At 46.8% G+C, this 115,343-nt stretch carries 102 protein-coding genes, 1 tRNA gene, 1 other RNA gene and 4 other annotated features (1 of these 108 cut by a window edge); of the genes, 13 read left to right on the forward strand and 91 right to left on the reverse strand.

Annotated features, from left to right (window positions below; genetic code table 11):
• Positions 1-27: 27 nt before the first annotated feature.
• The gene (locus N288_RS17410; protein ID WP_009796211.1) at positions 28-1,299 is read left to right on the forward strand and encodes a replication-associated recombination protein A; all 1,272 of its coding nucleotides are present in this window, start codon (positions 28-30) and stop codon (positions 1,297-1,299) included.
• Positions 1,300-1,408: 109 nt separating this feature from the next.
• Positions 1,409-1,891 (forward strand): Myb-like DNA-binding domain-containing protein, encoded by a 483-nt coding sequence (locus N288_RS17415; protein WP_022544222.1) that lies wholly within the window; start codon positions 1,409-1,411, stop codon positions 1,889-1,891.
• Positions 1,892-2,781: 890 nt separating this feature from the next.
• On the opposite strand, the gene N288_RS17420 is transcribed toward N288_RS17415, so the two are convergent.
• The 5 genes from N288_RS17420 to N288_RS25435 form a co-directional block, all read right to left on the reverse strand.
• Positions 2,782-3,546, reverse strand: coding sequence for a tRNA threonylcarbamoyladenosine dehydratase (locus tag N288_RS17420; RefSeq protein WP_009796209.1), 765 nt, complete (start codon positions 3,544-3,546; stop codon positions 2,782-2,784).
• Positions 3,547-3,754: 208 nt separating this feature from the next.
• Positions 3,755-3,941: non-coding RNA, 6S RNA (ssrS, locus tag N288_RS24850), on the reverse strand.
• Positions 3,942-4,004: 63 nt separating this feature from the next.
• Positions 4,005-5,780, reverse strand: a complete 1,776-nt coding sequence (aspS, locus tag N288_RS17425) for an aspartate--tRNA ligase (protein ID WP_009796208.1) — start codon at positions 5,778-5,780, stop codon at positions 4,005-4,007.
• A 3-nt stretch (positions 5,781-5,783) separates the two neighbouring features.
• Positions 5,784-7,058 (reverse strand): histidine--tRNA ligase, encoded by a 1,275-nt coding sequence (gene hisS, locus N288_RS17430; protein WP_009796207.1) that lies wholly within the window; start codon positions 7,056-7,058, stop codon positions 5,784-5,786.
• Positions 7,059-7,158: 100 nt separating this feature from the next.
• Positions 7,159-7,398, reverse strand: a binding site (T-box leader).
• A 117-nt stretch (positions 7,399-7,515) separates the two neighbouring features.
• The gene (locus N288_RS25435) at positions 7,516-7,692 is read right to left on the reverse strand and encodes a hypothetical protein (protein ID WP_009796205.1); all 177 of its coding nucleotides are present in this window, start codon (positions 7,690-7,692) and stop codon (positions 7,516-7,518) included.
• Between the two features lie 205 nt (positions 7,693-7,897).
• On the opposite strand from N288_RS25435, the gene N288_RS17440 reads away from it, so the two are divergent.
• Positions 7,898-9,643, forward strand: a complete 1,746-nt coding sequence (locus tag N288_RS17440; RefSeq protein WP_009796204.1) for an SH3 domain-containing protein — start codon at positions 7,898-7,900, stop codon at positions 9,641-9,643.
• Positions 9,644-9,712: 69 nt separating this feature from the next.
• Here N288_RS17440 and dtd read toward each other — a convergent pair whose 3' ends face one another.
• From dtd to N288_RS17480, 8 genes are all read right to left on the reverse strand, one after another.
• Positions 9,713-10,153: a D-aminoacyl-tRNA deacylase gene (gene dtd, locus N288_RS17445; protein WP_009796203.1), complete on the reverse strand. Its 441-nt coding sequence runs from the start codon at positions 10,151-10,153 to the stop codon at positions 9,713-9,715.
• A gap of 12 nt (positions 10,154-10,165) precedes the next feature.
• Positions 10,166-12,361 carry a RelA/SpoT family protein gene (locus N288_RS17450; RefSeq protein ID WP_009796202.1) on the reverse strand — a complete coding sequence of 732 codons (2,196 nt, stop codon included), beginning with the start codon at positions 12,359-12,361 and terminating at the stop codon, positions 10,166-10,168.
• Positions 12,362-12,674: 313 nt separating this feature from the next.
• Positions 12,675-13,187, reverse strand: a complete 513-nt coding sequence (locus N288_RS17455) for an adenine phosphoribosyltransferase (protein WP_022544223.1) — start codon at positions 13,185-13,187, stop codon at positions 12,675-12,677.
• On the reverse strand, positions 13,178-15,544 hold the full coding sequence (gene recJ, locus N288_RS17460; RefSeq protein ID WP_009796200.1) for a single-stranded-DNA-specific exonuclease RecJ: 2,367 nt from the start codon (positions 15,542-15,544) through the stop codon (positions 13,178-13,180). The genes N288_RS17455 and recJ overlap by 10 nt, the downstream gene beginning before the upstream one ends.
• Before the next feature lie 109 nt (positions 15,545-15,653).
• On the reverse strand, positions 15,654-15,974 hold the full coding sequence (locus N288_RS17465) for a LapA family protein (RefSeq protein WP_009796198.1): 321 nt from the start codon (positions 15,972-15,974) through the stop codon (positions 15,654-15,656).
• 18 nt (positions 15,975-15,992) lie between these two features.
• Positions 15,993-16,853 carry a cation diffusion facilitator family transporter gene (locus tag N288_RS17470; RefSeq protein ID WP_050767321.1) on the reverse strand — a complete coding sequence of 287 codons (861 nt, stop codon included), beginning with the start codon at positions 16,851-16,853 and terminating at the stop codon, positions 15,993-15,995.
• A 170-nt stretch (positions 16,854-17,023) separates the two neighbouring features.
• The gene (secDF, locus tag N288_RS17475; protein ID WP_009796196.1) at positions 17,024-19,285 is read right to left on the reverse strand and encodes a protein translocase subunit SecDF; all 2,262 of its coding nucleotides are present in this window, start codon (positions 19,283-19,285) and stop codon (positions 17,024-17,026) included.
• Between the two features lie 265 nt (positions 19,286-19,550).
• The gene (locus N288_RS17480) at positions 19,551-19,844 is read right to left on the reverse strand and encodes a post-transcriptional regulator (protein WP_009796195.1); all 294 of its coding nucleotides are present in this window, start codon (positions 19,842-19,844) and stop codon (positions 19,551-19,553) included.
• A 127-nt stretch (positions 19,845-19,971) separates the two neighbouring features.
• Between N288_RS17480 and spoVB the strand changes: the two genes are divergently transcribed.
• Positions 19,972-21,534: a stage V sporulation protein B gene (spoVB, locus tag N288_RS17485; protein ID WP_009796194.1), complete on the forward strand. Its 1,563-nt coding sequence runs from the start codon at positions 19,972-19,974 to the stop codon at positions 21,532-21,534.
• Between the two features lie 42 nt (positions 21,535-21,576).
• On the opposite strand, the gene N288_RS17490 is transcribed toward spoVB, so the two are convergent.
• Positions 21,577-22,224, reverse strand: coding sequence for a DUF421 domain-containing protein (locus N288_RS17490; RefSeq protein ID WP_022544224.1), 648 nt, complete (start codon positions 22,222-22,224; stop codon positions 21,577-21,579).
• Between the two features lie 210 nt (positions 22,225-22,434).
• Between N288_RS17490 and N288_RS17495 the strand changes: the two genes are divergently transcribed.
• Entirely contained in the window at positions 22,435-22,824 is a 390-nt protein-coding gene (locus N288_RS17495) for a TIGR04086 family membrane protein (RefSeq protein WP_009796192.1), read from the forward strand.
• A gap of 74 nt (positions 22,825-22,898) precedes the next feature.
• On the opposite strand, the gene yajC is transcribed toward N288_RS17495, so the two are convergent.
• From yajC to ruvA, 5 genes are read right to left on the reverse strand one after another with little or no spacing between them, the layout of a single operon-like run.
• Positions 22,899-23,183 carry a preprotein translocase subunit YajC gene (yajC, locus tag N288_RS17500; RefSeq protein ID WP_022544225.1) on the reverse strand — a complete coding sequence of 95 codons (285 nt, stop codon included), beginning with the start codon at positions 23,181-23,183 and terminating at the stop codon, positions 22,899-22,901.
• Positions 23,184-23,208: 25 nt separating this feature from the next.
• Positions 23,209-24,348 (reverse strand): tRNA guanosine(34) transglycosylase Tgt, encoded by a 1,140-nt coding sequence (gene tgt / locus N288_RS17505; protein ID WP_009796190.1) that lies wholly within the window; start codon positions 24,346-24,348, stop codon positions 23,209-23,211.
• A gap of 27 nt (positions 24,349-24,375) precedes the next feature.
• On the reverse strand, positions 24,376-25,404 hold the full coding sequence (queA, locus tag N288_RS17510) for a tRNA preQ1(34) S-adenosylmethionine ribosyltransferase-isomerase QueA (RefSeq protein ID WP_022544226.1): 1,029 nt from the start codon (positions 25,402-25,404) through the stop codon (positions 24,376-24,378).
• Positions 25,405-25,458: 54 nt separating this feature from the next.
• Entirely contained in the window at positions 25,459-26,460 is a 1,002-nt protein-coding gene (gene ruvB, locus N288_RS17515) for a Holliday junction branch migration DNA helicase RuvB (RefSeq protein ID WP_009796124.1), read from the reverse strand.
• 51 nt (positions 26,461-26,511) lie between these two features.
• Positions 26,512-27,123, reverse strand: coding sequence for a Holliday junction branch migration protein RuvA (gene ruvA / locus N288_RS17520; protein WP_009796123.1), 612 nt, complete (start codon positions 27,121-27,123; stop codon positions 26,512-26,514).
• 133 nt (positions 27,124-27,256) lie between these two features.
• On the opposite strand from ruvA, the gene N288_RS17525 reads away from it, so the two are divergent.
• A complete protein-coding gene (locus tag N288_RS17525) occupies positions 27,257-27,775 on the forward strand; it encodes a hypothetical protein (protein WP_009796122.1) in 519 nt (172 codons plus the stop codon).
• A 55-nt stretch (positions 27,776-27,830) separates the two neighbouring features.
• Here N288_RS17525 and N288_RS17530 read toward each other — a convergent pair whose 3' ends face one another.
• From N288_RS17530 to nadB, 7 genes are all read right to left on the reverse strand, one after another.
• Positions 27,831-28,355, reverse strand: a complete 525-nt coding sequence (locus N288_RS17530; protein ID WP_009796121.1) for an intercompartmental signaling factor BofC — start codon at positions 28,353-28,355, stop codon at positions 27,831-27,833.
• Positions 28,356-28,622: 267 nt separating this feature from the next.
• Positions 28,623-29,240 (reverse strand): YhcN/YlaJ family sporulation lipoprotein, encoded by a 618-nt coding sequence (locus N288_RS17535; protein ID WP_022544228.1) that lies wholly within the window; start codon positions 29,238-29,240, stop codon positions 28,623-28,625.
• 87 nt (positions 29,241-29,327) lie between these two features.
• Positions 29,328-30,317 (reverse strand): phosphotransferase, encoded by a 990-nt coding sequence (locus tag N288_RS17540; protein WP_069358531.1) that lies wholly within the window; start codon positions 30,315-30,317, stop codon positions 29,328-29,330.
• Positions 30,301-31,815 carry a SafA/ExsA family spore coat assembly protein gene (gene safA / locus N288_RS17545; protein ID WP_022544230.1) on the reverse strand — a complete coding sequence of 505 codons (1,515 nt, stop codon included), beginning with the start codon at positions 31,813-31,815 and terminating at the stop codon, positions 30,301-30,303. Before safA ends, N288_RS17540 begins: the two co-directional genes overlap by 17 nt.
• Before the next feature lie 240 nt (positions 31,816-32,055).
• Positions 32,056-33,162 carry a quinolinate synthase NadA gene (gene nadA / locus N288_RS17550; protein ID WP_009796115.1) on the reverse strand — a complete coding sequence of 369 codons (1,107 nt, stop codon included), beginning with the start codon at positions 33,160-33,162 and terminating at the stop codon, positions 32,056-32,058.
• Entirely contained in the window at positions 33,159-34,010 is an 852-nt protein-coding gene (gene nadC / locus N288_RS17555) for a carboxylating nicotinate-nucleotide diphosphorylase (protein WP_009796114.1), read from the reverse strand. Before nadC ends, nadA begins: the two co-directional genes overlap by 4 nt.
• On the reverse strand, positions 33,979-35,565 hold the full coding sequence (gene nadB / locus N288_RS17560) for an L-aspartate oxidase (RefSeq protein ID WP_022544231.1): 1,587 nt from the start codon (positions 35,563-35,565) through the stop codon (positions 33,979-33,981). Before nadB ends, nadC begins: the two co-directional genes overlap by 32 nt.
• Positions 35,566-35,669: 104 nt before the next feature.
• On the opposite strand from nadB, the gene N288_RS17565 reads away from it, so the two are divergent.
• Both N288_RS17565 and N288_RS17570 read left to right on the forward strand, forming a co-directional pair.
• A complete protein-coding gene (locus tag N288_RS17565; RefSeq protein WP_009796111.1) occupies positions 35,670-36,827 on the forward strand; it encodes an IscS subfamily cysteine desulfurase in 1,158 nt (385 codons plus the stop codon).
• Positions 36,828-36,889: 62 nt separating this feature from the next.
• Positions 36,890-37,432: a transcription repressor NadR gene (locus N288_RS17570; RefSeq protein ID WP_009796110.1), complete on the forward strand. Its 543-nt coding sequence runs from the start codon at positions 36,890-36,892 to the stop codon at positions 37,430-37,432.
• Between the two features lie 64 nt (positions 37,433-37,496).
• On the opposite strand, the gene pheA is transcribed toward N288_RS17570, so the two are convergent.
• The 30 genes from pheA to N288_RS17725 all read right to left on the reverse strand — a co-directional run bounded on the left by pheA (position 37,497) and on the right by N288_RS17725 (position 65,066).
• On the reverse strand, positions 37,497-38,375 hold the full coding sequence (pheA, locus tag N288_RS17575; protein WP_009796109.1) for a prephenate dehydratase: 879 nt from the start codon (positions 38,373-38,375) through the stop codon (positions 37,497-37,499).
• Between the two features lie 156 nt (positions 38,376-38,531).
• Entirely contained in the window at positions 38,532-38,987 is a 456-nt protein-coding gene (locus N288_RS17580) for an ACT domain-containing protein (protein WP_035403585.1), read from the reverse strand.
• Between the two features lie 110 nt (positions 38,988-39,097).
• Positions 39,098-40,390: a GTPase ObgE gene (gene obgE, locus N288_RS17585; RefSeq protein ID WP_009796107.1), complete on the reverse strand. Its 1,293-nt coding sequence runs from the start codon at positions 40,388-40,390 to the stop codon at positions 39,098-39,100.
• Between the two features lie 111 nt (positions 40,391-40,501).
• Positions 40,502-41,050, reverse strand: a complete 549-nt coding sequence (locus tag N288_RS17590) for a sporulation initiation phosphotransferase B (protein ID WP_009796106.1) — start codon at positions 41,048-41,050, stop codon at positions 40,502-40,504.
• Between the two features lie 269 nt (positions 41,051-41,319).
• Positions 41,320-41,610: a 50S ribosomal protein L27 gene (gene rpmA, locus N288_RS17595; RefSeq protein WP_009796105.1), complete on the reverse strand. Its 291-nt coding sequence runs from the start codon at positions 41,608-41,610 to the stop codon at positions 41,320-41,322.
• A 12-nt stretch (positions 41,611-41,622) separates the two neighbouring features.
• A complete protein-coding gene (locus N288_RS17600) occupies positions 41,623-41,955 on the reverse strand; it encodes a ribosomal-processing cysteine protease Prp (RefSeq protein ID WP_009796104.1) in 333 nt (110 codons plus the stop codon).
• Between the two features lie 11 nt (positions 41,956-41,966).
• Entirely contained in the window at positions 41,967-42,275 is a 309-nt protein-coding gene (rplU, locus tag N288_RS17605) for a 50S ribosomal protein L21 (protein WP_009796103.1), read from the reverse strand.
• Positions 42,276-42,288: 13 nt separating this feature from the next.
• Positions 42,289-42,370 (reverse strand) — a sequence feature (ribosomal protein L21 leader region).
• 82 nt (positions 42,371-42,452) lie between these two features.
• Positions 42,453-43,931 carry an Rne/Rng family ribonuclease gene (locus tag N288_RS17610; protein WP_009796102.1) on the reverse strand — a complete coding sequence of 493 codons (1,479 nt, stop codon included), beginning with the start codon at positions 43,929-43,931 and terminating at the stop codon, positions 42,453-42,455.
• Positions 43,932-43,984: 53 nt separating this feature from the next.
• Positions 43,985-44,851 (reverse strand): M50 family metallopeptidase, encoded by an 867-nt coding sequence (locus N288_RS17615; RefSeq protein ID WP_022544232.1) that lies wholly within the window; start codon positions 44,849-44,851, stop codon positions 43,985-43,987.
• A complete protein-coding gene (locus tag N288_RS17620; RefSeq protein WP_009796099.1) occupies positions 44,844-45,620 on the reverse strand; it encodes a M23 family metallopeptidase in 777 nt (258 codons plus the stop codon). Before N288_RS17620 ends, N288_RS17615 begins: the two co-directional genes overlap by 8 nt.
• A gap of 419 nt (positions 45,621-46,039) precedes the next feature.
• Positions 46,040-46,843, reverse strand: a complete 804-nt coding sequence (minD, locus tag N288_RS17625; RefSeq protein WP_009796097.1) for a septum site-determining protein MinD — start codon at positions 46,841-46,843, stop codon at positions 46,040-46,042.
• Between the two features lies 1 nt (position 46,844).
• Complete coding sequence (gene minC / locus N288_RS17630) at positions 46,845-47,525, reverse strand: septum site-determining protein MinC (RefSeq protein WP_009796096.1); 681 nt, start codon at positions 47,523-47,525, stop codon at positions 46,845-46,847.
• A gap of 424 nt (positions 47,526-47,949) precedes the next feature.
• Positions 47,950-48,474 (reverse strand): rod shape-determining protein MreD, encoded by a 525-nt coding sequence (mreD, locus tag N288_RS17640; RefSeq protein WP_009796094.1) that lies wholly within the window; start codon positions 48,472-48,474, stop codon positions 47,950-47,952.
• Positions 48,475-48,477: 3 nt separating this feature from the next.
• On the reverse strand, positions 48,478-49,344 hold the full coding sequence (mreC, locus tag N288_RS17645) for a rod shape-determining protein MreC (RefSeq protein ID WP_009796093.1): 867 nt from the start codon (positions 49,342-49,344) through the stop codon (positions 48,478-48,480).
• 86 nt (positions 49,345-49,430) lie between these two features.
• Positions 49,431-50,450 carry a rod shape-determining protein gene (locus N288_RS17650; RefSeq protein WP_009796092.1) on the reverse strand — a complete coding sequence of 340 codons (1,020 nt, stop codon included), beginning with the start codon at positions 50,448-50,450 and terminating at the stop codon, positions 49,431-49,433.
• A 158-nt stretch (positions 50,451-50,608) separates the two neighbouring features.
• Positions 50,609-51,280, reverse strand: coding sequence for a RadC family protein (radC, locus tag N288_RS17655; protein WP_009796091.1), 672 nt, complete (start codon positions 51,278-51,280; stop codon positions 50,609-50,611).
• A 69-nt stretch (positions 51,281-51,349) separates the two neighbouring features.
• A complete protein-coding gene (locus tag N288_RS17660; RefSeq protein WP_022544234.1) occupies positions 51,350-51,925 on the reverse strand; it encodes a Maf family protein in 576 nt (191 codons plus the stop codon).
• 177 nt (positions 51,926-52,102) lie between these two features.
• Positions 52,103-53,218 (reverse strand): hypothetical protein, encoded by a 1,116-nt coding sequence (locus N288_RS17665; protein ID WP_009796089.1) that lies wholly within the window; start codon positions 53,216-53,218, stop codon positions 52,103-52,105.
• A 110-nt stretch (positions 53,219-53,328) separates the two neighbouring features.
• Positions 53,329-53,787 (reverse strand): type II secretion system protein, encoded by a 459-nt coding sequence (locus N288_RS17670; RefSeq protein WP_022544235.1) that lies wholly within the window; start codon positions 53,785-53,787, stop codon positions 53,329-53,331.
• A 26-nt stretch (positions 53,788-53,813) separates the two neighbouring features.
• Positions 53,814-54,446: a pilus assembly protein PilO gene (locus N288_RS17675; RefSeq protein ID WP_232217703.1), complete on the reverse strand. Its 633-nt coding sequence runs from the start codon at positions 54,444-54,446 to the stop codon at positions 53,814-53,816.
• A gap of 137 nt (positions 54,447-54,583) precedes the next feature.
• The gene (locus N288_RS17680; RefSeq protein ID WP_009796086.1) at positions 54,584-55,222 is read right to left on the reverse strand and encodes a PilN domain-containing protein; all 639 of its coding nucleotides are present in this window, start codon (positions 55,220-55,222) and stop codon (positions 54,584-54,586) included.
• Positions 55,223-55,225: 3 nt separating this feature from the next.
• Positions 55,226-56,206 (reverse strand): type IV pilus biogenesis protein PilM, encoded by a 981-nt coding sequence (gene pilM / locus N288_RS17685; protein ID WP_009796085.1) that lies wholly within the window; start codon positions 56,204-56,206, stop codon positions 55,226-55,228.
• A 15-nt stretch (positions 56,207-56,221) separates the two neighbouring features.
• Positions 56,222-56,965 carry a prepilin peptidase gene (locus tag N288_RS17690; RefSeq protein WP_009796084.1) on the reverse strand — a complete coding sequence of 248 codons (744 nt, stop codon included), beginning with the start codon at positions 56,963-56,965 and terminating at the stop codon, positions 56,222-56,224.
• A complete protein-coding gene (locus tag N288_RS17695) occupies positions 56,965-57,378 on the reverse strand; it encodes a prepilin-type N-terminal cleavage/methylation domain-containing protein (protein ID WP_009796083.1) in 414 nt (137 codons plus the stop codon). The genes N288_RS17690 and N288_RS17695 overlap by 1 nt, the downstream gene beginning before the upstream one ends.
• A 115-nt stretch (positions 57,379-57,493) precedes the next feature.
• Complete coding sequence (locus tag N288_RS17700) at positions 57,494-58,699, reverse strand: type II secretion system F family protein (RefSeq protein ID WP_009796082.1); 1,206 nt, start codon at positions 58,697-58,699, stop codon at positions 57,494-57,496.
• A 1-nt stretch (position 58,700) separates the two neighbouring features.
• Positions 58,701-59,741 carry a type IV pilus twitching motility protein PilT gene (locus N288_RS17705; RefSeq protein WP_009796081.1) on the reverse strand — a complete coding sequence of 347 codons (1,041 nt, stop codon included), beginning with the start codon at positions 59,739-59,741 and terminating at the stop codon, positions 58,701-58,703.
• A gap of 10 nt (positions 59,742-59,751) precedes the next feature.
• Positions 59,752-61,413, reverse strand: a complete 1,662-nt coding sequence (locus N288_RS17710) for a GspE/PulE family protein (protein WP_009796080.1) — start codon at positions 61,411-61,413, stop codon at positions 59,752-59,754.
• A 21-nt stretch (positions 61,414-61,434) separates the two neighbouring features.
• A complete protein-coding gene (locus N288_RS17715; RefSeq protein WP_009796079.1) occupies positions 61,435-62,832 on the reverse strand; it encodes a G5 domain-containing protein in 1,398 nt (465 codons plus the stop codon).
• Between the two features lie 17 nt (positions 62,833-62,849).
• Entirely contained in the window at positions 62,850-63,602 is a 753-nt protein-coding gene (locus N288_RS17720) for a PRC-barrel domain-containing protein (protein ID WP_009796078.1), read from the reverse strand.
• Between the two features lie 78 nt (positions 63,603-63,680).
• Positions 63,681-65,066 carry a hypothetical protein gene (locus tag N288_RS17725; RefSeq protein WP_009796077.1) on the reverse strand — a complete coding sequence of 462 codons (1,386 nt, stop codon included), beginning with the start codon at positions 65,064-65,066 and terminating at the stop codon, positions 63,681-63,683.
• Positions 65,067-65,213: 147 nt separating this feature from the next.
• Between N288_RS17725 and N288_RS17730 the strand changes: the two genes are divergently transcribed.
• Genes N288_RS17730 through N288_RS17740 form a run of 3 tightly spaced genes read left to right on the forward strand, consistent with a single transcriptional unit; the run spans position 65,214 to position 68,263 of the window.
• Positions 65,214-65,714: a type IV pilus modification PilV family protein gene (locus N288_RS17730; protein WP_009796075.1), complete on the forward strand. Its 501-nt coding sequence runs from the start codon at positions 65,214-65,216 to the stop codon at positions 65,712-65,714.
• The gene (locus N288_RS17735; protein WP_009796074.1) at positions 65,698-66,282 is read left to right on the forward strand and encodes a PilW family protein; all 585 of its coding nucleotides are present in this window, start codon (positions 65,698-65,700) and stop codon (positions 66,280-66,282) included. Before N288_RS17730 ends, N288_RS17735 begins: the two co-directional genes overlap by 17 nt.
• Complete coding sequence (locus tag N288_RS17740; protein ID WP_009796073.1) at positions 66,275-68,263, forward strand: hypothetical protein; 1,989 nt, start codon at positions 66,275-66,277, stop codon at positions 68,261-68,263. Before N288_RS17735 ends, N288_RS17740 begins: the two co-directional genes overlap by 8 nt.
• A gap of 65 nt (positions 68,264-68,328) precedes the next feature.
• Here the strand turns inward: N288_RS17740 and N288_RS17745 are convergent, their stop codons facing one another.
• The 4 genes from N288_RS17745 to N288_RS17760 form a co-directional block, all read right to left on the reverse strand.
• On the reverse strand, positions 68,329-71,151 hold the full coding sequence (locus N288_RS17745) for a VWA domain-containing protein (protein WP_009796072.1): 2,823 nt from the start codon (positions 71,149-71,151) through the stop codon (positions 68,329-68,331).
• Positions 71,152-71,345: 194 nt separating this feature from the next.
• Entirely contained in the window at positions 71,346-73,061 is a 1,716-nt protein-coding gene (locus tag N288_RS17750) for a sensor domain-containing diguanylate cyclase (protein WP_022544238.1), read from the reverse strand.
• 127 nt (positions 73,062-73,188) lie between these two features.
• Entirely contained in the window at positions 73,189-74,502 is a 1,314-nt protein-coding gene (locus tag N288_RS17755; protein WP_022544239.1) for a bifunctional folylpolyglutamate synthase/dihydrofolate synthase, read from the reverse strand.
• A gap of 78 nt (positions 74,503-74,580) precedes the next feature.
• A complete protein-coding gene (locus N288_RS17760; protein WP_009796069.1) occupies positions 74,581-77,223 on the reverse strand; it encodes a valine--tRNA ligase in 2,643 nt (880 codons plus the stop codon).
• Positions 77,224-77,294: 71 nt separating this feature from the next.
• Positions 77,295-77,532 (reverse strand) — a binding site (T-box leader).
• Between the two features lie 164 nt (positions 77,533-77,696).
• On the opposite strand from N288_RS17760, the gene N288_RS17765 reads away from it, so the two are divergent.
• Positions 77,697-77,888: a hypothetical protein gene (locus N288_RS17765; RefSeq protein ID WP_009796068.1), complete on the forward strand. Its 192-nt coding sequence runs from the start codon at positions 77,697-77,699 to the stop codon at positions 77,886-77,888.
• A gap of 6 nt (positions 77,889-77,894) precedes the next feature.
• Here the strand turns inward: N288_RS17765 and ysxE are convergent, their stop codons facing one another.
• The 8 genes from ysxE to hemA all read right to left on the reverse strand — a co-directional run bounded on the left by ysxE (position 77,895) and on the right by hemA (position 86,870).
• On the reverse strand, positions 77,895-78,965 hold the full coding sequence (gene ysxE / locus N288_RS17770) for a spore coat protein YsxE (protein WP_009796067.1): 1,071 nt from the start codon (positions 78,963-78,965) through the stop codon (positions 77,895-77,897).
• A 117-nt stretch (positions 78,966-79,082) separates the two neighbouring features.
• Complete coding sequence (gene spoVID / locus N288_RS17775) at positions 79,083-80,372, reverse strand: stage VI sporulation protein D (protein WP_022544241.1); 1,290 nt, start codon at positions 80,370-80,372, stop codon at positions 79,083-79,085.
• Between the two features lie 200 nt (positions 80,373-80,572).
• Complete coding sequence (gene hemL / locus N288_RS17780; protein WP_009796065.1) at positions 80,573-81,862, reverse strand: glutamate-1-semialdehyde 2,1-aminomutase; 1,290 nt, start codon at positions 81,860-81,862, stop codon at positions 80,573-80,575.
• A gap of 56 nt (positions 81,863-81,918) precedes the next feature.
• Positions 81,919-82,899: a porphobilinogen synthase gene (gene hemB, locus N288_RS17785; RefSeq protein WP_009796064.1), complete on the reverse strand. Its 981-nt coding sequence runs from the start codon at positions 82,897-82,899 to the stop codon at positions 81,919-81,921.
• A gap of 1 nt (position 82,900) precedes the next feature.
• On the reverse strand, positions 82,901-83,680 hold the full coding sequence (locus N288_RS17790) for a uroporphyrinogen-III synthase (RefSeq protein WP_009796063.1): 780 nt from the start codon (positions 83,678-83,680) through the stop codon (positions 82,901-82,903).
• A complete protein-coding gene (gene hemC / locus N288_RS17795) occupies positions 83,677-84,612 on the reverse strand; it encodes a hydroxymethylbilane synthase (RefSeq protein ID WP_009796062.1) in 936 nt (311 codons plus the stop codon). The genes N288_RS17790 and hemC overlap by 4 nt, the downstream gene beginning before the upstream one ends.
• Before the next feature lie 59 nt (positions 84,613-84,671).
• Positions 84,672-85,505, reverse strand: a complete 834-nt coding sequence (locus N288_RS17800) for a cytochrome c biogenesis protein (RefSeq protein WP_009796061.1) — start codon at positions 85,503-85,505, stop codon at positions 84,672-84,674.
• A gap of 15 nt (positions 85,506-85,520) precedes the next feature.
• On the reverse strand, positions 85,521-86,870 hold the full coding sequence (gene hemA, locus N288_RS17805; protein WP_009796060.1) for a glutamyl-tRNA reductase: 1,350 nt from the start codon (positions 86,868-86,870) through the stop codon (positions 85,521-85,523).
• Positions 86,871-87,129: 259 nt separating this feature from the next.
• Between hemA and N288_RS17810 the strand changes: the two genes are divergently transcribed.
• A complete protein-coding gene (locus tag N288_RS17810; protein ID WP_035403579.1) occupies positions 87,130-87,615 on the forward strand; it encodes a LiaI-LiaF-like domain-containing protein in 486 nt (161 codons plus the stop codon).
• An 89-nt stretch (positions 87,616-87,704) separates the two neighbouring features.
• Here N288_RS17810 and N288_RS17815 read toward each other — a convergent pair whose 3' ends face one another.
• The 23 genes from N288_RS17815 to recQ form a co-directional block, all read right to left on the reverse strand.
• Positions 87,705-88,442 (reverse strand): amino acid ABC transporter ATP-binding protein, encoded by a 738-nt coding sequence (locus N288_RS17815; protein WP_022544242.1) that lies wholly within the window; start codon positions 88,440-88,442, stop codon positions 87,705-87,707.
• Positions 88,443-88,459: 17 nt separating this feature from the next.
• Positions 88,460-89,107, reverse strand: a complete 648-nt coding sequence (locus tag N288_RS17820) for an amino acid ABC transporter permease (protein ID WP_009796057.1) — start codon at positions 89,105-89,107, stop codon at positions 88,460-88,462.
• A 92-nt stretch (positions 89,108-89,199) separates the two neighbouring features.
• A complete protein-coding gene (locus N288_RS17825; protein WP_009796056.1) occupies positions 89,200-89,982 on the reverse strand; it encodes a transporter substrate-binding domain-containing protein in 783 nt (260 codons plus the stop codon).
• Between the two features lie 266 nt (positions 89,983-90,248).
• The gene (gene yihA, locus N288_RS17830; protein ID WP_009796054.1) at positions 90,249-90,836 is read right to left on the reverse strand and encodes a ribosome biogenesis GTP-binding protein YihA/YsxC; all 588 of its coding nucleotides are present in this window, start codon (positions 90,834-90,836) and stop codon (positions 90,249-90,251) included.
• The gene (gene lon, locus N288_RS17835) at positions 90,823-93,159 is read right to left on the reverse strand and encodes an endopeptidase La (RefSeq protein WP_022544243.1); all 2,337 of its coding nucleotides are present in this window, start codon (positions 93,157-93,159) and stop codon (positions 90,823-90,825) included. Before lon ends, yihA begins: the two co-directional genes overlap by 14 nt.
• Positions 93,160-93,743: 584 nt before the next feature.
• Complete coding sequence (lonB, locus tag N288_RS17840; RefSeq protein WP_009796052.1) at positions 93,744-95,411, reverse strand: ATP-dependent protease LonB; 1,668 nt, start codon at positions 95,409-95,411, stop codon at positions 93,744-93,746.
• 185 nt (positions 95,412-95,596) lie between these two features.
• Positions 95,597-96,862: an ATP-dependent protease ATP-binding subunit ClpX gene (gene clpX, locus N288_RS17845; protein ID WP_022544244.1), complete on the reverse strand. Its 1,266-nt coding sequence runs from the start codon at positions 96,860-96,862 to the stop codon at positions 95,597-95,599.
• A gap of 530 nt (positions 96,863-97,392) precedes the next feature.
• Positions 97,393-98,676 carry a trigger factor gene (tig, locus tag N288_RS17850; protein WP_009796050.1) on the reverse strand — a complete coding sequence of 428 codons (1,284 nt, stop codon included), beginning with the start codon at positions 98,674-98,676 and terminating at the stop codon, positions 97,393-97,395.
• Positions 98,677-98,844: 168 nt separating this feature from the next.
• Complete coding sequence (locus N288_RS17855; protein ID WP_009796049.1) at positions 98,845-99,870, reverse strand: tetratricopeptide repeat protein; 1,026 nt, start codon at positions 99,868-99,870, stop codon at positions 98,845-98,847.
• Between the two features lie 139 nt (positions 99,871-100,009).
• Entirely contained in the window at positions 100,010-100,588 is a 579-nt protein-coding gene (gene leuD, locus N288_RS17860) for a 3-isopropylmalate dehydratase small subunit (protein ID WP_009796048.1), read from the reverse strand.
• An 11-nt stretch (positions 100,589-100,599) separates the two neighbouring features.
• Positions 100,600-102,018, reverse strand: coding sequence for a 3-isopropylmalate dehydratase large subunit (gene leuC / locus N288_RS17865; protein WP_009796047.1), 1,419 nt, complete (start codon positions 102,016-102,018; stop codon positions 100,600-100,602).
• 95 nt (positions 102,019-102,113) lie between these two features.
• A complete protein-coding gene (gene leuB, locus N288_RS17870) occupies positions 102,114-103,223 on the reverse strand; it encodes a 3-isopropylmalate dehydrogenase (protein ID WP_009796046.1) in 1,110 nt (369 codons plus the stop codon).
• 23 nt (positions 103,224-103,246) lie between these two features.
• The gene (locus tag N288_RS17875) at positions 103,247-104,779 is read right to left on the reverse strand and encodes a 2-isopropylmalate synthase (RefSeq protein ID WP_022544245.1); all 1,533 of its coding nucleotides are present in this window, start codon (positions 104,777-104,779) and stop codon (positions 103,247-103,249) included.
• Positions 104,766-105,788 carry a ketol-acid reductoisomerase gene (ilvC, locus tag N288_RS17880; RefSeq protein ID WP_009796044.1) on the reverse strand — a complete coding sequence of 341 codons (1,023 nt, stop codon included), beginning with the start codon at positions 105,786-105,788 and terminating at the stop codon, positions 104,766-104,768. The genes N288_RS17875 and ilvC overlap by 14 nt, the downstream gene beginning before the upstream one ends.
• Positions 105,789-105,835: 47 nt before the next feature.
• On the reverse strand, positions 105,836-106,354 hold the full coding sequence (gene ilvN, locus N288_RS17885) for an acetolactate synthase small subunit (RefSeq protein WP_022544246.1): 519 nt from the start codon (positions 106,352-106,354) through the stop codon (positions 105,836-105,838).
• Positions 106,351-108,066, reverse strand: coding sequence for an acetolactate synthase large subunit (ilvB, locus tag N288_RS17890; RefSeq protein WP_009796042.1), 1,716 nt, complete (start codon positions 108,064-108,066; stop codon positions 106,351-106,353). Before ilvB ends, ilvN begins: the two co-directional genes overlap by 4 nt.
• Positions 108,067-108,146: 80 nt before the next feature.
• Positions 108,147-108,400, reverse strand: a binding site (T-box leader).
• Between the two features lie 17 nt (positions 108,401-108,417).
• Entirely contained in the window at positions 108,418-109,323 is a 906-nt protein-coding gene (ilvE, locus tag N288_RS17895; RefSeq protein WP_022544247.1) for a branched-chain-amino-acid transaminase, read from the reverse strand.
• Positions 109,324-110,194: 871 nt separating this feature from the next.
• Positions 110,195-110,271: transfer RNA gene (locus tag N288_RS17900), tRNA-Arg, on the reverse strand.
• Between the two features lie 161 nt (positions 110,272-110,432).
• On the reverse strand, positions 110,433-110,957 hold the full coding sequence (locus N288_RS17905; protein WP_009796040.1) for a metallophosphoesterase: 525 nt from the start codon (positions 110,955-110,957) through the stop codon (positions 110,433-110,435).
• Positions 110,950-111,564, reverse strand: a complete 615-nt coding sequence (locus tag N288_RS17910) for an XTP/dITP diphosphatase (protein WP_022544248.1) — start codon at positions 111,562-111,564, stop codon at positions 110,950-110,952. Before N288_RS17910 ends, N288_RS17905 begins: the two co-directional genes overlap by 8 nt.
• 19 nt (positions 111,565-111,583) lie before the next feature.
• Entirely contained in the window at positions 111,584-112,327 is a 744-nt protein-coding gene (gene rph, locus N288_RS17915) for a ribonuclease PH (protein ID WP_022544249.1), read from the reverse strand.
• Between the two features lie 115 nt (positions 112,328-112,442).
• Positions 112,443-113,528, reverse strand: a complete 1,086-nt coding sequence (locus N288_RS17920) for a GerMN domain-containing protein (RefSeq protein WP_009796037.1) — start codon at positions 113,526-113,528, stop codon at positions 112,443-112,445.
• A gap of 528 nt (positions 113,529-114,056) precedes the next feature.
• A protein-coding gene (gene recQ, locus N288_RS17925) for a DNA helicase RecQ (RefSeq protein WP_009796036.1) crosses the window boundary here: on the reverse strand, positions 114,057-115,343 show its 3' portion. The gene runs 873 nt beyond the window's last position; only the last 1,287 of its 2,160 coding nucleotides appear in the window; its start codon lies beyond the right edge, outside the window — the gene reads right to left on this strand; its stop codon occupies positions 114,057-114,059.

Genomic DNA, 115,343 nt, shown 5'->3' on the forward strand with positions numbered 1-115,343 from the left:
CAACTACATTGGCTGGAGAGATGCATAATGAATACCAAGCCGCTTGCCTTCCGCATGAGGCCTAAATCAATTGAAGATATCATCGGCCAGGAACATCTGGTCGGCGAAGGGAAAATCATATACAGAATGGTGAAGGCAAGGCAGCTTTCTTCCATGATCCTTTACGGGCCGCCGGGGATCGGAAAGACTTCGATAGCCAGCGCCATTGCCGGCAGCACACAATTTGCCTTCCGGACATTGAATGCTGTTACAAATAATAAGAAGGATATGGAAGTTGTGGCTGCTGAAGCCAAGATGTCCGGAAAAGTCATACTCCTCCTTGATGAGGTTCACCGCCTGGATAAGGCCAAGCAGGATTTTCTCCTTCCTTACCTGGAGAATGGGATGATCGTGCTGATCGGCGCCACAACAAGCAATCCCTACCATGCAATCAATCCCGCAATACGGAGCCGCTGCCAAATCTTTGAGCTTAAGCCGCTTTCTGAAGAGGATATAAAGAAAAGCCTGCTCAGAGCCCTGCAGGACAAAGAAAACGGCTTTGGGAATGAAAAAGTTGAAATAGATGAGGATGCACTGTCCCATTTGGCTTCTTCCTCCAACGGGGATGTGCGCAGCTCCCTTAATGCCCTTGAGCTGGCAGTCCTCTCAACAGAAAAAGATGAAAATGGAGTGATCAGCATTTCTCTCGGTACTGCCGAAGAATGCCTGCAGCGAAAAAGCTTTGTCCATGATAAGGACGGTGATGCCCACTATGATGTACTGTCTGGATTCCAGAAAAGCATCCGCGGCAGCGATGTAAACGCCGCCCTTCATTATCTGGGAAGACTGATAGAAGCCGGAGATCTTGTGAGCATCAGCAGGAGACTGCTTGTCATTGCTTACGAAGATATCGGGCTTGCAAGCCCGCAGGCTGGTGCCCGCACCCTCGCAGCCATTGAAACCGCTGAAAGAATCGGGTTTCCGGAGGCTCGCATCCCGCTGGCAAATGCAGTGATTGAATTATGCTTATCTCCCAAATCAAACTCAGCTTATTCTGCCCTTGATGCAGCAATCGCCGATATCCGGGCCGGCAAAAGCGGCGAAGTGCCCCAGCACCTGAAGGACGCCCATTACAAAGGCGCCAAGGAGCTTGGCAGAGGGATTGATTATAAATATCCCCATGATTTTCCCGGAGGCTGGGTGAAGCAGCAGTACCTGCCTGATAAAATAAAGAACAAAATCTATTATGAGCCTAAAACAACCGGTAAATTCGAACAGGCCCTCGCAGCTATATATGAAAAACTTAACAAAAGCAGATGAAGAATCTCAACTTACAAAGGGGCTGTCCACACACAGGGACAGCCCCTTTTGTTGAATAAGATCATTTGTGCAGGTGACGATAAGAAATAAAGGAAAAGGAGGGCGGAGCATGACAGCCAAAAATAAAAAATGGACTGCCGAAGAGGACCGGCTCCTCATGGAAGCAATCGAAGAAGGAACAAACCAGGGACGTACGAAACAGGCCTGCTATGAAGATGCCGCCCAAAAGCTTGCAAGAACGGCTACTGCCTGCAGGGCAAGGTATAACAGTCTGCTGAAATATCAGGACGCTCCTTCTGTGAAGCAGGATGATCGTGAAGATCCTGCTCCTGGAGATATCCTGGACCTCAGCAATGGATTAGCATTCCTTCAAAAGCTGCAGTCCTTAATTCCGCTCGTAAATGAACAACAAGCACTGCAGGAGGAGTCGGCCAAACTCGCAGAAAGAAACAAGCTCCTGGAAAAGGAATTAGAAGACAAACATTCAAAACTTCAGGAATACCTTCAGAAATATGAGGAAATGTTCGGGATACTGAAAGAAGCGGGGATCATGGCCGAGGAAGCTGGAATTGGGGTTAAAGTGGTTCATTAAAATATTGTCTAATTTATAGTAACCAATTGGAATAGATTGCAGATCTTTTCATTACCGAATAAAGTTATCAAACCCTGTTGATTGGAGTGCAAGGCACGAAGACTCCTGCGGGAGATAGCGGAAGAGTTGAGATCCCGCAGGAGCTTGCTCCGAGGAGGCTCAACTCCGCCCCACGGAAAGCGAAATGCCTGGAACGCAAATCAACAGCCCCCCTCTAAAAAGGAAAATTGATCCCAATGCAATCAAATTTAATTTCCGAAGGGTATATAAGTGTTAAGATCTCCAACCAAAGGAACAAATACAGAGATAATGCCTTGTAATGAGGACTTAATAAATTTAATAGTAAATCCTAGCACTCCCGAACAAAGTTATGAACCCTGTTGATTGGAGTGGAAGGCACGTAGACTCCTGCGGGATTGCAGCGGCAGAGCTGAGACCCCGCAGGAGGGACGACGAGGAGGCTCAGCGCCGCCGCGCGGAAAGCGAAATGCCTGGAACGCAAATCAACAGCCCCCCTCTAAAAAGGAGAATTTATTCTCAAATGCTCTCTCAACATTATACTTCATTTGCTAATGCCTCCAACCGAAGAACCAAAAGACTGAGATCATGCCTTATTTGTAAGCACTAAAAGATTTTAATTCAGGATCTTAGCACTGCCGAATAAAGTTAAAAACCCTGTTGATTGGAGTGCAAGGCACGTAGACTCCTGCGGGAAATAGCGGAAGAGTTGAGACCCCACAGGAGCTTGCTCCGAGGAGGCTCAACTCCGCCCCGCGGAAAGCGAAGTGCCTGGAACGCAAATCAACAGCCCCCTTCAAAGTGGAAAATTTCGTCTTGAACCCATATAAAAGAGCACCACATTAACTGCAGTACTCTTCAAAAATGCTTCCTTATTTATCATTAACCCTAACAATCTTAATATCCTTCAGCAGATCCCTCACCACATAACTTGCCATGACCAGTCCGGCTACAGAAGGAACAAATGCGTTCGAAGAAGGAGGCATTTTCGCTTTGCGGATTTTGGCATCGTCCTTGCCTACTTCCTTCCTTACCTCCTCACGGATCACAATCGGGCTTTCATCTGAAAACACAACCGGAATCCCCTTGCGGATTCCTTCTTTGCGCAGACGGGTGCGGATCACCTTGGCAATCGGATCGGTATGCGTCTTAAAAATATCAGCAATCTGGAACCTGGTCGGATCCATTTTATTGGCTGCGCCCATGCTCGAAATCATCGGGATGTCCCTCTTCAGGCACTCCTTGATCAGGTGAATTTTATAAGAAATCGTATCACTGGCATCTACTACATAATCCAGCCCGTAAGCAAAAATCTCCTCATATGTTTCTTCTGTATAAAACATTTTTAAAGCAATCACTTCACAGTCAGGATTGATGTCCTTGATGCGTTCCTTCATTAAATCTGCCTTCGGTTTCCCGACAGTCGAAACCAAAGCAATGATCTGGCGGTTGACATTGGTAATATCAACATCATCCTTATCAATTAAAATGAGCTTCCCGACTCCTGAACGCGCCAATGCTTCTGCAGCAAATGAGCCCACTCCTCCAATTCCAAGGACTGCCACTGTACTGTTTTTCATTGTTTCAAGGCCTTCCTGGCCAATCGCAAGTTCGTTTCGTGAAAATTGGTGCAGCATCTATCTCAACTCCATTATCATTTTTTGAATAAATATGCCTGTATCAGGGGCATTTTTGCTCATACGGCCCCTTTATCTCTTATGTATCTATTACCCGATAATGAATATATCATACTTCATTATAAAAACAAGTATTTCTATGGGAATTAAGGGCAGTGAACAATAAAAAAACCACGCCTGTAAGCATGGTTTAGCATTCGTATGTAAGAAGAGTCCCAATTGTGCCGTCGCCTTGGATGCCTTCGTTTTGAACCCGCACTCAGCAGGTGGGTGCCCTATTCCCGCTTTTGTAAGTCCCCTAGCCAGAGGCGTTTACGCCGCAAGGAAATCCGGGCTCCCGAAGGAATAATGTTAGGTCAAAATGTCAGGTGAAACAACGAACACATTAGGACTCTTCTGTTATTGATAGTATAGTATCATATCCCGCCTGCCAGTATCAAGGAATAAGGGATAGGTAATTACTCACTTTTTTTCAGGTTAAGCTGCAGGTGAAGGTCGTTCAGCTGTGCCTCGCTTACTTCGCCGGGTGCATTGGTCAGGAGACAGCTTGCACTTGCTGTTTTCGGGAAAGCGATCGTATCCCTCAGGTTCGAGCTTCCGGCCAGCAGCATCACAAGGCGATCAAGGCCAAGCGCAATGCCGCCGTGCGGAGGAGTACCGTATTCAAACGCTTCGAGCAGGAATCCGAATTGCTCCCTTGCCTCCTCCTTGCTGAAGCCAAGAACAGAGAACATTTTTTCCTGGATCTCGCGTTCAAAGATACGCAGTGAGCCTCCGCCGAGCTCATATCCATTCAGCACAAGGTCATAAGCCTGGGCCTTTACCTTTGAAGGATCAGTATCAAGGTATTCCAGGTCTTCGCGGTTTGGCATTGTAAATGGATGGTGGGCAGCATAGTAGCGGCCTTCTTCTTCATCAAATTCAAGCAGCGGCCATTCTGTCACCCAAAGGAAATTGAAGAGGGACTGGTCGATAAGTCCAAGCTCTTTGCCAAGCTTCAGGCGCAGGGCCCCAAGTGCGTCAGCGACGACGCTTTTCTTATCGGCCACAAATAGGAGCAGGTCTCCTGTCTCGACTCCCAGCAGTTCTTTAATAGCTGCCTGCTCTTCCTCTGCAACAAATTTTGCAATCGGCCCTTTTAAGCCTTCTTCTTCTGCTTTCAGCCAAGCCAGACCCTTAGCACCATATCTTGAAGCAAATTCTGTCAGCGCATCAATGTCCTTGCGGCTGTATTTGGAGGCAGCGTCTTTCACATTGATTGCTTTGACTTCCCCGCCGGAAGAAATCGCACCTGCAAATACTTTGAAGCCTGAATTGCTCAGTGTTTCAGAGAGGTTGACCAGCTCCATTGCAAAACGGGTGTCCGGCTTATCAGAGCCGTAGCGGTCCATCGCTTCCTGATAGGTCATGCGCTGGATGGGCAGTGTGATATCAATGCCCTTAACCTCTTTCATCACCTTCGTCATCATCTGCTCTGTCATAGAAATGATGTCTTCCTGGCTCATAAAGCTTGTTTCAATATCGATTTGCGTGAATTCCGGCTGTCGGTCTGCACGGAGATCCTCATCACGGAAACAGCGGGCAATCTGATAGTATCTTTCAATTCCGCCCACCATTAAAAGCTGCTTAAAGATTTGAGGAGACTGCGGCAAAGCATAAAACTCGCCAGGATGGACCCTGCTTGGAACGAGATAATCGCGGGCTCCTTCAGGTGTACTCTTCGTCAGGATAGGCGTTTCAATATCAAGGAAGCCCTCGCTGTCCAGGTAATCCCGGATTGACTTTGTCACCTGGTGGCGCATCTTGAAGGTTTCGAACATAACGGGGCGCCTGAAGTCAAGATAGCGGTATTTCAGTCGCACATCTTCCGATACATCTGTCTGGTCAGCGATCACGAACGGCGGTGTCTTCGCTTCATTGATGATTGTTACTGCTTCTGCACTGACTTCAATCTTGCCTGTAGGCAGGTTTTCGTTAATTGTGCCAGGTTCCCTTGCAACAACCTTTCCTTCCACACTCAGTACATATTCATTCCTGATTTTTTCAGCTGCAGCGAGAGCCTCAGGGGAAGTTTCAGGATTGAACACTACCTGTACCAGTCCCGTGCGGTCCCTTAAATCAATGAAAATCAATCCGCCCAAATCACGGCGTTTCTGAACCCAGCCTTTGAGTGTAACTTTTTCACCTATGCTTTTTTCTGTTACTTCTCCGCAGAAATATGTTCTCCCAAACATACATTAACCCCCTATAAGCTCTTTTAATTGGTCTATGAATGAATCCAGGCTGACTTCGGTCTGATCACCGGTTTCCATGGACTTCACATTGATCTTGCCTGCTTTCAATTCATCTTCCCCAAGGACGGCTACATATTTTGCGTTCATGCGGTCAGCTGCCTTGAATTGTGTTTTGATCTTTCTGTCCAGATAATCTCTTTCTGCGGAAATACCTGCCATGCGCAGCTTATGCAGGAGGCCGACAGAATAATCCTTCGCCTCTTCCCCAAGAGCCACGAGATAGCAGTCAATTCCTTCATTAACAGGAAGCTTGATACCTTCTGCCTCCAAAGCTGACAGAAAGCGTTCAATGCTGAATGCAAAGCCGATGCCCGGTGCTTCCGGTCCGCCGATTTCCTCAGTCAGGCCATTATAGCGCCCTCCGCCGCAAAGAGTCGTGATCGCTCCGAAGCCTTCAGCATCACTCATAATTTCGAAGGCAGTATGGTTATAATAATCCAGGCCGCGCACGAGATTTGGATCGACCGTAAAGTCGATGGATACATCCGCCAGGTACTGCTGCACTTTCTCAAAGTACTTCTTTGAATCTTCATTGAGAAAATCGAGAATGGAAGGGGCAGTCTGCATCAATTCGTGCTCTCTGTCCTTTTTGCAGTCCAGAATCCTCATCGGATTTTTTTCCAGCCTGTTTTGGCAGTCAGAACAGAACTCTCCGATCCTCGGCTTGAAATGGGCAATCAGCGCCTCGCGGTGGCTGTTCCTGCTTTCTTTATCGCCCAGGCTGTTGATGACCAGCTTGAGCTTCTTCAGTCCCAGTTCTGTGTAGATGCTCATAGCCAGGGCAATCACTTCTGCGTCAATGGCTGGATCCGAGCTCCCCAGCGCCTCTACCCCGAATTGTACAAATTGCCTGAAGCGGCCTGCCTGAGGGCGTTCATAACGGAACATCGGGCCTGTGTAATAAAGCTTTACAGGCTGATTGGCATTGCCATGCATCTTATTTTCGACAAATGACCGTACAGTCGGTGCAGTGCCTTCAGGCCTCAGTGTCAGGCTGCGCCCGCCGCGGTCCTCGAAGGTATACATTTCTTTTTGGACGATGTCCGTTGTATCTCCGACCCCTCTCAGGAAGAGTTCGGTATGCTCGAAAATTGGCGTCCGGATTTCCTGGTACTGAAACCTGCTGCACAGCTCTCTCGCTTTTCCTTCAATATACTGCCACTTTTCCGATTCTCCAGGAAGGATATCCTGGGTACCCCTCGGTATATTCATTGCCATTTCCTGTTTCCTCCTAGCATTCCTATGTATACTAACAGGGCACACCGGGGACATGCTGCGCTTTTTAAATGCAAAAAACTCCCGTCCCTTGTATTCCCATACAAGGGACGGGAGTTAGATCCCGTGGTGCCACCCTAATTGAAGGCATAACCATCATGCACTTCCACTTTTACAGTTAACGCCTGTCAACGTTCAGCCCCTACTAAAACGGTCCGCTTTTTCAGGGAGAATCCTACGGAGTGTTCATTCATCAAGCTGCCATGCAGAAATGCTTTCAGCCCAGGGCATTTCCTCTCTTTTCACACATTTCTCAACTACTGTTCTCCATCATCAGTGTTCAATATGAATAGTGATTTTATTTATCTAATCATAAAGACCATTTCAGCCATTGTCAAGGGGTAAAAGAGACGGTGACAGTATTTCCGGAAGGCTCTTTCCCCTGTGCGGCTGCACCTCTCTAGGAACGCTCAAGCTTCCTCTTCAGCTTCCTGACATCCCCGATGCTGAGGCCGAATTCCGAAGCAAGTTCGTACATGCCGAAACCCTGCTCCTTCTGGATGAAATCGTGGAAGTCCACTCCAAACAGCTGATTTCCGTTCTCATGGGCATGCATGCCCTTTTCTCCAAATCTCATCAGACCACCCTACCCGAAAAGTTTTTTATTCTTTCAGTATGTCTTGAAAGCCTCTTAAACATTCCCTTGGCAGCCAATTAAATTGCCTTTTCAGCTAATGGCTAAAATTGGACAGCAAAATTCCGATATTAACAGCAGGGGTTTTATGTTCTAAAATAGAACTTATATTTATACACTCCATGATTTTGCAAAAGGAGGGGACTTTTTGTTAAAAAGCAGCAACATATTACTATTTCTATGCTTCATCCTTTTAGCAGGGGGAGTATGGAGGCCATCCGAAAGCACTGCCGCATCCGGCGGAACAGCACTGATCGCAGACAGCGGAGTGAATATCCGCGGCGGCCCGGGGCTCAGCTATTCGATTGTCAAACAGGCAGCCAAAGGGGACCGGTATCCGATCCTGAAGGAAAGCGGGGACTGGCTGCAGCTCAACCTTGGCGGCGGATCGACAGGATGGGTTGCGGGCTGGCTGGCAGTGAAGGAAGCTGGAAAGAAAGAATCCGCCTCTGTATCTTCAGGCGGGACTGTCACAGCTGATGGATTGCGGGTCAGGTCAAATCCCGGTACAGATGCCTCGGTCATAGCTGTCCTGAATAAAGGGCAAAAGGCCGGCATTATTGAAAAAGAGGGAAATTGGGTCAGGATTACCGGCTCATTCGGAAATGGCTGGGTCTCCGCAGATTTTATCACAGAGGGAAGCAGCAAAGCCGAAGCAGCTTCGGCTGCTGAAGGAACAGTCACAGGTGATTCATTGAACGTCAGGAGCGCTCCCGGAACACAGGGCACGGTCCTCGGGAAGCTTCAAAGCGGTGACAGGGTCAGCATTGTATCCGATAACGGGAGCTGGACAGAAATTATCTTCCGCGGCAATCATGCATGGGTGAGCAGCGAGTTCATTTCTTCTTCCAAAAGCTTAAGCCAGAACCCAAGTGCCGGCAGCAGCGCGAAGCCATCAGGAAGACTGACGGGAACAGTTACTGCCCAGACCTTAAATCTCAGGGATACAAGCTCCTTGAATGGGAAAGTTCTCGGATCGGTTTCAAAAGGCGAAACCTATTCAATTATTGAAGAAAAGAACAATTGGGCAAAAATTGAGTACAAGCCCGGTTCATATGGCTGGATAGCAGCATGGTATCTCGATAAGTCAGAGGTTTCCCCTGCAAACGGCAGCAAACCGGCAAAAGGCAGCACCATCACCATACTACATAACGGAACAAATATCAGGAAAGATGCCAGCACAGGAAGCTCTGTGCTGCAATTGGCCAACTCAGGGGAATCGTTCGAGGTGCTGGGCCGTGAGAAAGACTGGTACAAAATCAGCTTGGACGGGAAGGCAGGCTATGTAGCCGGATGGATCGTTTCCTTGAGCGGAAGCTCGCCCCAGATCGAAAAGCCGGGCGCAGAGCTTCACCTGCAGGGGAAAACCATCGTCCTTGATCCCGGCCACGGCGGCCGCGACAATGGCACAACCGGAGCGCGGGGAACCCAGGAGAAAACTGTTACCATTCAAACAGCCCAGCTTCTGTACAGCAAGCTGAAAGCTGCGGGCGCCAATGTAATCTTAACAAGATCCACTGACACCTATATCCCGCTCAGCTCGAGGGTCGGCTCCGCATCATACCATAATGCCGATGCTTTCATCAGCCTGCATTATGACAGCATAAATGACAAAAGTGTCCGCGGCATGACGGTTTACTATTATCATGGATTCCAAAAGCCTCTCGCCGAGAGCGTCCACAGCTCCCTGGCCGCCCAGACGAAGCTGAAGGACCGCGGTGTGCGGGCCGGCGATTATTTTGTCATCAGAGAAAATAATAAAAATGCCATTCTCCTTGAATTAGGCTATCTGAGCAACCCGGCAGAAGAAATGCTCGTTACCTCCCCTCAGTATCAGGAGGCAGCTGCAGCCGGCATTTATCAGGGCCTTGCCCGGTATTTTAAAAGATATTAATGCGATAGAGAGATCCTTCAAATTGAAGGTCTCTCTATTTTTTCAAAAAAAAACAGCCTTCTCAGACTGTCATTTGCTTTCTATTATCAGTGTGACCGGTCCGTCATTCACCAGGCTGACGTCCATCATGCTGCCAAACTGCCCTGTTTCTGTTTTAATGCCCTTTTCCCGGAGAAGCCCATTGAACGCCTCATAGATTTGAAGGGCATGGTCAGGCCTGGCCGCTTCCATGAAGTTTGGCCTTCTTCCTTTACGGCAGTCGCCGTATAGAGTGAACTGGGACACAGAAAGAATTTCTCCCCCAACATCCAGCAAAGATCTGTTCATCTTGCCCTCTTCATCTTCAAATACGCGGAGATTGGCAATTTTATCAGCCAGATATTCAGCATCTTTCACCCCATCCTCATGGGTGACGCCCACTAGCAAAACAAATCCGCGGGAAATGCTGCCTACAGCCTTTCCTTCTACAGTCACACTCGCTTCTTTGCTTCGCTGAACAACTACTCGCATTTTGTATACCCCTTAGTTCATGATACGTCTGACAGAATAGATGTCAGGAATCTGCTTGATGCGGTCCACAACTTTCTGCAGATGGCTTACATTTGTGATGCTGATCGACATATTGATGGTAGCCATTTTATTGCGGTCCGATTTGCCAGACACTGCAGATATATTTGTTTTGGTTTCATTGACGGCCTGCAGCACTTCGTTCAGAAGGCCGCGGCGGTCATAGCCGTTGATTTCAATCTCGACATTATATTCTTTTTTATCATTGAGGCCTGTTTCCCATTCAACCGGGATGAGCCTTGCTTTGGCATCGGCAGTATCAATATTGGTACAGTCTGAACGGTGGACAGACACCCCCCTGCCTTTAGTGATAAAGCCGACAATTTCATCTCCCGGCACTGGATTGCAGCAGCGGGAAAGTCGGATCAGGAGATTATCAATCCCTGAAACCCTTACGCCAGATTCCCTTTTCTTGACAGAAGGGAAGGATTTCAATTCCGAAACGGCATTGGAGATATCGGTAACCTGCTCCATATCACGCTTTTTCCGCCATTTTTCGGTCAGACGGTTTGCGACCTGCAGAGCCGTGACGCCATTATAGCCGACGGCGGCATACATATCCTCTTCACTGGCAAAATTGAATTTTTCAGACACTCTCCGGACATTCTCGGCAGTCAGGATTTCTTTGATGTCAAAATCCATATTGCGGATTTCTTTTTCAACCATCTCTTTGCCTTTTTCGAAGTTTTCGTCCTTCTGCTGCTTTTTGAAAAATTGGCGGATTTTATTTTTCGCCTGAGTCGTCTGGGCAAGCTTCAGCCAATCCTTGCTCGGCCCATAGGAATGTTTGGACGTGAGAATCTCAAGGATATCACCGGTCTTCAATTTATAATCCAGAGTGACCATTTTTCCGTTAACCTTTGCACCAATTGTTTTATTGCCGATTTCGGAGTGAATCCGATAGGCAAAATCAATCGGGACAGACCCTGAAGGCAGCTCGATGACATCTCCCTTTGGCGTAAATACAAACACCATATCAGAAAAAAGGTCAATTTTCAGCGATTCCATGAATTCTTCTGCATTCACGCTATCATCCTGAAACTCGAGGATTTCCCTGAACCATGTCAGCTTTTCTTCGAAAGAAGAGCCTTCATTGACAGTTTTGCCTTCTTTATATGCCCAGTGGGCCGCAATCCCGAACTCTGCGATTTGATGCATTTCGGTTGTGCGGATCTGCACCTCAAGCGGGTCGCCCTTTGGGCCGATGACCGTTGTATGCAGAGACTGGTACATATTCGCCTTCGGCATGGCGATATAATCCTTGAACCGCCCGGGCATAGGCTTCCAGCATGTATGGATGATGCCCAGGACAGCATAGCAGTCTTTAATGCTGTTGACCACAATGCGGACCGCAAGCAGATCATAGATTTCATTGAACTGCTTATTCTGAAGCGCCATTTTCCTGTAGATGCTGTATATATGCTTCGGCCGGCCGGAAAGATCGGCTCTGATGGACACTTCATCCATCTTGCCTTTCATTTCGCCGATGACTTCCTCCAGATAGAGCTCGCGCTCGGCACGCTTTTTCTTCATCAAGTTGACAATCCGGTAATACTGCTGCGGATTGAGATAGCGGAGCGCCGTATCCTCAAGCTCCCACTTGATTTTCGAGATACCTAGGCGGTGGGCAAGCGGCGCAAAGATTTCAAGCGTCTCATTCGATATCCTGCGCTGCTTTTCAGCAGGAAGATGCTTAAGCGTCCTCATATTATGGAGCCTGTCTGCAAGCTTAATCAGGATGACCCTAATATCCTGGGCCATGGCAACAAACATTTTCCGATGGTTTTCGGCCTGCTGCTCTTCCTGTGATTTGTATTTGATTTTCCCCAGTTTTGTCACGCCATCGACTAGCATCGCAACTTCCGGATTGAATGCCTCTGAGATATCAGCCAATGTGACTTCCGTATCCTCTACAACATCATGAAGAAAACCTGCAGCAACTGTCGATGGATCCATTTCAAGATCGGCCAGGATCCCTGCCACCTGGATTGGATGGATGATGTATGGCTCCCCGGATTTCCTATATTGTTCACGATGGGCATGTTTCGCAAATTCATAGGCCTTCCGTACGACTCCGGCATGCTCCTCATTTAAATATTCTTTTGTCCTCTCGATGACTTGATCGGCGGTCAAAACCTGGTCGTTCGCCATAGAATCACCTTTATCTATATAAAGTTTAATAAGAATCCAAGCTTGCCCGGATTCTCCCTAAAATCTCCGTTTACAACCATTCAATTAATGATAGAACTGAAAAAAGAATGATTGTTACTATTATCGAAAAAAAACCGTGGATGTAAAGGGATTGGAAGTTATTTTTATATGGAATTGAAGATTTTTGTCGAAAAAGCTCTTTTTTTGCCGGATTCTTCTTATGTTTTATTGTAAACTTTGCAGAAAAGGAAAAGCGGGGCACTATGTTGATAGTGCCCCGCTTTTTTTAAACAATTTTTTCAAAGACTATGCCTCAGTAGTTCATTAATGTAAGGATGTCATATCCGTCAAGCTTGCTACGGCCGTCAAGGTAGGTTAATTCGATCAGGAAAGCAATCCCGGCGACAACGCCTCCAAGCTCTTCGACAAGCTTGATTGTTGCGTCAATAGTGCCTCCTGTTGCCAGCAGGTCATCTGTGATCAGGACGCGCTGTCCTGGTTTGATGGCATCTTTATGGATCGTCAGTACATCTTTTCCATATTCCAGGCCATAATTGACTTTGACCGTCTCGCGCGGAAGCTTCCCTTCTTTCCTGACAGGTGCAAAGCCTACGCCAAGTGAATAAGCAACAGGGCAGCCGATGATAAAGCCGCGTGCTTCAGGCCCGACTACAAGGTCAATTTGCTTTTCTTTCGCATATTCAACGATCTGGTCAGTCGCATATTTATAAGCATCGCCATTATCCATAAGCGTTGTGATATCTTTGAATCTAATCCCGGGCTTCGGCCAGTCTTCCACTATTGTTATATATTGTTTCAAATCCATTCTTCCATTGCCTCCTCAGTATGAACCGCCCCTTGAAGGACTGCATCGAACCAGCTTTTCAGCTCCTGGTATGAAGAATACAGCAAATCGTTTTCAAGGGTGTATTGTGCATGCTTCCTTTGATATGTCGGGGATTCTGTCAGGTCCCGCTTGTTTGCCTCTTTATTAAGGGCCAAGAGCCCATTTTCCATTTTAGCAAAGTCCAGCTCAAAAAACACCTTTGACATAAAATCAATTGTTTCCCTGCTCCATCCTTTATGCTTGGCAAGCTGGTCCCCGAATTTTCTTATGTCGAATTGGCCTCTTTTGGCCAGGAATGAATAAAACCACTTAAAATGGTCCCTGTTTGGGATCGTGCTGAAATACTCGCTTTCTTCCTTATAGAAGTGGGCATAGATCCTGGCAGGGGCTTTGCCCTGAAGGAGCTTTTCCAGCATCTGTTTTGAAGGAGGCAGATCTGCAAGAACTATATGCTCTTCTTCAATCACCAGAGCTTCCGCTTCCGTTTCAGAGCTTATGAAGAAAGCTGCATCTTCCGGCAATGAAGGAATCTTTTCCCGGCTTTGGCCGTCAAAGCATATCCACTTGGTACTTGATTCAGGAAGGAGTTCCTTTAGCTGTTCAAATCTCTTGATTCCTCTCAGATCAAAAAGCTGCCATTCGGCGACAGATAAATCGTGCAGAAAAATTTGCGGTTTTCTTATATTATTCCATTCATTTATAGATAATTCACCAATTACGGATATCCGGGAATCTGCCGAGATATGATGGAACAGCTCCCCAAGGCCGAATCCGATTCCGTCCAATGCGGATGAACCCTCGCCAAGTGCCATTTTAAGATGATTCTGGCCGGAGCCTATCTTGCGCATGCTGGCAATGGGGGCATCCTTAATCAGGACGCGCGGTTTAGGATTGTCCATTCCAAAGGGGGAAAGAAGCTGCATTTGTTCTATCGCAGGCAGGCTGACATCTTCAAGGCTTACCTCGGCATCGAGGCTTGCGACCGGTATGAAATCCTCGTCACTGAGCTGCTCTTTCGCGAGGCCGTTGAGCCTTTCCCGCAGCTCCCCCACGTCTCCAAGCCCAAGCGTCATCCCAGCAGCCATCGGATGGCCCCCAAAATGGGGCAGGATGTCCCTGCAGGCAGACAGATTTTTATACAAATCAAATCCGGCTATGCTTCTGGCAGATCCTTTTGCCGTCCCCTTTTCTTTATCAAAGCTGAGGACGATGGCCGGCCTGTAGAATTTATCGACAAGCCTTGACGCTACAATGCCGATCACACCGGCATTCCAGCCTTCCTTCCCGATAACGAGAACAGCATTTTCCCCTGCCGGGTACTTTTCCTCGACTTCTTTGATTGCCTCTTCGGCAATCTGGCTGACAATGGACTGCCTCTCTTTGTTCATGCTGTCAATTTCTTCAGCAATCATAGCTGCTTCTTCCCGGTCATCTGTCAGCAGCAGATGGACGGCCGGATCTGCGCTGTCCAGCCTGCCGGCAGCATTCAGCCTTGGAGCAAGCATGAACCCTATGGTTTCTTCATCTACTGCAGCCTGCTCCACATTTGCCAGCTTGAACAGCGCGAGCAGGCCGGCCCTTTTAGTCACCTTCAGCTTCTTGATCCCTCTCTGGACAAGGAGCCTGTTCTCTCCTTTCAGAGATACCAGGTCGGCCACGGTTCCTATAGCAGCAATTTCCAGAAGCTCCTCGGGGATATTTCCCAATAGGGCGTGAGCTACCTTAAAGGCCACGCCCACTCCGGCAAGCTCGCGGAAAGGATAAAGGCTTCCCTCAAGCTTGGGATGGATGATAGCCAGGGCCTCCGGGAGAACCGGACCGGGTTCATGGTGGTCCGTAATGATCAGGTCCATGCCCAGCTCTTTGGCAATGGACGCCTCATGGACTGCTGATATGCCGGTATCCACCGTAATGAGCAGCTTGGTGCCAATTTCGGCCGCATGCCTGAATGCTCCCTCATTCGGGCCGTATCCCTCCGTAAACCGGTTAGGTATGTAGAAATCTACATTGGCACCCAGGCTGCGGAGCGTTATCATCATAACAGAGGTGCTTGTGACTCCGTCTGCATCATAATCCCCATATATTAAAATCGGTTCATTTTCGTTTATCGCTTTATTTATTCGTGAGACTGCAGCATCCATCCCGGCCAGGAGAAAAGGGTCGTGGAACTCCCCATTATTTCCGTACAGGAAATCCTGTGCCGATTCAGGAGTATCGAGCCCCCGATTCACTAATAATGATGCCACAATTGGACTGATTTTCAATTCGCTGATCAGTGTGTCAGCTTTATCTTTATCCGATTGACGAACAATCCATCTTGTTTTTGACTTTAACATACGTTCACCCCTCAGCTTTTCTATTATACAAGAGGGCGTACCGGGATTCAATGAATTCCTGGGGTGTACAATCAGCAGAAAATAAAGGAAGCAGCAAGGCTGCTTCCTTCTAATGAATATCCCTTTTTAAATAATCTTCGTCACTGTCTGCTGCAGCTTCGGCGCTTTCCTTATCGGCGCCAGCTTTAAGAGCGGCGTTCTCTTTCTCAAGGGATCTGACCTTCCGCTGAAGGGCAAATACCCTGAATACACCTACTAGCCCGACGATGAGGCCGCCCATCAGCACTGAACCGAGGATGACCAGTATAAGCGGCCATTCACTTTCCCCAAAAACATAGTTGACTGTAACAGGATCCACATTAATAACAGCAAATACCGCGACAATAAGTGCAAATAGAATCCCGAATATCAAGGCCCACTGAACTTTCACTCCACATCTCTCCCATCTTTAATCTGGATTGCCGGGATTGTAAGGGTTGATATGCACAAAGACATTATGCACATTTTTCTCCTGCATCAGCTTCTCTTTTACTTCCTTTCCTACCCGGTGCCCCTCTTCGACTGTCATATGGGGGTCTACGGCAATCTTCAGGTCTATGATGACATAATGGCCATGCTCCCTTGCATGAAGCTGGTTGATCTCTTTCACTGCCGGAACAGACAGAACTGCTTTCCGCAGCTCTTCCGTATCCTCATCATGAAGCACATGGTCCAAAGTATTATGAATCGATTCTTTGCCGAGTGACCATGCCATTTTTATGACAAGCAGCGAGACCAGCAGCCCTGCAACAGGATCTCCGTATTCCAGCCATCCGATCCCGGCTTTTCCCCCGATGACAGCTGCCCCTATCCCCGCCAGGGCGGCAATGGAGGAATAAACATCAGAACGATGCTCATATGCATTGATGATTAATGCATCGCTATTAAGCTTTTTTCCCAATTTATACTTATAACGAAACATTGCCTCTTTTACAACAATGGAAATAAGGACTGCGGCAATAGCAATAGCCTTGGGCGGCTCGATTGGATGGAAAAAAGCCTCAAAGGAAGATTTGCCGATTTCAAACCCCACAAGCATCAGCAGGACAGCAACGATGATGGCTGCAATCGATTCAGCTTTTCCATGTCCATAAGGATGGTCTTCATCGGGCGGCTGCTTGGCAGCCCTGAGCCCAATATAAACGGCAAATGACCCCGCAATGTCTGAAGCAGAATGGACCGCATCCGCGATCAGTGCACGGCTGTTGGCATAAACCCCCACTCCATACTTGAGGATTGCCAGCACAATATTTCCCACAATCCCGATCATAGCCGCAAATTCAGCCTGTTTAAAACGATCTTTGTTAGTATCCAAGTCTCAACTTCCTTCCCCGCATTTTATACTTATAGTGTATCCGAAAATCGGCAATCAAAAAGCACTTAAGGGCTAAAACAGGAAAAAACACAGGAAAGGTTTTCCTGTGTTTTTTCTTAAGCGGATCAGACCTGCGGCTCGTCTGATGCTTTGCGTTTTACTTTTTCTGTTTTGATTACGCCTTTTTTCTTCAGCTCTTTATTTTTCCATACCAGCCATAGCTGGGATGCAATGAAGAGTGAGGAATATGTTCCGGCTACAAGGCCGATAAGCAGGGCGAATGAAAAGCTGCGGATCGATTCGCTGCCGAAGATGAGCAGACCGACAACCGCGATGACAACCGTAATGACGGTGCTAACTGATCGTCCGAGTGTTTGCCTTAAGCTCTGGTTGACAACATCAGCGATATCATCGAAGGTTTTAAGCCTCTTCTTCTTCTGCATGTTTTCGCGCATTCTATCGAACGTTACGATCGTATCATTGATTGAGTAACCCACAATTGTCAGGATTGCCGCAATGAATGTTATGTCCACTTCAAAGCGGATGATGCTGAACAGGGCGATGATGAAGAATGCATCATGGAGCAGAGCTATGACAGCTGCAAGCGCCATGTAAATCTCAAACCTGATTGTTACATAAATGATGATGCCGACAGACGCAATCAGCAAAGCTTTGAAAGCATTCTTCGCAAGCTCTTTACCAACGGTAGGAGAGACGGTGCTGACATTCGGCTCCTGGCCGTACACATCATTCATATGAGTCTTCAGCTCAGCAATCTTATCCTTGCCCAGCGGATCGGTGAATCGCGCTACGCCTATATTCTGGTCATCTCCTGAAATGATGATATCATCTGTTTCAAGTCCGACTTTACTGAGTTCTTCCTGAATTTCACTCTTATTCACTGATTGCCCCGCTGTGATTTCAACCCGCGTACCCGCTACGAAATCGATGCCGAGATTAAGCCTGAATACGGATAAGGCGATGATGCCGGCAACAGCCATGGCAATCGAGAAAATAAAGAACTTCCTGCGATGCTTTACAAAATCGAAACGGTCATATTTTGTAGGCAGGTCAAGCGTATCATAGTTTTCAGCAATATCTTTGATTTCACTCTTTTTGACTCCAAACCAAGTAGGCTTTTTCGTAAAGATCCTGCTGTTTACCCATAAGCCAAGCAGCAGACGTGAACCATAGACAGCTGTGATGAAACTGGCCAGAATGCTCAGGATGAGCATGGTCGCAAATCCTTTAACCGAGCTTGTCCCATAGAGGAAAAGCACGACAGCGGCAAGAATGGTTGTGATGTTGGCATCAAGGATTGTGGACAGGGAGTTTTTGTTTCCTGCCTGGAAGGCGGACTTGACTGACTTACCAACCTTCAGCTCTTCCTTGATCCTCTCATAGGTGATGATATTGGCATCAACGGCCATTCCGACCCCAAGAATCAGTGCTGCAATTCCCGGGAGAGTCAGTACACCATTCATCCAATCAAAGACAAGCAGAATCAGATAGATGTAAATTGACAATGTTATAGTTGCAATAAAACCTGGGAATCGGTAAAACGCAATCATGAACAGGAAGATGACCAAAATGCCGATGATACCGCCTGTAATGGTCTTCTGCATGGCATCTTCACCGAACTTGGCACCGACACTGGTGGAATATTCCTCCGTCAGCTCAACTGGAAGCGCCCCCGCCTTCAGCAGGGAAGAGAGTGTTTTTGCTTCTTCAAGAGAAAAATTTCCGACGATTGAAACTGTATCCTGGTTGAATACCTGGCTGACCTGTGGTGCAGAAAGGTATTTTGGATCTTCTTTCTGTGACTCTTCTTTGAAAGAATCGCCTTCTTCATAGTCGAGCCAGATGACCAGCAGGTTATTTGGCGCTCCCATATTGACAATTTCCTGTGTGACTTCCTTGAACTTCTCGGCACTCTTCAGCGTCAAGGAAACGCTTGGCTTGCCGTTTTCATCGAAAGTCTGTTTAGCTCCGCCTTCTACAAGGTCAGACCCATTCATCATTTCACGGTCATTGACATCCCTGAATGACAGATTGGCTTCAGTGGAAAGCATCTCACGTGCCTGGTTTTGGTCTTTTACACCGGCCAGCTGGACGCGGACCCTGTTGTCGCCCTCAATCTGGATGATAGGCTCATTTACACCAAGGGCATTGACCCGGCGGTCGAGGGCCTCAGCAGTGCTGTTTAGCACCTCTTTTGTGGCTTTCTTTCCATCCTTGGTCTTTACATCGTAAAGTACCTCGAAGCCGCCCTGCAGATCCAGGCCGAGCTTGATATTATTCAGTATGTTTTTGGTTGTGCCTCCCATCAGACTGCCGATCAGAATGACAATCAGGAAGAAGGCGACAATCCTGCTGCGCTTTACCATTGTGCTGTTATATCCCCCTTAAACTTCCGGCCCCTGCAGGCATGCCCTCTTTCAGAGCATGCTGCAGCGCCGGGTGCTGCTTGCAATCTTTAAGCCTGCTCCGCTTTACTGCGGGCAGTCTTTTTCTATAAATAGACCGAAAAAACCAACATATCCATTATGAAATAGAATGGAATGGCTGTCAATTTGTCCCTTCATAATAAACTGGCTCTTACATTAAAAAAATGAATTGTACATACCGCAACAGCCGCTTACAATCCTATCCTCACTCAAGCAGCTTCCTTCTGTCTTCCTCACTCAGCTCGCCAAGGCCTTTTCCTTTAAATGCCTCGACTGTCGCATAGCTGAAATAGTCAGCCGCTTTCACTTCCAGGATACCGCCCACTATTTCGAATAGTCTGGCATCTTCATGCGGTTTCCGCCATTTTTTTTCAGTCAGATACCTCCAAAGCTCATCTTCTGCAACAGCTCCATAATTCAGCAGCCGGAATTCCTCGAGCTTGCTTTGCAGTGCAGGCTGAACCTGCCGGCGAAACTTTTCATATACATGGCCTTTCATCACTAGGGCTCCTCTCCCGCTGTTCTATCAAAAATAGAAAAATCAAGAACTTGTCATGCTTTGTCCTAATCGCGGCATATAGTTAATTGTATATGATTATACCTATTTTGAGAAGGCAGGGAACAGGATGTCTAAGTTTTTAAAAGGAACGATTATTTTACTGGCTGCCGGCCTGGTGACAAGGGTTCTCGGATTCATAAACCGTATTGTGATTGCCCGCTTCATCGGTGAAGAGGGTGTCGGCTTATATATGATGGCATTTCCCACTCTGATCCTCGTCATTACAATTACACAGCTTGGCCTGCCAGTTGCCATCTCCAAAAATGTAGCGGAGGCAGAAGCCAGGGGCGATACGGCAAAAATCAAAAAAATACTGGCTGTATCTCTTGCTGTGACCATTTCTCTATCTGCCATTTTCACGCCGGCCTTGTTTCTGCTCGCTCCTATATTGTCTGAAACTCTTTTCACTGACCCAAGGACACATCTGCCCTTGCTGGCAATCGCCCCCATCGTGCCGATTGTAGCTGTTTCTTCTGTCATAAGGGGATATTTCCAGGGAAGGCAGCAGATGAAGCCCGCAGCATATTCACAGGTTCTTGAGCAGATCGTGCGAATCGGGCTTATCGCCTTGCTGACGAAGGCTTTCCTGCCTTATGGCATCGAGTATGCCGCTGCAGCGGCAATGTTTGCATCTGTAATCGGGGAACTGGTTTCACTGGTTTATCTTGTGGCAGCTTTCAAACTGAAGAAAAGGTTCAGGCTGAGAAAAAATTTCTTCGGCTATGTCCAGTCCGGTAAAAGCACCTTCAGCGATTTGATGAAGATTGCTCTGCCGACTACGGGCAGCAGGATGATCGGATCGATTGCCTGGTTTTTTGAGCCTATTGTTGTCTCGCACAGTCTTGCGCTTGCGGGAGTAGCCGCCATCGCCGCCACAAAGCAATACGGGGCCCTGACAGGCTTTGCCATGCCGCTGCTGCTGCTGCCGTCTTTCGTCACCCACTCCCTTTCTACCTCGCTTGTGCCTGCAATCAGCGAGGCCAACTCGAGAAAGGATATGAAGCTGATTGAACACAGGCTCCAGCAGGCACTCCGGTTCTCTTTTATTACAGGGGGAATGGCAGTCGTGCTTCTCTACGTTCTTGCCAGCCCTTTGATGGAGGTTATGTATGGAAGTTCAAGCGGAGACCAGTTCATCAAACTGATGGCTCCTTTCTTTCTGTTTTACTATTACCAGGGACCGCTTCAAGCCACCTTGCAGGCACTCAACCTCGCAAGGGCCGCCATGATCAACAGCCTGATCGGGTCAATCGTAAAAATCGCCGTCATTTTTCTCCTAGCCAGCCAGCCGGCATTCGGCATCAATGGGGTGGCTCTCGGCATCCTGGTCGGCTTTGTTCTTGTCACACTGCTTCATTTCGCAACCGTACTGAAGACCATTTCATTCACTTTTTATATCATGGATTATGTGAAAACCTTTGCTGTCATGGGCCTTGCTGGCTGGGGTGGCCATGCTTCATTCAGCATGATGCCGGAGGAGATGCTTCTGGCCTTCAAGGTTATGATATCCACGCTGATCATGGGCATACTGTATCTGATTTTCCTGCTCATCTTCAGGCTGATTACAAAAGAAGATCTGCGGCGGATCCCGGTCATCGGCCAGCCTCTTTCAAGGCTAGCCTTCAAATAAAAAAATAAAAATGGCGTCCTGAACGCCATTTTTTTGACCATCTTATTTTTCATCGATGGGATCAATATAAAGGTTTCCGTTAGAGTAGCTGCAAAAAGATATCTGCTGTATTTCATCATAGCCTTTTTTCTTCAGCTGTTCTGCCAGCCACTGGCGCGATTTATGGACTGAAGCAAGATTGGCTTCCTGAAGGTTTCCGTCTATGATCAGAGGATGGTCTATGTCGCTGCCTTTCATATTGTCCTTTTGAAACACAGAAAGCTTGCCTGAAGGCTCCAGGATCGCAAATTCGACGTCTGCTATATTTTTAATATCTTTGTCCCGCAGCTGGGTGAGAAGATCATCGAAATTATATCGCTGCTGCCTCATCGTATTTTCATCGATTTTCCCCTGATTGATGATAATAGAGGGCTTGCCGTCCACGATATCCCTGAATTTTTTGCTTTTGAGTGATAGGATGGCCAGAACGATTTGTATAACCATGAGGAGCATCATCGGAAGTATGTTCTTCACCAGGCTGCCGTCAGGATTTTCAATCGCCACCACTGCCATTTCGGCAATCATGATATATACCACTAAATCCAGCACGCTCAGTTCGCCTATTTCCCTTTTGCCCATCAGCCGAAAGATCAGGAGGATGACCCCATATAAAAAAAGTGTCCTCGCAATGATTATCATATATTCCGCCAAAACTGCCTCCTCCTCTTTCATCACATTCCAACATTAGTATGCTTCACGTCCAGGACTGTCATTAAGAAAGCTTTTTCCATTTGGCACTGATGCTTAGCCCCTCCATTCAGGAGGAAAAAGCCCGCTATTATGCTAAATATTTAATTCTAAAAAGCAGCTGCTGCGAATATGCTTGTACTAGGATTTATCGTTTGAAGGGAGAGGAAATCAATGGAAGAATCCAAACATATGGGGAGTGCGGTGCTATACGGGATAGGGAGCATCTTTATCATTGCGATTGCCAGCAGCCTGGTGTTCTCGCTGCTCTTGAAGTTCACTTCAATGGATGAGTCATCCATAAAGCTTCCCGCTGAAATCCTGGCTTTCATTTCACTGTTTGCCGGCGGCTTCATTTCCGGGGGAAAAGGAAAGCAGAAAGGATGGCTGCTGGGGGGGCTGACTGGCGCCATATATACACTGGTCATTTTCCTGTTCCAATATCTCGGGCATGACAGCCTGTTTTCCGCGGAGCAGACCATTTATCATACGTGTTTCCTGCTGGTCTGTATGATGGGCGGGATCCTGGGAGTCAACATGTCTTCAAAGTCAAGGGCAGCATAGATGCCTAAACTGAAACGCAACGGTTTTCTAAAGCCATAAAAAAAGAAGCAGAACAAGGTCTGCTTCTTTTTTTATTATGATTTTGCCAATGTTGTTTCGGCTGCTGCCCGCACTTCCCTGATCGCTGCGCGATCATATGTAAGTCTGCTGCCGTCACCGCATTTGATGACGATCTTATCTTCATCGATGGCATCGACAATGCCATGGAGGCCGCCGATCGTCACAATTTTATCTCCCTTTTTCAGATCCGACTGCATCTGCTGCACAGATTTCTGGCGCTTTTGCTGCGGACGGATAAGAAGGAAATAAAATAAGATGAACATCAGTAATAATGGTCCTAATGTACCTAAAATATCCATTCCTTTTTTTCACCCCTTTCGTGTATCAGAAATTTTTCGCATCCGGTTTATTGAAACCGTAACGTTCGAAAAATTCTTCTCTAAAATCACCCAGGCGATCTTCGCGGATTGCTTGTCTAACCTGTTCCATTAAGTTTACCAGAAAATAAAGGTTATGGTAAGTTGTAAGTCGTATGCCGAATGTTTCGTCAGATTTAATCAGGTGGCGTATATAGGCTCTGCTGTAATTACGGCATGTATAGCAGTCGCAATTTTCATCAATCGGGCCAAAGTCGCGGGCAAATTTGGCATTTTTAACGACAAGGCGCCCGTTGCTGGTCATCAGTGTTCCGTTGCGGGCAATCCGAGTCGGAAGGACACAGTCGAACATGTCGATGCCCCTGATGCTGCCATCAATCAGGGAATCCGGAGATCCAACCCCCATCAGATAGCGCGGCTTATCAGCAGGAAGAAGCGGCGTCGTGAATTCCAGCGCCCTGTTCATGACATCCTTCGGCTCGCCGACAGAGAGTCCGCCCACTGCATAGCCCGGGAAGTCCAGAGATACAAGGTCACGGGCACTCTGCTTCCTTAATTCTTCGTATTCTCCGCCCTGGACAATCCCAAAGAGGCCCTGGTCATTCGGGCGTTCATGGGCATTCAGGCAGCGCTCAGCCCAGCGCGATGTCCGCTCAACTGATTTCTTCATATACTCATATGTAGCCGGATAAGGAGGGCATTCATCAAAAGCCATCATAATGTCAGAGCCAAGTGCGTTCTGGATTTCCATCGCTTTTTCCGGTGAAAGGAACAGCTTATCTCCGTTCAGATGGTTCCTGAAGTGGACTCCTTCTTCTTCAATCTTCCTGAATTGGCTGAGGCTGAATACCTGGAAGCCCCCGCTGTCTGTAAGGATGCTGCCATTCCAATTCATGAATTTATGGAGGCCGCCTGCTTCCTTGATAATATCATGCCCCGGGCGAAGCCAAAGGTGATAAGTGTTGCTGAGGATGATCCCGGCACCCATGCCTGCCACTTCCTCCGGCGACATTGTCTTAACTGTGGCCAGTGTTCCCACTGGCATAAAGACAGGCGTTTCAAATGAACCATGCGGGGTGTGAACCCGGCCGAGCCGCGCCCCTGTCTGTTTGCATGTTTTAATCAATTCATACCGTATTGCTGTCAAGTTATTCGTTCTCCTTCCGTTTCCATGCTAAATGATCAGCATGGCATCTCCAAAGCTGAAAAAGCGGTAGCGTTCCTTTACTGCTTCATTATAGGCGTTAAGCACATTTTCCCGTCCTGCCAGTGCACTGATCAGCATGATCAGTGTCGATTTAGGCAGATGGAAATTGGTAATCATCCCGTCAATTGCCTTGAACTCATAGCCAGGGTAGATGAAAATGCTTGTCCATCCGCTTCCAGCCTCTAACCTGCCTTCATTGGCGTCTGCAATCGTCTCAAGTGTGCGTGTTGAGGTAGTGCCGACAGTAATGATCCTGCCTCCATTTTCCCTGACCTCATTCAAAAGCCTTGCAGTTCCTTCCGTGACCTGATAGTACTCGGCATGCATACTATGCTCATGGATATCCTCGACACTGACCGGCCTAAAGGTTCCAAGCCCTACATGCAGGGTAATAAAAGCGATATGCACACCCTTTTCCCTGATTTCATCCAGCAGTTCTTCAGTAAAATGAAGCCCGGCGGTCGGGGCAGCAGCCGATCCCCTTTCTTTGGCATACACAGTCTGGTACCGTTCGCGGTCATCAAGCTGCTCTTTGATATAAGGCGGCAGGGGCATCTCTCCAAGCTGTTCCAGCACTTCATAAAAAATGCCTTCATAGTTGAATTTCAGCAGCCTTCCGCCCTGCTCTTCTGTACCAGTGCAGACTGCTGACAGTAGGCCGTCCCCGAATTCGATCCTTGTTCCTTCCTTGACTCTTTTTGCCGGTTTAATGAGCGTTTCCCATACATCGCCTTCCTGCTGTTTCAGCAGCAGAACCTCAATTTTGGCGCCGGTCCCTTCCTTGGCGCCGAACAGCCTGGCAGGCAGAACTCTTGTATCATTGAGCACAAGGCAGTCGCCCGGATTCAAATATTCGGGCAGATTTTTAAATGTTTCATGCTGCAATGCCCCATCTTCCTTGTCGAGCACCATCAGCCGGCTGCTCGTTCTATCTTCTAGAGGAGTCTGGGCAATCAGCTCCTCTGGCAAATGAAAATCAAACATTTCTACTTTCATGGTGTTTCACCCTATCTGTTTTTTTAACTCTATTTTATTTTTCCAGTAACAGCTTCAAGCCTCTGGCAGCTCAAGGTTAAGGTGATGGTAGACAAGGTGCGTCACAATCCTTCCCCTTGGGGTCCTTTGTAAAAAGCCGATCTGAAGCAGGTACGGTTCATATACATCTTCGATTGTATGGGATTCTTCCCCGATTGTAGCGGCTATCGTCTCAAGCCCGACAGGACCGCCGCGGAATTTCTCTATAATTCCTCTTAATAATTTATGGTCAATATGATCCAGCCCTAAACGGTCGACCTGCAGAAGTTCGAGAGAATCATGGGCAAGGGCTGCATCAATACTTCCGTCGCCCTTGACCTGGGCAAAGTCCCTTACCCGCCTCAGGAGGCGGTTGGCGATCCGCGGGGTTCCCCGGGATCTCCTGGCAATTTCAGAAGCCGCCAGATCGTCAATGCCTGTTTCAAGGACATCGGCCGTCCTTGAAACAATATTTTTGAGCTGACTCTCATTATAATACTCAAGGCGGCAGAGAACACCAAATCTGTCTCTGAGCGGTGCTGATACTGAACCCGCCCTTGTCGTTGCCCCCACGAGAGTGAATGGAGGGAGATCGAGCCTCACAGACCGCGCACTCGGGCCTTTCCCGATGACGATATCAAGGCAGAAATCCTCCATCGCCGGATACAGCACCTCTTCTATCGAACGCGGCAGCCGGTGGATTTCATCGATGAAAAGAACATCACCCGGCTCAAGCGCAGTCAGTATGGCAGCAAGGTCCCCCGGCCTTTCAATGGCGGGACCGGCGGTTGTCCTGAGATTAACCCCCATCTCATTGGCTATGATGCTGGCCAGCGTCGTTTTTCCAAGACCCGGGGGGCCGTATAGCAGGACATGGTCCAAAGTCTCTCCGCGGATCCGGGCAGCCTGGATGAAGACCTCCAGGTTTTCCTTCACTTTATCCTGTCCGATATATTGCCTCAGAGTCTGCGGCCTCAAGCTCTGCTCAAAGGAGACATCCTGAAGGTCCGCTTCACCTGAAATGATCCGATCTTCCATAAGCTGTATTCACCCCTTGGCTGCCGGGCGCTGCAAAAGGAGACTTCCGTCCTACTTAAGCAGCAGCTGCAAGCCTTTTTTAATATATTCATCTGTTGTAAGCTTCTCTTTTTCCAATGCCGGTTTTATGCGCTTGACCTCTTTTTCCGAATAGCCAAGAGCCCTGAGTGCCAGGATGGCCTCCTCAAGAAGAGCAGCGCTTCCTGTAGCAGCAGGCCTGGCTGCATCAGGATTGAACAGATTGGGAAAGAAGTCCGGAATCGCCTCCTGAAGCTTGCCTTTCAAATCAAGTATCATCTGGCGCGCCGTTTTTTTGCCCACTCCCGGGAATTTGACCAGGAACGCTTCATCTTCGTCCTCAATCGCCTGGACGACCTGAGCCGGCTCTCCGGATGCAAGGATCGCAAGGGCTCCTTTTGGCCCGATGCCGGAAACGTTCAGCAGCTTTGTAAACAGCATTTTTTCCTCACGGGAATGGAAGCCGTATAAAGCGAAAATATCTTCCCTTACATAATGATAGGTGAAAATCTGGATTTCCCCTCCCTGCTTATTTGAATAGCTGAATGGGTTGGGTGTGCTAATCTGATAGCCTAATCCATTATTTTCGACCACTATATATTCAGGGCCGATAAATTCGACCGTGCCTTTTATATATTCAAACAAATGTCTCGCTCCCCAAATTTTCTGTACCTCATTCTATCATACTACAAAGATTTGCCGAAGAAAAAAGTTGCAATTTTCAGGGTTATTTCTATATAATGGGAGAGGTTTTAAAAAATGACTGGGGGTCACCGAATTGAAGAAACTATTATCTCTTTTAGCAATTTTCACACTATTATTTGCCGTTGCAGGCTGCTCTTCAAATGAAGATGAGGGCAAAGAAGAAAAAGCTGCTGAAGAAAAGACAGCTGAACTGAATGATGCTGCTAAATCAAAGATCTATAATAGCGTCCGCATTGCGGAGCTGAAGGTAAACGAAGTATTCAACAAAGAAACCGCTGCTGACGAAGAAACGATCGTCATCAACTCAAGCTTTGCAGATGAAAGCTCTGCATCCGCATTCCTTTCAAAATACTACAGTGAAGATCTGGCAAAAGAAATGTATGCGCACTATGCTACAGACCAGAAATCTGAAGATGGCAAGATGATAGTCAATACTGAGCCGTTCTTCAATCCTTCTTTCCTTGATACAACACAGGAAGACGTTAAGATTGAGGGCGATGCAGACAAAGCCACTGTGACAACTGCCGAAAATGCAGCTTATACAGTGGAAATGCAAGACGAAAATTATGTAATAACAGGCTATGAAAAGTAATGAAGCCGGCCCTGGCCAATTGGACCAGGGCTTTTCTATCTTCACTCTGCTTATGCTACTGGCCGCTTCCGCTTTTTGAATAAGACTGGAAGGCCTCCAGCACCTCCACATACCTGTTCTTCGTCATGATTGGGATGCCTTTTTCAAGCTGTTCCCTTTTCTTGCTTTCAAGCTTCCCTATATCAATCTGAAAAAATGACTGGATGATTCGGCTTTTGTCCGGCCTGCCGTTATAGATGGTCAAAATGCCTTCATCCGTCAATCCAAAATACCCGTTCGATTTTAATAAAGGTGAAATGTCGTCCACCTGCTGGCGGAAAACCATTTGGCCTTCATCCATTTCAACCAGCTGCCATTCGTCATACTTGGACCAGAAATCCTCCAGGGACCACACGGTTTCCTGAATTTCTTCTTCGCTCATTTCCCCGTCGAGATACACTCTCTCCAGTATGACTGAGAGCTCGAGCGGGCCGCTTTCAGATGCACGCACCAGGATTCCTGTTTCTGTACCTGCAATTACAGCAAACCATACAGCTATCAGGAGAAATGAGGCAAGCAGCCGGATTGGATTGGTTCTCATAACAGATCACCCCTGGTTTGGTTTCCAAAACTTTATTTTTATTGTTTCCAGCTTCACATTAAATATGCCAATTTTTTTTAGGGATAATAGGAGCTTCAATTTTAGAAAAACAGCCTCCTCAGCATGGATAACATTAAAAGGAAAGCGACGGTAAATAATATGACGACCAGAATTTTTTCCTGTTTATTTTCTTTTTTCAACTCCTTGTCCTCCCTTTATTTTTTTATGTAAAGAAAAAGCAAAGCCGCAGCTCTGCTTTTTCAAAAATCAGCGGCCATTGCCATTGAGCCTGTGCCTGAGCGAATGGAACATATCCTTGATGTCCAGGTCAATCTGCTCTCTTGGCCCGCCATCCCGCAGGTCATTGTCTATATTGCGGATGCGGCTGAAGGTGCCTTCGTCCGCCACCACTGTACAGGATCTGCCCCGCAGATAAGGGGACACAGCCTGCTGTATGTCCTGCTTTGTCTCCTCTTCCCTGCTGTAGTCGGCCAGATCGACTGCAATCAGGACATCGCTTCCGTAAACGACAGAACGGACGTCTTCCACATTGCTGACGGCTGCTGTTTCATCGCCTATCTTTTCCGCAAGCTGCCCTTCGTAAGCCGTATAATAGGATCTTTTTGCTTCCCTTGTATTATCATCAAGATGCCCGTGGTAGTTGGCATCACTGTGGCTGAAGCGATTATCATGCTGGTAGAAATTCTTATCATAGGCTGCAAGCGGACTGGACGGATTCTTATCCCGGTCCATGCCTGCCCCAAGCGACTCTGTGCGATGACCCGATTCAGAAGCTGTATCTCCGCCGTTTCCTCCCATAGCGCAGCCTGCAAGGCCAAGGCTTAATAATGCTGCAAATGGTACTGCCAGAAATTTCTGGTTCAAGCGGGTGACCCCCTTCGCCAATTTTGAGCTGTGCTCATTAATAGCTTTCCGGCGAAGGTTTGATTTCATCCTGAAAGTTTTGTCCAGCTAATCAGGCAGGTCATTCGCAAGGTCCATCAGCTCTTTGATGAAAGCCTTCCTTTCGGTAAACTGCCCTGCAGTCATATCGAGCAGCTGCCTTGTTTTATAAGGATCGTTGTATGTCCTTTCTCTGACTAATCTGTTCCATTCCCGGAAAATGTCGGAGGGAAACGCCAGAGCAAAAATAAACCCCTTTTTGCTGAGATACGGAGACAAAACATCATACTCTCTCAGCGCTTCGGCAGACCAGCCAATAAACGGCAGGATCCGGTTGGCATATTGAAGATAGTCCATGCATACTGCTCCGATGCTGATTAAATCAAAGTCGATCAAATGGACTTTACCGTTTTCATCCCTAAGAAAATTATGGTGGGCCACATCACCGTGAAGGACTGTTTCATTTTCAGCTTCAAAAAATGCTTTTTCCCGCTCCATGCCTTTCAGGGACCAATCCGCCCAGCCCATCAGCTCTTCAATCATTTCTTTCTGGACGAAAAATTTAACCACTGGCTGATTGTTCAGAAACAGCGCTGCCCTTTCACGCCATTTTTCAATCTGGCTGAAACGCGGCAGGACACGATCATAGCGACCGGCCACCTTCGCAGCTGTTTGGTGGTACCGGCATAACAGTTCAAGTCCGGCACTGCGGTCAGCTTCATCATGATAAGAAAAAGAGTCACCCGGGACAATGTATTTCATGACTCCATAGTAATACATCCCATCATAAAGCGGCTGGACGGATGACACTGTTTCAAAGCTGCAGGCAGAATCAAAACCTTCTTTTTTGAGGGAAGAGGTGAAAGCCTCCTGAATTTTAAGGCGCTGATAAGAGGAATACCCTTTCACCACATACATGTCCTGCCCGGTATCAATCAGCATGACATTGTTTCTGACCGGTGAGAGTTCTTTAACGGGAAAAGGGAGGATTTGGCGTAAATAGGAGAGGAGACGATTGCAATAAGAATCGTCTCCCCAGCTTTTAACCATTAAATTCATAGCTTTCATCGTCAAAGCGCGGCATTCCGAATGCCTGGCCGCCCATCGGGCCATATCCCTGCGGCTGGCCCATGTATGGCGATTGGCCGAAGCCCATCTGCTGTCCATACTGAGGCTGGTACGGGGCTCCATAGCCCATTTGCGGCATGCCCATCCCCATATGGTGCATTCCTGGCTGCATACCATGGTGCATGCCCGGCATCATCTGCGGCATGCCTGAGCCGCATCCGCAGTCATCAGACATTCCCTGGACGCCCTGCTGAGGCATGAGAGGCATCTGGGCTTCGGAAGGCATGAGCGGCATTTGGCTTTGCGAAGGCATTAATGGCATCTGGGCCATAGAAGGAGACTCATATCCCTCCATCGCTCCCTGTACCATAGGCTGCTGAGGATATCCGTATGGCATACCCGGTTCACAGGCACCATAGCCAGGGCCAGGCATTACTGGTGAAACCGGGTGAAGGCAGGCTGGGTATGGAGGAAATGGATATTGCTGCTGCATGGCAGGCATGGTCTGCGTCGGCTGGAGCGGAAGCTGCTGCTGGGACATAGGAGATAATGGCAGCTGCTGCTGCTGATCTGACATTCCCATTACACCTGTAGGCTGGGCATACATCGGATTCGTGTTTGCCATAGGCATAAAAGATGAAGATTCTTCATAATGGTGCTGCATCTGGCCGGCACCTTCCATTCCAGGCATCATGCCGTATGGCATCTGCTGCTGGTATGGCATGGAAGCCCCCTGAACCTGAGGATAATGGCCAGGCTGCTGATAACCATGCCCCGGGTTCACCGGAGATCCTTGATAATAGTTTGGCTGATAAGGGTACATAGGCTGTTTATAACCTCCTTGCAGCGGCATCTGCGCTGTTTCTGGACTTTCCATCTCAGGGCTTTCTTCACCAGCCGGTTTAATGCCGGGAAGAATATTCATTGGCTTCGGCGGCAGCTGCGGCTGCTGCTTTGGCATGGTGATCGGCATCTGGGCTGCCGGCTCTTCCAGAGGCTTCGGCTTGTATTCCTGTTTCGGCATGGCCTTTGGCTTTGGCTGCGGTTTTGGCTGCGGTTTAGGGGCAGGCATGTTCATCATATAGTAATTGTTGATATCAATATCCGGAATGATCGGCTGCGGCATTTTTGGAACAAAAGGTGCTTTCGGCTGTTCCATCTTTGGAGCCGTCACCTGCGGCTTTGGTGCTTCTTTCTTTGGCTGCGGCGCTTCCACAGCCTGCATTGGCTTTTCTTTTGCAAAAGGATGCTCTGTTGTTGGCATTTCCTTCTTCGCGCCCATATTGATTTTTGCTTCAGGAGACATTCCCATCGGGGCTTCTTTCTTTATACTTCCCCCTGCTGTAGGAACTTTTATCTTCATCCCGGGCATAATCATATCAGGGTTGCTGAGCTGCGAATTCATCTTCTTCAGCTCTTCAAAGTTCACGCCGTACTTCTTGGCGATCTTCCAAAGAGTATCCCCTTTCTGTACGATATGGATCTTCACTCTGATATCCCTCCTATGCATAAGTCCATACATTGTATGACGGAATGGGCAAATTGCTAATCATTATCAAAAAAACTTATGCGGTTCCGGATAAACTTTGCGCCTCAAGCCTTGCAGCGGTGCCATGCATCAATTGAAAAACTAAATAAAACAGTCCCTTCGTCTTCAATGATATGAATGGCAGGCTTGCCATATAACAAGGAAGAAGAGGGACTGCTGAAAACCTCCGATATTTATTTGTCAGGACCGTGCAAGCATCCTTTCAAGGGCAAGCCTTGCATTGGAAGCATCAGGCTCCGAAACTGTGATCCTGTTCACAGCATTTCCTTCCGCCGCCATCTCAAGCGACCAGGCCAAATGCGGAAGGTCGATTCTGTTCATGGTCAGGCAGGGGCACATATTCGGGTTGAGTGAGATGATCTTTTTGTCCGGATGGGATTGAATAATCCTGTTCACAAGATTCATTTCAGTCCCGATTGCCCAATGGGTCCCCGGAGCTGATTTTTCGATTGCCTGGATGATGAAATTGGTTGATCCGGCCAAGTCAGAACGTTCGACTACCTCTCTCCGGCATTCAGGATGCACGATGATTTTCATGCCAGGATAGTCTGCCCTGACCTGCTCGATGTTTGCCACTGTAAAGTTTTCGTGGACAGAGCAGTGACCTTTCCAAAGGATAACCTTTACTTCCTCCAGATTGCCTTCGTATTCAAGAATTTCAGAGATGGGATTCCAGACGGCCATTCTGTCAAGCGGGATAGCCAGATTGAAGGCTGTATTCCTCCCAAGATGCTGATCTGGCAGAAAAAGCAGCCTTTCTTTTTGTGTAAACGCCCACTCCACCATTTCTTCTGCATTCGACGAGGTAACGGTGGCCCCTCCATGTGCACCTACAAATGCTTTGATCGCGGCTGTTGAATTTACATAAGTCAGAGGCAGCATCGTATCGCCGAACATGGCAGACAGCCGGCTCCACGCTTTCTCAGTCTGGCGGATATCGGCCATATCAGCCATGGAACAGCCAGCCCTCATATCAGGCAGGTAGACCTTCTGACTTTCTGTAGTCAGGATATCCGCTGTCTCAGCCATAAAATGGACCCCGCAGAAGACAATATGCTCTGCGTCTTTATTCTCAGCAGAGAGCTGGGCAAGCTTCAGCGAATCTCCGGTAGCATCGGCAAATTGGATGACTTCATCTTTCTGATAATGATGTCCGGGGATGAAGAGCTTCTTTCCAAGCCTGCTTTTTACAGCCCGGACCCTTTCCTCAAGCTCTTCTGCTGGCATTGTTTTATATTTTTCCGGCAGCATCTTTGCCCCTTGCTCTGCTATCTCAAAAATATTCATCCTTTTACCTCCTGAAGCATTTTGACTTTCACACTGATATCCAGCGATTTGACAGAATGTGTGAGAAAACCGAGCGAGATATAATCAACATCTGTTTCCCCATAAGCGGCAAGTGTCTCCATCGTAATCCCGCCTGATGCCTCTGTTGTGATTCCTTCCGGGACGAGCGGCAGCCATTCCCGGATTTCTTTTGGTGACCGGTTGTCAAACATGATGACATCCGCCTTCACTTTAACCGCCTCAAGCACCTGTTCCTTCGTTTCTGTTTCAACCTCTATTTTCACCATGTGGCCAAGTCTCGACCTCACCGCTTCGACAGCATTAGAAATACTCCCTGCGAAGGAAATATGGTTATCCTTGATCATGACAGCATCATACAATCCATACCGGTGGTTAAAGCCTCCGCCTGTACGAACTGCATATTTCTCCAGCATCCTCAAACCCGGGGTCGTTTTTCTTGTATCCGTGATCCTCGTGCGGCTTCCGGCCATTAACTGTACGGCTTCATTTGTCCTTGTTGCAATCCCGCTCATCCGCTGCAGCAGATTCAGGATAACACGCTCCCCTTTCAGGAGGCTGTGAACCGGACCTCTCACCCTTGCAAGAGTCTGGCCGGCTCTTATCTGCCCGCCGTCCCTGGCGATTAAATCAATATCAATGCTGCTGTCCAGTAAAGGGAAGCCTGTCAAAAGGATATCAGCTCCGCAGAAAACGCCATCTTCCTTGGCCAAAAACACAATCTCCCCCTGCTCTTCTTCCCCAAATATTAATTCACTGCTCACGTCCCGGTCCCCGATGTCTTCAAGAAAAAATTGTTCAAGTAGCAGCCGCAGCTTTAATCTGTTCATTTTCCCCATCCTCTTCTTTTTGATCTTTCTGCTGGATTATTTGTACTCTCAGCCATTTCTGGTCATCCTCAAATGGAAAGTCGCTTCGGAAATGCCCTCCTCGGCTTTCGGTCCTTTTTAAGGCCGCTTCTGTGATGAGCCATGAGGCAATCAGCATGAAGATAACCTTCATATCCTCCCGGCGATACCCTTCAAGCGAAGCACTGACCCACTTTTCCGCTCCAAATCTCTGCAGCCATTCCCTTTGTGCAAGAAGGCCGGAGGCGGTCCGGACAATCCCGGCATTCATCATCATGCGCTCTTTTATTTCCCCGATATTGGGCAGGTATGGCAAAGGGCGGGAATCGTCTGTCTCTACGCTCCTGGATCCCGCCTCATTGGGCTGCACCCGACATGATAAGATATACCGGGCAAGCTGCCTTCCAAAATAAAGTCCTTCGAGCAAAGAATTGCTCGCCAGCCGGTTCGCCCCATGGACACCTGTACAGGCAGCCTCTCCTATGGCATAAAGGCCGCTGACTGACGTCCTGCCGTCCAGATCGGTCCTGATTCCGCCCATCAGGAAGTGGCTGCCGGGAATGACCGGCAAAAGCCCCCGTTCAAGGGATATCCCGTTTTGCCTGCACATCTCCGTTATTGTCGGGAACCGGGAAGCGAAATTCCCGATAGAGGTAATATCAAGAAAAATGTCAATTCCGCTATTTATATACTCGAAAATGGTTTGCGACACGATATGGCGCGGAGCCAGATCCTTCATAGGGTGGACGTTCTCCATGATCGCGCGGCCATCAGCTGTGACAAGCCTTGCGCCTTCCCCCCTCACAGCTTCAGAGATCAGGCCTGCGCCTTTTCCGCCGATTGACAATAATGTTGGATGAAATTGAATAAACTCCATATCTGCAACCTCTGCCCCAGCCCTGTATGCCAAGGCGATTCCGTCCCCCGTGACAGTTGCGGCGTTGGAGGTATAACTATACAGCTGGCCGCAGCCCCCTGTTGCCAGCACAATGTGATCTGCATAAAATTCAGCCTGTTTCCCATCCTGCCCTATGCCCCTCACCCCATAACAGCCGGAATCATTTGTCAGAAGATCATAGACAAAAAAGTCTTCAATGATCAAAGCTTTTTCATTTGTTTGTCCCAGTAAAAACCCTATCAGCTTTTTTCCTGTTGCATCGCCGCCTCCATGGACAATCCTTTTTTCCCGGTGTGCCCCTTCCATTCCCAGGAGAAGCTCGCCGGCTGTACTTCTGTCGAATGAACAGCCGGATGCAAGCAATTCATTGATCAATCCGGGGGCGGCTTCTGTCATACGCCTTGCTGCGTCCTCGTCATTATGCCAGCGGCCCGCTTCCAATGTATCTTTTAAGTGAAGAGAAGGGCTGTCCTTGCTGCCAAGAGCTGCCGCTATGCCGCCCTGGGCCATATAAGAATTGCTATCTGTCGCTTTAGATTTTGTGAAAATAATCACATTCATATCACGGCTGAGCTCCTTTGCCATTTGCAAAGCCGCCACACCGCTTCCAATGATAATCACATCGGTGCGATTTGCCATATTTTCTTCCTCCTGTTTTACAGGTGTCTTGACACCTATATTTACATAGAATTAAACTTATGACAAGTGATTTTTAATATTCATAGATTGGAAGCTGGTTTACGATGAAATATTTTGATTATGCTGCGACGTCTCCATTAGATCAGGATGCGGCAAATGTATATGTAAAAGCGGCCGGGGAATATTTCGGCAATACAGGCAGCCTGCATGACACCGGCAGCCGGGCAGCTTCCCTTCTCGAAAGCTGCCGTTCCCAGCTGTCCCTCATGCTCGGTGCCGAGAAGGAAGGGATTTTTTTTACAAGCGGGGGAAGCGAGGGAAATTTCCTTGCCATCCATGCACTGCTTTCTGCTGCGGAAAAGAAAGGAAAGCACATCATAGCAGGCAAGGCAGAGCATTCTTCTGTCCACAGTACACTCAGGCGGCTTGAGGAAGAAGGCTGTGATATAACACTCCTGCCTTTTGATGAAAAAGGAAGAATAAGAATTTCCGACTTTGAAGCTGCTATAAGGGAAGATACAGTGCTGGCTGTCATTCAGCACAGCAATTCCGAGATCGGGACCATCCAGCCAATGATAGAAATAAGCGCACTTTGCCGGAATAATGGAATTCTGCTGCACAGCGATATGGTCCATTCTTTTGGAAAAATGGAGCTGGCCGGCATTCTTGGGCATGTCGACAGCCTTTCAATTTCTGCCCACAAATTTTACGGACCGAAAGGGGCTGGAGCTGTATACATCAGACCCGATCTTTCCTGGAAGCCTTATTATCCAGGCAGTTCGCATGAGAATGGTTTCAGGCCCGGCACTGTAAATGTCCCAGGGATAGCGGCTATGACAGAAGCCGCAGGCAAGGCATACAGCACCATGGCTGACTTTTCGGCGCTTGCTTACAGGCAGAGGAAAGAATTTCTTGGCGTGCTGAAAGAGGCGGACCTGCCTATTTCGGTATATGGTTCCGGCTTTTCCGGGGAGCAGCTTGCCTCTACGGTCGGGCTTGGGATCAGCGGGATTGAAGGACAATGGGTGATGCTTGAATGCAATCGGAGAGGATTTGCGATATCAACAGGAAGCGCCTGCCAGACAGGCATGCAGAATCCTTCCAAGACCATGCAGGCGATGGGGATAGAAGATGCTGCAGCAAAGGAATTTATCCGTATTTCCTTTGGGCGGGATTCTTCCTTTGAGGAAATCAGAGAACTTGGCAGCACAATTGCCGGCATCATCAGGGATTACAGCCGGCACAAGCCTGCCGCTGAATGATCGCTTTCAGGAAAATGCTGTGTTAAAATGGTTCATTATAAAAGGTGTTAGGAGAGTTTTGTATGAACGGACAGAAAAAAGTTCTGGGGGATGAACGGCGCTCTATGCTGCTGGATCTCCTGAAATCCCGCCAGGAGCCAGTCACAGGGAGCGAGCTTGCCAGAAAAGCGAATGTTAGCAGGCAGGTCATCGTCGGCGATATCACGCTTCTTAAGGCAAAGAATGAGCCGATCATTGCCACCAGCCAGGGATACCTCTATCTTCAGCAGGTTCCTCCCGCCCAGCTGTTCGAACGGACGGTCGCCTGCTCCCACTCTCCAGACAAGACAGAAGAGGAGCTGAATCTGCTTGTAGACCACGGGGCAACTGTTAAGGATGTGAAGATTGAGCATCCTGTATATGGGGACCTCACAGCATCCATCATGGTTTCCAACCGGCGGGAAGTCAAACAGTTTTTGGAAAAAATCAGGAAAACCAATGCTTCCTTCCTCTCAGAGCTTACCGGAGGCTTTCACCTCCATACCATCACTGCTCCTTCTGAGGCAATTCTGGATGCTGCAGAACAGGCCCTTTCGGAAGCTGCTTTCCTCGTTGACCTTCCGTAGAGCGGATGTTCATCCTAATACGCAAAAAGGCCGGGCTTCAGCAGCCCGGCCTTTCTTTTAGTAATTAATGCGCATTGGACGCCTTATCCCTCGTTTTCCTGCCAATCTGGTAATACGGATAGCTTCCCAGTATTTTCACTCCGCATCCCAGCGCTTCCAGCTCTGCTACCGCTCCCGGTATCAGGATATCATCGGCTTCCATATCAATATCAATGATGAAAAAATAATTGCCAAGCCCCGTTTTCATCGGCCTTGATTCAATCTTGGTCAAATTCAGCTTTCTCCAGGCAAATGCAGATAAAACCTGATGAAGCGCACCTGCCCGGTCTGAGGGCAAGGTGGCCATAACGGTCGTTTTAAAGCCCAGCGCCTTTGTTCTATCAAGCTTGACAGGCTTTTTCGAAATAACAGCAAAGCGGGTGTGGTTATATTGAAAATCATGAATATTCCTTTTTACAATAACCAATCCATATTCCTCTGCCGCGAGTTCATTGGCAATGGCGGCTGCCTTCATTTCCGGATTCTCTTTCACAAATTGAGCGGCAGCAGCCGTCGAGGTCATATTTTCTGACGGGATGCCCCTCAAATCCTGGTGCAGGAATTTATGGCATTGGGCGATTGCATGTGAATGGCTGTAAATGATTTCAGTATCCTGCCACTCTTCTGCATGCTCCGGATGCACCATCAGATGCTGGCTGATTGGAGCCGTTATCTCCCCGCAGATCGGCAAATCCACTTCATGAACCAAATAATCCAGCGTAATATTGACAGATCCTTCAAGCGCATTCTCAATCGGAACAACCGCAAAGTCAATTTCTTCATTCAGGACCGCGTCCATGCAGCCTGGAATGGTGCGGTAAGGGATAGATTCCGTCTCCGGAAACATCGCCCTTACTGCCAAGTCAGTGAATGTAGCCTTTGGCCCAAGATAGCCTGCTTTCATAGTCAATACTCCTCCCAAACAAATCCACAGTCCCTTTTTATATACTTTAACACTTTACACTGTGTATGTCCTTAGTTTTCAAGATGGGAATGGATAAAACTCTACAAACCTGCAGGGGATGCCGCCCGGTTTTAAAAAAAGGCGCCGGGAATATGGCTATGCACCTGATCCCAGCACCTCTACTTTTTCAACAAATTCCAATTTTCTCAGCCTGGCCAAAAGCTCATCGATTTCAATTCCCATCCCGCTCGTATTGAGAGACATGGTGACATTCGCCCTGCTTTGCAGAGGGATGGTCTGATGAATCGTTAAAACATTGCAGCCTGAGGATGCAACAATCCCAAGCAGCTGAGATAATGTTCCTGACCTGTCCTCCAAATGGAAAAACAGGGTGATAAGCCGCTCTTTGATCACGGTATGAAAAGGGAAGACCGTATCCCGGTACTTATAGAAGGCACTTCTGCTCAAGTCGACCTTCTGGACAGCGTCCCACACCGATTCCGCTTTCCCTCTATCAATCATTTCCTTCGCTTCAAGCGTTTTTTTCATGGCTTCCGGAAGGACATCTTCACGGACCAAATAAAATTTCCTATCTGACTTATCCTGTCTCATTCCTTTCACCCCTTCGCGTAAAGCAGTGTCTATGTATGTATAATTTTTCCTTGAAAAAGCCATGAAGCCTGCACCGGCCCGTCACGGTTCCGGCGCAGCGGCTTTATATGCTATTCAACAAATTCAAATTCAAACTCAAGCAGCTTGATCGTGTCGCCATCCTTGGCTCCGCGTTCCCTCAGTGCCTCGTCCACGCCCATGCCCCTCAGCTGGCGCGCGAAACGGCGGACAGATTCTTCCCGTGAAAAATCGGTCATCTTGAACACTTTGATGACAGCATCGCCTGAAAGGACGAAACTTCCGTCCGGATCCCTTGTGATTACAAACTCAGTCTGAGGCTTTTCATGCTTATAGACAACCCGGTTAATGCCATTATCCTCTTCTTCATCTTCCATGAGAGGGAATTCAGGCGTTTCCTCGATCTTGTCTGCAACAGCAAACAGCAGATCCCTGAGGCCCTGCCTTGTAAAAGCGGAGATCGGGAAAATCGGGTGATCATCAGTCAGCCTGCTCTTGAATTCCTTCAGATTTTCTTCAGCTTCCGGCATGTCCATTTTATTGGCTACAATGATCTGCGGACGCTCTGTCAGGCGAAGATTGTACTCTTTCAGCTCTTTATTGATTGTCAGGTAATCCTCATACGGACCCCGGCCTTCCACTGCTGCCATATCAATAACATGGACAATGACACGGGTCCTTTCGATATGGCGGAGGAACTGATGCCCCAGTCCAACGCCTGAGTGCGCCCCTTCAATCAGCCCGGGCAGGTCTGCCATTACAAAGCTTCTTCCATCTTCTGTTTCAACCATCCCTAAATTCGGGGCGATTGTTGTAAAATGGTACTCGGCAATCTTTGGCCTTGCTGAAGATACAACCGAAAGCAGGGTAGATTTCCCGACACTTGGGAATCCGACAAGCCCGACATCAGCTAGAAGCTTCAGTTCGAGGACTACTTCCCGCTCCTGGCCAGGCTCGCCATGCTCTGACAGCTCCGGCGCAGGGTTGGCAGGAGTAGCGAATCTGGTATTGCCCCGCCCTCCGCGTCCGCCTTTTGCGATGATGGCCCTTTGCCCATGCTCAGTCAGATCTGCTATAACTTCTTTTGTATCCGCATCGGTCACAACCGTTCCCGGCGGAACCTTGATAATCATATCCTTTGAATTTCTGCCATGCTGATTTTTGGACATTCCATGTTCCCCGCGGGATGCTTTGAAATGGCGGTTATAGCGGAAATCCATCAGGGTCCGCAGGCCTTCTTCCACCTCAAACACAACATCTGCACCCTTGCCTCCGTCCCCGCCGGCAGGGCCGCCCTTAGGCACGTACTTTTCACGGCGGAAAGCAACCATCCCGTTGCCTCCGTCTCCGCCTTTCACATATATCTTCGTTTGATCGACAAACATATTAAAAACTCCTCCTGTCTGCTGTATGTACACAAAAATGCGAAGCTACAGCAGTAAAAATCTGCTTTGCCCTAAGCAAGGCTCAGCGTATCCCCTTCCGGGCGCACCCAGCTACTCCAATCCCCTGCTGAATGGCATAAACACTTCCAGGGCCAGCTCCTGCTCAGACAGCTCCTCCATCTTCATCCTGATGGCCTGGTGCTGCTCTCCCAGATAAGATCTGATCGATTCTCTCTCTGTTATTATTCCGCTAAAATCAAAAAACAAACGGATTCCATCCTCCTGAGGCTCTATCAATACCGATAAATGGTTATCATGAAAGGGTTTGACCGAATCGTCCAGCCTTGCAAAAAAGGACCTTGTCCAGCTCTCCAGGAACTGGTCATCCAGTTTTCTGCACTTGACATCATCCAGCACCTCATACTCAATCTGGAACGAATGGTTTTCCCAATTGTAGGTAAACAGCAGGGAGGCAAATTGAGGAATATTCAAGTTGGAAAGCTTTGCTTCATTCTGGGCTTCTACAACGATTTCATCGATGATTTCCTTGGCTCTGTCATATTTGCTTAGGGAAAGATTTCCTTTAATTAATTGTATTTTATTCATCCAGTCATGGCGTGCATGCCGCAAAACCTCAACTGTGCTCCAATCTTTTTCCATAAATGCACTCCTACACAATTATTAGTGTCATAAGATTGCCTGCTGATAGTATATCAAAAAAGAAGATGGGAGTAAGCAATTTCCTGTTAAAATTAAGAATTCAAGGCAGCCGGGCACAAGCCGGCGAACCGCGGAAAAGCCACGGCAGCCCGATGGGGGATCCATGCCCTTTCCGCGGTCCACGCTTGATCATCAGCCCTATCGCTGGAATCGCATCTAAAGGAAAAAAGAAAACTCTAACCTGTCGGTTAGAGTTTTCTGTGGTAAGCTTAAGCTTCTTGAGCAGCTGGATAAACGCTCACTTGCTTGCGGTCACGGCCTACACGCTCGAACTTGACAACTCCGTCCACTTTCGCGAAAAGAGTATCGTCGCCTCCGCGTCCAACATTCACTCCAGGGTAGATCTTTGTACCGCGCTGACGGTAAAGGATAGAACCGCCGGATACGAATTGACCGTCTGCACGCTTAGCGCCAAGGCGCTTAGAGATTGAGTCACGGCCGTTCTTTGTAGAACCTACTCCTTTTTTAGAAGCGAAAAACTGAAGATCTAATCTTAGCATTTGTTTCACCTCCTATTTTTTGAAGGTTATTTTTATGTGCTTGCCATACTCACGCTCAATCGTCTCCAATGAAACAATCATGCCTTCCAGCAGAAGCTGGACTTTCTCTTGCGTCTCTTCAGGAAGATCCTGCGGAATGTCGCATCGGAGAAAGCCGCTGTCTCCCTGTTCGATGTCAGGCTCGACTCCTGTCAGCGCCATGATGCTGTTGATGGCACCGATGGACACTGCAGAAACGCCTGCACATACGATATCTTTGCCATGGTTGGCAAAAAGGGCATGCCCGCTCAATGAAAAAGACCTGACGCGGCCGGCTTCAGTACGAATAATCGTCGTATGGATCATACAGCCAAACCTTATGCGTTGATCTTTTCGATCACAACTTTAGTGAACGGCTGACGATGACCTTGCTTTTTACGATAGTTTTTCTTCGCTTTGTATTTGAAGACAATGATCTTCTTTGCACGGCCTTGTTTTTCAACTTTAGCCGTTACAGTAGCGCCTTCAACTACAGGGCTTCCTACCTTTACATTGTCGCCGCCTACGAATAAAACTTTGTCAAAAGTAACTGTTTCGCCTTCTACAGTGTCCAGCTTTTCGATGAAGATAGCTTGGCCTTCTTCAACTTTGATCTGCTTTCCACCAGTTTCGATAATAGCGTACATGAACTGCACCTCCTTATAGACTAAGACTCGCCAATTGCAGGCGTTTTGCAAAAAGCAAAAACTTGAATACCTGCTCTGAGCGGTTGTAGCTTGGTGCGCTACAAACATAACATAAGAATACTATCATATATTCAGAGAGTGTGTCAATACATTATCCCGGTTTTAAATCAGGAAGCTTTATTGCTTTTTATGCTTTGCTTCAATTTCCTTCAGGCTTCCCAGCTGGCGGATTTCATAAAAAGGAATCCTGGAGTCTTCTGCAGCGAAAAAGAGCCTGAGGCCGCATGTTGCTTCCAGCCTTTTCCGGTGAATACCCTGCTCGCCCGAAAAAACATCCAAAACATCTGCAGAAAGCCTGATCAGGGCGGCTTCATAATCGCTTCCCCGCATTTCCCAAATTTCCCGCTCAAGCCGGAAGGCCGCTGTCTCTGCACTGACCATCCGCCCAGTCCCTTCACAGGCAGTACACTTGACCGTAAGCGATTCAGAAAGGGCAGCACGCGTCTTTTTCCTTGTAATCTGCAATATGCCCAGCGGAGTGAACCCGACGATCCTCGTCCTCCGCTCATCTTTGCGGAGCTCTTTTTCCATCACCCTTGAAATATGCTGCCGGTCTCTTTCCTCTTTCATATCAATGAAATCAATCAGAATCATGCCGCCGATGTCCCTGAGCCTGATCTGCCTTGCAGCCTCTGCCGCCGCCCATTCATTAGTCCTGAGAACCGTGTCGCGCAGATTTTCCCGGCCGGAGTATTTTCCTGTATTCACATCGATGACAGTCAGAGCCTCTGCTTCGTCAAAGATAAGATAGGCGCCGTTATCAAGCCAGACGATTTTTTTTAGCGCCCTATCGATTTCCTGGTCAAGATTATAGGCAGAGAAAATGCTTTCCTTATTATTATAGTAACGGACTACAGACTCTGCCGCTGCTTTTTCCAGTTTCTGCTTTACAGCAAGGTCGTCAACCACCACCTCGCCGGCTCCAAGCCTGGCCATCTCAGCTGCCGCTTCCTCCAGGAAGGTTTCTTTTTCAGCAAGCTTTGCAGGCTTCTTTACCGAAGCAGCCTTTTTAGCAAGCTCACGGTGTTCTGCACGAAGCTCCTCCAGTTCTTTTTGGAAGTCTTCTTCAGATGCTCCTGCAGCAGAAGTACGGAAGATGAGCCCTTCTTCTTCTTCCTTCAGTTTCATCCCGAGCGTTCTCAGCTCTTCCCTTGCAGAGTCTTTCTCTATTTTCCTTGAAACGGCCACATACCGGCCAAAGGGCATATAAATCAGCTTTTCGCCCTGGAATTCAATGACATTGGTAAGCCGGGGACCTTTCGTGCCCGCCGCATCTTTTTCAACCTGTACAAGCAGTTTTTCACCTTCACGAACAAAAGAGGAGATTGATTTTTTGTCTTTCTTCTCTTTGTCTTCGGCTGAACGCACATATGATGCGAGCCTGTCGCGGTGCAGAAACCCGCTCTTTTCTTCCCCAATCTCAACGAAAGCAGCATTCATCCCAGGCAGCACCTTTGCGACCGTCCCGAGATAAATGCTGCCTACTGCGGATAGATTTTTCGGCTGGTCAATGATCAGCTTTTCCGGCTTGCCCGATTCATTCAGAACTGCATAACGTTTTTCCCTTGTTGCGTAATTGATGACTAATTTTTTCAACTTTATTCCCCGCTTTGATATATCTAAAAATCTTTGTCTATTATTATCAAGCTTTAATAGGCATAAAGCAAATCAGCCATTCGTGCTGTGGTAAGCTTTTCGGAAAAATAGGCATGAAGGAGCTCATTCTCATCAAGTGCTGCATGCTCCTTTCCATCATTTTCCACAATAATCGGATGCTTGGTGCCGCGCTGGAAACGCTCAAGCACTTCGACAACCATCTCATCCTCTTTGACGATCAATGGCTTCAGTACTTTGAACTCATTCCGGTTTCCATAATACCGCTCAAGCAGGAATCTCATAAAAATAAACCGCCGCTGCTTCCATTCAAAATGCAGGGAAAAAAGCAGGAAGCCGAGCACAATCCAGACATTCGGATTAAGGGGCGCTGCCAGCAGCATAACCGCAGCAAAAATAAGGGCTGCCCCAAGTGAAATCCTTAAGGCCTGTTTGTGGGCATCTGGGAACGCCTTCTTTTGGGACAGGTATAAAAACAGCAGCTTCCCCCCATCAAGCGGCCAGATAGGCAGAAGATTGAAAATCAGAATCATGATATTATATTGAAAAAAAAGCTCAAACAGTGCCCCGTCCAGCACTGACATACTATAAAGAATGTAGGAAAGGGCAATCAGCCAGACATGCTGGAGAGGCCCGGCCAAAATAACGGCCGCTTCTTCCTTCAGCGGCCTGTTTCCATGCTCATCCATTTCGGCTACTCCGCCAAATGGAAGCAATGATATTCTTTTAATTCGCCATGAAAAGCGGGCTGCCGCCCAGGCATGACCCATTTCGTGCACAAAGACAATCAGGAGGAGCATCATCACCTCCTGAAAACGGGCCGTTGCCACTGCCAGCCCGATGACAGCCCACAGCAGGGGATGAATGTGGATATACCGGAATAGACTGAGCATTTTAGTCAAATTGCATCACCTGGATCGGATCGATAAAATCATCGCCTTGCTTTAGCGCAAAATAAAAAGATCCTTTGCCGCTCTCCGGCACTTCAGCTGCTGTTCCCACTGCGACACCTTTGCCGATATAATCATAAAGATTGACCTTGATCTCGCTCAAATTTCCATACCATGTCTCAGTTTTATCAGCATGCTGGACAATGACGGTTTTCCCGAATCCTTCTTTATTGCTGGCAAACTTAACAAGCCCCTCTTCTACTGATTCCACATTTGAATCGATTGCGACCTCAATCGTCACCCTCTGGCCTGTCTCATCGAACTCCTCAAGAATTTTGCCGGAGGCTGGGAGCGCATATTCCTGGGCGGGAGCTGACTCGTCCCTCTCCTTTTTTGAATCCGTAAAAGGCACCAGCGCCAAAGGCTCCCCGAACTGCTCTTCATACCATTCCGACACAGCGGCAAACTGAAAGTCAGTCTCCATCGTTTTGGCCACAAAGTTTTTGGCCGGCTCAAAGGCAGCTGACGGATTTTTGAAAAGGATGGCTGTGACTAGAACGAGGCATGCTGATGCCAGCAGCTTAAAGAAAAATACTTCTTTTTTAAAAAGGGGATGCTCTCCTTCAGGAGAGGAAGCTTTATAGGCAGGCATCTTTCCAAACCCGTGCTTTTCTTCCTCTTCTGCCCAGGGAAGCCTGTGCTGCAACTGTTTATTGATCCGTTCCTGGTCTTTTTTCCGTTTTTCGATTCTTTTGCGTATTTCATCTGCTCTTGAACGCATGATCTCCCCACCTGTCCCTAAACTGATTTGTACAAGTCTATGAGGGGTTTGGGGGGAGTATGACATTTTGGGGGAGAAAGAGGCGGAGAGATTGGGAGAATATCAACGATTGGGAACAGTTAAAAAAGGAAACAAAAAAAGCCGGAGATTACCGACTTTTTTACTGAAGACCAATCGTATTAAACAGATTTTTTGTTGCGCTTTAGTATGAGGCTGTTGATTTGCGTTCCAGGCACTTCGCTTTCCGCGGGGCGGAGTTGAGCCTCCTCGCGCTGTGCGCTGTGGGGTCTCAACTTTTCCGCTATTTCCCCCAGGAGTCTTCGTGCCTTGCACTCCAATCAACAGGATTTTTAAACTTTTACGGCACCAAAGTGCTAGGTCATAAGATCAATTTAAAGCCCTTAATAACTTTGATACTCCTATTTTACTCCAAAAAATCTTTTCAGTTTGGTGAGCATGCCTGTGTTTTCTTGTTCGAGCTGCTGGAGCGGAACGGCTTCGCCGAGGATGCGGCGGGCGATGTTGCGGTAGGCGACGGATGCTTTGCTGTTCGGGTTGAGTGCGATCGGTTCGCCGTGGTTGGATGCTTTGATGACTTCGTCGTCATCTGCCACGATCCCAATCAGGTCGATGGATAGATGGGCCGTGATTTCATCGACATCCAGCATATCGCCATTTTTCATCATATGGCTGCGGATCCTGTTGATGACAAGTTTGGGCGCTTCGACATTCTCTTCCTTTTCGAGCAGGCCGATGATCCTGTCGGCATCACGTACAGCTGAAACCTCGGGAGTCGTGACGACAATCGCCTTGTCTGCCCCGGCAACGGCATTCTTGTAGCCTTGTTCGATCCCTGCCGGACAATCGATAATGATATAATCATAGTCCTGCTTCAGCTCTTCTACCAGCTTTTTCATCTGTTCAGGATTTACAGCGGTTTTATCACTTGTCTGGGCAGCAGGCAGCAAATAAAGAAGGTCTTCAAAGCGCTTGTCCTTCACAAGAGCCTGATGGACCTTGCAGCGGCCTTCGATGACATCCACCAGATCATAGATGATGCGGTTTTCAAGCCCCATCACCACGTCCAGGTTGCGCAGGCCGATATCTGTATCAATTAGGCAGACCCGCTTCCCCTGCAAAGCCAAAGCTGTACCGATGTTGGCGGATGTAGTCGTTTTGCCGACACCGCCTTTGCCTGAGGTAATTACAATAGCTTCTCCCACACTAGTGTCCCCCTTCCAATCTCGTTAAGTTTGGTCTGAGATGCATTAAAACCTGCAATCTATCAACTATCATTTGTTCATTTTCGTCTATGTAGGCACATTCCATTTCCCTCATGTCCTCATCCTTGCTGTGATCAGGCGCCCGGTTGATGCAGTCGCTGATCCTTAGCTGGGAAGGCCTCATCATGCTTGCCGCTATGACTGCCTGCCTGTTTCCGTAGCAGCCGGCATGGGCGATTCCTTTTAAGCTGCCCATGATGAAAATGCTTCCTCCCGCCATGACAGTGCCGCCGGGATTCACATCCCCGATCAGGAGCAGGTCGCCAGGAACTTCAAGGACCTGCCCTGAGCGGATGATTTTTGCCACCGACATAATCTCATTTTCTTTCTTTTCCCTGTCCGCCTCTTCCTTAGTCAGAACATTTGAGCTGACAGAATCAACGACAAAGTTCTTCTTTGACCTGATCAAATCCTTCAGCTCTTCCTCCTGATCAGCGGTAAGATAGCGGTTTCCTGCCTGCACCCTTACAGACATAAGCGGACGGTCTACATTGGTTCTCGCGCTTTCGGAGAGCTTTCTATCAAGCTCCTTTTTCAGTTCCTCATAGGAACAGGAGTCGTCCAGATGAAGAGTCAGGCCGTCCTTTGTCCCTTTTATTGTCACATTCTGAGTTTTCTTCATTGCAAGATGTTCACCTCAATAAGAAAAGCGCAAGCGCTTTGGTCACCCCCTAAAAGCAGAAGGCGATCCTCCCGGAAAGGCGTTCTTTGCCTTTGTGGAAGGATTGGCTTCTGACCTCGAGGGGGCAGGCGCTGTGGCTAGACAGTGATCAAATTAAAAAAATATAAACTTTCTTATCCTGATAAGAAAAACCTGGCATCTGCCAAGTCCTTACAGCCGGCTGACCGGCTTTCCAACCCTTCAGAACAGCTGTGCTGCCTCTGCAAAGGATACGAGCCGTACACCATACATAGAATCAATGTATGCCTTTTTTGCAGCTCCACATAATACAATTCGACATAAGCTCACAAAATCCTTTTTTCGCCTGTGCAGTTTTACATGCTGCCACAATATTTTTATCGGCTGCCCTCAAGCTTTTTCAATATCACTGGCCGTATTCATCAAGCTCGCGTGCGAACTTTTCGAAAAACTTCTTAAAAGGAAAGGATACCACAACAATGAAAGCGAGATTCAGCACAAGCGTCGGCAGCAGCCTCTGCTGCAGGAACACTGAAAACTCCATGTTTGTGCGGTGAATCAGGAAATTCATCTCGTACACACCCAGTTCCAGAAGCGCCAGTTCAAACAGAGTGATAAGGGCGACCACTGCAAGATTGGTATGCAGGATCCGGATGATTTTGGACGCAATATAGGCCAGCAGCGGCAGCATGAATAAATAGATGCCGATGATATCTGTATACACAATATCAAACAGCAGGCCAAAAATCAGTCCATAGATAATTCCATGTTTTTTACTGCCGTAGATGGTCAGGAAAATGATAATGACCGCCAGGAAATGCGGGACCATGATCCGTTTGCTGTTATACAATTCTGCAGACAGCAGCTGGACAAAAACGCTGTCCAGGACGAAAAAAAATAAAACGAGAAGAGGAAGAAGAAACCGTTTCATTCTCTATTCCTCCTCTTCTTCCAACTTGTCCAGGTCTGGCTTCTCCATTGATAGCTTTGCGACCATAACATGCTCTATATCATAAAAGTCTGCTCCAGGCTTTACATATGCAGTCTGGTTCAAGCCGAACTCATCGGGAACGACCTCTTCCACGACCCCAACAGGCAATCCGGATGGAAATACGCCGCCAAGTCCTGAGGTTGTGACGATTTCCCCTTTTTTAATTTTTGCGTCATATGGAATCCGCTTTAGCAAAAGAAGCTTTTTCTTTGTATCATAGCCTTCAATAGTCCCATAAATCTTTTCATTGATAACGGCTGAAATCCGGTTGGCCGGATCGGTGCTGCTAAGGAGCTGAACACTGGCGGAAAGATTGCTCGTATTTTTCACTTTCCCGATTAAGCCGCCGGCTGTTATAACAGCCATATCTTTCTTCAAGCCATCTTTTTCACCTTTATTGATAATCAGCGTCTCTTCCCAGCGGTCAGGATTCCTCGCAATCACAGTTGCCTGGATGGGCTCATATTTGCTTAAATCACCTTTTTTATCAAGTATTGTCTGCAGCTTTTCATTTTCATCCTTCAGGCGCTGCACATCGGCCTCAAGCATGGCAAGCTGATCAAGCCGGCCCTTCAATTCCTTGTTTTCTTCATATGTATTCTGCAAGTCTTTCACATTTTCGAAGAATCCGGCAACATAGCTTGCCGGCCGGGAAACGATGGTCTGCGCCCAGCTCGCTGTATCTTTCACAAATTGCTCTGCCCATGAAAGCTTTTCCCTTTCTTTCAGGGAAAATCCGATTAATGCCACCAGAATAATGATACTGACAAGCAGGATGATCAGGCGTTTATTCAGGAAAAACTGTGGCATGGTTCACACCTCTATTTCTTTAAAAAGAAGAGACTCCAGGATAAAAGCGAATGACTGCTTCATGCCCGGAGCCGCCCTTTTTGTTATTAATAAGAATCTTTGGATTTGTTTTTGAATAAGTGAATATGGTCGAGCGCCTTCCCTGTTCCGATTGCCACACAGTCAAGCGGATTTTCGGCGATCAGCACAGGCATTTTTGTTTCCTCTGCAATTACCTTGTCCAAATTGCGGAGAAGCGCTCCTCCGCCAGTCAGCACAATCCCCCGGTCCATGATATCAGCAGCCAGTTCAGGCGGCGTTTTTTCCAGGGTGACCTTTACGGCATCCACAATGCTATAGACAGTATCACGAAGGGCAGCGGCAATTTCCTCAGCTGTAATTTCTATCGTTTTTGGCAGTCCTGTCAAAAGATCGCGGCCACGGATTTCCATATTTTCAATGCCTTCAGGCTCACCGGCGGAGCCGATCTCCATTTTAATGCTTTCAGCTGTCCGGTCGCCGATCATCAGGTTATAAGTTTTGCGGATATAATTAATGATTGCATCATCCATTTCATCTCCCGCAATGCGGATTGACTGGCTCGTAACAATGCCGCCAAGTGAAATGATGGCCACTTCAGTCGTCCCGCCGCCGATGTCGACAACCATGCTGCCTGTCGGCTCCCAAACAGGAAGATTTGCACCTATTGCAGCAGCAAACGGCTCTTCAATCGGGTAAGCATCGCGGGCACCAGCCTGGCGTGTTGCATCAATGACAGCACGCTGTTCTACAGCGGTGATGCCTGAAGGCACACATACCATTACATACGGCTTGCCGGCAAAGAAGCCCTTTTTGACAGCCTGTCTTATATAATATTTCATCATGGTAGCCGTTGTTTCATAATCAGCGATAACGCCGTCCTTCATAGGACGCATCGCCACTACATTGCCCGGCGTACGGCCGATCATATTCTTCGCATCGTTGCCGACAGCGACAATGCTTTTAGTATCCGTCTGCATGGCAACCACAGATGGCTCCCTTACAGCGATTCCTTTTCCTTTTACATAAACGAGTGTATTGGCAGTCCCCAAGTCGATTCCAAGATCCCGTGTTCCGATTCCAAACATAGCTGTATCTCCCTTTCTGATACGAAATGCAATTTTTTAAGGTGATTTTTATATTCGAAGAAGGCTGAAAAAGCAGCCTGGTTAGCAGTTGGCAGACTTATTCTAGTCTAAAAAATCATAAATTATATTATATCCTAACAATCGGTAAAATCATAGTGTTATAAATAACCTTTTTCCTTTAAGCTGACATATTTGTTTTCCCCGATGATCAAATGATCGAGCACATCAATGCCGATGATTTTCCCGCACTCCGCCAGCCTCTTCGTGACTTCGATATCCTCCCTGCTCGGAGCAGGGTCGCCAGAAGGATGGTTATGGATGCAGATGATAGACGCAGCCGACCTTCTGAAGGCCTCCTTGAAAACCTCCCTGGGATGAACGATTGAAGCATTCAGGCTGCCGATGAAAATCGTCTGCTTATGGAGCACCTGATTCTTTGTGTTCAAGTAAAGGCAGACAAAATGCTCCTGCGAAAGGAAGCGCATGTCATTCATGACATATTTGGCGCCGTCCTCAGGTGAACGGATCACAAAGCGGTCATCATAGGAAAGGCTGGAAATTCGCCTCCCTATCTCGACCGCGGCCAGTACCTGAATGGCCTTGGCCATGCCGATCCCTTTAATGCTGGTCATCTCATCAAGCGTCGCATCCTTCAGGAGGCGGAGGCCTTCAAAATGGGTAAGAAGCCTGTTTGACAGCTGGAGCACAGACTCCTCTTTAGTCCCGGTCCTGAGCATAAGAGCAAGAAGCTCATGATTGGACAGGCTTTCCGGGCCATTCTGGATAAAGCGTTCGCGCGGCCTCTCATCCTGCGGAAAATCACGTATCATCAATGATTCAGTTTTCAATATGGTTCCTCCCTTGCCGGCGGGAAAGGGAGGCAGATGATCGTACAGTATTTAAAAAGGCAGAGTGAATCCCGCCTTTTTCAATTCTCTTGCTGTTCTTGAAAGCGGAAGCCCGACGACTGCGAAATAATCACCATCAATCCGCTTCACAAGCGTTGCACCAAGACCCTGGATTCCATAAGATCCGGCCTTGTCGAAGGGCTCGCCGCTTTCGATATATGCCGACTTTTCGTCATCTGTCAGCTCCCAAAATTCCACATCCGTTTTTTCGTAAAATTTAACTTTGCTTTTTTGCGGAGTAATAATTGATACTCCGGTATAAACCGAATGGACTCTGCCGGACAAACGAGTCAGCATATCGTATGCATCGCCGCGCCCATCCGGCTTCCCTAGAATAAGACCGTCTGCAAAGACAATCGTGTCCGAACCAATGACAAACGCAGCTGGATTTTTCCGGGCGACAGACTCCGCTTTCCTGGCCGCAAGCTCCATGACCACATTTTCGGGAAGCATTCCCGGTTCGAATGTTTCGTCCACATCACTGCTGGAGACTTCAAATTTCAGCTGAAGATTTTCAAGAAGTTCTTTTCGCCGTGGAGAAGAAGAGGCTAATATGAGGTTCTGCAAAAAAATCACCCTATCCTTTACTTGTATCATTTTGGGAGATACAAACTAATCGTACCAAAATTTATAGGTTCTAACAATTTTTAAAAGAGTTTTGTCAAAAAAAATGGGAGCTTGTCGAATGAAGTCCGACAGCCCCCTATAATGTGCGATATTTCCTGGAAAATATTCACCCTTTTATTAAAGTGCAGTGTACGCTGCAATGAATGACAGCAGATGCTGCTGAATTGCGTAATAGCCTTTTTCATCCGGGTTTTTCTGATAGCTGGCGATCAGTTCCGCTGCTTCTGAAAGCTCCTTCTGCATGACCCCCACACGATCCGCAGAAAGCTTTGCTCCATCAAATCCTGCAAGCTGTACTGATACATCGGCCGCCTGCTTTAATGCTTCTTCCGGAATCGCAGCTCCAGGTGAAGCAGCCCCAATTCCTGCAGCCATTGCCGAATATATCCCCGGGGCCGCTTGCAGGAATTTTTCATCTTCCTCCTGCAGCTTCTCCACAGTTTTTCCACCAGCAGCCAGTTCCTTGGCAAATGTATCAATGCCCTTGCTCTTATAATCTGTTCCAAGCTGTTTCGCATCTTCCAGCGACCCTGCAGCTCCAAGGAACAGATAAGATTTTCCTTCCATCTCCATCAGCTGTGCCGGGGCTCCTTTTTCAAAAATCGTGGTTTGAATCTTTTCAGCCGCATCCTTCGTTGAAAAGACACCGCCCTGAACAACAAAAACTGTAAGAGGCTCAAGGGCCAATGTTCCGTTTCCCGCTGAGCTTTCCTGATTGGTGCCGCTGGCATTGCCTGCTGCTGTCTGCACAGCTCCTTCAGGCTCCTCAGCACTTCCATCATGTATTACCATCTTCAGCATTAAAAAACCAAGGCTTGTCCCGAACAGGACAGCAAAGAATACAGAAATGACAACTGAACGGACCAGCGCTTTCTGATTGGAAGGCTTCCCCGGTGAGCTGAATATACTGCTTTTCTTCCCGCTTCCTTTTTCTGTCTTTGCGGCAACCTTGTATTCCTTCGGTTCTGGATCCTCCTCCATGATTTCAGGGAGAATCCAGTCAAACTCATCATCTGCCGCTTCCCTGGCAGGAGCTGCCTCCAATTCAGCCAGGTCCTCGTTTGCTGATAGAACCTTCCCCTCTGCAGACTCTTCTTCCACATTCTCTAAGTGCTGGACTTCTTCTGCAGGATCTCTTTCCTTTTGGGCCGTTTTGTCTTTCATATGCACGGCTTCCCGATCCTTGCCATTCAGCTTGATCGTAATGGTCCGTCCATTCCCTTGGTTTTCCACAGCTTGTCCTCCCCGTGTCGATTGCTGGATTTGCCTTCATCCTAACACAGGGTTTAAAAAAAATAACAAGACTTTTGTCGTCTTGTTATAGGATGCTTTCGTCAAATTTTTTAGTTGTCTTTCACAATCATATCCACTGACAGTTCATGTACCGGAATCGGTTTGCCTGAAACCCCCTGGTAAGAGCAAAGATTGCGGTTTTCGCCGTACAGGCATACCGTCCTGATATGCTCCCCCTCTATTTCTACAAAGCTGGCGTCTGAGGGTTCAACATAATTGCCGGTATAGGGATCCTTAAAAGCTTCCATGAAGCCGGCTTCGGAAACCATATTGAAAGTAATCCGCTGAGCGAGTGTATTGCCACTGGTCACTTCGCGCTTCACAAAATAGCCCGCTGCTTCATTCAGCGCATAGGCATTGCCGACAAAGGCTTTATCTCTTGATTTCTGGATTACATTTAATATGGAGACAGTTGCGATTGCGGCAACAATGCCTAATATCACTATGACAGCCAGCAACTCTATTAATGTCAATCCATTTTCATTTAGTCTAGCAAAGCTCTTCTTCATACTAGACCCCGTTTCTGTATACTAGATTAAGGCTGAGTATCTTCTTCCCCTTCAATCTCCTCCTGGTCGGAAAATCCGCTCAGTGGATTTTGCTTATTGGATACAGCCGGAACATCAAGCGGCGGCAGTTCTTTTTGCAGTTCTTCAAGCGAAGGGTAATAATAGGCTGCAAGAGATAACTCAAATTCTACTTTTTCAGTTTCCTGTTCTACCGAGTAGATTTCATTAAGGCCGGTGAAGCTTAACGCCTCTACTTTAACAATCCTTTTTAAAGATTCCAGACTTTCAATAAACCGCTCCAGTTCAAAATATGTTTCTGCTTCTCCGCCGAGGGAGAGTGTGATTTGCCGGATACCATTAGGGAGCTGTCCCTCGCCATCAACAGCCTCTGGAGATTCTGCCTCTTCTCCTTCTCCTACCGGTTCTTCTGCCGCTGCTGTTTCCAGCAGGTCAACCTCTTCGTCTTCATCAGTACCGTCCAGTCTCAATTCCAGTATATTGGAATCTGAGATCACCTCAGCTTTTTCGATGTCCAGCAGCAGCTGATCAAGCAGCCTCTTTACAGGAACTTGCTTTTGCAGTTCCATAGTAGTTAAAATTGTTTTTTCATTTGTCTGTGTCAGATTACTCTCCACAATTGTTAATTGCTGATTTGCCATTTGGAGCTCATTTTGCTTCCTCGAAAGCTGATCATGCAGCGGCAATACAAATATATAATAACTACCAGCTGTAAGTCCTATAGCTAAAAGCAATCCAGCTGTCAATATAATTAGGTTTTTTTTTGATAATTGAAGGTTCAAGGTGCTGTCCCTCCTTCACTATCTTTTTCCTTTGCCTTCCATTCGGCCTTAAGCAGTTCCGGATTGATTTTGAATTCATAGACTGCATAATACCTGGGAAGGTAGCCAAGATCAACGGCCGACACTTCAGAATCCCCTTCCACTGCCTCATTGATGGCTTCAGCAGTCTTGGCTTCCTTGAGGACCGCTTCGTCGAGCCAGTTTAATGTCAGCAGAGAGTTAAGATAATAGGCTGCCTGGCTCTTTGTATCAAACTGGACAGCTAATTTGATTAAGTTGTCCTCATCCATCTCAAATTCAGCGATATAGCCTCTGTCAGGAAGTATTTTTGTAATTTCCTGAAGGACATAGACCATACTGAAGGGCTGTTTTTCTGCCCAAGTGATTGCCTCTGTCAGCTGTCCGGCAGCATTGGATGCTTCAAATTCAATCAGCTTTGCATTTTGGATTTCCAAAATGGCATTTGTCTGGGCAATCTGCTTTTCTACCTTACTGATTTCATCTTTTTTGCTTCCTGTATAGAGAAAAAGTACAGCAGCTGTTACTGCCAGTAAAAGCAGCAGAGCTCCAGAATAGATGTAGACCGCCCGGCTTCTCTTTTCTTTTTTGGGGAGCAGGTTAATATCGACAAGCATGTTCTACACCTCTTTTAAGCCTAGGCCGACGTTAAGGTTGAACTGAGGGAGATAAGATGGTTTCTCCCTAAATTCAGCCGTTTCGGATAATAATACAACCGGTGCATCCAGCCGGCTGTTCAGGGCGGATTGAATTTCCTCCAGCAAAGGATGATCACCATCTACCAATATTTTTGTAATCTGTCTGTTCCCCTGATAAAGAGAGTACCGGTAAAAGCTCATAACCCGATCAAGCTCTTTATAAATATCCTCCAAGGGACTGATAATTTCCTCTTTATCACCAAGGTATGCCAGTTGATTCCCAGGTTCCAGCTCCCACTTGCCGCTGTCAATATCCATCAGCAGATGCCGCATAAATACCGGCTTATGATTTTCAAAGATACTAACATTAATCTGCTGGATGTCTGCTTGAACCATCATCAGGTTTTCCTCTGAACCTATCAGATCCAATTCATAATAAAGTCGATACAGCGCAAGGCATGATATATCCGCAAGAACAGGCTTCAGCCTGGCTTCCTCGAAAACAGAAACATATTCATGAACGATTTCTTCAGGAGCAGCAAAAAGCAGGATTTCTTTCATTCCACTTTCGCCTGTTTCTAATATTGTGTAATCAAAAACCGGGTCTTCAAAGGGCAGATGTATGGATGTTCCAAGCTCCATATAAAGATAGCCCTTGATTTCTTCGGCAGATACATCTTGCGGGATGCTCAGTTTTCTGATAATGATCACAGGATCCGGCACCAAAAATGCAATCTCCTTACCCTTGATTTTCCACTCTGAAACACATTCCTCCAAAATGGCTGTCAAGGTTTCCGCATCCTGAATTTTGCCTTCTCTTATTATACCGTTCGGCAAATATCGCTCTTCTGACCGCAGGACATGAGGTTCTTTATTGTTTTTTAATTCAGCCATCCGGACAACATGGTCCTTGACCGTTATGTTGATCACTCGATTTTTGCCGAACGATATAAGAGGTGCCATAAATAACTTAACTCCTTACATGAATGAATAAAGATACCAGTTTAGCAGCTTATCTCCCATAAAATAAGCAGTCAGGCAGCCTAAAGCTATGTATGGACCAAATGGAATAGGCTTGCCCTTTTCAATTTTTCCAGCAAGCAAACCGGCAATCCCAAAGAAAGCACCGAAGAGAGTTGCAAGGAAAAATGTTAACAAGACTAACTTTGTGCCTAAAGCCAAACCTATTACTGCAAACAGCTTGATGTCTCCCCCTCCCATGCCACCCTTGCTGACCACGGCTATGAACAGAAGCAGGAAAAATCCTGCCGCAGCCCCGGCTGCAGAATCCCACCACGGAGATAAGGGGATAAATATCCGCTCCAATAAAAAAATCACTGCAAACACAAGCAGGACTTTGTCGGGAATAATCATATATTTAATATCCGACACAAACACGATGACCAAAAGAGAAATCAGCGTCCATGCGATGGCCAGTTCAAATGTCCAGCCCATCATTAACGGGGCGAGCACAAATAATAATCCGGTAGATAATTCAACAGCAGGGTATAGAGGAGAAACCGGCGCCTTGCAGCGCCGGCATTTCCCTCCCTGCAGCAGATAAGAAACAACCGGTATGAGCTCAAACGGCCTTAAAGTATGCTGGCAATAAGGACAATGAGATCTTGGCTTGACGATCGACTGCTTCAACGGAATCCTCAGGCCGACTACGTTGTAGAAGGAGCCTAGGAGGAGTCCGTAGAAAAGTATTAAAATATACATTAATTACCGCTAAAAGCTTGTAATTCTACTTCTGTAACTTCTGTAGCCTCATTATTCTTCTTAACTATTTTCGCGGCCTCATGGTTTTGTATTTTATATGTGAATTTTCCTGTTGTAGTATTCCTGTCAACTTTCACAGTAAATTCTTGGTCTTTTACATTATCCAAATAAGAATCCAAATCAGCAAACGCAAGGCTAGTGGCGGTAGGATTTGTAGCAATGTAAGTTTTTGATGCGTTAACAATTTGAATAGCTTCTGCGACTTTTGCATCGTTTTTAGTCTTATTAATAAGACCTCCAATACTCGGAATCGCAATCGCCGCAATAATCCCCAAAATAACAATAACTGCCAATAACTCGATCAGTGTCAAACCTTTTTCATTTTTAAGTTTTTGTGCCATTTTCTTAAACATTTTATTCTCCCTCTCATATGAGTTTTTGCCTATTACTTTAGTAGGTTAATCCTATTATACTAGATTCTGCAAATAACAAAAGTCGAAAATGTTAATTTCTTGCAAAATTTTGTTGTCAGCCGACATGGTTGAATATTTCAAACATCGGCACCATGATGGACGTTACAATTGTTCCGACAATACCGGCTAAAAAAACAATCATAAGCGGTTCTATCAATGATTTTAGGCGGTCGGTGGTGCTCTCTACTTCTTTTTCATAGAAATCTGCAACCTTTGAAAGCATTTCGTCAAGTGATCCGGATTCTTCACCGATAGCGATCATCTGTGAGACCAGCGGCGGGAAGACCCAATGTTTGCGCATCGGTTCTGTAAGGGATTTCCCTTGTTCCAGGGATGTCCGGGATTTTTGAAGGACCTTTGCCACCACTTCATTTTCGACTATGTTCTCAACAATACTTATAGCCTGGAGGATAGGGACCGAGCTTGCAAAAAGCGAACTGAGTGTTCTGGTCATCCTGGCCAATGCAGCCTTCTGGAGCATTTTGCCGAAGATAGGGAGCCTGAGCAGGAAATAATCAAAATAGTATTTCGTATTCTTGTTATTCCTGATAACCGAAACCCCAATAAAGACCGACACAAACATTAGTATGACTAGCCACCAGTATTTCTGCATAAATTCGCTGGAATTGAGAACGAATTGCGTGATGGCCGGCAGTTCTCCCCCAAAGTCCTGGAACATCTCCACAAACGTCGGGACAACACTTACTAGCAGAAATATGACAACTGCAACTGCTATAATGCCGACTGCAATAGGATAGGCAAGGGCGGATATGATCTTCTGCTTTGTAAAATGCTGCTTTTCATAATGAACTGCCAGCCTCTCCAGGGTATCATCCATGTTTCCGCCTGCTTCGCCTGCTTTAATCATATTGACAAACATACTGGTGAAAACCTTTTTGTGCTTTGCAGCGGCATCAGATAAAGAATTCCCCTCTCTTAAATCCTGCTCGACAGCAGCAAGCGCTTTTTTGAGTGCCTTGCTTTCTGTTTGCTGAGAGAGTATGCCGGTTGCATCCACGACCGTGACTCCTGCCCTGAGTAAAGTGGCGAATTGTCTTAAATAAATGACAAAGTCCTGGAGCTTAACCGGATTGCCGATTGATATCTCTTTAGTCAGCAATGTTTCAGGTATTTCATTAAGATCGAGAATCCTGATACCTGATTCTTTCAACTGAAGCATCGCTTCCCTCTTTGAAGCAGCTGTTACAATCCCTGACTTCTTCCCTTTTAAGTCGCGGCCGCTGTATTTATACCGAGCCATTTCAATTCACCTTTTCCAAAAGATAAGGCATTGCTGCCTCTTTCGAAACCTGGCCTGTCTGGACAAGTTCCTTGATGCTCGTGTCCAGTGTATGCATGCCATGAGCTTTTGAGGTCTGCATGATACTGGTAATCTGGTGTACTTTTTCATTGCGGATGAGGTTTGCTACGGCTGAATTATTAATTAATATTTCTGTCGCCGCTTTCCTGCCTCTGTTATCTGCCAGCGGAAATAACCGCTGCGAAACGATGGAGACGAGAACAGAGGCAAGCTGGATTCTGATCTGTGCCTGCTGGGAAGGCGGGAAAACATCGATAATCCGGTTGATCGTGGCAGGTGCACTCGAAGTATGAAGAGTACCGAGGACAAGATGTCCGGTTTCCGCCGCAGTGATTGCCGTTTGTATCGTTTCCAGATCCCTCATCTCCCCGACCATGATAACATCGGGATCCTGGCGCAATGCAGCCCGAAGTCCATTTGCAAAATTGCTGGTATCCAGGCCGACTTCACGCTGGTCGATGATGCAGTTGCCATGTTTATGGAGGTACTCGATTGGATCCTCTAACGTAATAACATGTTTTCTCATCGTCTTGTTCATAAAATCAACCATCGAAGCCAGAGTAGTTGATTTGCCGCTCCCGGTCGGCCCTGTCACAAGGACGAGGCCTTGTGGCTTGCCGGCCACTTTTTTCAGGACAGGCGGAAGATCGAGTTCATCGAGGGCTGGAATTTTCGTCGGCACAACCCTCACTGCAAGTGCAATGCAGGAACGCTGATGATAGGCATTAACGCGAAATCTGGAAACACCCTGCACACCATACGAGAAGTCCAGCTCTCCCTTTTCTTTGAATCTCTCCCACATATGGGGAGGAATCATCTCTTTTGCCATTGCCTCTGTATGTGCAGGGAGCATGGATTCTTTTCCATACCTCTTCATCTCGCCATTGATGCGAAAAATGGGGGGTACGCCGACTGTTATATGAATATCTGAAGCTTTCAGCTCAAAGCCTGCTTTCAGCAGAAGGTCCACTTTTTCTGTCATATCAGTTCTCCTAATCAGGAATCGCCACTCGAAGCACTTCTTCTGTTGTGGTGATTCCCTGTTTTACCTTAAGCAGCCCGTCATCTATCAGAAAAATAGTCTTACTTTTAAGGGCCAGCTCCCTAAGCCTGGAAAAGGACTCACCATTCATGATCACTCTCCGCATGCTATCGTCGATAACAAGCACCTCGTGGATCGCAATCCTGCCCTTGTAGCCGGTCATATTGCAGGAGGCGCAGCCCCGTCCCCTGACAATTGCTTCAATCTTCATGCCCCGCTTGGCAAAGATCTCTATCTCCCTTTTAGTCGGCTCCTGGGTTTCTGCACAATCACGGCACACTTTCCGGACAAGCCTCTGGGCAACAATCCCACTGAGCGAGGACGCCACCAGAAAGGGTTCAATCCCCATATCAAGGAGCCTTGTTATGCTTCCAAGGGAATCATTCGTGTGGAGGGTGCTAAGAACAAGGTGTCCGGTGAGCGAGGCCCTGATTGCCACCTCCGCAGTCTCTTTATCTCTTATTTCTCCGACCATTATGACATTCGGATCCTGACGCAGGATCGCACGCAGGCCCATGGCAAAGGTCATTCCTACGTTTGAGTTCACCTGGATCTGGTTGATTCCTTCCAGCTGATATTCAACAGGATCTTCAACTGTGATGATATTAACCTCTTCACTGTTGAGCCGGTTTAAAGCAGCATAAAGAGTGGAAGATTTCCCTGAACCGGTCGGACCGGTAATAAGGACGATTCCAGTCGGCTTCTCGATCATATCTGTAAAACGGTTTAGATTTACCTTATTGAATCCCAGTTTGTTAAGGTCATTCAGTGCACTTCCCAAATCCAGCAAACGCATAACGATTTTTTCACCATAAACGGTTGGAAGTGTCGAAATCCGCAGATCGATAGGATGAAAGTCTAAATTCATCTTTATTCTGCCATCCTGAGGGACGCGATGCTCGGTAATATCAAGGTTGGCCATTATTTTTATTCTGGCAGTCAGGACACTTTGCATATGCTTTGGCAGTACCCGTTCCGTTCTGAGTACCCCGTCAATCCTATACCTTATGGCCACCTTTGTTTCCTGTGGGTCAATATGTACATCGCTGGCCTTTACCGCAGCCGCATTTGCCATTATCTGATTGACCAGCCGGACTATGGGAGAATCTTCATCCACAATCTTCTCTTCCTGAATTTCCCGCGATCCCTGCCCTGCATCCAGGAGTTCTTCAAAGCCTTCATCCATATCATAGTATTTATTGATGGCACGGATAATATCATCCTTTGTAGCAATTGCTGCTTCTATATGAAAACCTGTTGATAGTCTAAGATCGTCAATGGTATAGAAATCCATGGGATCAGCCATGGCAACATACAGTTTTTCTCCATCCTTTTTTAATGGAAGGATCAGATTCCGCTTGGCCATATCTTTAGAAACAATACTGAACAGCTTTGTGTCAAAGGGATACCTAAAGAGGCTGACATGCGGTATACCCAGCTGGAACTCCAGTACTTCAATCAGCTGCTGTTCAGTAATATAACCTCTTTGAAGAAGGGCATCGCCAAGCCGCTGGTCCCTATGTTTTTCTGCCAGGGCAAGCTGAAGCTGTTCTTCAGTGATTAAACCGGATTCTACCAGCAAATCCCCTAAGCGCTTTCGGGTCTGTTTCATTGGCCATTCCCCTTTCCGCCATTATTTAGGCTCTTCATTCGGCTTGCCCCAAAGGCTCCCATCATTATCCTCATTATCTGAGGTGCTGCTGCCATCAGCTGTTTGAGTTCCTTTTTCCATATCCCCTGCTGCGTTTTCCTGTTTGTCGTCTTCCAGTGAACCGCTCTCATCTGTACCGTCAGTATTTTCTTCCTGCACTGGTGAAGTCCCTATGTCCCCAGGTACAGCATCAACTTGAGGTGCACTGGTTTCCGGACTGATTAAAGATTCCTTGATTGTAAGACTATGAACCTCAACTTTATGAACCGGAGGATAATAGTCTTCGGAAATGAGCTCAGATTTTAAAAGCGCTCCCTTTTCGTCGATCGTATCACGGTAGACCTTGACCAAAAGGCCTTCCTCTCCTTCAACAACTGTTTTTTTCTCCCCAAATTTCAATTTTGCATCAAACTGAACAACAGTTTTGGGCTTAAAGGTTTCTTTGTCTTTTAATTTGACATCATAGGAGTACATATACTCCTGGCCGGTCAATGCTACATAAAATAAATCATCGCTATAAGAAAATTTAAGCTTGTATGACTGGTCATTAGGGTTAAGGAATATCAGATCCATATTTTTGTTTTTATCAGTCCTGGCTTCAAAGCCGGCTTCCGTGAAAGAAGGGAGGGCGCGGCCGATATGCCGTTCTGCAATAGTAAAATTACTGGACAGGACAGCTCTATAGATGAGCGATGAAATGATACTCAAGGACCGTTCATTATAAACTATATTATTTTCTTTCAGGATCCCTAATATCGATATTCTGCTTTGAGGATCTATTTCAATGGAAGGAAATCTTTCAGCCCAGTCTGCAAGATCTTTTGAAGCTTCCTGATAGGTTATTGACGCTTCAGAAATAACCACTTCACTTTCGGAAACCGGCAGATATGTATCCAGCTTGATCATATGGCTGCCATCTTCGAGGACTGCAGCATACATTCTCAAGTCGGATATTAAACGTGATAAATCCAACTTCCCATCCACCAATTCAGCGGAAATCCCTTGCAGTAATTCCGTGAGAAGATTGTCGTCAACCGATGTAATGATCTGATTGTCACTTTTATCAACTGCAGCCCTTACCGACTCATCCATCTCAAACAAGAAGATATCAAGCGGAATACTTTTTTCTTTTTCTTTATATCGGAAGGTTAGCTGGGTATTTTCCCTCCAAACTTCCTGCCCGCTTGAAATCTTCAAAAGGGCGTCATCATGAGTTAACCCGCTTACATCCACATTTCCGATCCTTGTCCCAGACCCGAATATTTCATCTGAAGAAAATACATTTACATAGGCAGAGGCTCCAATCTTCGAAAACGAGAGAATGAAGGCTGTACTGATTCCCAGTACGAGAAAAAGCTTTAAAAATTGAGCTTTATTCATGCCAGGCGCCCTCCTTATTAAGCTTCAACATTCATTGACAACTCAACGACTACATTAGGCCCTTCTGTCTGGGCCTGTTCAATGATTGCTCTCGTAAGGAGAGTCCCGTTCGGAATTAATACGGTTCCATTTTGCCCCCATATGTCTGCAGTTACTTTTTTTCCGTTCAGAAGTTCAATCTGCCTTTCCTTAAGTGTCTCTATATCCGATTCTTCTTCCAATGCCATATCAGTAATGAATGCTTCATTTTCTTTCAATTGCTTATTCTGAGGGTCCAGCAATGAGATATCATTTAGGAAGCCATCTGCAGCATCCTCTTTAACAATAAGGATATCTTTCCCGTAAGTTAAAACATATTCAGAAGGCAAAGCCTCTTCATTGCTTCCCGATTTCATCTCCATGCCAAGGATATTGCCTGTTTCATCGTCAATATAGTATTCAATTGCTTCTCCAATCAGTTCTCCCTTTCGGGTCATTACTTTAGTGCTGATAATTTTGATTTTTTTGTTCACCAGCTGGTTGGCAATTGGAATTTCGTTTAGATCGATTACAGCATTGTCACTCTCCACAGTAACTGCATATTCACCAATCCCCACTACTTTTTTAAAAGGGATCGCCTTGACACTTACCTGCCAATCCTCATGTTCAATTGTCAAAAAGTCTACAGACCCTTTTTCCGGATTTATCACTAATGTTTTCACTTTACCGACCTGCTGACCGTCCGAAATGCTAATAATGGGAAGACCGGTAATCTGCGAACTGTTTTTCATAAAAGTCACCACACCTATATTAAAGTTTCGTTACACACATAACAGTAATATTACATTATATCCTTATTTTTTATCAGTCTAATTATAAAAATATTTATTTTGTAAAAATTGGATTTCCTGCCGGATAATTGGATGTTTTGAATACTTCCCTTCAAGTTCTCCCAGTAGCCTCTTTAATTTAGCAGTTTCCTTAAATGACAGATAATGCTGAATCAAGATGGTGGCAAAGGTATAGTATTCAGCCGGCTGAAGATTTGAAATCATGCATTTTTTAAGCATTGCCTCATAATCATTGGCTGACATAGTCATCTTCATGGCTTTCAACTGGTCGACCGCAGTCTGCAGTACCTGATGGCGGAGCATTCTATTAGAAGAATTTTGCCCTTCTGCAGATGCCTGAATATCCAGCTCTCCTGTATTGGTTAAAGTGTTTTTGGTTGCATCATCAAAATAGTAGCCATATCCATTTTCAGTGTCATCAGAAAGAGCAGAACGGTCTAATTCAATAGATGCCTGGATGCTGATATCATAGATTGAATCAATATTTTCTTGAGTTGCATTTCCTTTATCCCCATTTGTTTGAGAATCCCGGTTTTCAGAGTCATCCAAAAATTCCAGCTCGCCCCAGGCTACCTCTGAGCTTTCTTGTTCTTGTTCTTGTTCAGGCTTTAGAACTTGTTCTTCAATTTGATCTGGTTCAGATTCTTGATCTGGCAAATCCAGCATTTTTTCTATGTCTGCCAAGTAATAATATTCGTCACTTCTTTGTATTTCATCTAAATCCTGCAGATCCAATTCCTCTGATCCGGCCAGCTTCGGGATGTTTCCTGGCAAATCCCCTTCACTTCCAGCTTCTTCCTCATTTTCAGTGAATAAGGTTTCCCCGTCTTGCTGAACTGGCTCTATGTCATCAGACTCTTCCAAATAAGAAATTGTTTCGATATCGCTTAAGATTCCAACCTCGTCATCCTCTGCTGACTCTCTGATCAGGAAGTTTTCCAAGTCATCCACCATTTCCAGCGAAGCATCTGCCTTCTCTTGGGAATTTCCAGTTAACTCTGCATTGTACTCATCAGGAACTCCGGAAGACGGAAGACTTTCCGTATAAATGTTAACGGTATCGCTGCTGTATGCTTCATCCCCGCTGAAATCTGTTTCTTTATCTTTAAATTGACTATGCTGCATTGAATTCGTCCGCTCTTCGATGCCTGCTGACTCTGCCGCAAAAAATAATCCTGTCATTCTGGTTCCAAAGATATAAGCACAGACCATTATGAACAGCAAGATAAGAATAGCATTCTGCCAAAGAAGAAATGCATCCTGGGCAGCCAGTGCAAGGCCTGCTGCGCATAAGGAAGCAGCCACCGATATAATCTTCCCTTTTCTGCTTATGCCAAGCGGCAGGAAATACAAGATAGGAACAAGCAAAACAAGTGAACATAACGCAAATATATAATTGCTCATATCATCCACACCCCCCCTAAGTGGTAAAATAGGCTTATTTGCCATATCTAGAAAATGAAAGAGAAGTATCATTTTTCGACCTATAAAGACAAATATAACTACAAAATATTGTATAATAAGATAAGAAAGAAAGAAAGAAGGGTCTAAATGAAACTTAAAAAAATTTATAATAGTTCAAAAGGCCTTACTTTAATAGAGGTTTTATTATCTCTTGCGATCCTGAGCATTATCCTGTTAGGTTCTATGAAATTTTTTACACAAGCTTATACTTATACCAGCGGAAGCCAAAATAAAACAGCTGCTGTTAACGTTGCCAGAAATGCACTAATGTTCATCGAAAATGAGAGTTTTATAGAAGTAAGAAAAAAATTTCTGGAAGACAATCTGTCTGGCCTGTCCCTTTACATATGCAATAACAGCTATATAGCCGATTGGCATGGTGATAGGTCTGAATTTCCGGCCGGCTGCAGAAAAGACAAGATTACCGTCAACAATATTCCGTTTGACGTTACGATCAGAAAAGGAAAGGATTATAGCAAATTTTCCTCATCCTTTATCCCTCTGGAAGCTTCTGTTAAGTGGGAAAACCAGGGAAAAACCGAAGAAACAAAAATTGAAGGGGCTATAAAAAGTGAAGATCTTCGATAATAAAGGTGTTACCTTATATGAACTTCTTGCCGCAATGGCCATTACCATGATTATTTTGCCAGTCATTTATGGGGTCTTCACTTCCGGTGTTAAGCTTTATAACAAAATACAGGTGGAAGGCCAGCTAAGGGATGATGCTGATTATGCAGCGACCATGATCATGAACACCTTTTATTCTTTTCCATTTGACTATGTAAAAGACTGCGGCCCCAATTGCCTTGAACTGGTTGACTCCAGGCATACTTCCGTTGAAAAAGTTGAAGACAGCAGCTTTTATTCAGTTAATAAGAATGAAGAAAATGAACAGCTGACTTCTCTTCAAATAAAATTGACCGATAAAAGCAGTGATAGTCAGGCTAGTGCAATTGAAATTAATAATTCCAAGCTAGATGTTTCTGCCGATTTTTCAAATTCAGAAATCAGATTTGCCTGCAGCAGTTCAGTAAGCGGGGACTGCCAAAGTTTTATGATCAGCTTAAATTTGATCCTGGCTGATGAACGGCTCGACGATAAGTTGTACTTAGACAGCAAATTCGGCTTTACTGTAGGAGGCACTCCTAATGAATAATGAGCGGGGCAATACCCTGATTACCGTCATGCTTGTTTCTTTGATATTTACGGTCCTTGGCCTGAGTATTCTTGCCTCCTCCATCGGCAGTGTCAAAAGAACAGAAACAAGAGAATCAGACTTAGATGTGACTTACGATTCCATAAAAGTGCTGGAAACTATGACAGCTGATTTATCGGGAAAACTGTCTTCATTGCCGCTGGATTATTATATGGATTTTGAAAATAATAAGGTAAAAGGTTCCTATAATACTGATATAAGAAATCTGCTTTCGTCTCTGCTGTCAGATACAAAGAAAAATTCCAGCTCTTCCTTTGAATGCATTAATATTATTGATGTCAGCAGCGGACCTCCTGCTGCTGTTGATCCGTCTTCTTCCTGTGGAAGGCAGCTGGAACGAGACACGATTTTTACCCTTGATACAGATAAGGACTTTACCAGAGTTCTTGATTTTGTTTTAGTAACGAAGAATCCGGCAGAAACAGAAGGTAAGGTTGCACGAACAGTAAAAAAGAGGATCATTCTGTCTCCCCTGCCCAGCTTTTTAAAATATGCAGTCGGGTCAGAGGCTGATGAAGAGGACTCGGGACTTTTCTTGAACGGCTCTCCAAATATAGCTGGAAACACTTTTGCCAACAGACTTGCAATAGATGAGGATGCTCATTATATTTACCGGAATGGTGAGGAAAAAACAGTAAGCACACCGAAGCCTTCTCTAATGGGCGACTTATACAGCAGTACTTCTCATTTGCTGCCTGTTGTATCGGAAAGCAAAAATTTTTATAGGGGGCAAGCTCCCCCGTTAAAACACGACAGTCAATTTTTTAATATAAACTTTGACAAAACGATGAATCAAAGGATAGCTGCCCTGCAGAGAGAGGCTAAACTCGATGTCAGGATGCCTGATGATACGGAGAAATTAAAAGATATTATAAGTTTAGGCATCAAAAAGTTAGCAGGAACCTCCTATCAAATTAACCCGGAGGGCTATGTAAAAAGAATTGAAAATGCTGAAAGCCAGACATCTTTGACTAGCAAAGATGTCATCCCTCTGGCGGAAGGATATGTTATAGACAGCGGCGATGAGAAAATTGATATAAAGACAGATACAAAAGTGAATGGCGATCTTGTGATAATGAGCACCCAATTTCCAATAGATATGGATAGCACAATCATTGTAAATGGTGATTTATATATAATGAGCTATAAGGATATTATCCTATCCAAAAATATTTATGTAACCGGAAAAACTGTGATTTTAAATTATGGAGGAAAAATTGCTCTTAGCGGAGATCTACTCTCTGCTGATTCAATTTCTGCAGAGTCTTACAATGGCGCTTCTCTTATTATGAATGGGAATATAATGACCGGGACCAGCCTTACTCTTCGCCCTAATGAAACTTCAATTATTATTAACAGGGATATTATTACAGGTGAACATCTTACCATTAATGGCAATGAAACAGATGGTTCAATCGAAGATGACGCCGTTGCCTTTGATTCAGTCGTCTACGCTGGGGGTAAGGCTTCTATATCCAATGCCAATATTTTAGGATCGACGGATGATAAAGGGAATGAACAGCAGATTATTTTAATGGCAAAAGATGATCTGCTGATAACCCGGATAGATGAATTCAATAAATACAGCTCTTTGGATGAAGATGGAGAGCCTTATTTGCCAAAGAAGTTTGACAAGAATATCACTCCGCTGAAAGGATTCTTCTATACAGAAAGGGAAGCAACCCTATATGGAGTCGGGTCACTCTTCTATATACATGGCGGTGTTTTTGCGAAGCAAAAACTAACGATTAATGCAGTCCGTGGTGTGACTGAAAGTATAGATGATCTGCCTAAGTTACAGGAGGGAAAACTTTCCCGTTTTGTTGTTAAATATGATCAGGAAGTATTGCTGAAGCGGATTGAGACTCTTCCTATAATGGAGCAGCTGCAAATATTTTCGGATGAATTGCTTGTATATTAATTAGCATTCCTATAGCAAAATCAAATGACAAATCAAAAAGGTGCTGAATATCAGCACCTTTTTGATTACCATCTGCCTTCACCTGAAGCTCCATTATCTCCGCCTACTTGTTTATCACTCACTTCAAACAGTGCCGAAGCTTTTGGCTTGGATTTGTCCCGCTGCTCTTCTGCCTCAGCAGTAACAGTTGAATAGCCCACCTTCTCAGCCACCAGATAATACTTTCCATTTTCTTTTTTTACAGCAACACACCCTGGAACTGTAGAAGCCACTTGAACGATTTCTTTGTTGGTGGCGTTGTCCGGATTAAAAATAAGCACTGATTCAATCGCGATCTTTTCATTAAGATTCAATTTAAATACCGGCTTTTTAAACTTAATTTCCTCAAGACCGATATAAGGGTCCTTTACTATGATCCTGACTCTCGATTCCAATTTTGAACCATCGGTAGTCTTGACGATAAGCTCAGTTATACCAGGCGTTCTGCCATTAATTGAATTGCCATTTACTATTGCAGCTATATCAGTATTGGAAACTGTAATATTGAGATTTTTATTGGTTGCATCCGCCGGCAGTATTACTAATTGGAATGCGGCAGTCTGGCCTACCTCCACTTCAATCGGATCCGGTGAAACGCTGATTGATTCTATTCTTTTCTCAATTGTCAGTGATTTTGTAACTGGCTGATCAGTAGCAGAGAATCCGCCAATCGCTTTAATCATAATCGTGTTTTCCCCAGGCTCTGTCAGAGGGATTTCTTCATCTGGTGAGAACTCCTTCCATTCGGTTGTGCCTTTTTCGTTTATAATCTTGTAAAAATATTTAACTCCCTGTCCTGCCACCAGCTTTGTCAGTTTAACATTGACATGTTCATTTGCCTTTTCGCTGCTGTTATAAGACTTGCCTGTGTCCACACCTGTCATTTCATAATCAAGTACCAGATAAATTGTAGCCTTGCTCCCATCACTGTATATAACTTCAATTGATTTATTGTTATCAGTAAAACGCATATCCATGATCGGCTTATTGAGCAGCCCGTGATCATTTGGGAATCCAGTCTGCGCCAGCTTTTTCCCATTGTCGCTAAGATCGATTTTGCTGATGATGCCTGCTGCATCACCATCATACGCCTGCTGCTTTGTCGTGTCCTTCAGCCTGACTTTCATATTGATGACCTGGCTGGAGGCGGCGATTGTTGTATCGTACTCTTTTCCGAAACGACTGTCCTTATAATATAATTTAGCAGCAGGCATTTTAACATTGCTGAGTGCCCACTCACCCTTAACCTTGAAAGATGCTGTCACCTGTTCCGGATTGAAGCGTCCGTTACTGTAGCTAATCGTTTTGCCCAACGTTAAGATAACTTCATCTTTACCCTCTGATTTTTCCGCTCCTGGGGAACTTACCAGTGAGAGACCTTTAGGAAGCGGTTGAACGATCTTCAGGTCGGTTAAAGAACCCTTCACCGTATTATTCACTAGGCCAAACGGATTGATCGTGTACTGCACCTCAAACTCATTCGTTTCTTCCGCTGACCCGCTAATCTTAATAAGGTTATCAGGAGTGTTGATGGTTCCGTTTAAATTCATTGTGCCCCTGAAGCCAGGAGGCGCATCCTCTTTAACCTCAATTGTAACCGGACTGTGAGGCTTGGTTATTTTAAGCCCGTTCAAATTTGTATAAACCATGCTGATATTATCAAAAGTATAAATACCCAGATCTTTAAAACTTAGCGGAAGGTTTAAATCTATAGGCTGTGATGCATTCTGGTTTATTGGATAAGGGAGATTGAACTTGATGCTGGCGAAGCCGTTTTCATCAATTCTTGCTCCGGTGCCTTCAATCAAACTTACCTTACTGCTGTATTTCTTCAAATCTACCTTTATCTCCCCGCTTATTGATGGTGTATCCATATCAGCAGATATATCACGGAAAATAGATGAGATATTTTCCTGAGTGGCCTGCCGTGCAGTTACCCCGGTAGTAGAGGACAATTCTCGCAAGTAGCCCATATCAAGTTCTGTGTTGCTGCCGAATCCGATTGAAAAAAGTTTGATATCCTTCATGGCAAGTTTTTGAGCCATGCTTAATCCGTGCTTTTTTATAGCTGATTTTGTTTCAGCAAGATCAAAATCCTGTTTGTATGTGTGTCCGTTAGTCTTATGATAAACAGAAAACCCTTGATTATAAACCTCATAATTCATTACTACATTCCCAGTGATTTTTTTTCCTGTATCCCAGCAAACTATAAAGCAAGCTCTCTCATTATAGGTAGTTCTTTCAATGACTTTTGAAAACGTCGGCTCACCATCCGTCATAAATAATACATATTTATTATTAGTGCTATTACCAAACATGCCTAGAGCAGCGTCCAGAGATTGCGTATAGTTTGTTCCTCCAAGTGCCGATAGGCTATTTGAATTGGAGTTGATCAGGTTGAGGCTGGCCATATTATTTTCTGGAGCAAAGTTAACAACCTTCCCTGTTTCAACATCATCATCGAACGGCACAAAGCCAAACCGGTCATTCGGCCCTGCATTTTCCTTGAAAAAGTTCACAGCTGCCGTCATGGCATCTTTGGCACTCTGAAACTTTTGCGGATTCTTGCCAGAGTCATTCATCGACCCCGATTTATCAAAAACAAACACTACATCAATCGGGTCGCGGTTTGCGTTAGTGGCTTTGCCTTTTGGCGTCAGGTGGAAGTCGATGCTTCCCTCGGCATTGCTGTTCTGCGGTTTAACGATGACAGATTGCGATGCCTTTGCGCTAAAATCCACCCCCGCTTCTTCTGCTGCCAATATATCCTTTCCTGTATAGGAAAGCATAAGGATCAGCAGCTGCAGCATCAGGATGGCAGATATAGCTCTGCTATACTTCCTCATCATGTTCCCCCTTTCTCATTTTCCTCTATATAAAACTCTCAGATGTCAACTGTGTCATTTTTACTATTATTATACCAATTTACCTATAGATTCCAAAGCTTTATCTTGCGGAATTTATCATATTTTGCAGTTTGATTCTTCATAACAGGAACTGCCAGAAAACAACAAAATAAAAAAATCCCCAACAGGGGATTTTCCTATTTCACATACTCCGCCACCCGATTCCTCCCTGCTCTTTTCGCGCCTACATACAAAGCGCGGTCGGCATGGCGGATAAGGGCGAGCGGATCATCTGCATCCACTGGTGCAGATGCAACGCCAATAGAGGCAGTGATGCTGACTGAGAGCCTGGAGCCGTCGCCGTCCATATGCTGGGTGATGGTAAAAGGCTGGGTGGCGATGGCAAGGCGGATGACTTCGGCAAGCTCAAGAGCCTCCTGCTTTTCCGCGTCAGGAAGCAGGACAACAAACTCCTCTCCGCCATATCGCGCTACAGTTCCGTATGGCTCTGTGAGCAAGGATAGCCTTTCTGCCAGTTCGATCAGGATCTCATTCCCGCTCTGGTGCCCAAAAGTATCGTTTACGCTTTTAAAGTGATCGATATCCAGGATGATGAGCGAAAGGACGCTCCGTTTTCCAGATTCCATCCTTATGAACTCTTCTCCAAGAAGCACGTCAAAATAGCGGTAATTATACAGCTTCGTCAATGCACAGCGTTCGCTGTTTTCCTTTGTTCTTTCATAGTTCCTTGCGTTTTCAATGGCGACTGCGAAGTGGGAACAAAGGATGTCCACAATCATCAGCTGATATTTTTCATAGGCCCTTTTCTTTCGGGAGGCGAGAAGGAGGACACCGACAACTTTGCTTGAGCGGGCGATGGGAACGCAGAGGACGCTTTCGACCTCCTTCGGCATATAGCCTTTGGCTGCTGTCTTCCATTCTTTTTTCGTACTGAAAAGGGCAGCTTTCCCTGTAGCCCATACAAGCCCGCTGATGCCCTCATTTCTGCGCAGCGGGAGTGCTGACGGTGTGGTCCGCTCTCCATCCTCCACCTGATAAAGAAGCTTGAGCTCAGACTCATCGACCACATCAAGGATATAAGCATAGTCTACCGGCAGCATGCCGATCAGCTTTTCGATAAAAAGCTCCATCACTTCATTCCTGTTGAGGCGCTCAGCAAGCTGATGGCCGATTTCGGCTGCTTTGTGCAGATAATCGTTCACCTTTTCGCTGGAATTATAGAGTCCCAGGATAATAGACAGGCTGGCAAAAGGTACGCCTACAAACAGGATGGATAATAGCCCCACTTCACGATAGAGGATATAGAGCATGAATCCGACCGGCAGCGTCATGATCGATGTAAGCGACTCCCATATAAAATCCTTCCCGAAAAAATTCGTTTTCTGCTTATGCAGGAAAAAAAGGATCAGGGAAAGGACAAGCTGATTCACAACATAATAGACAATCGGATACAGGATGGACAGCCATAAGGAAGGGCCGTGCTCCATCAGGTCGGCTCCCTGCTTTCCGCCAAGGGAATAATAAAAAATCCCGCTTATGAAGGAAACCACAAAGAACATAAATGAATTGAGCGGAAACCTGTAAGACTGGCTTTTCGGAAGCCGGAGCTTCAGAAGGAGAAAGATGACTGAAGCCTGTACAAGAAGCATTTCGATAAAGATGCCGAAAGTCAAAAAAACGGCAAAAGCCACCCACTGCAGCATAAACACGGGCACGTTATTGATGATGATCGGCATGGATGATACAAAAAACATAAGCAGCATAAATGCCAGGACATCGACGTTCAAAGCTGCAGGCTGCGGAGGATAGAGGGTATAGGTTAGCCAGACTCCGGCAGGCACAGTCAGCGCCCAGATGATCCATATGTATTTTATCGCTCCCTGCTTAACCATAATCCCCATCCTTCCGCCTCAAAATACCCAAATATTTACAATATAGTAGAATAGTCACAAAATAAATATTATTGTATCAAATTTCCAAAAATTTGTCACTCTAATAATGCGCTGCTCTGCCAAAGCATCAACACCTTTTTCCAATCAGTGAATTCAGAAATGGTTTTGCGGCAGAGAGGAAATAGAGCGACCCTGTAATCACCAGAACATCAGCAGACTGCAGGTTCGACAATTCTGTCCTGATGGCCTCTTCCCAGCTGGCACAGGCCGTTTTATTTCTGGATATACTAAGGCCGGCAAGCATTTCAGCATCCGCCGCCCTTGGGAAATCAAATTGGGTAAATGTAATTCTATCGGCAGCTCCATCAAGGATTCTGATCATTTTGTCCAGCTTCTTGTCTGACAATGCTGCGAAGACAACTGCTATTTTTTTGCCATCATACCTTTTGCCCAGCTCATCTGCAAGAGCCATGATGCCTTCTTCATTATGGGCTCCGTCCATGAGAACGACAGGATTGTCAGAAAGGCGTTCAAGCCTGCCTGGCCAATAGGCTTCGGACAGACCTTTCCTAAGATCTTTTTCTTCTATCATAAAGGAGTAGTACTGGTTCAGGATTCCTGCGGCCGCAGCTGCAAGCGCGGCATTCCTTGTCTGATGAGATCCCAGCATGCTGATTTCAAGGTTCTTATATTCCCGGAAAATCGTGCTGACGGTAAACCTTTCACCATGGTCAGACGATTGATGATCACTGATTCCGATTTCGCTGCCAAGCCGGTACAGCTTCGCGTTCTTTTCTTTAGCTGTTTTTTTAATAACAGAAAGGGCTCCCTCTTGTGAAACAGCCGTCAAGGCAGGGACACCGCTTTTGATGATCCCCGCTTTTTCAAAGGCTATCTGTTCATAGGTGTCTCCAAGGATGGCTGTGTGGTCAAGGCCGATGCTGGTGATGATGGACAGAAGCGGATGGACGATATTGGTCGAATCAAACCTTCCTCCCAGGCCGACTTCAAACAGGGCGATATCAACCGGATTTACGTCGGCAAAATATCGGAAGGCCATTGCAGTAATAACTTCAAACTCAGTCGGTGCCCCAAGCTCCGTCTTTTCCAGCTCCTCGCTGAGCGGGTAAATATCATTAACAAGCCTGAGGATTTCTTCATCCTTCACAGGCTGGCCATTCAGGCTGATTCTTTCATTGAATTGTTCAAAATAAGGAGAGGTGAAGGTACCAGTCTTGAATCCGGCACTCACAAGGATGGAACGCAAATAGGCAACCGTTGATCCCTTCCCATTCGTTCCTCCGATATGTACACTCTTGAGCTTTCTCTCGGGATGGCCCAATTTTTCCATCATCCATTCCATCCGCTTTAGCCCTGGCTTGATTCCGAGGCGAAGGCGGGAGTGGATCCAGGATATTGCTTCTTCGTACGTTTGAAACATAAGTATCTGCCTCCATACATAGGAAACCATACGGAAAGACGAATCCTTCCTGGATCCGCCTTTTCCGTTATGGGTGGTTTACCCTTTTAGTTCATTTAAGCGAGCTTCTACAATCGCTCTCTTTTCAGTATAGTCCTTTTCTTTGGCGCGTTCTTCTTCAATGACCTTTTCAGGCGCTTTTTTAACAAAGCCTTCATTGGAGAGCTTCTTCTGTACACGCTCAACCTCTTTGTTCAGCTTATCCCACTCTTTTTTCAACCGGGCAATTTCTTCATCGATGTTGATGAGTCCCTCCAGCGGAAGGATGATCTCAGCTCCGGAAACGACTGCTGTCATTGCCTTATCAGGTGTTGCGGCAGCAGGGCTGATCTCAAGCTCTTCCGGATTGCAGAAGCGCTCAATATAAGCTTTATTGGCTGTGAGAGTAGCAAGAACATCGTCATCATTCGGCTTCAGAATCATCTTGATCTTCTTGCTCAATGGTGTATTCACTTCTGCACGGCTGTTCCGGACAGAACGGATGATTTCAACAAGCAGCTTCATATCGCCTGCTGCCTTTTTATCAGTGTATTCTTCTTTCACCTTCGGCCACTCAGCGATCGTGATTGATTCACCGCTGTGAGGAAGGTTCTGCCAGATTTCTTCTGTAATGAAAGGCATGAACGGGTGGAGAAGCCTCATGGTATTATCCAGTACATATGCAAGAATCGAACGGGTCGTTTTCTTTGCCGCTTCGTCTTCCCCATAAAGCGGAAGCTTCGCCATTTCAATATACCAGTCGCAGAAATCGTCCCAGATGAAGTTATAAAGCACACGGCCGACTTCACCGAATTCATAGCGGTCTGAAAGCCTTGTTACCGTTTCAATCGTTTCGTTCAGCCTTGTGAGGATCCATTTATCAGCTACTGATTTTTCTCCTGTTAAATCGATGTCTTCAAATTTCAGGCCAGCCATATTCATAAGGGCGAAGCGGGAGGCATTCCAAATTTTATTGGCGAAATTCCAAGTTGCTTCTACCTTTTCCATGCTGAAGCGCAAATCCTGTCCAGGCGAGCTTCCAGTCGACAGGAAGTAGCGGAGTGAATCGGCACCGTACTGGGCAATGACATCCATAGGATCTACTCCGTTGCCGAGTGATTTGCTCATTTTCCTGCCTTGCTCATCTCTTACCAGTCCGTGGATGAGTACATCCTTGAATGGGCGCTCTCCTGTAAACTCAAGGCCTTGGAAAATCATTCTGGATACCCAGAAGAAGATGATGTCATAGCCTGTTACAAGGCTTGCTGTCGGATAATAGCGCTTGAAATCAGGGTTTTCTTCATCCGGCCAGCCCATTGTAGAGAATGGCCATAGGGCGGAGCTGAACCAGGTATCAAGAACATCATTATCCTGGGTCCAATTCTCAGCATCAGCCGGAGGCTCGGAATCTACATACACCTCGCCTGTTTCCTTGTGATACCAGGCCGGGATGCGGTGGCCCCACCAGAGCTGCCTGGAGATGCACCAGTCGCGGATATTTTCCATCCAGCGGAGATATGTGTTTTCAAAGCGGTCCGGGATGAAGTTGACTTTATCTTCTTTCTGCTGCAGTGCTACCGCTTCGTCTGCCAGCGGCTGCATCTTGACGAACCATTGTGTGGACAAATATGGCTCAACCACAGCTCCGCTCCGCTCAGAATGGCCGACAGAATGCATATGCTCTTCAATTTTGAAAAGTACGCCGCTGTCCTGCAGGTCCTTCACGATCTGCTTGCGGCAGTCAAAGCGGTCGAGGCCGTTGTATTTGCCGGCATTTTCATTCATGGTTCCGTCCTCGTTCATGACAAGGATGCGCGGAAGATCGTGGCGGTTCCCGATTTCAAAATCGTTCGGGTCATGTGCAGGAGTGATTTTAACCGCACCAGATCCGAATTCCTTATCCACATAATCATCGGCAACAATCGGGATTTCACGGCCGGTAATCGGGAGGACAACATTTTTCCCTATCAGATGCTGATAGCGTTCGTCTTCAGGGTGAACCGCTACAGCTGTATCGCCAAGCATGGTCTCCGGACGGGTTGTGGCGACCTCAATGGATCCTGAACCGTCTGCAAGCGGGTAGTTCATATGATAAAAGGCGCCCTGGACATCCTGGTGAATTACTTCGATATCTGAGAGCGCAGTTTTTGTGGCTGGATCCCAGTTGATGATATATTCGCCGCGGTAAATCAGGCCTTTTTTATAAAGAGAGACAAAAACTTTATTAACCGCCTTGGAAAGCCCCTCATCCATTGTGAAGCGCTCGCGGCTGTAATCAAGTCCCAGGCCGAGCTTAGACCACTGCTGGCGGATATGGTCTGCATATTCTTCTTTCCATTTCCATGTTTCCTGGACAAATGCTTCGCGGCCGAGATCGTAGCGGGATTTTCCTTCGCTTTTCAGCTTCTGCTCGACTTTCGCCTGTGTTGCGATGCCGGCATGGTCCATGCCCGGAAGCCATAATACATCATAGCCCTGCATCCTCTTCATGCGGGTAAGGATATCCTGAAGCGTGGTATCCCAGGCATGGCCGAGGTGAAGCCTTCCTGTTACGTTCGGCGGCGGGATGACGATCGTATAAGGCTCTTTGCTTTGATCATCCTTCGCTTCAAAAAATTTGTTACCGATCCACCATTCATACCGTCCCTTTTCAATATTCTGGGGATCATACTTTGTTGGCATCGCCAATTCATTATTCTCCATTGTATTCCCTGCCTTCCTTGTATCTGTTAGTGTTGTGGGTACCTGAACAAATAAAAAACTCCATCCGTCAATAAAAGGACGAATGGAGCTGATTTCGCGGTACCACCTTTTTTCCGGGCAAGTAATGCAATCCTGCCAGGCGCTTAATCTGATAACGGTTTTCCCGTCTTTCGCTACTGTGAACACGTTCTGTTCGCGAAAGAAGCTCAAGGGCGACCTTCCAATGATTCTGCCTGGAAAACCTTTCAGCTTGGGGTTTTCCTCTCTTTAGGCAGCTTGCACTGTACTCTTCCCTGTCAATGCTTTTCTAATGATATTTATATATGATATAGTACCGAATTTCGCGGTTTATAGTCAATAAGTATCGGCAATATTTTTTAAAATCATACATCTGCCCGTACGATTCTAAAAAATAGGCACTTAACCTGGGGAAGGGACATAGAATGGTGTAAAAGAGATTAGGGGGAAAACAGATGAAAAGGAAATTCAATCCTTATACCCTGCCTCCATGGCTGAGGACCTTTAGAAGTGTTTGTGCCCAATTCATAATTCCCTTCTGTGTCTTTCAGGGAATACGGACCATTCTCATTCCTACGACCTTCGATGTTCTTTTGCTTTCAGTCTTTATCTTGCTGGCTCTGGCACTCCATCTTGAATTCATTTAGGAGCCCTCAGGACGAATTGTCCGGGGCTCCTTCCTGTTCGGCCTGGGCTTTTGCCGCTTCCTGTGCCTGCTGCTTCTGCCTTTCGATTTCGTCGATCCTCATGACGATGTACTCTGTATTCTTCAGAAGCCAGAATTGGCGCTGAAACTGCTGGACGAGCTTTCTTTCATCTGCAGAACCGCGGTTCTTATGGTAGTTTTCCGCCTCTCTCAGGACAGGGCCCGGGTGGGCAAGATAGCTCTGGAACAAGAGCATTTCATCCTGCTTGAACGGCATATATTTAAAGTAGGTATACAGCCACTCAACCGATTCATCGCTCCGCTTCGGGTAACTTCTTAAAGAGCGCGACAGAAACGGCAGGAGATCGTGGAGCGGGGAAGCCTGGCGCGATTTTTCAAAGTTGCTGAAATATCCGTAGCCTCTTTCATCATACAGAAAATGCTCTGTTGAAACTTTTCCATGGATGATGACAGTCCGCGCTTTTTCATCATCCTTCGTTTTTTCATGCCAATCCTTCAGCTTGCCTTTCGAAAATTTCAGCGCCTGGGTAATATCATGGTAATACAGGCAGAAAAGGAGCTCGAATGGCGCCATATACTGCTTTCTTTCACATTCATCAATAAATCCCTCGCAGAATTCTGTCTCCTTCTCCCAGGCGAGCAGGGTCTTTTCATAATGCTCCTGCCGCTCCTCGCTGGTGACATTGACTTCCTTCAATGACAGTGTGTGCAGCCGTGCCAGTTCCCGGAACATCTGCTGATGGCGTTCAAAACGGTTTTCTTTTTCTTCATTGGCGAGCCATGGCATTAAATAATACAGTTCACTCTCATGAAAAACAGCGTAGCGGCCGTCAGCAGCCGGATAGATCGGCACTATCCGGTTGTAGCCCTTCTGATAAAGGGACTGAACCTGCCTGATAAAATCGGTCCCATGCTTTGCTTTCAGCTTTTTCAGTGCAAAAACGCCTTTATCGGAATAGATCTTCCTGGTCCTGCCGTAGTCTTCCACAAAGTGGGGCTGGACGGCATAGTGCTTTAAAATCGGGGAAACCGCTGCTAACCTGTTGCTTCCTTCCATACGCGTATCCCACTTTCTTATTGGCGTAGTGATCCTCCGGAAATAAAAGAAACAGTTGAACAGGTACCTCCATACCTGCCCAGCCTGTTTCATACATGTCTTATTGCCTGCAGAAGGCTATTTCTGATAGGCATGCACAGGGACATACAGCACCTGGCCTTCATAAACGTCCTGGTTCAGCTCCAGGTGATTGACTCTCAGCAGCGCCGGAACAGGAACCTCATATCTTTCTGCGATAATATCGAGTGTGTCGCCATGCTGGACGATGCACACTTTCATCCTGGCAGACTGCTCTTCTTCCTTTCGGGCCAGAAACTCAGCCAGTGACAAGCTCTTGCTTTTTTTCTTATTGGCTGCTTTCTTCTTTTTTGGAGCTTGGTCAGAAGAAGATTCACTTTCCTCCTGCTGGGCCTTGAAGCCGGTCAATATTTCTGCCGGCTGCATTTCCGGCTTTTGGTTACCGGCATAAGTATCTTCTGCTGCCTTTTCACTCCTGAACGTTGCAAAGCTATGGTCAGGCACTTGTTCTGCAGGTTCAGCATGGTAGGCTGCTTCCGGGACCGGAAGCTCATGATCTTTGATGGTGTCAAAAAACGCTGCCGGCTTTTCTTCTTTTTCAGCCTCCTCCGGCTGCTTTCTCGCTTCGGCAGTAAAAGGGGCAAACAGATCGGCAGCTTCTGCGTTCTCTGTTTCATCTTCCTCTTCCGCTCCTGCCCCGGCTTTATAAATAGAATCTTTGAAACCGGCATATTCCGGGAGCTGCACCTCTTCATTGTTCTCTATTATTAACTCTGCCGGCGCTGCCGAACGGAATAAAGGCTCCAGCTCCTTTTCAGTCTCCTCTTCTGCTGCAAGCAGTGGCTCAAAATGATCCTGCTGCTGCTCCTCTACCTGAGCTTCTGCCTCAGCTTCCTCTTCTTCCGGCCTTTCATCGTGTTCCTGTGCTGCATCTTCCTCATCATACTCCGCGGCAGGATGCTGCTGTTCCCCGTAGAGCCCGGTGATGGTCAGATCTGCTGTCAGCCTCATGCAGCTTCTTTCCTGGAATTGATAGTCAAAAGAATCAATATAGACATCCAAATCATAGACGCTTCCTATCCTATTATTCGGAATGGTTATATCAACAGGAAAATGGTGAGAAAATTCACAGATCCCCCCTTCCCTCTCTTCAACGGATTGAATGAATTTCGGGCTGGCAAAAGATTCTTCCAGTTCACCTTCTTCATTTTTCCGGTACTCCCCGGCCAGCTTCAGCGATCCTTGAATCGATACATATTGTTCATGTTCCTGGATGGTTATATTCGGATCAAGCGAAATAGAAACAAGCTCAGATACTTCCTGTCCTTTTTGGAACCAGACGGATTCTTCTAAAGAAAAGCGCAGGCATGATTGATCTTCCTGGGACAAAGCGACTCCTCCTTTCAGCTCTTTCACGTATAATCACTATGTCATTATCACTCTATGAACGGCTGATAGTAATTATGATTAGATTGTGAAAAGTTATGGAGCGCAGGAGAGTAGGGGGTGAATATTAATGAGGCAATGAGGGGGGATTCGTGTATAAGGACACACACAAAAACAGGCCGGAGTTAACCGGCCTGCTTCCATCAGCCTTTCAGCTTGGAAAATGCAAGCTCGGCTGCGTTCAATGTTTTTTCAATATCTTCATCCGTATGGGCGGTTGATAAAAATAATCCCTCGAATTGCGATGGAGGCAGGAAGACTCCTTCATTCGCCATTTCACGGTAATAAGAAGCAAAATAGTCCAGGTTGGAGGTTTTCGCTTTTTCATAATTGATGACTTCTTCGTTTGTAAAGAAGAAACCGATCATTGAACCTGCACGGTTGACCGTCAGCGGGATATCATGCTTTTTCGCTGCTGCATAAAGGCCTTCTTCCAGCCTGTCAGCCTTCCGTTCGAATTCTTTGTACGATTCAGGAGTGAGCTGGCTCAGCGTTTCGTATCCGGCAGTCATGGCCAGCGGATTGCCTGAAAGTGTTCCTGCCTGATAGATCGGGCCGCTCGGGGCGATTCTCTCCATGATTTCCGCTTTGCCGCCATAGGCGCCTACAGGCAGGCCGCCGCCGATTACTTTGCCGAGGCAGGTAATGTCAGGGGTAACGCCGTAATAGCCTTGAGCGCAATGATAGCCGACACGGAAGCCTGTCATGACTTCGTCAAAAATCAGGAGCGTCCCATATTCACTCGTTATGTCCCTTAATGCTTCAAGGAATCCTGGAAGAGGAGGGACAACCCCCATATTGCCGGCAACAGGTTCTACGATGACCCCGGCAATATCTTCGCCGAATTGCTCAAAAGCATATTTTACACTTTCCATATCATTGTAAGGCACAGTAATTGTGTTCTTCGCAACGCCTTCAGGCACCCCCGGGCTGTCGGGAAGGCCGAGTGTGGCAACACCTGAGCCTGCTTTGATCAGGAGGGAATCGCCATGGCCATGGTAACAGCCTTCAAATTTAAGGATTTTGTTGCGCCCTGTATATCCGCGGGCAAGGCGCAGGGCGCTCATTGTCGCCTCTGTACCTGAAGAAACCATCCTGACGATCTCGATGGACGGCACCCGCTCAATCACAAGCTTGGCCAGCTCATTTTCGGCAATGGTCGGAGCGCCGAAGCTTGTGCCAAGTTCCGCGATTTTCTTGATCCCTTCCACTACCCTGTCATTCGTGTGCCCAAGGATTAACGGCCCCCAGGAAAGCACATAATCGATATATTCATTGCCGTCAATATCATAGATCTTCGAGCCTTTTCCCCGCTCCATGAAGATAGGATCCATATTGACCGATTTAAAGGCACGGACCGGGCTGTTGACGCCGCCTGGCATCAGCGATTTCGCTTCATTATAGGCTTCGGCCGATTTAGTATAAGAACGCATGCTTTTCCCTCTTTTCTTCTTTTTAATCATTCAAGAATAGGATGGCTTTACTGGCATTACTGCTGTTCTTTAATCCATCTTGCAGCATCTTTGGCATGGTAGGTGATGATTAAATCTGAACCGGCACGCTTCATCCCGGTCAGCATCTCCATTACAATGTTTTTCTCGTCGATCCAGCCATTTTGCGCTGCCGCTTTCACCATTGAATATTCGCCGCTCACATTATAGATGACCATTGGCAGGTTCACTGCATTTTTCACGTCTCTTACAATATCCAGATAAGGCATTCCAGGCTTTACAATCAGGAAGTCTGCACCTTCTGCAAGATCAGCTTCTGCTTCCCTGAGTGCCTCCATGCGGTTGGCAGGGTCCATCTGATAAGCTTTCCGGTCGCCAAATTGAGGCGTGCTGCCGGCTGCATCACGGAATGGGCCGTAGAATGCTGAAGAATATTTGACTGCGTAAGACATGACCGGCACATCCTGGAAGCCTGCCTCATCCAGTCCGGCCCTGATGGCTGCAACAAATCCATCCATCATATTGGAAGGGGCGATGATATCAGCGCCTGCTTTCGCCTGGCTGACTGCAGTCTGGACAAGGAGCTCAAGGGACGCGTCGTTCAGGACTTTTCCATCCTCTATCAGCCCGCAATGCCCATGGCTTGTATATTCGCACAGGCAGGTATCGGCGATGATGACCACCTCAGGAAATTTGGACTTGATCAGTCTCGTTGCCTCCTGGACAATACCGTGATCGTGATAAGCCTGCTGGCCGCATTCGTCTTTTTCGAGCGGAATTCCGAATAAGAGGACTGATTTGATCCCTAATGATACAACCTCTTCCATTTCTTCCTCAATGCGGTCAAGGGAAAGGTTATACTGGCCAGGCATAGAAGGGATTTCCCTTTTAATATTTTCTCCTTCTGCGGCGAATATCGGATAAATCAAGTCTTCAATACGAAGATGATTTTCCCTTACAAGCGCTCTCATACTGGCTGTCTGCCGTAAACGGCGGTATCTTTTGAACTGCATATCCATTTCATTTCCTCCTCTGATTCAATTCAGCTGCTATGCTTTTTGCCAAATCTTCAATCGTATATCCGGCAGGGACCACATGGACACCAAGCCCCAGTTCTTCCGCTCTTTTCTGAGTAACAGGGCCGATGCAGGCCACAAGGCAGCCTTTGATAGCTGCTTCAGCACCCGTCTTGCGGACAATCTCCATAAAATGCTCTACAGTCGACGGGCTGGTGAAGGCCAGCACATCCAACGATCCATTTTTCAGCATGACTGCGAGCTTTTCTCCGCTATCTTCAGGAAATCCGGTTTCATATATAATGATTTCCTGCGGCTCTGCCCCTGCCCTTTTAAGCTCGTCTGCAATATAGCTTCTTGCTTTATTCCCTTTGGGGATCAGCACCTTCATGCCTTTTTCGACAAAGGGAAGGAACTCATCAATAAATCCTTCTGCAGCAAATTCCTCCGGAGTAAAGCTGACAGCAAGCCCTGACTCCTCTGCGGCCCTCTCTGTTTTTGTGCCAATGGCCGCAATCTTGGGAAAAACGGCATTTCTGCCGGCAAAGGATATAAAAGTTTCAAGGGCATTTTTGCTGGTAAAAATGACCCAATCGTATGTAGGAAGCTCCCTGACAGCATGAAGGATTTCTTCTGTTACCTCTGCCGGCCTGAAAGCAAGCAGCGGTATTTCCACTGGTATGCCGCCATAGCTGCGGATCAGCTCAGAAAAAGGTCCGGCCTGATCCTTCCCCCTGGGTACAAGCACTTTTTTGCCTGCAAGGGGAAGGCTCTCCCCGGTCATTCTCCGTCAAGCTCCTTTTTTACATCATCAATAAGCTTTTTGGCGCCTTTTTCAATCAGCTTTTCCGCAGTTCTCAGGCCCACTTCTACAGGATCAGCTCCAGTCACTTTTTCTTTATAAATCGTTTTTCCGTCCGGTGAAGCCACAAGACCTGTAAGCTCAATTTCATCCTTCTCATTCAGCACAGCATATCCTGCAATAGGAACCTGGCATCCGCCCTCCATTTTATGAAGGAATGCACGCTCGGCACGGACTGTCTGGTTTGTTGTCCCGCAAGTGAACTTGCTCAGCAGCTCAAGCAGCTCCTTATCGCTCTCGCGGCACTCAATGGACAATGCCCCCTGGCCAACGGCCGGCAGGCAGACTTCCGGCTCAAGGAATTCCGAAACAGTATCAGTTGTCCATCCCATTCTTGACAGACCTGCTGCAGCGAGAATGATGGCATCATACTCCTCTGTTTCAAGCTTTGCGAGCCTCGTATCAATATTGCCCCTGATCCATTTGATTTCAAGATCCGGGCGCTTTGCAAGCAGCTGTGCGCCTCTTCGCAGGCTGCTTGTGCCGACAACCGCTCCCGGCTTAAGCTGATCCAGTGTCTGATGCCCTTTTGAAATCAATGCATCACGGTGATCCTCCCTTTCAGGAATAGAGCCTATCACAAGGCCTTCCGGCAGGACAGCGGGCATATCCTTCATGCTGTGGACTGCCATGTCGATTTCTTCATCAAGCATAGCCTGCTCGATTTCTTTTACAAATAAGCCTTTTCCGCCAACCTTGGATAAGGTCACATCAAGGATCTGATCTCCTTTTGTCACGATTTCTTTCACTTCAAACTCGAAAGAATCGTCTATCTTCTTCAACTGGTCCATCACCCAGTTGGTCTGTGTTAATGCAAGCTTGCTGCGCCTAGAACCGACTATAATTTTTCTCATGACAGCCTCCTATGTATAGGGGGCAAGGCTTTTGCCAAGCCCCCTGATATAAATCATTATTATGAGCTCCAGAAGTGGAAGGATGAAAGCCTTCCAAACAGGAAAAAGTTGATAAGTACAATTAAAAAGGATGCGAGATTCCACAGGGCCAGCGATTTGCCTGAAAAGCCCCTTGCCACCCTCACATACAGGTATACGCTGTATACGCCAAGCACGATGAATGAGCCAATGACTTTCGCATCATACCAATGCATATCTGGTACCTTGATATAAGCCCATTGCGTCCCGAGGATCAGGCTTATAATCAGCATCGGTACACCGATTACATTTAATACATATGACATATGCTCAAGCTTTGACAAATCTGCAATTCTCAGGAGCCTGGATCCCCATTTTTTCCTCTTTAGCAGGTCATACTGAATAAGATACAGCAAAGAGAAGACAAATGACAGTGAAAAGGCGCCATATGAAAGGATTGCGACTGTTATGTGGATCAGGAGCAATTCCGAGACGAGCTGCTGGGCCATGACTTCAGATTCGTACTGAACGGGTGCAAAAGTGTGGATGGCCATGATGACAAAGCCGAGCACATTAGTGAAAAAGACGATAAAATCCACTCTCAGAAGGCGGTTGATTCCGAGCGAAAGAGTGATAAGCACCCAGGCATAAAAATATAGCCCTTCAAATATAGTCAGCACCGGAAAACGCCCTGTATTTTTCATGTACAAAAACAGAAAAACAGTCTGCAGAATCCACACAAATGCAAGTAACCAGAAGGCAACCCTGTTGGCCTTCCGGTTATTGTGAAGAAAGTCGATGAAGTATAAAAGCACGCATAAAGCATACAGAACGACTGTTAACTCATGCAGCCTTGTCATATAGATGTCAAACATTGCCCAGAACCCCGCTTATGACTGAAAAGAAGGCACGGCCGGCTTTACTGCTGCCCGCATTGGTTCTGCTGCCTTCACTTCATCATCATGTTCTGCAACAAGGTCTTCTATATTGAAGATTTTCACAAATAAATCCAGCGCTTTATCGGCATCAGCCTGTGCAGCCATTTCCTTGGCCTGCAGGATTGGGTCTTTCAGCATCTGGTTGATGATGCTCTTCGTGTGTTTGTTCAACACTTTTTTGTCGCGCTCACTGAGATGAGGCAGTTTTCTTTCAATGCTGTTCATGGTTTCGGACTGGATGGCCAAAGCTTTCTCACGCAGGGCGGAAATGACCGGAACAACCCCAAGGAGGTTGAGCCACTGCTTGAATTCCACAATCTCGCCTTCAATCAGCATCATGATAGCTGCTGCCGCTTTTTTGCGTTCCTGGAGATTGGCTTCTACAATGCCTTCCAGATCGTCAATATCATAAAGGAATACGCTGTCCAGCTCAGAAAGCTTAGGATCAAGATCGCGTGGCACGGCAATATCCACCATAAAGAGCGGTTTGCCTTTGCGCATCTTCTCTACATGGACCATCATCTCTTTCGTAATGACGAATTCCTTTGCACCTGTAGAGCTGATCAGGATATCAGCTTCCATTAAAGCGCACTGCAGCTCCTGGAGGGTCTTGGCTTCACCGTGGAAGCGGCTCGCCAGATCCTGGGCCTTTTCAAATGTGCGGTTGATGACAGTCACCTTGCTTGCCCCATTGGCATGCAGGTTCTGAATGGCCAGCTCTCCCATTTTCCCTGCTCCAAGGACAAGGACATGCTTCCGGTCAAGAGATCCGAATATCTTTTTAGCCAGCTCGACGGCAGCATAACTGACCGAAACCGCATTTGCGCCAATTTCAGTTTCAGAATGGGCCTTCTTGGCCAATGTAACAGCCTGCTTGAAAAGCTGATTAAATACAGTGCCTGTCGCCTGCTTTTCCTGTGAAGCCAGGAAGCTAGTACGCACTTGTCCAAGAATCTGTGTTTCGCCAAGAACCATGGAGTCCAAACCGCAGGCAACTTTAAACAGATGCTCTACAGCACCGTCCTGTTCGTAAACAAACAGATACGGAGAGAATTCTTCATGGGCCATATCAAACCACTCAGACAAAAATTCTTTTATATAATAGCGGCCGGTATGAAGCTGATCGACCACTGCGTATATTTCAGTGCGGTTGCAAGTAGAAAGGATAACATTTTCCAAGACGCTCTTTTTGCTGTTCAATGCCATCATGGCATCCCCCAGAGAGTCCGGATTGAATGTCAAACGCTCGCGGATTTCGACAGGGGCAGTTTTATAATTAAGACCTGCTACAATAATATGCATAAAGTGTTTGCACCCCCAGCTAAGTACGTCATTCAATACTATAATTATAACATTTTTTTCGTGTGAAATTGTGAACAGATAATGAACTCATATGGTAATATAAATGATTGAAAGGTGCTCTTGCTGCATGGCTCAAAAGAAGCCTGCAGGAGCAGAAAGCCTTAGCCCAAATTACATATATCGACAAAAAGGCTTACTTATGTACAGTACCAAAAATAAAGCCTGGATTCAAGTGAACCTTACTGGAAGTGGTGTAAAAATGAAAAACCAGCGGATTTTCCCAGGAATCATCCTTATAGGCTTCGGTGCCTATTTCCTGATGCAGCGCTCAAACGTACAATTATTCCAGGATTTCTATTCCTGGCCGACACTATTATTGATCGTCGGTATTGCTTTTCTATTCCAGGGATACGGAGCCAGAGATTATGAAGCGATCCTTCCCGGCGTCATCCTGGCAGGGTTTGGATTGCACTTCCATATTGTAAGCCGGCTCGAAGTGTGGCCTGACCATATCGGCACCTTCATCCTGATCATCGCCCTCGGGTTCCTGCTCAGAGCCCAAAAGACGGGGGCAGGCTTTGTCCAGGGGCTGCTTTTCCTGTCCATCAGCATCCTGCTTCTATTCAATGACAAAGCAGAAAACATTTTAGGACCATTGGGGCCGGGCCTATCATCCATCTTAAGATTCTGGCCGGCTGCACTTGTGCTGGTAGGCCTGTACCTGCTGTTATCAAAGAAAAAGTAGGCTTATACTGCCTATCATTCCACACTTGCACAAAGATAAAACACCCGTCCGGGTGTTTTATCTTTGTTTATTCAAAAATCTCCACTGCCTTACAGCACAGAATCCAGGAAGCTTTTTGTCCGCTCTTCCTTCGGGCTCAAAAACAGCTGCTCCGGATGGCCTACCTCGACAATCCTTCCTTCATGCATATATACCGCAAAATCGGCGACTTCTCTCGCAAAGCCCATTTCATGGGTCACGACAATCATGGTCATCCCTTCCTTCGCAAGGTCCTTCATGGTGGCAAGCACTTCACCGACCAGCTCGGGGTCAAGCGCAGAGGTCGGTTCGTCAAACAGCATGATATCAGGCTTCATGGCCAATGCCCTTGCAATGGCAACCCTTTGCTTCTGCCCCCCTGACAGCTTGGCGGGATATACATCCTCTTTATCTGATAACCCCACTTTTTTCAGGAGCTCTTTTGCCTCTTTCCTGGCCTGATCCTTTGGCACTTTTTTTACATACACCGGGGCCTCCATTACATTCTCAAGGACAGTCCGATGGGGGAACAGGTAGAAATGCTGAAACACCATCCCCACTTTTGACCGGATCCTGTTCAGGTCATGCGTTTCTTTCTCAACCTTCTCCCCTTCAATGACAATGTTTCCGCTGTCCTTCATTTCAAGGAAGTTGAGGCATCGCAGCAGCGTGCTTTTTCCTGACCCGCTTGCCCCGATCAAACAGACTACATCGCTTTCTTTCACTGTCATATCTATATCCTTCAATACATGAAGGTCCCCAAACGACTTGTTCAGCTTCTCCACTTTTATCATGACTGCTTCATTCATCTGCCATTGCCTCCTCTTTAATCACTAATTGCCATCCGCTTTTCAATAATGCTGACCAGGAATGAGAATACGAGCACCAGTATGAGGTAATAGACTGCCACGATTAAAAGATAGCTCATATAGTCATACTCATTTGATCCATATGTGGTCGCCACATTGAAAAGCTCGTACATGCCAATGAATGAGGCAAGGGATGAATCCTTCAGCGCTATAATGAATTGATTGCCAAGAGGCGGCAGGGCCCTTCGAACTGCCTGCGGAAGAATGATGCGCCTCATAGCAAGCCCGGCTGACATGCCGAGCGACCTGCCCGCTTCCATCTGCCCTTTTTCAATGGACTGAATCGAGCCCCTGAAAATCTCCGCTATATAAGCGCCGTTATGGAAGGCGAGCCCAAGGACAACGGCCAGAAACTGCGAGATATTCAGAGATGTCAGCCCAAAGTAGAAGATAAATATCTGGACAACCAAAGGCGTTCCCCTTACAAGGAATATATATATATCTGCAATCCATTCAAGAACTTTTATTCGCGAGATTTTTAAAAAGGCAAAAAACAGCCCGATGAAGATGGCTATAAAAACAGAAACAATCGTCAATTCAAAGGTAAGAAGCATGCCCCGTAAAAATACGGGATATGTTTCTATAAACTTTCCTGCAAGTTCCATAGGCTTTTCCTCTCTTTAATTGTAATATGAAGCATTTCTTTTATGTACATAAAGAGGCGAATGCAAGTTGCAGTACATTCGCCTTCTTCCCCTTATTCCTTTTCAGGGTCTTTTGTGATGTCCTCACCGATGTACTTCTTGCTGATTTCTGTCAAAGTTCCATCTTCATGAAGCTTTTCAAGCGCTTCATTGATTTGATCAAGCAGCTCTTCATTGTCCTTCGCTACGGCAATTGCCTGTTCACTGCGCCCAAGCAGCTCCTTGCCTTCGATTTCCATCCCGGAACCGATAGCCTCTTTGCCTGTGATGAAGTCAGTGATGACGGCATCATGCTTCCCCCTGCTCAATGCTTCGAGGGCGGTTACATCACTGTCGTAAAAAATGATGTTGTCTGTCACCTCTTCAGCAGAGTCTGCATAGGTTGAACCTTTGGATACAGCAATCTCCAGATCCTTCAGATCATCAAGGCTTTTCGCCGAACTGTCAGGACGGACAAAAATCTGCGGTCCTGAATAATAATAAGGAATGGAAAAATTCACTGCCTTCAGCCTGTCTTCATTGATGGTGTGGCTCGCTACCGCGGCATCAAAACGCCCTGATTTGACGCCTTCAACAATTCCGCCAAACTTAAATTTCTTCTGAACCGGTTCAAGGCCCAGCTCCTTGGCCACTGCTTCTCCGACTTCAATATCAAAGCCGGTCATGGTCCCATCCGCTTCTGTCACGCTGAAAGGCTTGAATTCACCTGAAGCAGCATATGTAAACTTACCTTCGTCTGCAAGCTCCATCCCCCCGGAGGATGCCTCTTTTTTCCCGCATGCTCCGAGAACAGCGGCACAGCATAAAATTACAACAGCTATGATCCATTTTTTCAATTGTTTTCCCCCTCAATGTTTTCTGAATTTCATTTCAAGCTTATTACCCTTATTACCATAACATTACACTTACTTTTGCCACAAAATTCAAATTTAGCTGTATTTTCAGTCATTAACCCCCATACTGGCCTGACAGCCGCTCAGCTGTACAATGCTATTAAATGGGGGCATATACTGCCCTCTTCTCCCATTTCCTCCCGAACGGCCGCCATACAGCAGCAAAAGAGCTGTTTTTGCAAAAAAAAAAAACGCCAAATCGGCGTTTTTTAGCTCTGCATATATTTCTTGAGAATCCCCCAGGCCTCATCCTTGCCTTCACCGGTCTCGGATGAGAACAAAACAATATCGTCCCCAGGTTCAAGCTCCAGAGTCTCTTTCGTGATTTTGAAATGCTTCTGCCTTTTTGTTTTAGGAATTTTATCAGCCTTTGTGGCTATGATGATGCATCGGATTCCATGGTGCTTCAGGAAATCGTACATCATGATATCATCCTTGGTAGGAGGATGGCGCAAGTCGACGATCAGGACAGCTGCCTTCAGCTGCTCCCTGGAGGTAAAATAGGTTTCAATCATCCTACCCCAAGCTTCGCGCTCCTTTTTGGAAACTTTGGCATAGCCATATCCCGGGACATCGACAAAATGCATCATTTCATTGATCAGATAGAAATTCAATGTCTGGGTTTTGCCTGGCTTCGAGGATGTCCTCGCCAGGTTCTTGCGGTTAAGCATTTTGTTAATAAATGAGGATTTGCCGACATTGGATCTCCCTGCCAGGGCAAACTCGGGCAGGGACTCCTCAGGATATTGTGCCGGTTTGACCGCACTTATAACGATTTCAGCACTATTTACTTTCATTGCTGTGCACTCCATTCAGGGCGTGCTTGAGAACTTCGTCAACATGTGATACGAGAACAAAATCCAATTCGTCGCGGACACTCTCTGGAATATCATCAATATCTTTTTCATTATCTTTAGGAAGGATAATTTTAGTCAATCCCGCTCTATGGGCACTTAAAGTTTTTTCTTTCACTCCGCCGATCGGCAAGACCCGGCCGCGGAGCGTTATTTCTCCTGTCATCCCCACTTCTTTGCGTATCGGATTCCCCGACAGCGCTGAAACAAGGGCTGTAGTGATGGTAATCCCTGCAGATGGGCCGTCTTTTGGAACGGCACCTTCAGGCACATGGATGTGGATATCGTACTTTTCATAAAAATCTGCCTCGATGCCCAGCTCTTTCGCTTTTGAACGGACATAGCTGAATGCTGTCTGTGCAGATTCTTTCATGACATCCCCAAGCTTGCCTGTCAGGACCAATTTGCCTTTGCCTGGAGATAAGGATACTTCGATCTGCAGCGTGTCTCCGCCAACTGTTGTATAAGCAAGGCCGGTCGCAACCCCGATCTGGTCCTCGACCTCTGCCTGGCCATATCTGAACTTTGGCTTGCCAAGGAAGTCTTCTATATTCTTTTCAGAAATGATGACCTTCTTTTTCTCGCCTGAAACAATAATCTTTGCAGTCTTACGGCAGATGGAAGCCAGCTGGCGCTCAAGCCCGCGGACGCCTGCTTCTCTTGTATAATAGCGGACGATTTTCTGGATTCCGTCCTCCCTGATCTGCAGCTGGGATTTAGAAAGCCCGTGCTCGCTGGTCTGCTTAGGCAGGAGATGGTCCTTTGCTATATGAATCTTTTCAAGCTCCGTATAGCCCGCAATCGTGATAATTTCCATCCGATCGCGGAGAGGGCCCGGTATGGTTGCCAGATTATTCGCTGTTGCAATGAACATAACCTTCGACAGGTCATATGTTTCTTCAATATAATGATCGCTGAAATTGTGGTTCTGCTCAGGATCCAGGACTTCCAGCATGGCTGATGAAGGGTCTCCCCTGAAATCATTGGACATTTTATCAATTTCATCAAGCAGGAACACCGGATTGATGGTCTCTGCCTTTTTCATGCCCTGGATAATCCGGCCCGGCATGGCGCCGACATAGGTCCTTCTATGTCCGCGGATTTCAGATTCGTCCCGCACCCCTCCAAGGGAAACGCGGACAAAGTTGCGGTTCAGCGACGCAGCAATAGACTTGGCAAGGCTCGTCTTACCGACTCCCGGAGGCCCGGCCAGGCAAAGGATGGGACCTTTCAGCGAATTGGTGAGCTTTTGCACAGCCAAATATTCCAGCACCCGCTCCTTGACCTTTTCAAGGCCGTAATGATCCCTATTCAGGATCCGCTCTGCATTATGAATGTTCAGGTCATCAACAGTTGCCTCAGTCCATGGCAGAGAAACAAGCCAGTCGATATAGTTGCGGATTACCGCGCTTTCAGCAGAGCTGGAAGGCACCTTTTCATAACGGTCAAGCTCTTTTAATGCAGCAAGCTTGACATGATCAGGCATCCCGGATTGTTCGATTCTATCATTGAGCTCGGCGATTTCGCCTGTTTTGCCTTCCTTATCGCCCAATTCCTTCTGAATCGCCTTCATCTGCTCACGGAGATAATACTCCTTCTGCGTTCTTTCCATGCTTTTTTTGACGCGCTGCCCAATCTTCTTCTCAAGATTCAGGACCTCTTTTTCATTGTGGATAATCTCTATGACCTGATTCAGCCTTTTTTTGACATCGATCATTTCTAGAATATCCTGCTTTTCCTTCAGCTTCAGCGGCAGATGGGAAGCGACGATATCTGCCATGCGCCCCGGTTCCTCAATATCGGATACTGAGGAATAGGTTTCTGCAGAAATCTTCTTGGATACTTTTATGTACTGTTCAAAGTACTCAAGCATCGTCCTCATCAGCGCCTGGTCTTCGGCATCCTTGTCTTCTCTGTCATCATAAGTCTCAACACTGACTGTATAATGATCTCCCTCATCGGTGAGCTCGGTAATTTCTGCCCTCTTCAATCCTTCCACCAGCACACGGATTGTGCCGTTTGGAAGCTTCAGCATTTGTTTTACACGGGTAAGAGTACCCATTTTGTATAAGTCATCTTCCGCCGGCTCATCTATTGAAATATCCTTTTGAGTCGTCAAAAAAATAAGATGGTCATCTACCATTGCTTTTTCAAGCGCCTGCACGGATCTTTCCCGTCCAACGTCCAGATGCAGGACCATTGTAGGGTAGACGAGCAAGCCCCGAAGCGGCAGGAGGGGGACGATGATGTCTTTCTTATTCGCCATAGTTTGCACCTCCAAATGCAAATCAAATATATTATCTGCCTCATCCTTATTCTTTGCACTAAGCCCGCAAAAAATGAGAAAGAGAAACCAAACAATCATTCCAAACCCGCATCATATCACAGGTCAAGCCTTTGTACAATTCTAACTTATTTATTTGTGGGTGTCTATTAAATGAAATGCGGAGGCGGCTTGTTCAGAGCCGACAAGCATAAGACGAGCAGGACGGAAGGTTGTTCTTTAACCTTCTGGCCTGATCGGCTTATGACTCGAGGGGCTAGCGCCCGCAGCTGGACAACACGAAATGCGGAAGCGGCTTGCCCAGGGACGACAAGCGTAAGACAGACTGGATGAAAGGTTTGCTCTTCAACCTTTTAGCCAGGCTGACTTATGTCTCGAGTCCCTAGCCGCTGCAGCTGGACAATCGAGATGCGGAGGGAGCTTGCCCCATCCCCCTTATCTTATTGCTTTATTGCTTCATTGATTATATGACGAATGAATTCCTGTTAGACAGCTTATTTCTCTTTTATCCTGTCAGAATAAAATAAAACTCCGGTTTGAAGCATATGCTGCAAACCGGAGCTCCTTTAGATACTTTCTTTCTTAGAAAGCTCGATTGACGCTGTGAGGGACTGGTCTCTTGCATAGTCCTTCAGCAGGGCTGCAGTGAACACCTGGCTGAGGTGGCTGACAGGAATGATGTCGATTCCCTCTATCTCTTTCAAAATACTTTGCATATTTTCTTCAGGGATGATAACAGTCCTGGCGCCGGCTTTCTGGGCAGCCTTTACTTTGGCATACACTCCGCCGATCGGCTTAACATGGCCGTGGATGCTGATTTCTCCTGTCATGGCCACTTCCCTGTTCACCGGCCTTTTATATATAGCCGAATAAATTCCGGTAGCCATAGCAATCCCAGCAGAAGGACCGTCAATTGGCACACCGCCTGGGAAATTCACATGGATATCATAATCTTCAGCAGGCACTCCCATTGTTTTTAAAACGGTCAAAACATTTTCAATTGAACCCTTTGCCATACTTTTCCTGCGTATTGATTTTCCGCGGTCCCCGATGCTTTCCTCTTCAACAATCCCGGTGATATTGATAGAACCTTTTTCCTTTGCAGGCATAACCGTCACTTCTATTTCCAGCAGGGCACCTGTGTTTGGCCCATATACAGCAAGTCCGTTTACAAGCCCGACTGCCGATTCTTCACTGATCTTTCTTTCCATCCTTGGAGAGAGCTGGCTTGAGTTAATGACCCATTCAATATCCTCATCCTTTATGTAATCCCTATCCTCGGTAATGGCAACCCCTGCAGATATCTGCACAAGATTTACCGCTTCACGACCGTTTCGTGCGTATGAGGCCAGTGTCTTTAAGCTTTTTCCGCTGATTGGCATTTTGACCTTATCCGCCGCCTTGCTGCTGATCGTTTCCACTTCATCTTCTGTGAGCTCTTTAAAAAATACTTCCATGCAGCGTGATCTGATTGCCGGCGGAATCTCACTCGGAGTCCTTGTCGTCGCTCCCACAAGCCTGAAATCTGCAGGAAGCCCGTTCTTAAAAATATCATGGATATGCTGAGGGATTTGTGTATTTTCTTCATTATAATAAGCACTTTCCAAAAAGACCTTGCGATCCTCTAAAACTTTAAGCAGCTTATTCATTTGAATCGGATGCAATTCGCCAATTTCATCTATGAACAGCACTCCCCCATGCGCATTGGTGACTGCTCCCTGCTTTGGCTGCGGAATGCCTGCCTGTCCCATAGCCCCTGCACCTTGATAGATGGGATCATGGACAGAACCGATCAGCGGATCTGCTATCCCCCTTTCATCAAAGCGGGCTGTTGTCGCATCAAGCTCAACGAAAACAGAAGATTTCCGAAATGGAGACTTGTCCTGCTTCTTTGCTTCTTCCAGCACCAGCCTTGCCGCAGCGGTTTTACCGACTCCAGGCGGCCCATAGATGATGACATGCTGAGGATTGGGTCCGCAGAGTGCCGCTTTTAATGACTTAATTCCATCTGCCTGACCGACGATATCTTCGAAGCTTGCCGGACGCACTCTTTCGGAAAGCGGTTCAGTCAGCCTGATGGAACGCATTTTTTTCAGCTGGTCCATTTCTTTTTTTGACTCCCGGTCGATCGACACCTTTTGAGTCCTCTGGCTCTTTAGCAGATTCCAGAAATAAAGCCCGATAATGATTCCGAAAAACAGCTGGATGAATAAAGCTATCCCGGTCCAACTCATAGTATCCCTCCTGCACTTTTGTTCAAGCTGATACTTGGTAGTATCTCCTTGTACAGGTTGGAATAAACAAGAATACACTGTAAAAAACTTCCTGAGCAAAGACTTGAACAGAATCTTAACGTGCAGCAGTGAATACAAAAAAGCCAGGCAGAGAAAACCCCGGCCTGGCTTTATTTATTCTGTTATCATGCAGAAGTTTTACGCTCTTCTTCCACAACCGTACCATCATTCAGCACAAGCTTTGGCACGCTGTTATCTGTAACTGTCTCTTTTGTGATGATGCATTTAGAAATATCATCACGGGACGGAAGATCGAACATAACATCCAGCATAATGCCTTCAATGATTGAACGGAGTCCGCGGGCGCCTGTTTTTCGCTCGATTGCTTTCTTCGCAATCTCATGCAGGGCACCTTCTTCGAATTCAAGCTCAACATCATCAAGCTCAAGCATTTTCTGATACTGCTTAACAAGAGCATTTTTCGGCTTTGTCAGAATTTCAATAAGAGCTTCCTCATCCAGCTGAGTAAGGCTGGCAATGACCGGAAGACGTCCGATGAATTCAGGGATCAGACCGAATTTCAGCAGGTCTTCAGGAAGAACTTTTGAAAGCAATTCCTTCTGGTCAAGCTCCTGCTGCTTCTGTTCAGAACCGAATCCGATCACTTTCTGGCCAAGACGGCGCTTAATGATCTGCTCGATGCCGTCAAATGCACCCCCGCAGATGAACAGGATATTAGTTGTATCAATTTGGATAAATTCCTGGTGCGGATGCTTTCTTCCGCCCTGTGGAGGAACACTTGCTACAGTTCCTTCCAAAATCTTAAGCAATGCCTGCTGCACACCCTCACCTGATACATCCCTTGTTATGGACGGGTTCTCAGATTTACGCGCCACCTTATCGATTTCATCGATATAGATAATGCCTTTTTCTGCCTTTTCCACATCATAGTCTGCAGCCTGGATCAATTTCAGGAGAATATTTTCCACATCTTCCCCAACATAGCCAGCTTCCGTAAGTGATGTAGCATCAGCAATTGCAAATGGAACGTTGAGAATACGGGCAAGCGTCTGGGCAAGGAGGGTTTTACCGCTTCCTGTCGGCCCGATCATGCTGATATTACTTTTTGAAAGCTCAACATCATCGATCTTGCTGTTTGAATTGATTCTCTTATAGTGGTTATAAACAGCCACTGACAGAGATTTCTTTGCCTGTTCCTGGCCGATTACATACTCGTCAAGAATATCGCGGATTTCTGCTGGCTTTGGCACATCCTTGAATTCCACTTCTTCCTCTGTGCCAAGCTCCTCTTCCACGATTTCCGTGCAGAGCTCGATGCATTCGTCACATATATATACACCTGGTCCGGCAACTAATTTACGTACTTGATCCTGTGTTTTCCCACAGAAGGAACACTTTAATTGCCCTTTTTCATCATTAAATTTAAACAATGCCTTCACCCCTTGAATTACTTCTGTGCCTTATATAAAGCTTGCGGATCACTGCAAACAATTTTTACTATTCAGCTTTTTCAGCTTATGGAATAACGGCTGGGAAAATCCCAAAACAGCCCCTGTGCCTTTATGTCCTTTTGATTGCTATTTGTCAATCGATTGGTTGGGAACAGTTCACACAGGAGAAAACTTTAACAGTTATGTATTGCATTGTAACACATTTAACAACTGGACAGGAAATGATAACTCTTAGAAAAGTATGTTTCATTTTTATCATGATCTGTCTGCTGATCCGCATTTAAAACTATGTACCCAATAAGCTTATCCATAAAACAGAGAGTTAAATCCCGATTAAGGGATATTTAATTACGGCGGTTATGTATAGAATTTTTCCTGTCCGTTTTAAGCCTTAATATACTATATGCTGCTTTTTATTGTATAAAACAAGGCACGATCAAATCGCGCCTTGTTTTATTAAAAAAGTTTATGCAGCCATTGCTGCTATTACAAACATTTATTTTTGGCTATTAAGCAGTTTTGCTGTTTTCGATAAGGAAGTCAACAGCTTTTTTCACTTTAAGGTCTGCTTTCACGCTGTCGAGGCTTCCAAGCGCCTGCTTGATTGCATCGGCAGTCATGTTGTACATTTCAGCCATTTTATCAAGCTCGGCAGTAACCTCTTCGTCTGTTACTTCAATGTTCTCTGCTTTTGCGATCTCTTCAAGAGTCAGGTTGATGCGTACACGCTTTTCGCCTTCTTCTTTCATCTGCTCGCGCAGGGCACTTTCGTCCTGGCCTGAGAACTGGAAGTAAAGCTCAAGGTTCATACCCTGCATTTGAAGGCGCTGTTCGAATTCCTGCATCATTCTGTCGACTTCATTGTCGATCATTACTGCAGGCAGGTCGATTTCAGCATTATCAGCAGCTTTTTCGACTACAGTGTCGCGAAGGTTGTTTTCAGATTCCTGCTTCTTGCTTTCTTCAAGGCGAGTCCTGATTTTTTCCTTAAGGGCATCAAGAGTTTCAACCTCTTCGTCAACATCTTTTGCAAACTCGTCATCAAGCTCAGGAAGCTCTTTGCCTTTGATTTCGTGAACAGTCACCTTGAATACTGCCTTCTTGCCGGCAAGCTCAGCAGCATGGTATTCCTCAGGGAAAGTCACTTCAACATCCTTGGATTCGCCAGCAGCTGTTCCTTCAAGCTGTTCTTCGAAACCAGGGATGAACTGGCCAGAACCAAGCTCTAGTGAATAGTTCTCAGCTTTTCCGCCTTCGAATGCTTCGCCGTCAACAAAACCTTCGAAGTCCATGACAACTGTATCGCCGTTTTCAGCTTTGCCTTCTTCTTTAACGACCAATTCAGCCTGGCGCTCCTGAAGGGAAGTGATTTCATTGTTTACATCTTCTTCAGTTACTTCTGTTTCAAGCTTTTCTACTTCAAGGCCTTTGTATTCGCCAAGCTTAACTTCAGGCTTAACTGTAACTGTTGCCTTGAAAATAAGGCTCTTGCCTTTTTCAATTTGCTCTACATCGATTTCAGGGCGGTCAACAGGCTCGATCCCTGTCTCATCAATTGCACTTGCATATGCTTCAGGAAGAAGGAAGTCAATTGCGTCCTGGTATAGAGATTCAACGCCAAAGCGTTTTTCGAACATCCCGCGCGGCATTTTCCCTTTACGGAATCCTGGCACGTTTACTTGTGCAACAACTTTTTTGAATGCAGCGTCCAGACCTTCTTTGACTTTCTCTGCATCTACTTCAATTGTGAGAACCCCTTGGTTCCCTTCTAGCTTTTCAAACTTAGCAGACATACTATAATTCCCTCCAACAATCTATTGTCATTACCATTTTTGCGGACTTTGTATGAATATTGCCTAAATATCATAGCATATTCATCTTTTTGATATGTAAAATAACTATTTTTACACATAACAGCCACTATATTATAACATACGTTATCTTTGTTTCAACAGAGATACTCAAATATTGGGATAAGAAATTTCTTCTATCTTCCCTATAAAAATCCTGGATGCCTCAAGAGTATCTTCTACCACCCCATATTGGCCGGCCATATCCCCCGGATCTCCATCCATGCCGTAAAATGAGCATCCGACAAGATGGTATGCAGCTGCCCAAAGGTCAGGCTGATCAGGCTGCAGCTTGAACGGGTACAACAGGAAGAACTGCCTCTGGAGCAAAGCGATGATATTTTCCAGCAGGACCGGATCTTCGTGTTCAAGTTTATCTTTAACCGCTGCTTCAATTGCCCTCAGCTGCTTATGATCATGGACGTCATGAAGTGCCGATGGGATGAACTCTTCATTCATCCCGAGCTTTTTTACAGTCACAGGCTTATCATATTCCTGCTCTTTCAGTATATTGATAATCATTGTTTTCAGGAAAGGATGCCCTTCCTCTGAAATCAGGTAAGACTTCAGCTCTTCAAGATATGGCCTGATGTTGATGTTTGCAAGCTTTGCCAGCAGCAGGACCTGCTCTTTGGGATCTTGATAGGACAGGAGGTTCAATTCCTTATCCCTGTATTCTTCGCGGAGCTGTTCTTCTGCAGCAGGATCAGGGCTTCCCTCCGCCATACGCCTGCTGAAGTGCAGCATTTTTGCGAAATGCTCCAGCTTATCCTTAGGGATCTCCCTTTCCTGGAGAAGGGCTTCGATAGTGGCGGCTATTTCCCCATATTCATGGAGCTGGACCATGATCATCAGATAAAGATCTACGATTTCAAAATAATCTCCGATCCCCTCCTGAAGCATGGATTTGGCTAGATTTTTGGCCTTTTTCAGCGCTCCGGCCTCAAAATACGCCAGGACAAGCCCTATATGTATATCACTGCTCTCCGGGTCAAGCTCTTTGGCGTCCTCAAACAGCTGGATTGCATCTGAAAACTTCTTTCCCTGGAGGCTCTCAAGCCCTTTCTCAAGCAAACGTTTTTCCAGACCGGGAAAGGGGATGATATTGCTGCTGTCGTTCTGGTTCCGCTTAGTCATGAAAAAACCGCCTTCCCTGTTAATATTGAAGATAGTATAGCACGCATGGAAAGAAAAAAGAAATTCAAAGAAGAGAGCCTTGAAAGGGGGAATAGATTAACTTCCGCAGTAAAAAAAGAAGATCCACATGAGAGTGGATCTAGCTTGTTTTTTCATACGCCTCTATTTCCTTCTCAAGCTGAAGCGTTATTTCAATTTCATCCCACCCATTAAGAAGCATCGTCTTCCAATAAGGCTGGATCGGAAAGCTTGCTGAGAACCCATCCTCACTATAGACAGTTTGTGTTTCAAGATCAACTGTCAAAATCAGCTCGGCTTCTGCTGCTTTCAGCAGGAGCTGTTCTGTCTCCCCCTGGCTCAGACGGATGGGCAGCAGACCATTTTTCAGGCAGTTCTGATGGAAGATGTCAGCGAAGGAAGGGGCAATTACGGCTTTAAATCCGAAGTCCTGCAGAGCCCAAGGGGCATGTTCTCTTGAAGAGCCGCAGCCGAAGTTTTCATTTGCAATCAGAATTTCCGCACCGCTGTTTTCAGGCTTATTCAATTCAAATGCAGGATCAAGCTGTCCATCTTTATAGCGCCAGTCATAGAATAGGTATTTCCCAAATCCGGTTTTCTCGATTCTTTTTAAAAATTGCTTCGGTATGATCTGATCAGTATCTACATTAACCCTGTCCAGCGCAGCTGCTTTGCCTGACAGCTTTTTGAAACCGCCCATTCTATCTCCTCCTACACTGTAATTGATTCTTCCATCAATGTTTTCCGGACATCAACAAATTTTCCATTCACAGCAGCAGCTGCTGCCATAAGCGGGCTGACAAGATGGGTCCTCGCACCTGATCCCTGCCGCCCCTCGAAATTGCGGTTTGAGGTTGATGCGCAATGCTCGCCCGGAGGCACGATATCATTATTCATGCTGAGGCACATACTGCAGCCTGATTCACGCCATTCAAAGCCGGATTCAATAAAAATATGGTGAAGCCCTTCCTTTTCCGCCTGCTCCTTCACGGCCTGTGATCCCGGTACTACAAGGGCCCTGACACCCGGATGGACTTTTTTGCCGGCCGCAAACTCTGCAGCCTGCCTAAGGTCCTCGATGCGCGAATTTGTGCACGATCCGATGAACACATGCTGAATGCTGATATCGCTGATCTCCTGCCCTTCAGAAAGACCCATATACCGAAGAGCCCGCTCAAGTGACGTCCGTTCTGTTTCGGTCTTGCAATCAGCCTCAGAAGGTATCCTTTCATCAACCCCCGCTGCCATGGAAGGATTGGTCCCCCAGCTGACCATCGGCGGGATCTCCCCGGCATCGAGCGTGATTTCTTTATCATAATTCGCATCAGGATCCGATGCGAGGGCCTGCCAATGAGCAAGGGAAGTATCCCATTCATTGTCTTTCGGTGCATATTTCCGCCCCTTTATATAAGAGAAGGTGGTCTCATCAGGACTGACCAGGCCAGCCCTTGCTCCTCCCTCTATCGACATATTGCATATGGTCATCCGCTCTTCCATGGACATAGACCTTACAGCCTCTCCGCAGTATTCAATGACATGTCCTGTTCCGAACCCGATGCCAAACCTGCTGATGATATACAGGATGACATCCTTGGCTGTAACCCCGCTTTCAAGCCGGCCATCAATCTGAAGCTTCAGTGTTTTCGGCCTGGACTGCCATAATGTCTGGGTTGCAAGGACATGCTCCACTTCACTTGTTCCGATGCCAAAAGCAAGCGAACCAAAAGCACCATGGGTGGAAGTATGGCTGTCCCCGCAGACAATGGTCATCCCCGGTCGGGTCAGGCCAAGTTCAGGGCCGATGACATGGACAATGCCCTGATCCGGGCTGTCCATTCCTGCAAGCGGCACACCAAATTCCCGACAATTTTTTTCAAGGGTGGTCATCTGTTTTTTGGCGACTGGATCATCTATCTGGCCGCGGTTGATTGTCGGCACATTATGATCCATAGTAGCGAAGGTTTTGTCCGGGCGCCTGACTTTCCTGTTTTTCATCCGCAGGCCGGAAAATGCCTGAGGGGATGTGACTTCATGCACTAAATGCAAATCGATATAAAGCAGATCAGGCTTGTCTGTTTCTGTATGGACGATATGCCGGTCCCAAATTTTCTCTACAATTGATTTGCCCATCTATTTTTCTCCCTCCATCTTTTCCGGGTCCTTCTCCCGGAATCTTTTATAAATAAGTACACGGCTGGAAAACCAGCCGTGATATCCTGAATCTGTCAGGCATATGCCCCCATTATCTGCAGAATGGCTTCATTATCCAGCAGAGCAGCTTTAATTTCCTCGGTCATCACCTTGGTAGAAGCTGCCTTCCCTCCTGAAGCCAGATCAGCTGTGCGAATGCCTGATTCGAGTACATCACTGACTGCCTTCTCGATTGCAGCAGCTTCTTCTTCCATCCCGAAGGAGAGGCGGAGCATCATGGCCGCGGAAAGAATCATTCCAACCGGGTTGGCGATGCCTTTGCCTTCGATGTCCGGGGCCGATCCGTGGATCGGCTCATAAAGATATGGCCCGCCTTCTGACAGGCTGGCAGATGGAAGCATGCCGAGCGATCCAGTCAGAACAGAAGCTTCATCACTTAAAATATCTCCAAACATATTCTCGGTAACAATCACATCAAACTGTTTTGGATTTTTAATGATCTGCATGGCTGCATTATCGACCAGCATATGCTCGAGCTGTATATCGGGATATTGGGCTGCAATTTCCTCTGCCGTTTCCCTCCACATCCTGCTTGATTCAAGGACATTCGCCTTATCCACGCTCGTTACCTTTCCGTCCCTTCCCCGGGCGAGTTCAAAGGCCAGCCTAACCACCCTCTGCACTTCTTCCTTTTTATAAAATAAAGTGTCCACGGCAGTTTCTTCACTGCCATTCCCGGCCCTTTCGCTCGGCTTTCCGAAGTAGAGTCCGCCCGTAAGCTCCCTTACCATTAAAAAGTCGGTACCTTCAATGACTTCCTTCCTTAAAGGAGAGGAATCTGCCACACTCGCAAAATAGCTGGTGGGCCGGAGGTTTGCATATAGATTCAGATCTTTACGGATTTTCAGGAGGCCGCGTTCCGGCCGGAGGCTTGGATGGAGCTTCTCCCAGCGCGGGCCGCCAACAGCTCCAAGCAAAATGGCATCACTGCTTTTACAGAGTTCGACTGTTTCATCCGGCAGCGGCACCCCGGTGGAATCAATTGCTGTTCCGCCAATTTTCCCATAGCTGAATTCAAATGTATGCCCAAATCGTTCTCCTGCAGCCTGCAGCACTTCAACTGCCCCTGCTGCCACTTCTTTTCCGATGCCGTCACCCGGCAGCACTGCGATCCGCTTCTTCATGCCTAATCCCTCCGTTGCAAGTTTTATAATGCCACTTTCGTCTTTTCCTCCAGGTAGATGACCCTGTTAACAGCGTTCAGATAGGCTTTCGCGGATGCTTCAAGTACATCCTGCGCAAGCCCCCTCCCGCTCGTTTCCCTGCCATTGTATTTCATTTTGACGAACACCTGCGCCAGGGCATCCCTTCCGGCCCCAACCGACTGGATCCGGTAATCCAGGAGGTTCACCGTACCATTCACTGATTTCTCCAGCGTATTGTACAAGGCTTCAATGCTCCCCGCCCCGGTTGCTGCCTCCTGGACGACTTCATTCTCCCTGCCTGAAAGTGTCACTGTCGCTGTTGGCACTTGATTGGTCCCGTACTGGACCTGGATCTGGAGCAGTTCATAGAATTGCTGATCCTTTGACAGTCTTTCCTCCAGTACGATGGCGGCAAGGTCATCATCTGTCATCTCTTTCTTTCTGTCTGCCAAGTCTTTAAAAATAGCAAACAGCGGCTTGATTTCCTCTTCCGGAACAGCGAGCCCAAGTTCTTCAAGGCGGGATTTAAAAGCATGCCTGCCAGAATGCTTTCCGAGAACCATGGAATTGGAGTGGAAGCCGACAAGTTCAGGCGAAATAATCTCATAAGTGGTCTTCTCTTTCAGCACGCCATCCTGGTGGATGCCTGATTCATGTGCAAAAGCATTTCTGCCGACAATAGCCTTGTTCGCCGGTACAGCCATACCGGTCAGTTTGCTGACCAGGCTGCTTGTTCTGCTGATTTCCTCAAGCTTGAGGCGGGTCCCTGCCTGATAATGGTCCTGCCGTATGTGCAGAGCGACGGCAAGCTCTTCCAGCGCAGCGTTTCCGGCCCGTTCCCCGATGCCGTTGATCGTCCCTTCAATTTGTCCAGCCCCATTTTCGATGGCTGCAAGGGAGTTGGCAATCGCCATGCCAAGATCATCATGGCAATGAGCGGATAATATGACTTTATCAATGGAAGGAACATTCTCTCTTAAATATTGAAAGACTTTCCCATATTCACCTGGCGAAATATATCCGACCGTATCCGGAATATTGATGACACGGGCCCCGGCCTGGATGACCTCCTCAACGATGCGGGCCAGAAAAGGCAGCTCCGTCCGGCAGGCATCCTCTGCCGACCATTGAATGAGCGGGAATTTCCCGGCTGCATATTTCACAGCAGAAACCGCCGTCTCAATAACTTCTTCCTTTGACTGCTTCAACTTATACTGCCGGTGGATGGGAGAGGTTGCGAGGAAGACGTGAAGCCTCGGACCCTCCCCCTCTCTCAATGCTTCCCAGGCTGCATCAATATCTGACATCACTGATCTTGCAAGCCCTGTAACCGAGCAATTCCTGATGAGGGTGGCGATTTCACGGACTGAAATAAAATCACCTTTTGAAGCTGCCGGAAACCCGGCTTCTATAATATCGACATTAAGCCTTTCGAGCTGTTTGGCAATTTCCAGCTTTTCAGATAGATTTAAGTTGACTCCCGCAGACTGTTCCCCGTCACGCAAAGTCGTGTCAAAGATGTTAATGGTTCGCACTGACAGCCACTTCTTTCTTTTTCTCTTTATTCACAAATGGCATCATTTTTCTCAGCTCCCTGCCGACCTGTTCAATCGGATGCTCATTTTCCCTTGCAAGGATACTGTTGAAGACCGGACGGTTTGCCTGGTTTTCCAGGATCCAGCCTTTCGCGAACTTGCCTTCCTGGATATCCTTCAGGACAGCTTTCATCTCCTGCTTCACTCTCTCATCGACTACTCTCGGCCCGCTGACAAAATCACCCCATTGCGCTGTATCCGAAATGCTGTAGCGCATGCCTTCAAGGCCGCCTTCATACATCAGATCAACAATCAGCTTCAGCTCGTGGAGACACTCAAAGTATGCCAGCTCAGGCTGATAGCCTGCCTCAGTCAATGTTTCAAAACCTGCTTTCACCAGAGATGTCAGGCCGCCGCACAATACAGCCTGTTCGCCGAATAAATCAGTTTCTGTTTCTTCCTTAAAAGTGGTTTCCAGCGCCCCTGCCCTCAGTGCCCCAATCGCTCTGGCATAAGCGAGCGCAAGCTCCTGGGCTTCTCCCGTTACATCCTGATGGACTGCAAATAATGCCGGCACTCCTGCTCCTTCCTGATATGTCCTTCTTACCAGGTGGCCAGGGCCCTTAGGAGCCACAAGCAGGACATCACATGTCTTTGGCGCCACAATCTGATGGAAATGGATATTGAATCCATGCGCGAAAAGCAAGGCTTGATTTGTCAGATTCGGCTCAATTTCTTCCTTATAGACTTTAGGCTGAAGCTCATCCGGCAGGAGGATCATGACAATATCGCTTTGAGCAACAGACTCTCCAACAGAAAATACCGGGAACCCATCCTCTGACGCTTTATCCCATGAATTTCCTTTCCTCAGGCCGATTACTACATCAGCACCGCTGTCCCTCAGGTTCTGTGCATGGGCATGACCCTGTGATCCATAGCCGATTACCGCTACTTTCTTTCCATTCAGATATGCTGGATTTGCGTCTCCGTTATAATACATTTTCGCCATGATTTATTCTCCCTCTCGTTTTTGGAATATTTTTATTTAAATTATTTTTACACGATTGAATAATTCTTCGGCTGCCCCTGGCTCCTCTGGCTTCCTCTTGTAAAGGCTGTTGTCCCTGTCCGGGCAATCTCCTTGATTCCATACGGCTTTACAAGCTCAATGAAGGCTTCTATTTTTTCCGACTCGCCTGTAATTTGGATGACCAGGCTGTCTTTGCCGACATCTATCACCGATGCCCGGAAAGGCTCAATCAGCGAGTATAACTCACTCCTCGCCTGCGGAAGCGAGAGCACCTTTATGAGCGCAAGCTCCCTGGCGACAATCTGCTGGCCGCTTATATCATTTACTTTCAAAATATCAATCTGTTTATTGAGCTGTTTCGCAATCTGCTCTGCGGCCTCTTCATTGTCCACATGGACCGTGCAGGTGATCCGGGAAATCCCCTCCTGTTCAGAATGCCCGACCGAGATGCTTTCAATATTGAAGTTGCGCTTTGAGAACAGGTTGGTGATTCTATTGAGGACCCCCGGCCTGTTCATCACGGTTAAACAGATGATTCGTTTCATGGTTTTACACCTTCCATCTCATGGTGCCCTTTGCCCGGGGCGATCATCGGGAATACATTTTCATCAGGAGCTATCCTGAAATCGAATAACACCGGCTCATCGCTTTGGAGTGCTTCATCCAGCGCCTTAACAGCTTCTTCCTCAGTTCGGATCTCATAAGCTTTAATATCATAGGCTTCCGCCAGCTTGACAAAGGAAGGCTGATACTGGGCTTTGCTGTGCGAAAAGCGTGAGTCATAAAAGATTTCCTGCCACTGCCTTACCATCCCCAGCGCTCTGTTATTGAAAATAGCTATTTTTACCGGGAGATTAAGCTCACGGATCAGGCCGAGCTCCTGTGCGGACATCTGGAAGCCGCCATCGCCAACAATTGAAACGACCAGGGAATCCGGTGCAGCAAGCTGAGCTCCGATGGCCGCTGGCATTCCGAATCCCATCGTGCCGAGCCCTCCTGAAGTGACCCATCTACCAGCTTTCTTAAAGCGGTAATATTGGGCTGCCCACATTTGATGCTGTCCGACATCTGTTGTGACAATCGCATCTCCGCCCGTCTTTTCAAACAAGAGCTCCATGACCCGCTGCGGCTTCAAGTCAGCCGATTTGTGAAAATGATAAGGAAAATCTTCCTTCCAGCTTCTAAGCTTTGTCATCCATTCACCATGTTCAGGAGGCTTCCCCTTCTGGCTCACAAGCTGATTCAAAGCCTCTTTCGCATCAGCCACAACCGGAATCAGTGTTGGGACGTTTTTGCCGATCTCTGCAGGGTCGATATCAACATGGGCCACATCTGCCTTAGGTGCAAAATAGGCAAGATTGCCGGTGAGCCTGTCATCAAACCTCGCCCCTATATTGATGAGCAGATCGCATTCATGTAAGGCCATATTGGCTGCATAGCATCCATGCATACCGGCCATCCCGACAAACAGGCTGTGGTCTGCAGGAAAGCCCCCGAGTCCGAGAAGGGTATGCACGACCGGAAGCTGCTGCTGTTCGGCATATTCCTTAAGCAATCCGGAAGCCTTTGCATGGAGGACGCCCGCCCCTGCCAGGATGACCGGCCTTTTCGCACGGCTCACAGCTTCTGTCAGCTTGCGGATCTGAAGATAGTTTGGCTTTAGAGTCGGCTGGTAGCCCGGGAGGAAGATCTCTGTCTCCTCAGAGGGCTGTTCTGCGCCTGCAGCAATATCCTTCGGAATATCAATCAATACCGGACCAGGCCTCCCTGTAGAAGCAATATGAAAGGCCTCCTTCACAATCCTCGGAATGTCCGCTATGCTCCTTGCCTGATAGTTATACTTGGTTATCGGGGTGGTAATCCCGAGGATGTCAGCCTCCTGGAAGGCATCCGTTCCGATGACGCCTGTTGCCACCTGCCCGGTAATGACGACAAGAGGCAAAGAATCCATCATGGCATCGGCAAGGCCTGTTACAATATTGGTCGCCCCCGGTCCTGAAGTCGCGATGACAACTCCAGGCTTGCCGGAAATCCTCGCATATCCTTCCGCAGCATGGATGCCTCCCTGTTCATGCCTGGGAAGCACATGAAGTATGCCAGAATCATAGATTTTGTCATAAATCGGAAGAACAGCTCCTCCCGGGTAGCCAAAAATCACTTCCACCTGTTCCTTCTCCAGTGCCTGCAATAGCAGTTCTGCACCGGTTGCCGGCTTCGAGCCAGTCTTGTTTTCTGCAAAGGCAGCTTCCTGCAGCATTTTGAAATAACCTCCTTTTGATTCAAGAAAAAAACAATATAAAAAGCCTTCCCATCCCCAAGAACGCCTGCATCAGCAGACGAAGGGATGAAAAGGCTTTGTCAGCCTGTTCCACGGTACCACCCTGATTCACGCAATTTGCGTGCACTTATGGACGGCAGAGCCATCCTTTTTGATAACGGGTGCTCTCACACCCGGCCGGCCCTACTCGTCAAGCTTTCAGGCCGGCGCTCTGAGGGGAGTTCATGATGCGGCAGGAATGCCGGCTCTCAGCCTGCCCGGCTCTCTGTAAATCCTGATCCGCAAAACTACTTATCCTCATCCGCGCTTTTAACATATAGTGATTAGCTGTCAGCTTACATGGGGTTCAAAATGTTTCGATGCGACTTTAACACCTTCTGAAACTACTCTTTCCCTAAATTTCACCAGAAGCTCTTTTGTATGTGCCCCCGGATAGCCTTCACCGATTGTCCGTCCGTCCACCTTTACGACTGCAATGACTTCCGCTGCCGTCCCTGTAAGAAATACTTCATCTGCCGTATAAACATCGTGCCTTGTGAAAGGCTCCTCCTTCACTTCATAGCCAAGCTCCCTTGCAATTTCCATGACCGCATTGCGGGTGATCCCTTCAAGTGCCCCAACGTATCCTGGAGGTGTGTAAAAGCATTTATCCTTAATGATGAACACATTGTCAGCCGAACCCTCCGCCACATAGCCTTGATCATTCAGCATGAGCGCTTCACTGACATTTGCCAGGCGGGCCTCAATCCTTACCAGCACATTGTTCAAATAATTCAATGATTTGACTTTAGGGCTTAATACATCAGGTCTGTTCCTTCTTGTCGCTACTGTGACTATCTCAAGCCCTGTTTCATACAATTCTTTCGGGAAGATGCTCAGCGGCTCGACGATCACGACAACATTTGCTTTTTTGCAATTGTATGGGTCCAGCCCAAGGTCGCCTACTCCCCTGGAAACAACGACCCTGATGTAGGCATCTTCATACAAATTCTTTTCGACAGTGGCAACAATGATATCTGTCAGCTCTTCCTCCGTATATGGCATTGTCAGTAATATGGATTTGGCTGAACGATAAAGCCGGTCCATATGCTCTTTCATCCTGAAGATATTTCCGCTGTATACCCGGATCCCTTCAAAGATGCCATCGCCATACAGGAAGCCATGGTCATAAACGGATATTTTTGCATTCTCTTTCGTCACAAACTCCCCGTTTAAAAATATCAATTGCTCAGACACGAAAAACACCTCTTCAATTTAATGTATACACGCTTTAAACGGTTGAAATGACAGGTTAAAAAAATATGGGTTCCACACTTCCAATTCCCATGTGGAGCGGTTTGTTTTATTATTTGAGGACTATCTTACGCTCATTTTTTTTGGGAGTCAACACCATTTTCAAGAATTATTTGATAATTTAGATTAATCTGATTTATTGAATGCGCTTACATTGCTTGTATATATGAATTTATTCAGCCAAGAAATTTTTTATATTATTTTTCGATTCTTCGATCCGGTTATTCCGCTCTTTTATAGCAGCATGGAGTGATCCGTGCTGGGGATATTCTTAAGAATGCTTTTTCAATATAAAGATGCAGCATTTAAGATTTAATGGCGCATTTTCAATGAGCATATAATATAGAAGAAACCAGTTAATCATGTCAGGTTTAATGACATACAAAGAAGCGCTTTCATTTAACGGGAGGTATAATATTCAGCTGCAGCACTGAGTACTTTTATAAACCCTGTAACCTTAATCGGAGAAGATACAGATTTTTCGAGGAAGAACAAAGGCGTAAGTGCCTTGAACACTAAAAAAGCCCCGTCCTGGGGGCATCGAAACATCACCGGCATGAAAAGAGTGAGTCATGAATAGTAAGAGGCTTTATCTATGCATAATTGGCATGAAAAGTAGTGAGTCATGCATAGTAAAAAGTCTAATTGATGCATGACTGAAAAAAAAGAAGTTATTTTTAGGAAAGAGGCTTGTAACCCCCGAGAACCCCGGCACAGCGGCTGGACTCGGATCAAGGATTTCTAATTCCTTAACGACAAAAAAACCGCCATTTGATTAGAAATCAAACAGCGGTAATATAGGTGTATGTAGTAATGGCGTCCCAGGAGAGATTCGAACTCCCGACCGACGGCTTAGAAGGCCGTTGCTCTATCCTGCTGAGCTACTGGGACATTTTTTATTAGTTATCGCGAGGACATTTTTTATTATAGTAGACAAATAAATGAAAGTCAACAACTTCTCAGGAAAAATATAATAAACCTGGCATCTTTTTTTCCGGCCATATAAATCTGTTTATTGCAAGAGGGGTTCCCCCCTCATGCAATAAACGGATTCATGCCCTTTCCGGAATCTGAAAAGTCTGTGACAGCTTTTCAAGCTTTCCGGTTTCAAAGTCATATATATCCACACGGATTTCCCTCTCTGCCGTTTCCAGCAGAAGATAGGTCCTCTCATAGCGCCCTCTCGGCAGCCTCAAGCTTCCCGGGTTCAAAAACAGCCTGCCATCAATCATTTCTGCCCCAAGCTCGTGCGAATGTCCGAAGCAGATGATATCTGCTCCTTCCTCCTCGCCTTTATATTTCAGCTTCATAAGGCTGCTCTTCACTCCGTAGAGATGCCCATGGGTAACTAAAATCGTCAAACCTCCAAGGTTTTTGACAAGCTGGTCAGGATAAGCATCATCATAATCGCAATTTCCCCTTACTCCAGCAAAACCCGACATAGAAGGATGTCCGGCAGGCAGCTCGGAATCCCCGCAGTGGATCATGAAATCTGCTTCTTTCCCATGCCTCTCAGCGAGCTGCGCCAGCTCCTCCTCAAGCCCGTGGCTGTCACTTACAATTAATATTCTAGCCATTGGCACCGTCCCCTTTAAAAAGGGCTCCCAGACTGTTTTCCAGCTTTTCAAGGGCCTTGGCCCTGTGGCTGATCTGGCTTTTCTCTTCAGGGGGGAGTTCTGCCATGCTTTTATTTTTTTCAGTCACAAAGAAGATCGGATCATACCCAAATCCATGGCTGCCCCTTTTATCAGTCAGGATCCTGCCCTCACACGCTCCGGAGACTGTGTAAGCTTCCTTGCCTGGCACCGAAACAGCCAAGGCACAATAAAATCTGGCTGTCCTTTTTTCTTCCGGCACACCTTCTAGCTCTGCGAGCACCTTTTGCATATTTGCTTCATCACTTTTCGCTTCGCCGGCATACCTTGCGGAGTAGATGCCTGGACGGCCCTCAAGGGCATCGATCATAAGGCCGGAATCATCGGCAATGACGATTTTTCCAAAAGCTTTAGAGACAGCCTCTGCTTTTAGGACTGCATTTTCCTCAAACGTGCTTCCAGTCTCTTCAATATCCTCAAATTCAGGAAAGTCGAGAAGGGTTTTCACTTCATAGCCCAGCGGCTTGAACATCCTGCTGAATTCTTTCGCTTTCCCTGTATTTTTCGTTGCAATAATAACTTCCTGCACAGTTTTCATCTCCCTGGATTTACTTCCCGATCTGCGAGCTGATTTTTTCGCCGAGCACTTGCTTTTGAATATCAAACAGCCTGCCTACGCCTTCTTCCGCCGCTTTTAACAGCTCCGTCAGCTGGCTCGCTGAGAATGTTGCTTCTTCTCCTGTACCCTGAAGCTCCACAAATTCGCCATTGCCTGTCATGACCACATTCATGTCGACTTCCGCCTTGGAATCTTCAGCATAATTCAGGTCAAGGACTACCTGTTTGTTTTCAAGGATTCCCACACTTGTAGCTGCAAGAAATTGCGTAATCGGGAATTTTGACAATTTTTTATTGCTATACAGCTTTTCGACAGCAATTGCCATTGCGACAAATGCGCCTGTGATGGAAGCTGTCCTTGTCCCGCCATCGGCTTGGATAACATCGCAATCCAGCCAGATTGTTCTTTCACCAAGTGCCTCAAGGTCCACGACTGCCCTTAATGCCCGTCCGATCAAGCGCTGTATTTCCATTGTGCGCCCGGTGATTTTCCCCTTTGCGGCTTCACGGATATTCCTTTGCTCTGTTGCCCGGGGCAGCATACTGTATTCAGCCGTAATCCACCCTTTTCCTTCCCCTCTCATAAATGGGGGCACCCGCTCATCTATGCTGGCTGTGCAAATCACCTTTGTATTGCCCACACTGATCAGCACAGAACCTTCAGGATGCATTAAATAATTCGTTTCAATATGTATCGGTCTTAACTGCAGCTGTTCACGCCCGTCTTTCCGCATGTTCATTCCTCCTTCGAACCTGTTCCGGCATGTATCCGGAATCCAATAAAGAAGAGGCGGCAAATAATTGCCTACCTCTATCCTTGTCATTATATAGTATATCAAAAAAGTTTTTTTAAAAACTACCTGTATTCACATTTTCAGGCCGTGTAACCGGTTCTGTCAGCTTTTCGCCATTTTCATCTACCAGCTCTGCCTTTCCATTTACAGTGACTGCTACACTTTCAATGCCCTTTTGTTCAGTCAGGGACAGTACTAATGAATTAAGCAGGTGCTGGGAAATGATTTTTTCTTCAAAGCTGCCATAAACGGATTCATTGAAATCCAATGTTGCCAGACCGTTTTCGATCTTAGGGTCGCCGAGCAGCTCAACCTCCGGCATAAAGTCTGTAAACAAATTGGATGTGAAGCTAGGGCCTTTGACAAGCTCCTTCACTACCGCTTCAACCTGATTGTCTTCCTGTGCGCTGATGCGCTTTGTCACAGGAACATAATAGTAGGCGCCTTCTTCACCGCCCAGATAATAAACCGTCAGGGATTTTGTATTAGAAATATCCACTGCATCGGACGTGTCCATATTGATGCCCTTTGACCTGGACAGGGTTTCGCTGATCGGCGTCCCGTTTACAGGCATTTCTGTCAGAGCATGGCCATTCATCTGGAGCTTTACTTTCTCGATCGAATCGAATTGTGTGAGGGTCCAGGTAATAGATTCAAGAATTTTTTCTTCATCCTCGGCCTGATAGTCCCCGAACTCTTTCGAGAAATCAACGGTAGCCACCTTATCCTTCACGTTTACGCTTATTTTCGTATCTGCAGGAAGGACGGCCCTGAAGTCATTCGGCAGCATATCGGTAACTGGCCCGTTCTGCATGAGATACTCCAGCGCCTGTGTAGCAACAGACTCTGTTTTCGGCAGAGTTAGCGTCTGCGGAACTACATAGCCATTTTTATCAACCAGATATAATTCGGTCTGGACAGAACCCTCCACCTCTCCCTCTTCACCTGACTGCTCTGCCTCAGTTCCAGCTGTTTCCTCAACAGATGTTTCCTCAACAGCTGTTTCATCCTCTGTATAGCTGACCTCTTTCGGAGGATCGATCTTTTCTTTTTCCCCGATCCCGAACAGCCCGCATCCGGATAAAAGCACAGAAGAAGCCAGTACGGCTGAAACCATTGTTGTCTTTTTATTTATAGACATATTGAATCCCTCCCAGAACAGTTTGTACTACATATATACGAGCCTTCCGGAAAAATAGACCCGTGAGAGAAAAAAAAATAGGACAACTGAAATGTGGAGGGCGCTTGCTTAGCCCCGACAAGCATAAGCCACTTAGGAATAAAAGGCGTTCTTTGCCTTTAATTTCTAAGTGGCTTATGACTCGAGGGGCTAGCGCCCGGAACTGGACAAAACTGAAATGTGGAGGCGGCTGTTCAGATTAGAGGAACGCAGGGCTAAAACCGCCACGTCCTGTGGCAACGCCTGCATGAACCGCGTCCTGCGGGCCCAGCATAAGCCGCTCCAGGATAAAAGGCGTTCTTTGCCTTTAATCCTGGAGCGGCTTATGACTCGAGCACCTAGGAGCCGGAGCTGGACAACGAAATGTGGAGGGCGCTTGTTCTATTAAGGAACGCGACTAGGAACTCCAAATCCAGCGCCATGCACAGGCGCCGCTTTCTGCCCAATCCAAAAAAGCAGACCTGTAAAGGCCTGCTTGTTTTACCATATTCATGATGTGACGGCTGCTTCATTTTTAATCAGTACTGCTTTGATTGTAAAATAGTCGATTTCATCCCCGAGGAGCTCTTTAATGGGCTTAAGCTTTGTATCTCCGCTTTCCACGGCTGCCGACATGATCTTCTGCTCTGTTTCCTCATCAAACAGCTCAGACCAGTTGAAAGGATTCCCTTCAGTCACTGCCCGGAGGACATGGTTCTGGACGGTCACTAAAGAAAAGCCGCGCTGCTTGGCAATCTCTTTTATGCCCATCCCCTCCATATAGTGCTTGTAGGAAACCATATAGCTTGGCTCCTCATCAACCTTGAGCCTGTCCGCCTGTTTTTCCTCTTTCGGGGGGAGGGCAGACGGCGGTTCAATATTGTTTTCCTGCATATATAATTTGATTTCCTCAGCGAACATGCTGCCGTATTTATCATACTTCATCTGCCCGACGCCTTTGATCTGCAGCATAGACTCTCCATCAGCCGGGTAATACTTGCTCATTTCGCGCAATGTGCTATCAGGGAAAACAACATATGGCGGGATTTTCCCCTGTTCAGCCACCTGCTTCCGCAATGCACGCAGCCGTTCAAACAGGTCATGATCCCCTTCAGCTTCGGGCTTCTGTTCGATTGCCTTTGTTTTGCGCATCATGATCGTTTCCTGTCCCTTAAGAACCCCTTGGACCCTTGATGTCAGCATGATCACCGGATACTTCCCGTCTGTCAGGCTGAGGAAGCCTTCAGCAAGCAGATAGTTAATAACAGCAGCAATTTCTTTTTCTGCACGATTTCGCATCAATCCATAGGTAGACAACTCATTGAATTTCATATCACGGATTCTTTTATTATTGGAACCTTTCAGCACCTGCGCTGTCAGACTCACGCCAAAGCGCTCACCCATGCGCTTTATACATGAGAAAATCATCTGTGCTTCAAGCGTAATATCAATCTTCTCTCTGTCATCCATGCAATTGCTGCATTTTCCGCAGCGGCTTTCATCGCTTCCATGGTCGAAGTACTCAATGATGTAGGATTGAAGGCATTGCTCTGTATGGCAATAGTTCACCATCCGGTTCAGCTTGCTGAATTCAAGCTCCCTGTTCCGGCTGTCCAGGCCGGTTTCCTCGATCAGGAACTTCTGCAGCTGGATATCCTGCTGGGCAAAAAGAAGGATGCATTCACTCTCCTCCCCGTCACGCCCGGCCCTGCCGGCTTCCTGATAATAGGCCTCAATATTCTTCGGCAGGCTGTAATGGATAACAAACCGGACATTTGATTTATCAATCCCCATGCC

It is taken from the genome of Bacillus infantis NRRL B-14911 (assembly GCF_000473245.1).
GTDB lineage: Bacteria > Bacillota > Bacilli > Bacillales > Cytobacillaceae > Bacillus_AB > Bacillus_AB infantis.

Coding starts and splice junctions, on each gene's coding strand:
- N288_RS17410 (WP_009796211.1), top strand. CDS start 28: ATGAATACCAAGCCGCTTGCCTTCCGCATGAGGCCTAAATCAATTGAA.
- N288_RS17415 (WP_022544222.1), top strand. CDS start 1,409: ATGACAGCCAAAAATAAAAAATGGACTGCCGAAGAGGACCGGCTCCTC.
- N288_RS17420 (WP_009796209.1), bottom strand. CDS start 3,546: ATGCTGCACCAATTTTCACGAAACGAACTTGCGATTGGCCAGGAAGGC.
- aspS (WP_009796208.1), bottom strand. CDS start 5,780: ATGTTTGGGAGAACATATTTCTGCGGAGAAGTAACAGAAAAAAGCATA.
- hisS (WP_009796207.1), bottom strand. CDS start 7,058: ATGGCAATGAATATACCGAGGGGTACCCAGGATATCCTTCCTGGAGAA.
- N288_RS25435 (WP_009796205.1), bottom strand. CDS start 7,692: ATGAGATTTGGAGAAAAGGGCATGCATGCCCATGAGAACGGAAATCAG.
- dtd (WP_009796203.1), bottom strand. CDS start 10,153: ATGCGAGTAGTTGTTCAGCGAAGCAAAGAAGCGAGTGTGACTGTAGAA.
- N288_RS17450 (WP_009796202.1), bottom strand. CDS start 12,361: ATGGCGAACGACCAGGTTTTGACCGCCGATCAAGTCATCGAGAGGACA.
- N288_RS17455 (WP_022544223.1), bottom strand. CDS start 13,187: ATGGATTTGAAACAATATATAACAATAGTGGAAGACTGGCCGAAGCCC.
- recJ (WP_009796200.1), bottom strand. CDS start 15,544: ATGTTAAAGTCAAAAACAAGATGGATTGTTCGTCAATCGGATAAAGAT.
- N288_RS17470 (WP_050767321.1), bottom strand. CDS start 16,853: ATGATCGGGATTGTGGGAAATATTGTGCTGGCAATCCTCAAGTATGGA.
- secDF (WP_009796196.1), bottom strand. CDS start 19,285: ATGGTAAAGCGCAGCAGGATTGTCGCCTTCTTCCTGATTGTCATTCTG.
- N288_RS17480 (WP_009796195.1), bottom strand. CDS start 19,844: ATGAAAGGCCATGTATATGAAAAGTTTCGCCGGCAGGTTCAGCCTGCA.
- spoVB (WP_009796194.1), top strand. CDS start 19,972: ATGTCTAAGTTTTTAAAAGGAACGATTATTTTACTGGCTGCCGGCCTG.
- N288_RS17495 (WP_009796192.1), top strand. CDS start 22,435: ATGGAAGAATCCAAACATATGGGGAGTGCGGTGCTATACGGGATAGGG.
- yajC (WP_022544225.1), bottom strand. CDS start 23,183: ATGGATATTTTAGGTACATTAGGACCATTATTACTGATGTTCATCTTA.
- queA (WP_022544226.1), bottom strand. CDS start 25,404: ATGAAAGTAGAAATGTTTGATTTTCATTTGCCAGAGGAGCTGATTGCC.
- ruvB (WP_009796124.1), bottom strand. CDS start 26,460: ATGGAAGATCGGATCATTTCAGGTGAAGCGGACCTTCAGGATGTCTCC.
- N288_RS17530 (WP_009796121.1), bottom strand. CDS start 28,355: ATGAGAACCAATCCAATCCGGCTGCTTGCCTCATTTCTCCTGATAGCT.
- N288_RS17540 (WP_069358531.1), bottom strand. CDS start 30,317: ATGAATTTAATGGTTAAAAGCTGGGGAGACGATTCTTATTGCAATCGT.
- nadA (WP_009796115.1), bottom strand. CDS start 33,162: ATGAATATTTTTGAGATAGCAGAGCAAGGGGCAAAGATGCTGCCGGAA.
- nadC (WP_009796114.1), bottom strand. CDS start 34,010: ATGAACAGATTAAAGCTGCGGCTGCTACTTGAACAATTTTTTCTTGAA.
- nadB (WP_022544231.1), bottom strand. CDS start 35,565: ATGGCAAATCGCACCGATGTGATTATCATTGGAAGCGGTGTGGCGGCT.
- N288_RS17565 (WP_009796111.1), top strand. CDS start 35,670: ATGAAATATTTTGATTATGCTGCGACGTCTCCATTAGATCAGGATGCG.
- N288_RS17570 (WP_009796110.1), top strand. CDS start 36,890: ATGAACGGACAGAAAAAAGTTCTGGGGGATGAACGGCGCTCTATGCTG.
- pheA (WP_009796109.1), bottom strand. CDS start 38,375: ATGAAAGCAGGCTATCTTGGGCCAAAGGCTACATTCACTGACTTGGCA.
- N288_RS17580 (WP_035403585.1), bottom strand. CDS start 38,987: ATGAGACAGGATAAGTCAGATAGGAAATTTTATTTGGTCCGTGAAGAT.
- obgE (WP_009796107.1), bottom strand. CDS start 40,390: ATGTTTGTCGATCAAACGAAGATATATGTGAAAGGCGGAGACGGAGGC.
- N288_RS17590 (WP_009796106.1), bottom strand. CDS start 41,050: ATGGAAAAAGATTGGAGCACAGTTGAGGTTTTGCGGCATGCACGCCAT.
- rpmA (WP_009796105.1), bottom strand. CDS start 41,610: ATGCTAAGATTAGATCTTCAGTTTTTCGCTTCTAAAAAAGGAGTAGGT.
- N288_RS17600 (WP_009796104.1), bottom strand. CDS start 41,955: ATGATCCATACGACGATTATTCGTACTGAAGCCGGCCGCGTCAGGTCT.
- rplU (WP_009796103.1), bottom strand. CDS start 42,275: ATGTACGCTATTATCGAAACTGGTGGAAAGCAGATCAAAGTTGAAGAA.
- N288_RS17620 (WP_009796099.1), bottom strand. CDS start 45,620: ATGCGTTCAAGAGCAGATGAAATACGCAAAAGAATCGAAAAACGGAAA.
- minC (WP_009796096.1), bottom strand. CDS start 47,525: ATGAAGAAAACTCAGAATGTGACAATAAAAGGGACAAAGGACGGCCTG.
- mreD (WP_009796094.1), bottom strand. CDS start 48,474: ATGAAACGGTTTCTTCTTCCTCTTCTCGTTTTATTTTTTTTCGTCCTG.
- mreC (WP_009796093.1), bottom strand. CDS start 49,344: ATGCCACAGTTTTTCCTGAATAAACGCCTGATCATCCTGCTTGTCAGT.
- N288_RS17650 (WP_009796092.1), bottom strand. CDS start 50,450: ATGTTTGGAATCGGAACACGGGATCTTGGAATCGACTTGGGGACTGCC.
- radC (WP_009796091.1), bottom strand. CDS start 51,280: ATGATACGTGATTTTCCGCAGGATGAGAGGCCGCGCGAACGCTTTATC.
- N288_RS17670 (WP_022544235.1), bottom strand. CDS start 53,787: ATGAAGAAGAGCTTTGCTAGACTAAATGAAAATGGATTGACATTAATA.
- N288_RS17675 (WP_232217703.1), bottom strand. CDS start 54,446: ATGGCAAATCAGCAATTAACAATTGTGGAGAGTAATCTGACACAGACA.
- N288_RS17680 (WP_009796086.1), bottom strand. CDS start 55,222: ATGCTTGTCGATATTAACCTGCTCCCCAAAAAAGAAAAGAGAAGCCGG.
- pilM (WP_009796085.1), bottom strand. CDS start 56,206: ATGGCACCTCTTATATCGTTCGGCAAAAATCGAGTGATCAACATAACG.
- N288_RS17690 (WP_009796084.1), bottom strand. CDS start 56,965: ATGTATATTTTAATACTTTTCTACGGACTCCTCCTAGGCTCCTTCTAC.
- N288_RS17695 (WP_009796083.1), bottom strand. CDS start 57,378: ATGTTTAAGAAAATGGCACAAAAACTTAAAAATGAAAAAGGTTTGACA.
- N288_RS17700 (WP_009796082.1), bottom strand. CDS start 58,699: ATGGCTCGGTATAAATACAGCGGCCGCGACTTAAAAGGGAAGAAGTCA.
- N288_RS17705 (WP_009796081.1), bottom strand. CDS start 59,741: ATGACAGAAAAAGTGGACCTTCTGCTGAAAGCAGGCTTTGAGCTGAAA.
- N288_RS17710 (WP_009796080.1), bottom strand. CDS start 61,413: ATGAAACAGACCCGAAAGCGCTTAGGGGATTTGCTGGTAGAATCCGGT.
- N288_RS17715 (WP_009796079.1), bottom strand. CDS start 62,832: ATGAATAAAGCTCAATTTTTAAAGCTTTTTCTCGTACTGGGAATCAGT.
- N288_RS17720 (WP_009796078.1), bottom strand. CDS start 63,602: ATGAAAAACAGTTCGCAGATTACCGGTCTTCCCATTATTAGCATTTCG.
- N288_RS17725 (WP_009796077.1), bottom strand. CDS start 65,066: ATGAGCAATTATATATTTGCGTTATGTTCACTTGTTTTGCTTGTTCCT.
- N288_RS17730 (WP_009796075.1), top strand. CDS start 65,214: ATGAAACTTAAAAAAATTTATAATAGTTCAAAAGGCCTTACTTTAATA.
- N288_RS17740 (WP_009796073.1), top strand. CDS start 66,275: ATGAATAATGAGCGGGGCAATACCCTGATTACCGTCATGCTTGTTTCT.
- N288_RS17745 (WP_009796072.1), bottom strand. CDS start 71,151: ATGATGAGGAAGTATAGCAGAGCTATATCTGCCATCCTGATGCTGCAG.
- N288_RS17750 (WP_022544238.1), bottom strand. CDS start 73,061: ATGGTTAAGCAGGGAGCGATAAAATACATATGGATCATCTGGGCGCTG.
- N288_RS17755 (WP_022544239.1), bottom strand. CDS start 74,502: ATGTTTCAAACGTACGAAGAAGCAATATCCTGGATCCACTCCCGCCTT.
- N288_RS17760 (WP_009796069.1), bottom strand. CDS start 77,223: ATGGAGAATAATGAATTGGCGATGCCAACAAAGTATGATCCCCAGAAT.
- N288_RS17765 (WP_009796068.1), top strand. CDS start 77,697: ATGAAAAGGAAATTCAATCCTTATACCCTGCCTCCATGGCTGAGGACC.
- ysxE (WP_009796067.1), bottom strand. CDS start 78,965: ATGGAAGGAAGCAACAGGTTAGCAGCGGTTTCCCCGATTTTAAAGCAC.
- hemL (WP_009796065.1), bottom strand. CDS start 81,862: ATGCGTTCTTATACTAAATCGGCCGAAGCCTATAATGAAGCGAAATCG.
- hemB (WP_009796064.1), bottom strand. CDS start 82,899: ATGGATATGCAGTTCAAAAGATACCGCCGTTTACGGCAGACAGCCAGT.
- N288_RS17790 (WP_009796063.1), bottom strand. CDS start 83,680: ATGACCGGGGAGAGCCTTCCCCTTGCAGGCAAAAAAGTGCTTGTACCC.
- hemC (WP_009796062.1), bottom strand. CDS start 84,612: ATGAGAAAAATTATAGTCGGTTCTAGGCGCAGCAAGCTTGCATTAACA.
- N288_RS17800 (WP_009796061.1), bottom strand. CDS start 85,505: ATGTTTGACATCTATATGACAAGGCTGCATGAGTTAACAGTCGTTCTG.
- hemA (WP_009796060.1), bottom strand. CDS start 86,870: ATGCATATTATTGTAGCAGGTCTTAATTATAAAACTGCCCCTGTCGAA.
- N288_RS17810 (WP_035403579.1), top strand. CDS start 87,130: ATGAAAAACCAGCGGATTTTCCCAGGAATCATCCTTATAGGCTTCGGT.
- N288_RS17815 (WP_022544242.1), bottom strand. CDS start 88,442: ATGAATGAAGCAGTCATGATAAAAGTGGAGAAGCTGAACAAGTCGTTT.
- N288_RS17820 (WP_009796057.1), bottom strand. CDS start 89,107: ATGGAACTTGCAGGAAAGTTTATAGAAACATATCCCGTATTTTTACGG.
- yihA (WP_009796054.1), bottom strand. CDS start 90,836: ATGAAAGTAAATAGTGCTGAAATCGTTATAAGTGCGGTCAAACCGGCA.
- lon (WP_022544243.1), bottom strand. CDS start 93,159: ATGGCGAATAAGAAAGACATCATCGTCCCCCTCCTGCCGCTTCGGGGC.
- lonB (WP_009796052.1), bottom strand. CDS start 95,411: ATGAGTTGGACCGGGATAGCTTTATTCATCCAGCTGTTTTTCGGAATC.
- tig (WP_009796050.1), bottom strand. CDS start 98,676: ATGTCTGCTAAGTTTGAAAAGCTAGAAGGGAACCAAGGGGTTCTCACA.
- N288_RS17855 (WP_009796049.1), bottom strand. CDS start 99,870: ATGACTAAGCGGAACCAGAACGACAGCAGCAATATCATCCCCTTTCCC.
- leuD (WP_009796048.1), bottom strand. CDS start 100,588: ATGGGCGGTTTCAAAAAGCTGTCAGGCAAAGCAGCTGCGCTGGACAGG.
- leuC (WP_009796047.1), bottom strand. CDS start 102,018: ATGGGCAAATCAATTGTAGAGAAAATTTGGGACCGGCATATCGTCCAT.
- leuB (WP_009796046.1), bottom strand. CDS start 103,223: ATGAAGAAGCGGATCGCAGTGCTGCCGGGTGACGGCATCGGAAAAGAA.
- ilvC (WP_009796044.1), bottom strand. CDS start 105,788: ATGGCGAAAATGTATTATAACGGAGACGCAAATCCAGCATATCTGAAT.
- ilvN (WP_022544246.1), bottom strand. CDS start 106,354: ATGAAACGAATCATCTGTTTAACCGTGATGAACAGGCCGGGGGTCCTC.
- ilvB (WP_009796042.1), bottom strand. CDS start 108,066: ATGCTGCAGGAAGCTGCCTTTGCAGAAAACAAGACTGGCTCGAAGCCG.
- N288_RS17905 (WP_009796040.1), bottom strand. CDS start 110,957: ATGGCTAGAATATTAATTGTAAGTGACAGCCACGGGCTTGAGGAGGAG.
- rph (WP_022544249.1), bottom strand. CDS start 112,327: ATGCGGAAAGACGGGCGTGAACAGCTGCAGTTAAGACCGATACATATT.
- N288_RS17920 (WP_009796037.1), bottom strand. CDS start 113,528: ATGTCTATAAATAAAAAGACAACAATGGTTTCAGCCGTACTGGCTTCT.